Source organism: Achromobacter sp. UMC71 (genome assembly GCF_014170305.1).
GTDB lineage: Bacteria > Pseudomonadota > Gammaproteobacteria > Burkholderiales > Burkholderiaceae_B > Achromobacter.
This window is the reverse complement of sequence record NZ_LZZT01000024.1, coordinates 1-88,445: the sequence shown is the minus strand read 5'-3', so window position 1 is coordinate 88,445 and position 88,445 is coordinate 1. Positions and strand designations below refer to the sequence as shown.

Below are 88,445 nucleotides of genomic sequence, written 5' to 3'. Positions count from 1 at the left end.
GGCTTGGCGCTGGGGGGCGGAGCCTGGCGGGCGGCGGCCATGCGGCCGGCGATGCGGGCCACGAATAGCACCAGGATGATGATGACGATCCAGAACAGCAACTTGCCCACGTCAGCCTCGATGCAGAATGACTTCCAGCACGAACCGGCTGCCGGTATAGGCCAGGATCAGGAACCCGAAGCCCGTCAGCGTCCAGCGCAGGGCCACGCGGCCGCGCCAGCCCCAGATATGGCGTCCGGCCAGCAGCACCCCGAAGGTCAGCCAGGACAGCAGGGTGAAGACGGTCTTGTGGTCAAACGGAAGAATCATGCCGGTCAGCTTCATGGACGCGACCGACCCGGACCCCACGGCCAGGGTCAGCACCACGAAACCGATCCAGATGATGCGGAACAGCAGCTGTTCCTGCACCAGCAGCGGCGGCTGGGAATCGAGCACCCGGCCGATGATGCTGCGCTCGGCGGGGGCGTCCAGGGGGCGGTGCAGGTGGCGGTCCAGCAGCGCCATCATCATGGCGTGCAGGGCGGCGATGGTGATCAGGCCGTAGGCCGCCAGGGCGATCAGCAGGTGGACGCGCAGCCAGGGGTTGTCGGCGTGGGGCACGAACTGCCCCTGGGGAAACAGGGCGGCCAGGCCGCTGGCCAGGGTGGCGGCGGGCAGCAGCAGCAATTGCAGGCCGTCGATGCGCACCAGCAGGCTTTCCAGCCAGAAAACCACCATGCCCAGCCAGATGGCGGCGGACAGGGCCAGTGCCCACCCTATGAACAGGTGCGGGGTCGCCAGCATGGATTGTTGCAGCCCGATTCCATGCAGAACCAGGGCCCCCAGCAGGCACAAGCGGGCGATTTTTCCCGTGTGCTCGACGTCCCCGGCGCCGGCCAGGCGGACCCAAAGGGATCCTCCCAGCACTGCGTACGCCAAGGCAGCCGCTGTGTGAAATACAATGCCTAGTGACATAGAAACCGTTGTCTGGATGGGGCCTTGGGGTGCATACCACCGGAAAGCGCAGAATCCGCGCCTGCGGCCACCGTTCAATCAGCTAGTTTAAGCGGAAACGCCTCTCATGCTCGATAACCTAACTCAACGCCTTTCGCGCGTCGTCAAGACGCTGCGCGGCGAAGCCCGCCTGACCGAGGCCAACACCCAAGAGATGCTGCGCGAAGTGCGCATGGCGCTGCTTGAGGCCGACGTGGCGCTGCCCGTGGTGCGCGAATTCGTCGCCCGGGTCAAGGAAAAGGCGCTGGGCGAAGAAGTCGCCGGCAGCCTCAGCCCCGGCCAGGCCCTGGTGGGCGTGGTCCACAAGGAACTGACCGCCCTGATGGGCGGCGACCTGGGCGCCGATTCCGGCGAACTGTCGTTGGCCGTGCAGCCGCCGGCGGTCATTCTCATGGCCGGCCTGCAGGGCGCGGGTAAAACCACCACCACCGGCAAGCTGGCCCGCTGGCTGTCCGAAGGCCAGCATACCCAGCATGGCCGCAAGACCGGCAAGAAAAAGGTCCTGGTGGTGTCCGCCGACGTCTATCGTCCGGCCGCCATTGACCAGCTCAAGAGCGTGGCCGCGCAGGTCGGCGTCGACTTCCTGCCGTCCGATCCCAGCCAGAAGCCCGAAGACATCGCCCGCAACGCGGTCGACCACGCCCGCCGCCACCATTACGACGTCCTGATCCTGGATACGGCTGGCCGCCTGGGCATCGACGAAGCCATGATGCGCGAAATCCGCGCGCTGCATGACCTGGTCAAGCCGGTTGAAACGCTGTTCGTGGTGGACGCCATGCAGGGCCAGGATGCGGTCAACACCGCCCGCGCCTTCGCCGAGGCCCTGCCGCTGACCGGCGTGGTGCTGACCAAGCTGGATGGCGATGCCCGCGGCGGCGCGGCCCTGTCGGTGCGCCACGTCACCGGCAAGCCGCTCAAGTTCGTCGGCGTCTCGGAAAAGCTCGACGGGCTCGAACCTTTCTACCCCGAGCGCATGGCGCAACGCGTGCTGGGCATGGGCGACATCGTCTCCCTGGTCGAGCAGGCGCAAAAGAACATCGACATCGCCGAAGCGCAAAAGCTGGCGGCCAAGATCAAGTCGGGCAACAAGTTCGACTTGAACGACTTCCGCGACCAGCTCGGCCAGGTGAAGAAACTGGGCGACATGGGCTCGCTGCTTGAAAAGCTGCCGGCCCAGTTCCAGCAGGCCGCGGGCCAGCTGCAGGGCGGCCAGGCGGAAAAGCAGCTGCGCCGCACCGAAGGCATCCTCAATTCCATGACCGCGGCCGAACGCGCCAAGCCCGAACTCATCAAGGCCTCGCGCAAGCGCCGCATCGCTGCGGGTTCGGGCGTGCCGGTGCAAGAGGTCAACCGCCTGCTGGCGCAGTTCGAGCAGATGCAGGGCATGATGAAGCAGATGAAAAAGGGCGGCATGGCCAAGATGATGCGCGCCATGGGCGGCATGAAGGGCATGGGCCGCTTCATGAAGGGCTGATGGCTCCAAAAAAATGGCCAGACGTTGCGTCTGGCCAAGTGATCGCGGCAGGCAGGGGGTTCTGCGCCGCGATGCACAAGCCGGCCACTGCAAAGGCGCAGCCGGCTTGTTCGCGTCTTGCTTACGACAGGGGCGGAATGCGCAGCACCTGGCCCGGGTAGATCTTGTCGGGGCTGGTCAGCATCGGCTTGTTGGCCTCGAAGATCAGGGTGTTCTTGGCGCCCTGGCCCTTGCCATACTGCGCTTCGGCGATCTTCCACAGGTTGTCGCCCTTTTGCACCGTGTACATCTTGGCCTCGGGGGCGGCCTGCTTGACCTTCAGCTGGTTGTCCACCGCGGCCACGCCGACGGTGTTGCCCAGCGCCAGCGAGATCTTCTCGGCGGCCTCGGTGCTGGCGGCTTCGCCCGCCACCGTGACCTTGTCGCCGTCCACGGTGATCTGCAGGCCGTCGGCGTTCAGGCCGTGCTTATCCAGTTCTTTCTTCAGTTCATCCGCCGTTGCCGCCTTGGCTTCGCTCGCGCCAAAGAGCTTTTCGCCGACGTCCTTGATGAAATTGAGCAGACCCATAGTGTTTCCTTTATCTATGTTGCGGTGAGAGAACGAGAAAGTGCGGTCAGGGCGCGCGGCCCGCGACCATCTTGCGTATGGCGCCAGCGATAAGCGTCAGCACCGCGCCGCCCACGCCGCCGCCGACCACGCTGCTGGCAATGGCGGAAAGATCCATTCCGCCGTTGCCTGCCGCCATGGCGCCGGCCCCGGCGGTGATCATCGGGGCCAGCCAGGACCCGCCTGCCAGGCCGCCGATCGCACCGGCGATCGTGTTGCCCAGGGGACCCAGGTTGAACTGCTGGAGCAGCTTGCCCAGGCCATTGCCCCCGGCGGCGCCGGCGACAAGCTGGATGATGAGGTTAATGATGACCGCGGTGTTCATGATGCCTCCTGTGCCCCGTGGGGCAATGTGCAACGCTAGAACAACAACACGACAACCGTACGACGACAACGCCAGCAACGTCGATTATGGCCCCACCCGTCGCCACCAGACGAGGGGTTAACGTGTAACAGGTTGCTAGCCCCCTGTCAGAGTACGCAAAAAAAGGGCTGCATTGCTGCAGCCCTTTGCATGGATCCGTCTCGCGGCCTGGGACGATCAGCCCCCGCCCACCGCGACCACGATCTCGATCTGGTCGCCGTCGGTCAGCGCGGTCTGGACATGCTGGCTTTTGGGCACAATCTCGCCATTGCGCTCCACGGCGACGCGCTTGCCGGCGTAGCCCAGGGTTTCGAGCAGCTCGTTCACCGTGGTGTCCAGCGGGAACTCGCGGGCGTCGCCGTTCAGGGTGATGTGCATGGAAGTCTCCTTAGCGTTTTGCGTAGGCGTCGGTGGTCGCGATCAGGCGCGCCAGCGTGCCGGGTTCGTCAAAAGCGTGGCCGGCGTCGGGCACGATATGGAAGTCGGCCTCGGGCCAGGCGCGGTGCAGGTCCCAGGCGGTGCGCATCGGCGTGCAGGTGTCGTAGCGGCCTTGCACGATGGTGCCGGGGATGCCGCGCAGCTTGTGCGCGTCGCGGATCAGCTGGCCTTCTTCCATGAAACCCGCGTTCACGAAATAGTGGTTCTCGATGCGCGCGAAGGCCAGCGCCGCGCGGTCGGCGGCGTGGCTTTGCTGGTGGCGCGGGCTGGGCAGCAGCGTGATCGTGCTGTCTTCCCATTTGCTCCAGGCCTTGGCCGCGCGCAGTTGTTCGGCGGGGTCCGAGCCGGTCAAGCGCTTGTGATACGCCGCCACCAGGTCGCCGCGTTCGGCTTCGGGAATCGGCGCCAGATACGCTTCCCAGTGGTCGGGGAACAGCCACGACGCGCCTTCCTGGTAGAACCAGTCGATCTCGGCGCGGCGCAGCGCGAAGATGCCGCGCAGCACCAGTTCGCTGACGTGGTCCGGATGCGTTTCGGCGTAGGCCAGCGACAGCGTCGAGCCCCACGAGCCGCCGAACACCAGCCACTTGTCGGCGCCCATGACCTCGGCGCGCAGGCGTTCGATGTCGGCGACCAGGTGCCAGGTGGTGTTGTTGTCCAGGCTGGCGTGCGGCGTCGACCGGCCGCAACCGCGCTGGTCGAACAGCAGCACGTTGTAGCGCTGCGGATCGAACAGCTGGCGATGCACCGGCGAGCAGCCGCTGCCCGGGCCGCCATGCAGGAACACCGCCGGTTTGCCTTGCGGATTGCCGCAGAGCTCCCAGTAGACCTGGTGGCCGTCGCCGGTATCCAGGAAGCCGTGGCGGTAGGGTTCAATCGACGGATAGAGCATCAGGCGACTCGCTTGAAGATCAGGTCCCAGACGCCATGGCCCAGGCGCAGGCCGCGCGTCTCGAATTTGGTCAGAGGGCGGTAATCCGGGCGTGGCGCATAGCCGTCCGCGGTGTTTTTCAGCAGGGGCTCGTTGCCCAGCACTTCCAGCATCTGCACCGCGTATTCTTCCCAGTCCGTGGCGCAGTGGATGTAGCCGCCGGGGGCGATACGGCTGGCCAGCAGCGCGATGAACGGCGGCTGGACCAGGCGGCGCTTGTGGTGGCGCTTCTTGGGCCACGGGTCGGGGAAGTAGATGTGCACGCCGGCGAGCGAGTCCGGCGCGATCATGTCGCGCACGACCTCGACGGCATCGTGCTGGATGATGCGCAGGTTCGGGATGCTGGAGTCTTCGATGCGGCGCAGCAGCGAGCCGACGCCGGCGTTGAACACTTCGACGCCCAGGAAATTGTCGCCCGGGCGGGCCAGCGCGATCTTCTCGGTGGTTTCGCCCATGCCGAAGCCGATCTCCAGCACCGTCGGCGCCTCGCGGCCGAAAGCGGCGGCCGGGTCCAGGCGGCGCGGCGCGTAGGGGATGGACCACTGGCCCATCAGGCGCTCAAGCGCGGCCAGCTGGCCTTGGGTGATGTGGCCGCGGCGGTGCACGAAACTGCGGATGTGCGTGGCGCCCGGGCTGTTCGGCGCATGCGGGGTACTGGCCAGCGCGGCTTGCGTTTCCTGGGAAATGGGCGTGGCAGCGGCGTCGCCGGCGGGTGTTGCGGGGGTGTTCACTGGCGTGGTCGCGGAGTTGTTCGCGGGGGTGTCCGCGGGGTTATTCGTAGTCATGGGGGGAATTGTAGTGGCAGCCCAGGCCAGCCGCCCCTGCCAGGGGGGATTAAAATAGGGACATATTTGTCCCGGCCCCGCCCGGCTATAGTTCCCAGCCCGGCTTTCCATCGGGCGCGCACCGCCCCGGTTTCTTGTCATGAACGTTGCCCGCATCGACCTCGTCACGCTCTCCCTGTTTGTTGCCGTGGCGCGCCAGGGCAGCATCTCGGCGGGCGCGCGCCAGTCGCATCTGGCGGTGGGGGCGGCCAGCAAGCGGATTTCAGACCTGGAAGCCGCCCTGGGCACCGCGCTGCTGTATCGCAACGCCGCCGGGGTGGAGCTGACCGACGCCGGGCAGGCCTGTCTGGTCCACGCGCTGCGCGTGCTGCAGGAGGTGGAGCAGATGGCGGGCGCCTTGTCGGATTTTGCCCAGGGCGTGCGCGGGCAGGTGCGCATCGCCGCCAATACCTCGTCGCTGACGCAGTTCCTGCCCGAGGACCTGGCCGCGTTCATGGATGACCATCCGGCCGTGCGGATCGACCTGGAAGAGCAGAACAGCAGCGACATCGTTACCGCCGTGCTGGAGAACCGCGCCGATATCGGCGTCTTCGCCGACCGGACCCCGGCCGACGGCTTGTCGACCTTTCCCTACCGGCTGGATGAACTGGTGCTGATCGTGCCGCAGCGCCATCCGCTGGCCGCCGAGCCGCAGGTAGCGTTCGCGGACACGCTGGCCTACGACTACGTTGGCTTGCCGCCGGCCACGTCGCTGGCGACCCGCCTGGCCGACGAGAGCGGCCGCCTGGGCCGGGCCATGCGCCTGCGCATCCAGGTGCGCAGTTTCGATGCCATCTGCCGCATGGTGTCGGCCACCCGCGGCGTGGGCATCCTGCCGCGCATCGCGGCCGAGCCGCACGCGCGTTCCATGCCGATCAAGCTGATCCCGCTGACCGACGAATGGGCGCGCCGCTGGCTGCTGCTGGGCGTGCGCGATGCCGACACCCTGACCGTGGCCGCGCGCCTGTTGCTGGCGCATCTGCGCGGCGACACCTGAAGCGTTTGCCGCTCTCGGGTTTGCCCGGGGTTTCTCGTTCCGGGAATGCCCCTTTCCCCGATTGTCCATTCCGCCCGGCGCGACTTTGCGCGCACACTGCCGTCCATTGATATCGAGTGTCGCCAGGGAGGCGAAATGGCAGGGCAGATTCTTGCCGGCATCCGCGTGCTGGAGCTGGGTCAACTGATCGCAGGACCGTTCGCGGCCAAGACGCTGGCGGATTTTGGCGCGCAGGTCATCAAGATCGAGCCGCCCGGGCAGGGCGATCCGCTGCGCAAATGGCGCCTGCTGCATGAGGGCACGTCCGTCTGGTGGGAAGCGCAGTCGCGTAACAAGCAGTCGGTATGCGTGGACCTGCGCCAGGCGGAAGGCCAGGACATCGTGCGCCTGTTGGCCCGCCAGGCCGACGTGCTGATCGAGAACTTCCGCGCCGGCACCCTGGAAAAATGGGGTTTGTCGTGGGAAGCCCTGCATGAACTGAACCCGCGCCTGATCATGCTGCGCGTCTCGGGCTATGGCCAGACCGGCCCCAAGGCGCGCGAGCCAGGCTTTGCCGCCATCGGCGAGGCCATGGCCGGGCTGCGCTACCTGAACGGCGAGCCGGGCCGCGCGCCGGTGCGCGCCGGCCTGTCGCTGGGCGACACCATCGCCGGCCTGCATGGCGCGCTGGGCGTGATGATGGCGCTGTACCAGCGCGATGCGCGGGGCGGCGTGGGCCAGGTGATCGACGCGGCGCTGTATGAAAGCCTGTTCAACCTCAGCGAAAGCCTGCTGCCGGAATATTCCGTGTTCGGCGCCGTGCGTGAACCCGCCGGCGCCGCGCTGCCCGGCATCGCGCCGTCCAACGCCTATCCCTGCCAGGATGGTTACGTGCTCATCGCCGGCAACGGCGACGCCATCTACACCCGCCTGATGGCCCGCATCGGCCGCGACGACCTGGGCCGGGACCCGGACCTGGCGCACAACGACGGCCGCGCCCGGCGCGTCGCCGAGATCGACGCCGCCATCGGGGCGTGGACGCTTGCCCGCCGCATCGACGACGTATTGGCCGCGATGCGCGACGCCGACGTGCCCGCCGGCCGCATCTATTCGGTCGCGGATATCGCCGCCGACCCGCATTACCGCGCCCGCAACGCCATCACCACCGTCGAATCCGCCGCCGGCGTGCCGGTGGAAATGCCGGCCGTGTTTCCCTACCTGTCGGCCAACCCCGGCGCGGTGCGCGAGCGCGCGCCCACCCTGGGCGAGCACACCGACGCCGTGCTGGCGCAGGCGGGCCTGTCGGACGAACAACGCAGCGCGCTGCGCGCCAAGGGAGTGATTGCATGAACGCCGGCCCCGCCAAGATCGAGATCAACGAAGTCGGCCCGCGCGACGGCCTGCAGATCGAACAGGCCCTGGTTGCCACCGACGACAAGGTCGCCCTGGTGGACGCCTTGTCCGACTGCGGTTTTGCACGTATCGAAGTCACCAGCTTCACCTCGCCCAAGGCTATCCCCGCGCTGGCCGACGCGGCGGACGTCATGCGCCGCATCCGCCGCCGTCCCGGCGTGATCTACACCGCGCTGGTGCCCAACATCCGTGGCCTGGAGCGCGCGCTGGAAGCGGGCACCGACGAGATGAACCTGGTCATGTCGTGCAGCGAAACGCATAACCGCGCCAACCTGCGCATGACGCGCGACCAGTCCTTTGCCGAACTGTCGCAGGTGCTGGCCGCGGCCGGCCGCAGCGGCATGCCGTGCAACGTGTCCCTGTCCACCGCCTTCGGCTGTCCGTTCGACGGCGACGTCGCGGCGGAACAGGTGCTGGACCTGGCCGCACGCCTGGTCGAGGCGGGCGCGGCCGGCATCACGCTGTGCGACACCACGGGCATGGCGTTTCCGACGCAAGTGGCCGCTTTGTGCGAACAGGCGTCGGCCCGCTTGCCCGGCGTGCCGCTGACCGTGCATCTGCACAATACCCGCGGCATGGCGCTGGCCAATGCGATCGCCGCCTGGCAGACCGGCATCACCCGTTTTGACGCGGCGGTTGGCGGCCTGGGCGGGTGTCCCTATGCGCCGGGCGCCAGCGGCAACGTCAACACCGAAGAGTTGGTGCACATGTTCGTCTGCATGGGCGTGGAGTCCGGCGTGTCGCTGGCGCCCTTGCTGGCCATCGTGCGCGGCTTGCCCGCGCTGGTACAGCGCGACCTGTCCAATGCCTTGCTGCAAGCGGGGCCGCGCCTGGCGACCCATGCGGCGCCCGCGTGGCTGGCCGAGAAATTTCCGCAGTAGTACCGATGTCGTTTTGACCACACTATAAAAACCAAGGAGACACACCCATGGCATTTCCCTGCCTGCCCACCATCCTGCGCGCCGGTATCGCCGCCGCGCTGACCGTTGCCGCCGGCGCCGCCAGCGCCCAAACCGACTTTCCCAACCGACCCGTCACGCTGATCGTGTCCGCCGCGCCCGGCGGCACCACCGACATCGCCGCCCGCCTGATCGCCCAGCCGTTGGGCGCCGCGCTGGGCCAAAGCGTCGTCGTCGAAAATAAGCCGGGCGCCTCCGGCGGCATCGCCGCGCAGGCCGTCGCCCGCGCCAAGCCCGACGGCTATACGCTGCTGCTGCAATACTCCGGCTTCCAGGTCATCACGCCCCATGTCACGCCCGCCGCCGGCTGGGATCCCATCAAGGACTTTGCGCCTGTTGCCAACGTGCTGTCTGCGCCGCAGGTGGTCGTGGTGCGCCCCGACCTGCCCATCCACTCGCTCAAGGAACTGGTGGCTTATGCCAAGGCCAATCCGGGCAAGTTGAACTATGCGTCGTCCGGCAATGGCTCGCTGCAACAGGTGGCCACAGAACTGCTGAACCAGATGGCCGGCACGCAGATCGCGCACATTCCGTACAAGGGCACCGGTCCCGCGCTGAACGACCTCTTGGGCGGCGCCGTGGACATGACGATCACCACGCCACCGCCGCTGCTGGGGCAGATCGCCGCCGGCAAGCTGCGCGCGCTGGCCGTAACCGGCAACACCCGCCTGTCGTCCCTGCCGAACGTGCCCACCGCCGCCGAGGCCGGCTATCCCGACCTGATCGTGTCGTCGTGGTTCGCCATGTACGCGCCCAAAGACACGCCCGCGCCGGTCGTGGACAAGATCGCCGGCGAAATCCAGAAGATCATGAAGACCGACGCCTTCCGCCAGAAAGCCGCCGAGCAGGGCGCCGAGGCCATCTTCATGGGGCCGAAGGAACTGGGCGCCTACACCCAGTCGGAACTGGACCGCTGGGGCAAGGTCGTCAAGGCCGCCAACATCACGGCCAACTAAGCTCGGCTGACGGCGAACCCGGGGGGCGGCAAGCCTCCTCCCGGCGCAGAAAAAGGCGCGCTATAATTCCGGCCTCTGTCCAGGTTTGATACCCGGGCACGACACCCGAGCGGGTGTAGTTCAATGGTAGAACGGCAGCTTCCCAAGCTTCATACGAGGGTTCGATTCCCTTCACCCGCTCCAGCTTTCCCCTCATCGCCTTCTCCACCGTCCTTCTGCTGGGCCGCGCGATCGCCAAATTGCATTGGCAAATCTCCCAATGATGGTTCTTTGACGGCGTCCCGCTGTTCATCCGTTGCGGCCGTGTGCGCTCGTTATTTTGCAAGTACCCTATAGCCCATCCCCGCGTCAGAACGACCAGCATGCAAGACGATCTTTTCGGAGATGCGCTACCCGTGCCGCCGGCCAACGCCTCGCAGCACGTCGCGTCTCCTGCCAATCCCGACCTTTCCGCCCTCCGGAGCATGGCCAGAGTGCTTCCTGCGCCGGCAGCGCAGGAATGGCGCGCGCTCGCGCAGCAGTTGCCCGCAGCGTTGCGCTTTGGCGTCTCCACCTGGTCATACCCCGGCTGGGAAGGGCTGGTCTGGGACGGCGAATACGATTCGAGCACGCTGTCCCGGCACGGCCTCGGCGCTTACCATCGGCATCCGCTTTTGCGCACGGTTTGCGTGGACCGCACGTTCTGGCAACCGTTGACGGCGAGCCAGTATGCCGGCTATGCGGGGCAGGTCGACGACGATTTCCGTTTCGTCGTCAAATGTCCCTCCAGCATTACCGATGCCCAGGTGCGTGGCGAAGAAGGCAGGACGCGCGAGGCCAACCCGGTTTTCCTCGACCCGTCGCTGGCTGTCCAGGATTTCGTGCGGCCGGCGCTCGAAGGCCTGGGCGCCAAGCTCGGCGTCCTGGTGTTCCAGCTGAGTCCGCTGCCTCTGGGCTGGCTGAGCCGCTCGGCATCGCTGTTCGAGAAACTGGGGCGCATGCTGGCGGCGGTCCGGGATGCATTGTCCACGCAGGATGGCGTGATCGTGGCGGTGGAAGTGCGGGACCCGGAACTGCTGGGCCAGGCGATGGTCGATACGCTCAAGGCGCATGGGGCCACTTTCTGCCTGGGGCTGCATGGCAAGATGCCACCGATCGAAGCGCAACTGCCGATGCTGCGCGCGCTATGGCCGGGGCCGCTGGTCTGCCGCTGGAACCTGAACCGCGTTTTCGGCCCCTATGGTTATGCCGCCGCGCAGAAGAAGCATGATCCGTTCAATGCCATTCTCAGTGAGGATATCCCCACCCGCACGGTGTTGGCGCGCACCATCCGTGGCATTACGGGCGCGGGCCAGCCAGCCTATGTGACGGTCAGCAACGACGCCGAGGGCTGCGCGCCGCTATCCATCCAGCAACTGGCCCGGGCCATCGCGGGGTAGGCGGGGCTTCGCCCGGCAGGCCATGCGGGGCCGCGAGCCTGCCGAGCGTCCGTACCGGGCACGGTAAAATCCGCTCCCCATGCGCTACTCCGATTTCCACCAACGTCTCGCCGCCCTAGGCGCCCAGCCGGCTCATCGCGGCCGGGTCATGCGCGCCTGGCTGACCGGGCAGGCGTTCGACAGCGACACATGGCGGCGGCGCTTCGACAACTATCTGCCCTTGGCGCTGCGCCTGGCGCTGCCCGCGCTGGCGGCCGAGCTTGACGGGCTGGCCCGCGTCCGTTCCGAGCATGCGGGCAACGATGGTTCGCGCCTGCTGGTCGATCTGGCCGACGGCCAGATGGTGGAAAGCGTGCTGCTGCCGCGCGACGGGCTCTGTGTGTCCACCCAGGTCGGTTGCGCGGTGGGCTGTCGGTTCTGCATGACCGGCAAGAGCGGCCTGATCCGCCAGGTCTCCAGCATGGAAATCCTGGCGCAATTTGTGCTGGCGCGGCGCCAGCGCGCGGTGAAGAAAGTCGTCTTCATGGGCATGGGCGAACCTGCGCACAACCTGGACAATGTGTTGCAAGCCATCGACCTGCTCGGCACGGAAGGCAACATCGGCCACAAGAACCTGGTGTTCTCCACCGTTGGCGACCGGCGCGTGTTCGACGCTTTGCCGAGGCAACGCGTCAAGCCCGCGCTGGCGCTGTCGCTGCATACGACCAAGGCTGAACTGCGCCGGCATCTCTTGCCGCGCGCGCCGCAGATGACGCCGGCAGAACTGGTCGATCTGGGCGAAGCCTATGCCCGCGATACCGGTTACCCGGTGCAGTACCAGTGGACGCTGCTCAAGGGCATCAATGACGGCGACGACGAACTCGACGAGATCCCGCGCCTGCTCAAGGGCAAGTTCGGCGTGCTCAATGTGATTCCGTTCAACAGCCTGGAAGGCGACGACTACCAGCGTCCCGATACCGAGCGCATCCGCGAGATCGTCCGCATCCTGCATCGCCGCGGCGTGCTGACCAAGATCAGGAACAGCGCCGGGCAGGATGTCGAGGGCGGCTGCGGGCAGTTGCGTGCGCGGGCGGTGGGGGCGGAGCAGGTGGTTGCGTTGCGGCGCCGGGTGCGTGGCGTAAGCGTGGACGCTGCCTAACGGCCGAGCAGCGCGGCTGTGGTTTCCATCTGCGGATGTTCGAACGCGGCAGCGAAGTCATCCAGCTCGTTTGCGCGCAGTCCGACCTCCTTGCCCAGGGCGGTTTTCCGCCAGTTCTTGACGGCAGTGTGCACCTCGGCCAGCACCGCCAGCGCCTGTGTCTTGTCCAGTGAAAAGTAGGCTGCGCGGGCGAGCAGCATCTGCACATCCGTGATTGGCCCATCCTGCTCGGACAGCCATGTCTTGGACTCGCGTTCCTTGTCCGGAAATGGGTTGACGTCAAAGGCGGGCGCAAGGCGCCACTGTCCATGCGCTATGTGCAGGAAGCCGTGATTCTGAAGGTGATCGTCCACATTGGTGATCAACAGGTTGAACACCAGGCGGCGCCAGAGTTCATGCAGATCCCGGGTGGGGGAGTGGCCATGCGAGCGGATGGCATCCGCGATTTCCGTGTAACTGCTGGTGCTGTCCGATGCCAGACGCCATCGGGACCGCGCAGACGCAGCGCGCCGACGCGGCTGAAATCATCGACGGCAAGCAGATAGTCCAACTCGGTAAGCGCTGGCAGTTTTGGATCCTTGCGGCGTCGCTTGGCATGGTCTCGGGCGATGACGCGCCGCCCCCAGGCGTCGGGGACAGTATCTGCCAAAGCGCCATGAAACACGGAGTCAAGGGGCGAGGCCGCCTTGTGGGGCTGGTGGCCGTGCACCAACTGCAGGTCGGCCGATACGTTGAACCGTGCAGGGTTGGCCAGCCACGTTTCGTCATAGGCAAAGGCACAGTTCTCGCGCCTGCCTTGCTGGACGTATACGAGCGAGCCCAGCGGCAGGCCAGCCGTGCCGATACAAAGTTGGACGTGTTGACGGATCGGTGCAATGGCCGCCATCACAATGCTCCCGACGAGCCGCCGGACTTGCTACGCACGCGCTTGGGCAGGTGCTCGTCCATCAGTGTGAGTCCAATCTCGTCGTTTGGCGTGTCCAGCAGGTGTTCAAGCGCGTGGATCTCGCCGAAGACATGCAGGGCGCGGGCGTAGAAGTGGATGGGCACGCGGGCGTCACCTTTTTCCATGCGGCGCACCGTGGATAGGGATGCGCCCATGCGTTCGGCCAACGAAGCTTGGGAGATGTGGCGCCGTCTGCGTGCGAGCGAAATGTCACCGCCGAGTTTCTGGATGGCGCGCTCGACTGGCAATGGGAGAGGAGATTCCATTTAAATGCTCCATAGGGGCGTTTAAAGGCATTTTACGGCTCCCTACGGAATGATTATATAGATCGAATACGTGCATGTGGAATATTTGCGTCCTGGCGGGCCGCCCGACAATCGAGCTGATGGCTTCGATCTGTTCGGTAAGGCCGAAGACGACCGGGATGCGCTTGCGGCCGGCGTCAGTCCTTCAGCGCATCCTAGCCCGAAGTGCCTCGGCTGGCAGCGGGCTTTCGACTGATTTTTGCGAACCGATACAACCCCTCCATATCCAGCACCGTCAGCCCGCCATAGTGCGTTCGCAGCACCCCTTCGCGCGCGAGCATGGTCAAGGTGGCATTGCACCGTTGCCTGGATACCCCGCACAACGCGGCGATCTCTTCCTGCGATATCTTCAGGCGCCCATCAAACCCGGAATGCTGCTCGGCATCGCACTGCGCGGCCACGGCGCGCGCGACGGTGGTGTCCACGTCCAGCAGCACGTTGCCCGTATAGCTGGCCATCAGCCAGTTCACCCGTTGCGCCAGGTGCATCATCAAGGCCTTGGTGAACTCGATATTGTGGTTCCACAGGCGCTCGCACGTGTCGCGCGGCAGGATCACGATCTGGCTGGGGCGCAGGGCGACGACTTCGTATTCGAATTGTTCGCGGCGGATCATGGTGGCTTCGCCGAACCAGCTGCCGGTGCTGAAGCCCGCCAGTGACAGGGACCGGCCATCGGGGCCGCGGGACGACCATTTCACCAGGCCGGTCACCACGCCATACCAGCCGGGTGAACGCGAGCCTGAACGGAACAGGTATTCGCCGCCGGCGAGCGAGACGGTGCGCAGTTCGGATCGGACCACGCTGCGTTCCAGCGCCGGCAGACCCATGTACCAGGGCACGACGTCCAGCATGGCGTCCACCGGGCAGCCGGCGGGCCGGCGCCTGGCGCCTGACGGTTCGTTGGCGTTGCCGGCCGGCGATCCGCGCATATTCACTCCCCTTTTTTCGCGGCGATACCGCTCAGGTAAACCCTAGGGCGCTCTGTCACCATGATGACTGTTCGCATTGGGGACCCACCGCAGAATACAAGAGGCCCCCAGAGCCCAAAAACCATAAAAGGAGATAACTATGTTGTCAATGCAACGCCTGGTTTCCGGTGGAACCATCGCCTGCGCCGCCGCGGTCTCGCTCCTGGCCGCGCCCAGCGCGCAAGCCCAGTATTCGGACGATGTGATCCGCATCGGCTTCATTACGGACTTGTCCGGCGTGTATTCCGGCCCGGACGGCCCCGGCGGGGTGGAGGCCATCAAGATGGCCATCCAGGAGCTGGGCGGCGAGATCAACGGCAAGAAGATCGAACTGCTGGTGGCCGACCACCAGAACAAGGCGGACGTGGCGTCGGCCAAGGCGCGCGAGTGGTTCGACCAGAAGGGCCTGGACATGCTGATCGGCGGCACCAATTCGAGCACCGCGCTGGCGATGTCGAAGGTGGCTGCGGACAAGAAAAAGCCGATCATCGTGGTGGGCGCCGGCGCACCGGCGCTGACCAATGAGCAGTGCACGCCCTATACGCTGAACTACGCCTACGACACCGTGGCTTTGGCGCGCGGCACGGGCGCGGCGGTGGTGAAGGCGGGCGGCAAAAGCTGGTACTTCCTGACGGCGGACTATGCTTTTGGCCATGCGCTGCAGGCCGATACGACGAAGGTGGTCGAGGCCGGCGGCGGCAAAGTGCTGGGGGCGGTCAGGCATCCGCTGTCGGCGGCGGATTTCTCGTCGTTCCTGTTGCAGGCGCAAAGCAGCAAGGCCGAGATCCTGGCGCTGGCAAATGCCGGCGCGGACGCGACCAATGCGATCAAGGCGGCCAACGAGTTCGGCCTGACCAAGACCATGCGGCTGGCCGGACTGATCATGTTCATCAATGACGTCCATGCGTTGGGCCTGCCCGCGACGCAAGGCATGTATCTGACGGACAGCTGGTACTGGAATGCGTCGGAACAGACGCGCGCCTGGAGCAAAAAATTCTTCGAGGCGCGCAAGGCGATGCCGTCGTCGTTGCAGGCAGCCGATTATTCGGCGGCGCTGCAGTATCTGCGGGCGGTCAAGGCGACCGGCACGGACGACGCGGACCGCGTGCTGGCCTATCTGCGCGAGAACAAGCTGAACGATATGTACATCAAGGACGGCGTGGTGCGTCCGGATGGCCGCGTGGTGCACGACATGGTCCTGCTGCAGGTGAAGACGCCGGAACAGTCCAAGGAACCCTGGGATTATTTCGACGTGGTGCAGACCATCGACGGCAACGAGGCCTTCACCAAGAAGGCGGAAACCCGCTGCGAACTGTGGAAATGAGCGGACAGTCGCCAACCCTGAGAGAATCTTCATGGCCAAACGCAAAGTCATCGTGACCATCGCCCCGACCGGGGGCATGGCATTCAAAAGCCAGAATCCGCATCTGCCGACGCAACCCGCCGAGATCGCCGACGACGTCTATCGCTGCTACAACGCCGGCGCCAGCGTGGTGGCGCTGCATGCGCGCCGCCCCGACGACCAGGCAACCTGCGATGCTGGCATCTACCTGGACATGAACCAGCGTATTCGCGACCGCTGCGACATCGTGCTGAACAATTCGACCGGCGGCGGCGTGCATGGCGACATGGTGCGCGAAAGCTATCCGGGCATGTGGGAAATCATCTGGGAAGAACGGCTGAAAGGCATGGATGCCGGCGCCGAGATGTGCACGCTGGATGCGACGACGCTGAACCTGGCGTTCGGCGAGCGTGAATATCTGATGAATACGCCGCTGACCAAAGCGCGCGAGCTGGCGGTTGGCATGAAGGCGCGTGGCATCAAGCCCGAGTGGGAGGTGTTCAGCCCGACGCACATCCTGCAGGATGCGACGACGCTGATCAACGAAGGCCTGGATGAAGGCCCGCCGTTCGTGAACCTGGTGATGAACGTACACCGGAATTTCCAGAACGCGATGCCGTTCTCGCCGCGCTATCTGCAGATGATGGTCGACATGCTGCCCAAGAACGCCGTGTTCTGCGTGAGCGGCATCGGGCCGTCGCAGCTCGAGGCCAATATCAGTGCCCTGTTGCTGGGCGGGCACGCGCGGGTGGGGCTGGAAGACAACCTGTATTACCGTCACGGCGAGCTGGCCACCAATGTCCAGCTGGTCGAGCGTATCGTGCGCATCATCCGGGAAATGGACATGGAGCCCGCGACCCCGGCGCAAGCGCGCGAGATCATGGGCCTGTCGCAACGCAGCGGCGTGCGGCCGAAGTTTGCCTGCTGATCTTGCGGCAACGTTGGACCGGCGCGATGTCCTGTCGCGCCGGTATTTGTTCATCTACCGGCATACATCATGAGTGAATCCTTGAAAGGCAAACGGGTCCTGATCACGGCGGGCGCGCAGGGCATCGGCCTGGCGATTGCGAAGAAATTCCTGGCGGCGGGCGGGCAGGTGCATATCTGCGACGTGAACGAGCCCGCCGTGCGGGAAGCGGCGGCGCTGTCGCCGCGTTTGAGCGCCAGCGTGACGGACGTGTCCAGCGAAGCCGAGGTGCTGGCAATGTTTGCCGACCTGTCCAGGCGTTGGGGAAAACTGGATGCGCTGGTGAATAACGCGGGCGTGTCCGGCCCGACGAGCCGTCTGGAAGACACGACGCTGGACGCTTGGGAAAAGACGCTGGACGTGAACCTGACGGGCACGTTCCTATGCTCGCGCAGCGCCGTGCCCTTGCTGCGCGAAGCGGGCGGCGGCGCCATCATCAATATCTCGTCGGTGGCGGGCCGCCTGGGCTTTTCGCTGCGCTCGCCCTATAGCGCCAGCAAGTTCGGCCTGGCCGGCCTGACGCAGACCTGGGCGATGGAGTTGGGCCCGGACAACATCCGCGTCAATTCGGTGCTGCCGGGCGTGGTGTCCGGTGACCGGGTCGAACGCATCATCGCCGCCCGCGCCGAAGCCGGCGGGGTCAGCAATGACGAGATGCGCATGCAGCTGGTGGAAAAGGTATCGCTGCGCCGCATGACCCAGCCGGAGGATGTGGCCAATCAGGTGGCGTTTCTGTGCTCGGATGAAGGGGCGATGGTCAGCGGCCAGAGCATTTCGGTGTGCGGCAATGTGGAGTATCTGGGGTGACGGGGCTGAACCGTATTCCGCGGCAACCCCGGTTCCGTCAGCGCTTCAGGGTGCCGGGTAACGAATTCTTCGAGATATCCACCTGCTGGTCGATCGCCCCGAACGGCATCGCACCGTCCGGTTCCCGCGCATAGATCCGCACCCGGTCGCCATGACGCAAGTACGGCGGCAGCTCGTCTTCGGGCTTGCCGTCAAGCTGGGCGCGTACCCGGGCTTCGGTGACGCAGGCGCTGCCCGAGGCTGGATCGGCGTTGCTGATCGTGCCCGCGCCGACGATGCTGCCGGCCACCAGGCTGCGTGTGTGGGCCAGGTGTTCGATGATCTGCGCAAAGTTGAACACCACTTCGCTGCTGGCATTGGGCTCGCCAAAACGTTCGCCGTTGATGTCGATGCGCACGGGCAGGTCCAGCATGTTGTCTCGCCAGGCGCGGCCCAGCGCCGCCGGAGTGACGGCGACGGGGGCGAAACTGGTGGCGGGCTTGCTTTGATAGAAGCCGAAGCCCTTGGCGAGTTCCGATGGGATCAGGCCGCGCAACGAGACGTCGTTCAACAGCACGACCAGGGCGATGAGATCCGCGGCCTGGGCGGCGGTCGTGCCCTGCGGGACGTCCTTGGTGATGACGGCGATCTCGGCTTCCAGGTCGATCAGATGGCGTTCGTCGGTGGCGATGATAGGGTCTTGCGGGCCAAGCATGATGTCGGACCCGCCCTGGTAGACCAGCGGCTCGTCTTCGTAGCGCGGCGGAATCGGCTCCTGGCGCCACTGGTAGATCAGGCGGGCGTGGTTTCGGTAGACGGACGCGTCGGCCCATTGGTAGGCGCGCGGCAGGGGCGCCATGCACTGCCCGGCGTCCAGCAAGGGGGCGGCGGCCCAGCCGTCGCTGCCCAGGGCCTGGCGTTGGCGTTCAAGTTGCGGCGCCAGCGTGTCCCAGTCGTCCAGCAGGGCTTGCAGCGTCGGGGCGTGGGTCCCGGCGGGCAGCCAGCGGTCGCCGGACGGGCTGACCAGCATCAGTGCGCCGTCGCGGGTGCCGTTCTTGCGGGTGGCCAGGCGCAGTTGCGGGGCGGGAAGCGTCATGGGTTCACCTTTTCAGTGGTCCAGCGGTCAAGCTGGCCGCGCGCGTCCTGGGCGAAGCCCGCGACGACCTCGGGGGCCGCGATTTCGACGGTCAGCTCCAGGCGCAAGCCGTTGGGGTCGAAGAAATAGATCGATTCGATGAAGCCATCGTGGTCGGTGATGCCGACGACTTCGACGTGATGGGCTTGCAGGCGGGCCTTCATGGCGTGCAGGTCTTCACGGCTGTCCAGACGCAGGGCGATGTGGTTGACCCACGCCGGCGTGTTGGGGGAAGGCTGCGCGGCGATGCCGTCGCCGAGGTCGAAGAAGGCGATGCAGGAGCCATCGCGCATGCGGAAGAAGATATGCACGTAGGGGCAGTGTTCGCCGGTGCTGGGCACGGTCTCGCTTTTGATGACGTGGACCAGCGGCAGGCCCAGCAGGTCTTCATAGAAGCGGCGCGTCTCTTCGGCGTCGCGGCAGCGCCAGGCGAAATGGTGCAGACCCTGGACGGGGCGGGCGGGGGAGGGGTTCATGGCGATCCTCGAGTCGGTGGTCTGGGTCCGGACGGGGCGCCAGCTGGCGGCCGCCCGGACAGGAAGGCTGTGGCGGGGCAATCAGTCCAGCGAGATGTTGTTGTCGCGGATGACTTGCCCCCAGCGTTGGGATTCCGAGCGCGCCAGGCGCTTGAAGGCGTCGGGGGTGCCCGGCAGCGGCTCGAAGCCGAAGTCGGTGAACCGGGCAAGCACGGCGGGATCGGCCAGGGCCTGGTTCAGCGCGCTGTTGAGCTTGTCGACGATAAGCGTGGGCAGCCGGGCGGGGCCGAGCAGGCCCTGGAAGGCAAAGACCTCGACGTCGGCCACGCCCAGTTCGGTCAGCGTGGGCACGTCGGGCAGCAAGGGCGAACGGGCAGCCGAGCCGATGGCCAGCGGCCGCACCTTGCCGGACTTGATGATCTGCAGGCCGGACGCCAGGTCCAGGAACATGACGGGCACCTGGCCGCCCATGACATCTTGCATGGCCGGCGCGGCGCCGCGGTAGGGCACATGGGTGAGAGTGGTACCGGTCTTGCTTTGGAACAGCGCCATGGCCAGGTGATGCGGCGAGCCATTGCCGACGGAGGCGTAGTCGATCTCGCCGGGATGGGCGCGCACGTAGGCCAGGAATTGGGTGAAGTCCTGGGCAGGAAACGTCGGGCTGGCCACCAGCACGAGCGGGAATTTGCCGATGGCGCCGATGTAAGTGAAGTCGCTGGCCGGGCTGTAGGGCAGCTTCTTGAACAGGTGTTCATTGAAGGCCAGCACGCCGTTGTCGGCGGACAGCAGGGTGTAGCCGTCGGGCTTGGCATGCGCGACTTGTTCGGCGCCGATGTTGGTGGCGGCGCCGGGGCGGTTGTCGATGATGATGCGCTGGCCCAGGCCGGGGCGGATGCTTTCGGCCAGCGTGCGTGCCAATGTGTCGGTGCCGCCGCCGGCGGGGTACGGCACGACCCACTTGATGAGCTGGTCGGGGTAGGCGGCCTGGGCTTGCGCGGGCGCTGCGGCGGTCCATTGCGCGGTGGCGATAGCCAGGGCCGCGGCGAGGAAGGTTCTTCGATTCAAGGTTGTCTCCGTTGTTTTGCGGGGCAGGCGTCGTGGCCTGCCTTGGTCACCCCGCCGATAGCGACGGCACGGGCAGGTCCCGCAGCGCCTGCTCGATGGCGTCCAGGCAGCGTTGTTCGTCTTGCACCTGCTCGAACAGCAGCAGCGCCAGACGGGCCAGGAACAGGGATTCGCATTCGCGCCCCGCGCTGGCGATGGCGTTGCTGCAGTGGGCGTAGAGGCGGTCTTGGACGGCGGCGTCGATCATTGCTGGGCTCCTTGTGCGCCGCAGGCGTGCTCCAGGGCGGTCAGTACGTCGGACAGGGCCGGCGCATGCCAGCCGGCGCAGAGATGGCCGTCGGGGCGGACCAGCAAGGCAGCGCCGGCCAGGGCCGCTGGCGGCAGCCCGAGGGCATGGGACAGGTCGGCGCCGGGCGGCAGCGCCACGGCGCGGCAGGGCAGGCGTGGCCAATCCGGCGCGTGGGTACTTGTTTGCAGCGCGTCGGCCGGCGCCCAGGGGCCGAACGTCAGCAAGGTGAAGCCGTGCACGGCCAGCAGGTCGGTCAGGTGGCGGCCGTCGGGCAATCGGGCGTCGGTCAGGGGCGCGCCGGGCGCGGCGGGATGGGGCTTGTTTGCCTCGGCGGGCGGCGGATCGGGTACTCGATACTGCCCGGATGACAGTGGCGATCCTGTATAGGTGATGGCGTGCGTCTGGCGGGGATTGATCAGGCGCGCAATGCCGGGATGGCGCTCGGCCAGGGACAGGCAGGCCTCGCGCATGAGTTCGAAGCCGCGATTGGGCGGCGACATGAATTCGGTGCTGCGCATGGCGCTTTCGGCGTTGACGTGAAAGGCATGCACGCGTTCGTGGCTGTAGCTGTCCAGCAGAGCGTCGGCGCCCTTGCCTTGCACCACGGCCGCAAGCTTCCAGACCAGGTTGTCGGCGTCGTCGAAGCCGGAGTTCAGTCCGCGCACGCCGAAGATCGGCATGGCATGCGCGGCATTGCCGGCAAAGAGGATGCGGCCGTGGCGGTAGGCGTCCAGCGTCATGGCGCCGGCGCGATAAACCGAAGTCCAGACCGGCGTCCAGGGCAGGTGGCCTTCGCCGATGGCGTCCAGGTGCGTCTGCACGAAGCGGTTGATCTGGTCGGGCTGCATGGCGTGGGCGGCGTCGACGCTGCCGGCCAGCTGGTAGTCGACGCGCCACAGGTTGTCGGGTTGACGGTGCATCAGAATGGTGGTGCCGCGCGCCCAGGGCGGGTCGAACCAGGCGCGGCGTTCGGCGGGGTGGCCGCTGGCCAGTTCGATGTCGACGATGGCGTAGCGGCCCTGGTAGCCGGTGCCTTTCAGTTCCAGGCCCAGGCTGGAGCGGATGAAACTCTGGCCGCCATCGCAGGCGACCAGCCAATCGGCGCTTGCCTGGTAGCGGCCCAGCGCGTTGGCGACGTGCACGGTGACGCCGTCCGGCGCAGGGGCGCAGTGGACGATCTTGCTGGCCCAGCGGATGTCGACCCGGCCCGGATGCCGTTGATTGACGGCGTTGATGGCGTCGAGCAGGAATTGTTCGATGTAGTACTGCTGCAGGTTGATCATCGGCGGATACTTGTCATCCGCGCGGGAGGGCATGTCGAACGCCAGCACTTCAGTGGTGCCGTAGTAGCTGCGGCCGCGGGTCCAGGGCAGGCCCTTGGCCAGGAACGCGGGCGCCACGCCCAGGCGGTCCAGTATTTCCAGGCTGCGGCGCGAGATACAGGCCGCGCGGCTGCCTTCACAGACGGAGTCGTCGGCTTCGATGATGACGCTGTCGATGCCCTGGCGGGCCAGGCCCAGCGCCACCGCCAGGCCGACGGGACCGCCGCCGGCGATCAGCACGCGGTGGTGGCGGGGTTCAGTGCCGTTTGCGTCCAGGCCAGGCAGCGACGGCGCAAAGCGTTGGTATTGAAAGGGGCCGATTCGCTCGAGCGGCATGCGCGGTTCCTGTTTTTCTGGGTTGTCTCTGGGTATATTCTGGCCGCATGAAACTGATAAATTGTCCTAATTTATTAGGACAGGAATACCCGTTATGAAATTGCTGCCCGTGCCGCAGGGACCGCCCGCTGCCGCCTTCGCGGTGGCACAGGCATTGATGGACGCGATCGGCGCCGACGATTTCGCCGCCCAGGTGCTGCGCGCGCTGGGCGGTCTGCTTCCGGCCAGCCACTGCACGGTGTTCGCCTTGCGCAGCAGCGGCCGGGTACAGGCCGTGTCCAGCGCCAGCGCCATCGGCGAGGTCGCCACGATCACCGCGGTGGAGTACATGCGCCTGGGTTTCGACCGCAAGGACTCGAACATGGTGTGGCTGTCGCGGCGCAAGCCGGGCAAGGCGACGCAGCTGTGGATCGGCCATCAACTGGCCGAGGACGTGCCGGACGAGCACTACCGCCGTGTCTGCTATGGCGATCCGGGCATCCGCGAACGGCTGTCGTTGCTGGCGGTGTTCGCCGATGGCTACCGGGTATCGGTCAGCCTTTACCGCAATCTGGCCTATCCAGACTTCGAACCGCAAGACTTCGAACGCGTGGCGCAGCACGCATCGCTGATCGCGACGGCGGTCATGCGCCATGTGCAGGTGACGCGGCGCTCGCCCGCCGATCATCCGCCGCAGGCCAAGCTCATGGCGCAGCTGTCGGGCCGCGAACGCCAGATCATCACGCACATGCTGGAAGGGCTGACGACCGAGGAAGCGGCCCAGGAAATGGGTGTGGCCGTCACGACGGCGTTGACCTACCGCTACCGCGCCTTCCAGCATCTGGGCGTGCGCAGCCACCGCGAACTGCTGGCGTTGATCGGCGCGGGCGCGCCCCGGGCGGCGGCGCTGCGGGTGGCGGCGGTCAGGCCCCGGAAAGCCTGATCTCGCGCAGGCCGGTCCATGCGGCGTGGCCGGCGTCGCGGCGCCATTGCGCCGGGCCCGACACATGCAGGTTGCCGCCGCCGGCATCCACCGCCACGGTGACGGGCATGTCCACGACGTCGAACTCATAGATGGCTTCCATGCCCAGGTCTTCGAACGCGACGACGCGGGCATGGCGGATCGCCTTGGACACCAGATAGGCCGCGCCGCCGACGGCGATCAAGTAGGCCGCGCGGTGCCGCTGGATCGCGGCGACGGCCGCCGGGCCGCGCTCGGCCTTGCCGATCATGGCGATCAGGCCGGTTTGGGCCAGCATCATGTCCGTGTAGCCGTCCATCCGCGTCGAGGTGGTGGGGCCAGCCGGGCCGACGGCTTCGTCCCGCACGGCGTCCACCGGACCCACGTAGTAGATGACGCGGCCGCGGAAGTCAGCCGGCAGCGGCTGGCCTTGCGCCAGCCGCTCGCGGATGCGCTGGTGGGCGGCGTCGCGTCCGGTCAATATGCGGCCGGTCAGCAGTAAAGTGTCGCCCGCAAGCCAGGCGGCCACGTCTTCGCGGGTCAGCGTGTCCAGGTTGACGCGCCGGCCGGCGTCGCGGGCAAGCGCAACGCCCAGGTCGGGCCAGAGATCGATTGGCGGCGGGTCCAGGTGCACGGGGCCGCTGCCGTCCAGCACGATGCGCGCATGGCGGGTGGCGGCGCAGTTGGGGATCAGCGCCACGGGCTTGGCGGCGGCGTGGGTGGGGTAGGTATTGATCTTCACGTCCAGTACGGTCGTCAGGCCGCCCAGGCCCTGCGCGCCGATGCCCAGGGCGTTGATGCGGTCGTGCAGTTCCAGGCGTAGGGCGTCTTCGGGGGCCAGCGTGTCGCCGCGCGCGGCGCGGTCCTGCAACGCGTGCATGTCCAGCGGCTGCATCAGGCTTTCCTTGGCGAGCAGCACGGCCTTTTCGGCGGTGCCGCCCACGCCGATGCCCAGCATGCCCGGTGGACACCAGCCCGCGCCCATGGCGGGCACTTGCGCCAGTACCCAGTCCACCACGCTGTCGCCGGGGTTCAGCATGGCGAGCCGGGCCTTGTTCTCCGAACCGCCGCCCTTGGCCGCGACGATGACTTCCAACTGCGCGCCGGGCACGATCCGCACATTGATGACCGCCGGCGTGTTGTCGCGGGTGTTGACGCGGCCGAACAGCGGGTCCGCCACGACGGACGCGCGCAACGGGTTGTCCGGGTCCAGGTAGGCGCGCCGCACGCCGGCATTGACGGCATCTTCCAGGTTGCCGGTGAAGCCCGACCAGCGCAGGTCCATGCCGACCTTCAGGAAGACGTTGACGATGCCAGTGTCCTGGCAGATGGGACGCCGGCCAATGGCGGCCAGCCGCGAGCTGGCCAGGATCTGGGCCATGGCGTCGCGGGCGGCGGGGCTGGCTTCGCGCTGGTAGGCGGCGGCCAGGTGCGCGATGTAGTCGGGGCTGTGATAGCAGCTGATGTACTGCAGCGCGCTGGCGACGGAGTCGATCAGGTCTTGCTGGTGGATGCAGGCGGGCATGGCGTGGCGTATCGTTGCGTGGAGGAACGGGCCGCCGGCGCGGGACGCCGGCGGCCCGCGGTCAGTCGGCGTGCAGCGTGACGCCGGGCTTGTCCTTGACCAGCGTGACGGCCACGAACGACACGGCGGCCATGACGACGACATAGACGCCCACCAGCCAGGATTGCCCCGTGGCGGTGATGATCGCTTGCGCGATCATGGCGGCGAAGGCGCCGCCTAGGATAGACCCCAGGGCGTAGCCGGCCGACACGCCTGAGTAGCGCACGTCGGCAGGGAACATCTCGGCATACAGGGCGGCCTGCGGCCCGTAGGTCAGGCCCAGCGGCACCGACAGCACGGCCAGCGCCAGGGTGAACAGCGCGGGGTTGCCCGATTCGATCAACGACCACATCGGAATGGCCCACAGGGCCAGCAAGGCGTAGCCGATCTGGAAGGTGCGCACGCGGCCGATGCGGTCGCCCAGCCAGCCGCCCAGCAAGGTGGTGCCCAGCCAGCAGGCGGCGGCCAGCGTACAGATCATCAGCACCTGTTGCGCCGGCATGTGCAGCGCGCGGCTGCCGTAGCTGATGAAAAAGCCCACCAGCAGGTAGCCAGCGGTGCTGTTGCCCACGAAGATCAGCGTGGTCAGCGCGATCTGCTTGGGGTGCTTGCGCAGCAGCGTGCCCAGCGGCGCCGACGAATGGCTGCGGCGCGATTGCATTTGCAGGAAAACCGGCGATTCCTCGACCGCGCGGCGGATGAAGACGCCGACGACGATCAGCGCGATCGACAGCAGGAACGAGATGCGCCAGCCCCAGGCCATGAAGCTGTCGGGGCCCACCAGGGCGGTGATGCACCACAGCGCGCCCGTCGCGACGATCATGCCCAGCGGCACGCCGATCTGCGGAAACGCGCCGAACAGGGACCGCCGGTTCACGGGCGCATGCTCGACCGCCATGAGGGCCGCGCCACCCCATTCGCCGCCGGCCGAAAACCCCTGCAGCACGCGCAGGCCAACCAGGATGATGGGCGCCCACAGTCCGATCTGGGCATAGGTCGGGAGCACACCGATCAGGGCGGTGGAGACGCCCATGAGGATCAGCGTGGCTGCCAGCACGCGCTTGCGGCCGTAGCGGTCGCCCAGGTGGCCGCAGACGATGGCGCCCAGCGGCCGGAACAGGAAGGCCACGCCGACGGTGGCGAAGGACAGGATCAGCGACAGTTCGGGGTTCTCCCGGGCGAAGGGCGCGAAGAACAGGCCGCCCAGCACCAGGCCGGCGGCCTGGACGTAGATGAAGTAGTCATACCACTCGATGGCCGAGCCGACGAGCGTGGCCGCGAGCACCTTGCGGTCATCGGCGCTGACCAGCGGGGCCGATACGTGACGATCAAGGGCGGGCGCAACCGCGCCCTGTCCGGAAAGGTCTGTCTGCATGCATGTCTCCTTGGGGGCGCGGGCGGGGCCGCAGTTCTTTTGTATCGATTGGGGCCGGCCGCTCAGGCGGCGGCTTCGGCGGGACGCGGGGCATCGGGTTGGTTTTCGGGGCGCGCCGCGTCAAAGGCCGGCAGCGCCTCGCAGGCCTGGACGATGGCGCGCACGCGGCCGAACGGCGTCAGGTCGACGCCATAGCGCCGCGCGTTGTAGACCTGCGGCACCAGGCAGCATTCCACCAACGACGGCGCGGCGCCCACCGCATAGCCGCTGGCGGACGGCGCCAGCGCCGCCTCGAAGGCGCGAAAACCGTCTTCGCACCAATGCCGGTACCACGCTTGCACCTGCGCGTCGTCGGCGCCGAACTGCGCCCGCAGGCGACTGAGCGTGCGCAGGTTGTTCAGGGGATGCACCTCGCAGGCGATCAACTGCGCCAGGGCGCGGACCTGCGCGCGGCTGGCGGGGTCGGCCGGCAGCAGCGCGGGTTCGGGGTAGCGCGCATCCAGGTATTCGATGATTGCCAGCGATTGCTGCAGGCGCAGGCCATCGACTTCCAGCATGGGAACCAGGCCGAACGGCGCAATGCTGCGGTAGGCGGGTTGCAGATGTTCGCCGCGCGCCATGTGCCAGGGCACCTGCTGGTAAGGCAGGCGCTTGAGGGCCAGGGCGATGCGGACCCGGTAGGCGGCGGAGCTGCGCCAGTAGCTGTGCAGCGTCAATGATGCCGTGTCGGCCATGGTGGCGTCCCCTTCAGGCGGTGACGGCTTGCGGAGCCGGCGCCGCGGCGGTCTTGGGCAGGGGCCGGGTGCCGGGGATCTGGACCTGCTGGTCGATATCGCCGAACAGGCTGTTGCCGGCGTCGTCGCGCATGGCGATGCGCACGCGGTCGCCGTGCTTGAGGAACGGCGTACGCATCTGCCCGTCGCGCAGCTGTTCCCGCACGCGGGCTTCGACCAGGCAGCACACGCCCACGGCGTCGCTGGCGTTCGAGATCGTGCCGCTGCCTAGCAGCGTGCCGGCGCCCAGGCGGCGGGTGCGCGCGGCGTGGGCGATGAGCTCGCCGAAGTTGAACTGCATTTCCTCGCCGGCCTGGGGCTGGCCGATCAGCGTGCCGTTCAACCACACCTGCATCGGGCGGTGCAGCTTGCCGTCGCGCCAGTAGGGCGCGAGTTCGTCGGGGGTGACCAGCACGGGCGACAACGCCGAGGCGGGCTTGCCTTGCAGGAAGCCGAAGCCCTTGCTCAGCTCGGGCAGCACGACGTTGCGCAGCGTGACATCGTTGACCAGCCCCAGCAGCACGACGTGGTCCAGCGCCTTGCGGGCGTCCACGCCCAGCGGCACGTCGTCGGTGACCACCACGATCTCGGCCTCCAGGTCGACGCCGAGGTCTTCGCTGGCGGCGGTGATGGGATCGCAGGGCCCCATGAAGTCGTCGGAGGCCCCTTGGTACATCAGGGGATCGGTGTGGAACGACGGCGGCATTTCGCCGCCGCGGGCGCGCCGGGTCAGGTCGACGTGATTGAGATAGGCCGAGGCGTCCAGCCATTGGTAGGCGCGCGGCAGGGGCGCGGCACATTGCGTCGCGTCAAAGGGCAGGCCCGCGCCGCCGGCCTGCAGGTCGGCGTATTCCGCCTGCAGGCGCGGGGCGCAGCGGGCCCAATCGTCCAGGGCTTGCTGCAAAGTGGCGGCGATGTGAGGCACGGCGCGCATACGGGTCAGCGCGCGGTTGACGACGACCAGCTGGCCGTCGCGGGTGCCGGGGTTCAGGGTGGCGAGTTTCATGTCCGGGGATTCCGTCGTTGGGAGGGTGTCAGGCGGTCAGTTCGGCCCACATCTCGCGGTCGCGTTGGGCGGTCCAGACGCGCGGATCGGTGATGCCGCTGGCTTCGTCGAAAGCGCGCGAGATGTCGAAGGGGATGGCGTGTTCGTAGATGACGACGTGGCCGAATTCCGGATCCATCACGCGGCGGGTGTCTTCGTAGACCTGCTTCAGGCCCTTGCCTTCGCTGACGCCCTGGCGGGCGCAGCCGTATAGCGTCTGCACCCAGTGGCGGGTGTAGCCGATGGCCTCGCGGCAGGCGTCGGGGCTGGTCAGGGCGGGCCCACGGCCGGGCACCATCTGCCGGGGTTGCAGCGCTTGCAGGGCATCGAGGGTGGCGGGCCAGTCGCTCAGGTAGGCGTCGCCGGTGTAGACGCCGGCATTGAATTCGACCAGGTCGCCCGCGAAACAGATGCCCTGCGACGGCAGCCACACGATCGAGTCGCCCCGCGTGTGGCCGGCGCCCAGATGCATCATGCGCACTTCCAGCTTGCCCAGGTGCACCGTCAGTTCGCGCTCGAACACCACGGTGGGCCAGGTCAGCCCGGGTATGCCTTCGGCGGATTGGAACAGCCGGGGAAAGCGGCCGATCTCGGAATCCATGTCGGCCTGGCCGCGTTCGGCGATCAGTTCGTAGGTGCCCTGGCTGGCGAAGGTATTGACGGCGCCTTCGGCGGCGAAGGCGGACGCGCCCAGCACGCGCACGGCGTGGTAGTGGGTCAGGGCCACGTGGCGGATGGGCTTGTCGGTGACGCCCCGAATGGCGCGGATCAGGTTCTGCGCCATTGCGGGCGTGGCGGTGGCATCGACCACCATTACGCTGTCGTCGCCGATGATGACGCCGGAGTTCGGGTCGCCGTCGGCGATGTAAGCGTAGGCGTTTTCGGACAGACGTACGAAGGAGGTCTTCTTCTCGGCGACGTCGGCCTGGGAGGCGAAAGGTTTGTTCATCGTGGTCCTTGTCGGTCAGGGATAGGGGATGGCCGGGTCAACCGGGTTGCGTCTGGCGGGCCTGGCTGCTGGTGCCGGTGGCGCCGGGGCGCAGGCCGGCGGCCTTATCGCGGGTCCAGTCGGCCAGGTCGTCGTGGGCGCTGCGCCGCTTCTTGGCCACGTAGTCGGGCACGGGCAGGCGAGTCGTCAGTTCCAGCCGGATGCCGTTGGGGTCGAAGAAATAGAGCGAGCGGATGAAGTGATGGTCGGTCGGACCGACGACTTGCACGCCGTGCGCCAGCAGGCGCTGGCGCATCCGTTCCAGTCCGGCCTCGCCGCGGATTTCCATGGCGAAGTGGTTGACCCAGCGCGGCGTGGCGGGATCCGGCTGGCTCACCGCGTTGTCACCCAGGTCGAAGAAGGCGATGTGCGAGTGGTCGGCGAACTCGAAGAACAGGTGCACGAAGGGGCAGTGCTCGCCGGTGGACGGCACCCGTTCTTCCTTGACCACGTGCACCAGCGGCAGGCCAAGGATGTCTTCGTAAAAATGCCGGGTCTCTTCGGCGTCGCGGCAACGCCAGGCGAAGTGGTGCAGGCCCTGGATGGGCGGGCAGGCCGCGTCCGGTTGGTCGATATCGGTGGAATGCGTCATGACGCGGTCTCCGTGGGTCAGGGAATGTGCAGCGCGGGCGGTCCGCCGCGCGCCGCGAGAAGTTCGTCGACGGCGGCCTGCACGCGGGCCGCGTCGTCCACGGCTTCGATGAGCAGCAGCGATAGCCGGGCCAGGCTGTCGCGCTGGTCCGCGGGGTCGGGCTGGTCGGTCAAGGCGATCAGGCGTTCAAGCAGGTCGTCAAGCTGTTGCTGGGATGGCGGCATGGCGGGCTCCGGTGGCGTGCAAGCGGCGGCGGGACTCGGGGATGGGGGCATGGGCGGCGGCGCAGGGCGCGCCTAGCGCCGTGTCGACCCACAGGGCGGCCTCGGCGGGGTTGAGTGCGTGCGGGTCATGGGTCGCCATGACGTGCTGGTCGGGACGCACCAGCCAGGTTTCTCCGGCCAGGGTCACGCCCAGCTGATGCGCCAGGGCGGCGCGGCCGCGCGCATCGCAGAGCGGCCCGACCGCGACCCACCGCAACAAGGGATCGGCATCGGTGGCGTCTGGCGCATCCGGGGGCAGGGCATCGGCAAAGACCAGCACCGTGAACCAGGCGCCGAGCAGGCCGTGCAGCGACAGGCCGTCTTCCTGGCGCAGCACGATGTTCGGCAGTGCCCGGCCATGCTGGGCCTGCGCGCCGCGGACCAGCGGCGATGGCGGATACACCGCCGGCATGCACAGCCGGCCGGTGTTGATCATGCGGGCCGGGACCTCGTGCCGCGGCGCCAGCGCGATGATGGCGTCGCGCCAGACCGTGGCGGAGCGGGCCGGGCCCGGATGGACAAAGCGCGACGAGCGCCGCGCCTGGCGGATGTTCTCCATGGCCGCGTGCTTGCGCTCGGCGCTGTAGCTGTCCAGCAGCGGCTCGCCGGCGCGCCCTTGCAGCAGCAGCGCCAGCTTCCAGCCGAGGTTGTCCGCGTCCTGGATGCCGCCATTGCCGCCGCGCGCCCCAAAGGGCGCCACCAGATGGGCCGAGTCGCCGGCGAACAGCACGCGGCCGTGACGCAGGCTGTCCAGGCATTCGTGGCGGTAGGCCCAGACACCGTGCCAGGCGATGTCGAAGTCCACCCGTTCGCCCAGCAGGTCCCAGACGCGCTGGCGCATGGCGGCATCGGTGGCGGCGGCCTCGGCGTCTTCGTCCGGGCGCAGCTGGAAGTCCAGCCGCCAGGTGTCGTCGGCCATCTTGTGGCGCCACACCGCGCGCCCGTGGTTGCTGCGGGCGTCCAGCCAGGTCCAGCGCTCTTCGGGCCAGGCCGAGCCGCGCAGGACGATGTCGATGATGATCCAGCGGTCTTCGGTGCGGTCGTAGACGCGCGGGGCCAGGCCCAGCATGCCGCGCACCGCGCTGTGGGCGCCATCGCACGCCACGACCCACTGGGCGCGGGTGGCATACATGCCATCGGGCGTCTGCACGCGCAGCATGGCGGGGGCGTCTGCACAGGGCTCGATGCCGACGACGGCGTTCAGCCAGCGCAGGTCGGCCAGCGGCTCGCGCTGCAACGCGTCGACCAGGAAGGCTTCCAGATAGTATTGCTGCAGGTTCACGAAGCCGTTGTGGCGCATGTCGGGCTGATCCTGCAGCGTGAACGACGCCACCGCCATGTCGCGGCACAACACGCGCCCGACATTCCAGCGCACGCCCTTTTCCACGACGGCATCGGCCATGCCCAACCGGTCGAAGATATCCAGCGTGCGCTGGGCCCAGACCATGCCACGCGAGGCCAGCCCGCGCACCCCAACCGTGTTGTCGTCGTCCAGCACCACCACGGGAATGCCGCGGCGCACCAGATCCAGGGCCAGCGTCAGGCCGCTCAAGCCGGCGCCCACGATGGCCACCGGGTGCGGGTCGGGACGCGGGCGATCCATCTCGCCGGGCCTGAGGTATGGGTAGAGGGGAAGCTCTGTCATCGTTTTCCCTAGTGCTTTGTGAGGTGCCTGGGTTTGTCTCTGGCACACACTCTAGAAGCGCGGGAAAGTCCCGTCATGTCCTCACGGAAGAGGACACGCGCAACGCCAGGGTTGACCGTAGAATCGGGAAAAACACGTCCGAACGAGGACCCAGAACCATGGAAGAGACAAGCACGCCGCTGGCTGCGGCCGGGGGGGCGGACCAATGGGCGGCGTCCGCCGTGATGGACCTGGGCGGCCCGATGTTCCACGCTGCGTTGTTGCTGGCGCTGCGCGAAACCGTGGCTGCCGATCACGTGGCCCATGTGTTCTACGGGCACGACGGCTCGGTGCAGTATTCGTCGGCCGCCAGCCTGCTGAACCAGTCCCTGATCGAATGGACCACCAATGTCTACGTCGACGACCAGTTCTACCGTCGCGATCCCAATTACGCCTTGCTGCGCGATTTGGCCTGTCGGCCCGAGGGGCAGCCGGACCTGATCATCCAGACCCCGGCTCCCGCCCACATCATGGATGCCGAGTACCGCCGCCTGCTGTTTGAGCGGCCGGGCTTTGCCAGCAAGATTTCACTGATCGGCGCGCGCAGCGAAGGCATCAGCTACCTGAACCTGTATTTCTCGCGCACCCATTCGGCCGACGTGACGGACCTGATGCGCGGACGCGCGCCGTTGCTGATCGCGTTGGCGCGGCGTCATCACCAGCTGTGCCGGCGCGACGCGGCGCCGACGCCCGTGGCAGCCTGGCCGGCGGGTTTGTCGTGGCGCGAGATCCAGGTGGCGAACCTGCTGCGCCAAGGTCACACGGCCAAGGAAGTGGGCCGCGCGCTGGGCCTGTCGCCCACCACGGTGGTGACATACAAGAACCGCATCTTCAAGAAGAGCAAGGTCGCCAGCCTGAAGGAATTCCTGGTCAAGGCGCCTTCGGGGGAACCGGCTGCGCAGGCGGCCGGACTTGCCGGCAACGCCTGAGCCGCAGAGCGTCACGCCATCTTCGCGTACATCCGGATCAAATCGTCGAACGACGCGGCGACGGGCATGAACCAGCCGTCGTCGATGAAGCCGTCGATCAGGGCGTCCACGTCCTGGCCGCGGATATCCAGGTCTTCGTAGATCGAGGTCATCTCGCCGTCGGTGTACATGATGCGCCCCAGGTGCTTGCCCTGGCTGATTTCAACGTAGGTGCAGAAGTCGCCGCCCAATCCCAGCACGGGGGCGAAGGGCAGAAAGGCCGGGTTGTGAAAGCGCATCTTCGGGGTCAACAGCGCCAGATCCAGGTGAGGGCTGCCGTTGCCGATACCGAAAAAGGTGTTCATGTCCGCCAGTGCAGGCGAGACCCCGGCCCGGTGGGCCTCGTCGAAATCGAAACCGAAACGCAGGCCGTTGCTGCGCGCCAGGAACGCCTTGTAGCTGTCGGAAAGACGCGTGTTCCAGGTTTGCTCGTAGGCCTGGATCGCGGCGCTGTCGGCGCCAGGAAACGATTGCAGGATCTTGCCCGAACGCAGGAATTGCTCTAGCGGTTCCATGGCGTGGGGTCCTTTCGAGGTTGGCGTGGGGGGCCCACCGGGCAGAAGGCGGGAAGGCAACGCCAGAATAGCGCGCCTTGTGGGTCACCGGTGTTTCACGATTTTTCACAAATCCCCCACAAATGGCGGCGGATCGGGATCGGGCTTTGTCCCTATGATCCCAAGCCGCCGGCTGTCGGCGCCAGGGCCTTCAATGTTCAAATTCTTCGTTCGCTTTTTTATCGTGGTCGTGATCAGCCTGTGCCTGGCGTACCAACTGGTGGACAAGGGCCTGGGCAAGCTGTTCAAGCCGACGGTGGACGAGATTGCCTACCAATCCTTGCGCGGTCAGCTCTACGAGCTGCATCAGCGGCTGGATGCCGTGGCCCCGGCGCAGCGCGAGACGGTGATGCGGGAGCAGATCACGCCACATTACGGTTTGGGGCTGCGGCTGTTGCGCGGGGATCAGGTCAAGCTGACCGCGGGCGAACCCAAGCAGCTGGAATACCAGGGCTTCGTGATGCGCGACGAATACAACACGCACCTGGCCCCGCTGCCGGGCGAACCCGCGCAATGGCTGGAACTGCGCCTGCCGGGCGAGGGCGTGGTCGATACTGTGCTGACCTGGAGCCTATGGACCTTCCTGACGGTGATGGTGGGCGTGGGCCTGCTGGCCTTCTGGGCCTTGCCGATGTGGCGCGACATGGACCGGCTGCGCAATGCCGCCGTGCGGATGGGCCAGGGTGAGCTGGGCATGCGGGTGCAACTGTCGGGCATCACGGGTGTGCGCCATGTGGGGGAAAGCTTCAACTACATGGCCGGGCGCATTGCCGCGCTGATCGAGAATCAGCGCAGCCTGACCAATGCGGTGTCGCACGAGCTGCGCACGCCCTTGGCGCGGCTGTCGTTCGAGGTGGACCTGCTGGACCGCAGCGGTCTGCCGCCGCAGCACGCCCGCGTGCTGCGGGACATGCGCGCGGACATCTCCGAACTGGAAAGCATGGTGGCCGAGCTGCTGGTGTATGCGCGGCTGGAACGTCCCACCGACGAGACCGTCCAGCAAGAGACGGTGGACACGCGCGATTGGCTGGGCGAGGCGTTGGCGCAGGTGGCGCACCAGGCCGACGCGCGCAACGTGCGCTGCGTGGTCGCGGACGGCCATCCGCCGCACGTGGACCTGAATCCGCGCTACATGAGCCGGGCGCTCTTGAATCTGGTGCAGAACGCGGTGCGTTATGCGCGCGGCCGGATCGATATCGCGCTGACGCGCTGCCCGCAGGGGGGCTTCGAGCTGATTGTGGATGACGACGGGCCGGGCATTCCGGCGGCGGACCGGAACCGGATCTTCGAGCCGTTCATCCGCCTGGATGAAAGCCGCGACCGCGGCACGGGCGGCGCGGGGCTGGGCCTGGCCATCGTGCAGCGCGTGGCGGCCAGTCATCAGGGCACGATTCAGGTGCTGGACAGCCCGCTGGGGGGGGCACGGTTTGTGTTGCGCTGGGCGGCGCGCGCAGGGCGGCAGGAGTCATTGCATTTTCGCGCAGGTCCGAGCAAAAATGGCGCTAGGCGCGCGGACAGCTCCGCGACCGACTCCCCTAGAACGAGAACGCCATGAGACATTTCCTGCCCGCCCTGGGCGCAGCCCTTGTTGTTTCCCTTGCAGGCCAAGCCGCCTCGGCCCAGCAGGCGCCCGCCGCGCCCGCCGCCGCCAAGCCGCCCGCGCATGATCCCTTCTTCTGGCTGGGCGAGATCAACAAGGCCACGGCCGTCATCAATACCGACGAAGGGCTGCTGGACAAGTCCATGGCGCCGCGCCTGGCGGCCGGCGTGGCCAAGGTGATCAACGACGGCAACCAGCCCGGCGCCAAGCGCCCGGCCAGTGTCATCACGTTCGAGCCGCTGCTGATCAAGGCCGCGGGCGAAGACGTGACGCTGCTGCACGCGGGCCGCTCCAGCCAGGACATGCACGCGACCTACCGCAGCGCGATCCTGCGCGACAAGCTGCTGGAACTGGCCGACCAATTGAACGCCACGTCGACCACGCTGGTGGAACTGGCGGCCAAGCACGCCGGCACCATCGTGCCGAACTACACCAACGGCGTGGCGGCGCAGCCCAACAGCTACGGCCACTATCTGCTGGGTCAGGCGGCAGGCCTTGCGCGCGATGCCCAGCGCATCCGCGAGGCCTATGTGCGCATCGACCGTTCGCCCATGGGCACTACGGTGCTGAACGGCACCAGCTGGCCGCTTGACCGCAAACGCATGGCGCAATACCTGGGCTTCACGGCGCTGGTGGACAACGCCTATGACGCGTCGCAGATTTCGTCGATGGACCAGCCGGTGGAAGTGGCGTCCATCGTGACCAGCATCGCGCTGCGCACCGGCAATTTCGTCGAAGACGTGATGACGCAGTACGCGCAATCGCGTCCGTGGATCCTGCTGGAAGAAGGCGGCGGCAATACCTATGTGTCCAGCGCCATGCCGCAGAAGCGCAACCCGGGCCTGCTCAACGACACGCGCAGCGATGCGTCGACGGCGGTGACGCTGGCGATGGGACCGGTGATCCAGACGCACAACATCACGCCGGGCATGAGCGATCCCAAGGACGTGAAGCAGAATTCCGCAATGGTGGACAGCGGCATCTCGGCGCTCAAGCGCTGGGACCGCGTGCTCAAGGCCATGGTGATCAGCCCGGACCGCGCGCTGGAAGAACTGAACAGCGACTGGACCGCGTCGCAGGAGCTGGCCGACGTGCTGATGCGCAAGTACAAGCTGCCGTTCCGCGACGGCCATCACTTCGCCTCGGAAGTCGTGACCTACGCCAAGACCAACAACATCAAGCCGCTGGACTTCCCGTACGATCAGGCGCGCCGCATCTATGCCGACGCGATGAAGGGTTCGAAGTATCCGAACGAACTGCCGATGAGCGAAGCCGAGTTCCGCTCGACGCTGGACCCGGTGGCCATTGTGAAGAACCGCGCCACCATCGGTGGCCCGCAGCCGGCCGAGATGGACCGCATGATCAAGGAAGCGCGCGAGCAGCTGGCGTCGCAGGACAAGTGGATCAAGGAACGCCGCGCCCATATCGCCGATTCGCTGGCCAGCCTGGACAAGGCATTTGACGCGCTGGTGGCGAGCGCGCCGCGTTAGCGGCATTCCATCGAATAGCCGCAGCGCAACTGGTCGGGAATGTCCTGGCCTTGCGCGGCGTCGCGCAGGCCCGCCGGCACGTCCCAGGCGATGAGCTGGGTGGCGCCGTTGTTGCCGACGGGGCGGGCGTAGATCCAGAGCGTGTCGCCTTTCCAGGAAAACGCCATGGCGCTGACGCTGGTCTCCTTGGGCGCGCGCAGGTTGAGCAGCAGCTTGTTCTCGGCCATATCCAGCACCACCACCGTGTTGTCCGCGCCGCTGACCGCGAGCAGGCGGCCGTGCGCGCTGCGCGCGGCGCTGGACGTGTAATAGACGGCCGGCGTTTCCAGGTCGAAGCGGGCCTGGCCGGTGGCCAGGTCAATGGCGCGCAGGCGCCGCCCGTCGGGCGTTTCGGCAATGGCCAGCGCCCAGTTGGCGCGGTGGCTGCCGAAAAAGAGCTTGTTGCTGCGGGTCTTGAAGCTAGCGGTCACACGCGCCGTGGCTGGGTCGATGCCGTAGCCATCGCGGTCGGTCGCCCAGAACAGGCCGTCGCCGAACTGGATGGCGTCGCCGTAGAGCCAGGGCATGGCGTTTTCGAGTGTGTCGCTGGCCTTGCGGCGCAGCGAGGCGTCCCAGTGGCGCTGGGTCCAGCGGCCTTGGGGCGTCACGGTGAAGAAAGTGTCGCCCACGCGCAGGGCCACGCCGCCGCGGGCAGGCAGGGTCCAGTCGTCGATGCGGCGATCCGGCATCGAGGCGTCCAGCGCGACGACGGCGGCCTGGCGCTGGCCGGGCCGCCAGTTCAGCAGTTGCCGCGCGCCGTCTTCGCGCATGCCTTGCGCCCACACCTGACCGTCCGCGCCGACCTTGAGCGGGCCGCTGATGCCGAAGCCGGCCGGGCCGCCCTGGCGGTCGATCGCGTTGGCCGCAGCGTCCGGGGCTGCGCGGTTGGCGGATGAGGAATCCGCGCCGGCCGGCGGCACGGCGGGCGTAAAGGGCCTGGCGCGCGGCACGTAGCGATGCAAGGCGCTGCCGGATGCCAGCAGGCTGCCGTCGGGCAGCGCTACCAGCCGCCAATTGTCGTTGTCGTAGCGGCGCACGTCGGATTCATCGGCGGGCAGGCTGGCACCCTGCAACGTGGTTTCGGGCAGCGTGGCGAGAGCGGCGGCGGGAGCCGGGACAGCGGCGGCCCGGTCCCGCGCATAGGCGTCGAAATAGGCCTGCATGACCCGGTCGGCGTCGGTCGGGGGCAGGGCTTGCAGGCGTTGCGTCAGGCTGGCGACGTAGCGGTCCAGCGCGGGGTCGGCGTGCTCTTCCGTCTTGGCGTTGCGTTCGATGTGCGGATCGGGAAAGCAGGCCACGCCGACCATGCAGCTGGTCATGCGGAAATGCCGGGTGACGGTGGTGGCGGCGCCGCCATACCAGACCAGGGTGAGCGGCGCGCGGCCGGTCAGGGCCGATACGTCCATGACGGTCCCGTAGTCGACCTGTGTGCGGCTGGACTTTTCGCGTTGGCGCTCGAACGACCAGCGCGGCACCGGCTGCGAGAAGAACGGCAGGGACTTGATGGCCTCGTTGGCGTACTCGGGCTGGCGGGCGATGGCTGCGCGAAAGGCGTCGCGTTCGCCGGCGATGATGGCGCCGGCCGCCAGGGCCTGGTCCAGGACCGGATCGGCATTGTGGCTGGCCTGGCTGTCCAGCGCCCGCTTTACGTCGGGCAGATGGCTGGCGGCGACTTGCGCCCAGTAAAACTCCATGGCCGACACGGGGGCGGTGTCGTCGCGCGGCTGAAAGCCGCCCAGGCCCGGGCCGGACAGGCCCTTTTCAAGGTCGGCCCGCACGGCCGCGTACGGTTGCGCAATCAGGTAGTAGCGGCCGTGGACGTAGGTGGCGCCCGGCGCTGGGGCCATCAGGATGGTGGTGGATTGCGCGGCGGCACCGGCGGATGCGAGCAGCGTCACGCCGATCAGTCCGGTCTGGATCCCGTGGAGGGCGCGGAGGACGCCGAGGCATGCCATGAAAAATTCCGTCGGTGGGAGCATTGCGCCAGAGAATACCGCAGGGCGCCTGCCGACGGGGATATCTCGCGTCGCCCGCCGCTAGCGGCTTGCAGGCAACGCGCCAACAGACTTAGAACCCTGTTCGCGGCACGTGTACGCGGCCTTCCATCAGCACACGCGCGCTGCGGCTCATGATGGCCTTGGTGACGGTCCATTCGCCGTCGACCAATTGGGCCTCGGCGCCCACGCGCAGGGTGCCCGACGGGTGACCGAAGCAGACCTGGTCGCGCTGGCCGCCGCCAGCGGCCAGGTTGACCAGCGTGCCGGGCACGGCGGCGGCGGTGGCGATGGCGACCGACGCGGTGCCCATCATGGCGTGGTGCAGCTTGCCCATGGACAGCGCGCGCACCAGCACGTCGATGTCGCCCGCGCCGATCTGCTTGCCGCTGGACGCGGTGTAGGCCTTGGGGCCGGCGACGAAGGCGACCTTGGGCGTGTGTTGGCGGGCGGCGGCTTCTTCCAGGTTCTTGATCAGGCCCATGCGCAGCGCGCCGTGCGCGCGGATGGTTTCAAAGCGGGCCAGCGCGGCGGCGTCGCCGTTGATGTCGTCCTGCAGCTCGGCGCCGGTGTAGCCCAGCGCGTCGGCGTTCAGGAAGATGGTGGGGATGCCGGAATTGATCATGGTGGCCTTGAAGGTGCCCACGCCGGGCACTTCCAGGTCGTCCACCAGATTGCCGGTGGGGAACATCGAGCCGCCGTCGCCTTCTTCGGCCGGGTTCATGAATTCCAGCTGCAGCTCGGCGGCGGGGAAGGTCACGCCGTCCAGTTCGAAGTCGCCGGTTTCCTGCACGGCGCCGTCTGTGATGGGCACATGGGCGATGATGGTTTTCTGGATGTTGGCCTGCCAGATGCGCACCACGGCGATGCCGTTGTGCGGCACGCGGGCCGGATCGATCAGGCCGTTGGTGATGGCGAAGGGGCCAACCGCGGCGGACAGGTTGCCGCAGTTGCCGCTCCAGTCCACGAACGCCTGGTCGATGGAGACCTGGCCGAACAGGTAGTCCACGTCGTGATCCGGGCGAGTGCTCTTGCCGACGATGACCGTCTTGCTGGTGCTGGAGGTGGCCGCGCCCATGCCGTCGATCTGCTTGCCGTAGGGATCGGGGCTGCCGATGACGCGCATCAGCAGCGCATCGCGGGCCGGGCCCGGCACGCGGGCGGATTCGGGCAGTTCGTCCAGCTTGAAGAACACGCCTTTGCTGGTGCCGCCGCGCATGTAGGTGGCGGGGATCTTGATCTGGGGTGCGTGGGCCATGGGGCAGTCCTGATGTCTTGAACGTGGGCGGCGGGCGCGCGGGGCGCCCGCCTGGGTGTTGGATGCGGGGATCAGCCGGCCTGCTTGGCCGAGCCGGCCGATTCGGCCTCCAGGAAGTCCTGGGCAAAGCGCTGCAGCACGCCGCCGGCCTCGTAGATGGAGACTTCCTCGGCGGTGTCCAGGCGGCAGGTCATCGGCACCTGCAGCGTTTCGCCGTTGCGCCGGTGCACGACCAGCGTCAGGTCGGCGCGCGGCTTGCGTTCGCCGACCACGTCGTAGCTTTCGGTGCCGTCCAGGGCCAGCGTCTTGCGGTTCACGCCCGGCTTGAATTCCAGCGGCAGCACGCCCATGCCGATCAGGTTGGTGCGGTGGATGCGTTCGAAGCCCTCGGCGGCGATGGCTTCGACGCCGGCCAGGCGCACGCCCTTGGCGGCCCAGTCGCGCGAAGAACCTTGGCCGTAGTCGGCGCCGGCCACGATGATCAGCGGCTGCTTGCGGTCCATGTAGGTTTCGATGGCTTCCCACATGCGCATTTCCTTGCCTTCGGGTTCAACGCGAGCCAGCGAACCCTGCTTGACCGTGCCGTCCGCGTTTTTCACCATCTCGTTGAAGAGCTTGGGATTGGCGAAGGTCGCGCGCTGCGCCGTCAGGTGGTCGCCGCGGTGGGTGGCGTATGAGTTGAAGTCCTCTTCGGGCAGCCCCATTTTGTGCAGGTATTCGCCCGCGGCGCTGTCCATCAGGATGGCGTTGGACGGCGACAGATGGTCGGTGGTGATGTTGTCGCCCAGCACGGCCAGCGGCAGCATGCCGCGCAGCGTGCGCTCGCCGGCCAGCGCGCCTTCCCAGTACGGCGGGCGGCGGATGTAGGTGCTTTGCGCGCGCCAGGCGTACAGGGGGCTGATGCCGGCGGTGCGTTCTTTCTGGATGCCGAACATGGGCGCGTAGACCTTGCGGAACTGTTCGGGTTTGACGGCGGCCTTTACCGTGGCGTCGATCTCGGCATCGGTAGGCCAGATGTCCTTCAGGCGGATCTCGCGCCCATCAGCGGTGGTGCCCAGCACGTCGCGTTCGATATCAAAGCGGATGGTGCCGGCAATGGCGTAGGCCACCACCAACGGCGGCGAGGCCAGGAAGGCCTGCTTGGCGTAGGGGTGGATGCGGCCGTCGAAGTTGCGGTTGCCGGACAGCACCGCGGTGGCGTAGAGGTCGCGGTCGATGATTTCCTGCTGAATCACCGGGTCCAGCGCGCCCGACATGCCGTTGCACGTGGTACAGGCGAACGCCACGACGCCGAAGCCGAGCTTTTCCAGGTCTTCGGTCAGGCCGGCTTCGTCAAGGTACAGGGCGACGGCCTTCGAGCCTGGCGCCAGCGAGCTCTTGACCCAGGGCTTGCGGGTCAGGCCGGCGCGGTTGGCATTGCGCGCCAGCAGGCCCGCGGCGATGACGTTGCGCGGGTTGCTGGTGTTGGTGCAGCTGGTGATGGCGGCGATGATGACGGCGCCGTCGGGCATCAGGCCGGGCTGGTTCTCGACGGCGCCGGCGATGCCGCGTTCGGCCAGGTCGGCCACGGGCAAGCGGCGGTGCGGGTTGGACGGGCCGGCCAGGGTGCGCACCACGGTCGACAGGTCAAAGCGCAGCACGCGTTCGTATTCGGCGGTCTTCAGGCTGTCGGACCACAGGCCCGCAGTCTTGGCGTAGGTTTCCACCAGCGCGATCTGCTCGTCTTCGCGGCCGGTCAGGCGCAGGTAGTCGATGGTCTGCTGGTCGATGGAGAACATCGCGGCCGTGGCGCCGTATTCCGGGGCCATGTTCGAGATGGTGGCGCGGTCGCCCAAGGTCAGGCTGGCGGCGCCTTCGCCGTAGAACTCCAGGTAGGCGCCCACCACCTTTTCCCTGCGCAGGAATTCGGTCAGGGTCAGCACCACGTCGGTGGCGGTGATGCCGGGTTGCGCGCGGCCCGAGAGTTCGACGCCGATGATGTCGGGCAGGCGCATCCACGAGGCGCGGCCCAGCATGACGTTTTCGGCTTCCAGTCCGCCCACGCCGATGGCGATGACGCCCAGCGCGTCCACGTGCGGGGTGTGGCTGTCGGTGCCGACCAGGGTGTCGGGGAAGGCCACGCCGTCTTGCGTGTAGATGACCGGGGACATCCGCTCCAGGTTGATCTGGTGCATGATGCCGTTGCCCGGGGGCACGACTTCGATGTTGCGGAAGGCCTGCTTGGTCCAGTCGATGAAGTGGAAGCGGTCTTCGTTGCGGCGGTCTTCGACGGCGCGGTTCTTCTCGAAGGCGTCGGGGTCATTGCCGCCGTATTCCACGGCCAGCGAGTGGTCCACGATCAGCTGCACCGGCACCACCGGGTTGACCTTGGCGGGGTCGCCGCCCATGTCGGCGATGGCGTCGCGCAGGCCCGCCAGGTCGACCAGCGCGGTCTGGCCGAGAATGTCATGACAGACCACGCGGGCCGGATACCACGGGAAGTCCAGGTCGCGGCGGCGTTCGATCAGCTGCTTGAGCGCATCGGTCAGCATCGCGGGGTCGCAGCGGCGCACCAGGTTCTCGGCGTGCACGCGCGAGGTATAGGGCAGGCGGTCGTAGGCGCCGGGCGCGATCGCGTCCACGGCGGCACGGGTGTCGAAGTAGTCCAGGCGGGTGCCGGGCAGGGGCTTGCGATAGGATTTGTTCATGCCTCGGTGCGCTTCAGGTTGCCCTGAGCGATCTGATTTTCAATGTTGAGACGGGATGCGCGGATGTGGCGGCGCATCAGGAGTTCAGCCAGCTCGCCATCGCGGTCGGCGATGGCGTCAAGAATGCGGTGATGCTCGGCATACGACTGCCGCGGGCGGTTCGGGGTGGTCGAATACTGGATGCGGTACATGCGCGCCAGTTGGTAGAGTTCGTCGCACAGCATGCGAAACAGCATCTCGTTGCCGCTGCCTTTGACGATGCGGTAATGGAAGTCGTAGTCGCCCTCCTGCTGGTAGTAGCCGATGCCTGCCTGGAAGGCCGCGTCTTTTTCGTGCGCGAGCAGCACGTGGCGCAGTTCTTCAATTTCCGCGGGCGGCATGCGGTCGGCGGCCAGGCGGCAGGCCATGCCTTCGAGGGATTCGCGGATTTCGTAGAGTTCGGCCAGCTCTTTGGGGCTGAGCGAGACGACGCGGGCGCCGGCGTGCGGCACGCGCACCAGCAGCTTCTGGCCTTCCAGCCGGTGCAGGGCTTCGCGCAGCGGGCCCCGGCTGACGCCGTGGATGCGCGCCAATTCCGGTTCGGAGATCTTGCTGCCGGGGGCGATTTCGCCTTTGACGATAGCGGATTGGATCTTGCGGAAGATGTGTTCCGCCAAGGTCTCGTTATCGCCAGGCGCGGCGCCGGGTAGCGTCAGCACTTTGCTCATTGTGTCAACAATCTGCTCTTAATCTGGGTGAAAACCCGATGCAAACCGCCTTTGGGCGGCTAATTGTCAACAATTTACCCGGCGAGCGGGATGACTGCAAGTACCTGCCGTGAGCCTGGCGTGACAAATAGAATGTTATTACATATCATTATCAGCGGCCCGTGATCTGCTTGATGCGAGATCGGGTCCGTTTCCCATTCTTCGGAGCCCCGCATGAAAGTCCTCTCTTCCCTGAAAGACGCCAAGACCCGCCACCGGGACTGCCAGGTCGTCAAACGCCGCGGGCGCATCTACGTGATCTGCAAGTCGAATCCGCGCTTCAAGGCGCGCCAGGGCGGCGCGAAGAGCAAGTAACGCGCATGGCATCTATGCCCAATGGCATCGCTGCATGACGGTGGATGGCGGCATTGCGCTGACCCCGGATTTCATTGCGCACCGCCTGGCCGCGCTGGCGGATGCGCAATCGCGGGAGAACGTGCGCTTTCGCCGCCTGTACGGCGATGCGCATTGGCAGCGCGTGCGCAAGGGGTTCACGTTGGCCAACGACCCGGCGGCCTCGCTGGATGGGGCCGCCGGGTCAACCCCCGCTGCTGGCTAGCGCCAGCGATCGGGAGCCCGAGCCGTCAAGGGGCGCTTGATTACGGACCGGTGTCCGGATAATTCGGACCGGCGTCGCGGAAGCCGCCGCTGCTGTAGGGATTTGCGGCCCCGGGATGCGGCGGCCCGCCAGGGCCCAGCGACGAACAGCCGCCCAGGATCAGGAGGGCGGCCAGCAACGCCAGCGCGCGTGTCATGGTGGGTTTCATGGTTATCTCCGGCGGCTGCCCCTCGGCGGCCGCGTACAGCCTATGGATACGTTTCCAGTGTACGCCTGCGTCAGGGTGTCGGCGCGGGCTGGGGCAGGATGCCGTGGCGGGCCATCAAGGTCAGGTTGCCGCCCAGGCGGGGATCCTTGAAGGGGCCGTCCGCATGCAGGGCGTCGAATTCGCGCGGGTCCGCGGCGTGCTGGCGATAGAACTCGACCCAGCCGCTGGATCCGTGGGGGCGCTCGGGCTGCTGCGGCGTTCCGGCGTGTTGTGCGAACCAGGCGCTGTCGCGGTATCCGTCGGCGATGCGCCGCGCCAGCCGGCCAAGCGCGCCGTCCTGGTACGCATACCAGTTCTGGCCGCTTTCGTAGGCCAGCTCGGCCATCATCACCAGCGGCGCGGCGGCGTAGTCGTGGTAGTGCAGGGCGCGCCCGCCGCGTGCCATTTCCATGGGCAGGCTACCGTCGGCCTGGATATCATCCACGCCCTTGCGGTAGATCGCCTGCGCGGTGCGCAGCAGGGCTTCGTCGTGCTTGGCCACGGCGGTGGCCATGATGCCGACGCCCGTCCAGTAGTAGTGGTTGTTGCGCTTGTGCCTGGGGTCGTCCCAGTAGGCTTGGTTGGCGCGGGACAACTGGCGCAGCCAGGGTTCGATGATGCCGCGCTGCGCCGGCGTGGCCAGCGGCAGGGTCTTCAGGTAGGCCAGGGCGGCGGCGCCGTGCGTCCACTGGCGCATGTAGTCGGGCTGGTCATTGTTGCCGCGGATCATCCGGCCCAGCATCGCGCCGTCCTGCGCCCACGCGGCCAGCCAGGCCTGGGCGCAGCGGCCGGCGGCGGCGTCGCCATTGGCCAGATAGGCGTCGGACATCGTGGCGATGCGCTGCGCGTAGTCGTCCAGGGGCCGCGTTTGGGCGCGATTGCGGGCCTGCAACTGCGGGTCGATCTTGGAATGGGCGGCGTCGGTGTAGTAGCCCGTGCCTGCCAGGTCGCGCGGCCCGGGCGGCGGCGTTGGGCACTGCTGCGGCGCGGCCAGCGCCTGGGCGCCCGGCAGGGCCAGCAGCAGGCAGGCCAGGGTGTACGTGCAAGGCGAGCATCGGCGCGGGGCGGCCGGTATCCGGTTGTCGCTGGCGGGGCGTGGCGGATGGGTCATTGCAGCGGCCGTTGTTTGCGCGGGCGGGTTTTCAAGGACAAGCTGATCCGCAGGCAGGTTGATCAGGAGACAGGCTGATCTGGAATAGACACCGCCGCGCCTGGAAAGTTGCGTGGCGGCCCGTTGGCCGCGCGGCGGCGCCGGCCTAGCGCTGCAATTGTGCGTCGATGAATTCGATGATGGCCTGGGTCTCTTGATTGTCGGCGCCCACGTCCGAATTGATCTGGCCGTGGTTGCGGGCGACGGGTAGAACCTGGGCGTGGCCGCCCTGCGCGGTGAGCCGGTCGGCATATTCCTGCGTGCGCTGGCACGAGAAGCGCCGCAGCGTCGAGCACACCAGCAAGGTGGGCGGATTGGGGCCGCTCAGGTGTTCGGCGGGGGATGCCGGCAGCCAGCGTGCCGGGTCGGTGCCGAACGCGTCTTCATAGAACGACGCGTGTTCCTGGGACATGATTTCGGGCAGGTCGAAGGCGGCGCCGTCCAGGATGACGCTGGCCAGCCACGGGTGGGCGCCCGTGCGTTGACGCATGGCGTCGTCGGCGGCCAGCAGGGCCAGCAGATGGCCGCCGGATGAATGCCCCATGAGCAGGATGCGGCTGGGATCTGCCTTCCAGGCCACCGCCTGCCGCTGGATCCAGGCGACGGCCTGGCCCAGGTCTTCGGCCTGGGCTTCGGGCCGGGCCGCGGGCAGCAGGCGGGTATTGACGGAAACGACCACGAAGCCCAGCGGCAGCCAGCGGGCCAGCTTCTGGTCGATGACGACGGGCTCCGCCTTGTCGCCGTATAGCCAGGAGCCGCCGTGCACCATTACCAGGATGGGCGCTCCGGCGGGTGATGGGGGGAGAGCTTCCGGCGTGTAGACGTCGGCCAGTTGCGCGGCGTCGGGGCCGTAGCGCAGGTCTTTCTGGGCCGCGGCCAGGCCGGTGGCGGGCAGCACGCAGGCCAACGCAAGAGCACAGAGAAACCGGATCGCTCGCATGGCGGGCCCGAGGGGAAGTCTGGATGTCGAATACTGTAGCGCGGCGGCAGTCGATGTCGCGACAGGCGGCGCCGCGGTTGAGGCACCGGCTGCCATCGCCACGGCCGCCAATGTCGCGGCGAGACGGCTTTATGGCATGCTGCCGGCCTTTGCCGCTTTTTGTCACCTTGTCCTGCCCATGTCCAGACTATTGCCGCGGTTTTTCGATTACCTGCTGCTCGTTGCCACGGCGGCGCTGTTCGGCGCTTGCCTGACGGCCAAGCTGCGCACGGGATCCTATGGCCTGGAAATTCCCGATGCGCCTTATATGTATGAGCGCGCGGATTTCTTCCTGGATGCAGCGTTCGCGGCGCTGGCGGGTTGGCTGGCGTTGTGGGCGGCCGAGAGGTTCACCCGGCTGGGCAGATCGGTGTCGGGGCGAGCGGCGGCGGGGTTCGTGGCCGCCTTGCTCGTCATCTACCTGGGGCCGCCGGACCCGCGCGTATTCGGCAACACCTGGGGGCGCTGGGAACCGACCTTCGAATTGTTCCTCGCTCAGTGGGATATCGCGCTGCCGTTGGCGGCGGCCGTCTTGGTGGCGCGCTGGGCGATCCGGCGGATCGGTGCGACCGCTGCTTGAACGGACAGCACGCACGGACTGCACGCACGGACCGCACGCACGGACAGCGCAGATAGCTCGGAAAGCACGGAACGCACCAAAGGACCCTTGTGGCGCCCGGCTGGCGGCCGTCTTCAGCCGCGCAGTACCCGGTCCAGCTCCAGCACCGTCTGATACAGCACGCGGGTGCCGTCCAGCAGCTGGGCGGGTTCGATCCATTCTTCGGGGCAGTGGCTGCGGCCGTTCAAGCAGGGGATGAAGATCATGCCGATGGGGCCGGTAGGCGCCATGTAGACCGCATCGTGGCCGGCGCCGCTGGGCAGGCGCATACTGGCGTAGCCCAGCTGGTCGGCGGCGGCCTTCACCGCATCCATCACCAGCGGCGCGCAGTCGGTGGGCTGGGCGCGGCTCAGTTGCGTGAAGCCGGCGGTCAGGCGCAGCGCTTTCAGGTCTTGCTCGACGGCAACCATCAACGTTTCGGCAAACGCATCCAGCACCGCGTTGCTGTCGCTGCGCATTTCCAGCGTCAGTTCGACGCGGCCGGGCACGGCGTTGGCGGCGTTGGGCGTCATGGCCAGCTTGCCGACGGTGGCGACCACGTAGTGCGGATTGCCGCTGGCGGCGCTGGCCTGGCGGCTGGCGGCGTCGATGATGCGGGCCGCGCCGACCAGGGCGTCGCGGCGGATGTCCATGGGCGTGGTGCCGGCGTGGTCGGGCTGGCCTTCGACCACGATCAGCACGCGGCGGATGCCGACGATGTTGGTGACCACGCCGATGGGCAGCTGGCGGCTTTCCAGCACGGGGCCCTGCTCGATGTGCAGTTCGACAAAGGCCGCGGTGCCGTGGGCGCCGCGCAGGGGCGCGGTGAGCGCTGCCGGATCGCCGCCGATGCGGGCGATGCCTTGGGCCAGGGTTTCGCCGTCGGCGTTGCACGCGCCCAGCATGTCGGCGCTGAGCTGGCCGCTGAGCGCGCGGCTGCCGACACAGGAAATGCCATAGTCGCTGGGTTCTTCGGACAGGAAGTCGATGACCTCGAAGTCGTGTTCCAGTTCGATGCCGTGTTCTTGCAGCGTGTGGGCGACCTCGATGCCGGCCAGCACGCCGATGATGCCGTCAAAGCGTCCGCCGCTGGGCACGGTGTCGCAGTGCGAGCCGGTGGCAATCGGCTTGCGGGCGGGGTTGCGGCCGGCGCGGGTGCCGATCAGGTTGCCGCCGGCATCCAGGCGGGTCGTCAGGCCCGCGGCCTCGAATTCGCTGCGCAGCCACGCGCGCGCTTGCAGGAACAGTGGCGAAAACGCGCGGCGGGTCCAGGGCTGGTCGGCCACGGTGAAGCGCGACAGGGTTTCGACGCGGGCCCACAGGCGCTCGGCGTTCAGGGGCGGAAAAGGTTGGGGCATGGGGGCGGCCTTCAGGCTTGGCGCGGGCGCAGGAAGCGGCCGTCGCCTTGCTGGTTGACGATGCGCTGGCCGTCGTAGACCTGCTGGCCGCGGCACCAGGTGCCGGCAACGCGAACGGTGAACTCGCGGCCTTCGAACGAGCTCCAGTTCACGGCCGCCAGGCTGCCGGACGGATCAAAGGCGTAGCGTTCCGGCGTCAGAATGACGATGTCGGCGTCTTTGCCGATGTCCAGCGTGCCCTTGCGGTCGTCGAGCAGGAAGTGCTTCGCGGGGTTGCTGCACAGCTGCCGCACCACCATGGTGGGTGAAATGCCATGCTCTTCGCAGCCAGTCCAGAAAGCGGGCAGCAGGGTTTCCAGGCCCGGGCCGCCGGACGCGTTCTTGAAGACGTTGGGATTCTGCTTGCGTTCCAGGCCCCAGCTGACGTGGTCGGACGACACGAAGGTGCATTCGTCGTTGGCGATGTGGGTCCAGAGCAGGTCGACCTCGGCCTTGGGGCGGATGGGCGGGTAGTGCTTGGTCTTGGCGCCGAAGCGGCGGGTGTGTTCTTCGTGGTTCAGCATCAGGTACTGCACGCAGGTTTCGATGCTGGCGTGGTGGCCGTTGCGGCGGTACATGTTGCAGATCTCGAAGCCGCGCGAGGTGGACACGTGCACCGCGTGGGCGCGGGCGCCGGTTTCGGCGCCGATCTCGTAGATCAATGCGGTGGCCAGGTTTTCGATCAGCGGGGTGTGGGCGCGCATGAAGGCGTCCCAGCCGGTGTCGCCGGCGTCGATCAGGCGCGCGATGTTCTTGCGCGTCATCTCCTGCATCTGGTTGTGCACGCCGCAGGCCAGGCCCGACGGCGCGATCAGGCGGAAGGCTTCGTACAGGTCGTCTTCCTCGATGCGCGGAAAGCGGCCGGGCGTGGCTTCGAAGGTCGAGAACTTGAAGGCGCAGACGCCGCCTTCGATCAGGCCGGCCGCGGCCGCCAGGCCGTGCTGGGTGTTCAGGGTGCCGAATAGCGCCACGTCCACGTGGCAGTCGCGTTCGACTTCGGCGATCTTGGCGTCCAGGTGAGGGCGCGAGGCGACGGGTTCGGGGTCGTCGTAGGGCATGTCGACCATGACGGTGACGCCGCCGGCCGCCGCGGCGCGCGACGCCCAGCCCAGGCCTTCCTGGTTGGCCTGGCTGCCGGAATGCACCTGGCCGTCGACCACGCCGGGAATGATCCACTGGCCGGTGGCGTCGACGCTGTCGCGCGCGGCGGGGGCCGCGCCCGTGCCGCGCGCGGCGATCTTGCCGTCTTGCACCGCCAGCCAGCCGTTTTCCACGATGCCGTGCGGATCGACGATATTGCCGCGCACCACCCAATCGAAATCGCTCATGACCACTTCCATTCAGACTAAGGATTGAAGGGCAGTGTAGTAATCGCAAATCAAAACGTCTTATGCTTATATGTACGTAGGAATTAACATCAGGTTAAGCATATGAAATTGAATCTGCGGCAGATCGAGGTGTTCCGCGCCATCATGATCAGCGGCTCGATCAGCGGCGCCTCCAAGCTGCTGTTCGTGTCGCAGCCCGCCGTCAGCCGGCTGATCGCCTATACCGAACAGCGCCTGGGCCTGATGCTGTTCGAGCGCATCAAGGGCCGGCTGTATCCCACGCCGGAAGCGCGGCGGCTGTTCGTCGAGGTGACGGCGCTCTACCAGAACGTGCAGCGCGTGAACGAGGTGGCCGACAACCTGGCCGAGAACCGCGAAGGGCAATTGCGCCTGGCCTGCAGCCCCAGCCTGGGGCAGTCGCTGATGCCGCGCGCCATCGCGCGCTTTCGGCGCCAGTACCCCGAAATCCGCCTCGTGCTGCAGACGCTGATTCCGGCGGTGATGGAGCAGTCGCTGTTGACCCAGCAGGTCGAACTGGGCGTGGCCTACATGCCCGTGAACCATCCCAGTCTCGCGACCCGGCCGCTCTACGAAAACAAGATCGTGGCGGTGTTGCCGGCGGGGCATCCGCTGGCGTCGCGGCGCCAGGTCACGGCCGCCGAACTGGCGCGCGAGCCCCTGATCGGCTACAGCGCCGACATTCCGTTCGGCATGTTGGTGCACAAGCTGTTTGGCGCGGAAGACGCCCAGCCTGAACCGCGCATCGAGGTGCAACAGGCGCACGTGGCCTGCGCGCTGGTGCAGGCTGGGGCCGGGGTGGCGCTGGTGGATGAAATCACGGTGGCCGGGCCGATCTGGTCCGACGTGGTGACGGTGCCGATCGTGGATACGGTGCATGCGCCGGTCAACGTGTTTCATCTGCAATTGCAGCCGTTGTCGCGCCTGGCGCAGGCGTTCATCGACGTCCTGCACAAGCTGGACCTGCCCGCTACGCCCCAATCCGGCTGAGGTGGCGCCTGGGGATATCCCTAGGTGCGGACCGTGCCTGGATCGCGCGTCATAGCGGGCGCGCCGCATAATTAACTTAATGTTATGAACTAGGCATAAAAGGTAATACGACATTAACCAGATTGATTCCTATGATTCCTCCGATTCACCAGCGCGACGCCGCTGGAACGGCTAAACCGCAATCGGGAAAGGAAGGGCGACATGGGAAGAATCTTGACGATGCAAGACGTCGAGGCCGCGGTCCGGGGCGGCTCGGTGTTCGCCTGTGGCGGTGGCGGCTGGGCTGATCACGGCCGCGAGCTGGGCGCCTTGGCCGTGACGATCGGCCGGCCCGAGTTGGTGTCGATGGACGAAGTGCCTGACGACGCCTGGATCGCCACCGCCGCCGCGATCGGCGCGCCGGGCGGCCTGACCGACTGGCAGATGCTGGGCATCGACTACGTCAAGGCCGCCGAGCGGCTGCAAGATGCGCTGGGCGAGCGCCTGTACGGGCTGATCATCGGCCAGAACGGCATGTCCAGTACGCTCAACGGCTGGCTGCCGTCCGCGGTGCTGGGCACCAAGGTGGTCGACGCGGTGGGCGATATCCGCGCCCATCCCACGGGCGACATGGGGTCGCTGGGCCTGGCCGGCAGCCCCGAACCCACGATCCAGTGCGCCGTCGGCGGCAACCGCGCCAACCATGCCTATATGGAACTGACCGTGCATGGCGCCACCGGCAAGGTGTCGCCGGTGCTGCGCCGCGCGGCTGACATGGCCGGCGGCTTCATCGCCAGCTGCCGCAACCCGATCCGCGCCTCGTATGTGCGGCGCCACGCCGCGCTGGGCGGCATCAGCCGCGCGCTGGCGTTGGGCCAAGCCATCCTGGCGGCGCAGCCCAAAGGCGGTAGCGCCGTGGTGGACGCCATCTGCAAGGCCACCCAGGGCGAGATCATCGGCTCGGGCAAGGTGGTGCGCAACACGCTCAAGTACACCGAAGAGGCCTTCGACATCGGCACGGTCGAAATCGGCGAAGGCCCCGGCAAGCGCGTCATCCACGTGATGAATGAACACATGGCCGTGACCGACGCGCAGGGCGAGCGCATCGCCTGCTACCCGGACGTGATCACCACGCTGGACGCGGATGGCAACCCGGTCAGCGCGGGCAAGCTCAAGGAAGGCCTGCAGGTGTCCATCCTGCACGTGTCCAAGCAGCACATTCCGCTGTCTTCCAGCGTGACCGACGCTTCGGTCTACCCCATCGTGGAAAAGGCGCTGGGCATGGACTTCACCGGCTACGCGCTGGCTCGCTGAATGCGCTATGCGGGCGCTGGCTGCGAAGCGGCGCTGGACGAGGTCAGGATCAAAGGCAGGGACCGCATCGACATTACGGCGGCGCGGGTTTGAACGGCAGTGCATGACAGCCCTGGTCACGGGGCGATTCAATGGGAACGTCAATGAAAAATATCGCAATCAATCCGGGCGCCGGGGCCTATCCTCCCCATGCCGCCGCGGACGAACACAAGGGCGCCAAGAAGGCCGTCATCGCCGCCTCGATCGGCAATGCGCTGGAATGGTATGACTTCTCGGTCTACGCGCTGTTCGCGGTGTACATCGGGCAGAACTTCTTCCAGAACGCGGACCCCACGGTGCAGCTGATGGCCTCGTTCCTGGCCTTTGGGCTGGGCTTCGTGGTGCGGCCGCTGGGCGCGCTGGTGCTGGGGTCCTATGGCGACCGGGCCGGACGCAAGGCCGCGCTGACCATGACCATCATGCTGATGGCGCTGGGCACGCTGCTGATCGCCATCGCGCCGCCCTACGCGGCCATCGGCGTGGGCGCGCCGCTCCTGATCGTGTGCGGCCGCATGCTGCAGGGCTTTTCGGCGGGCGGCGAAGTGGGCGGCGCCACGGCGTTCCTGGTCGAGCACGCGCCTGAAGGCAAGCGTGGCCAGTACGCGTCTTGGCTGCAGGCCAGCATGGGCATTTCCAACCTGCTGGGCGCGCTGGTCGCCACGCTGGTGACCACCCTGCTGACCGAAGACCAGGTGGGCGAGTGGGGCTGGCGCATTCCGTTCATCGTGGGCCTGGCCATCGCGCCGGTTGGGTTGTGGATGCGCCGCACGCTGGACGAAACCCCGCACTTTCGCGAAGAGCAGGCGCGCCAGGCCGCCAACAAGAGCCACGTCAAGGCGCCGCTGCTGGCCGTGCTGCGCGACTATCCGCGCGAGCTGTTCACCGGCTTTTGCATGTCGGTGCTGTGGGCGATCGGCCCGTATGCGCTGATCATCTTCATGCCGATCTACGTGCAAAAGAGCATGGGCTTTACCAGCTCGCAGGCCTTCCTGGGCGCGTTGGTGGGCAACCTGTTCCTGATCGGCGGCTGCTTCTTTTCCGGCACGCTGTCCGACCGCTACGGACGCCGCACGGTGCTGCGCGGTTCGGCCCTGTTGCTGCTGGTCGCCGTGTATCCGCTGATGATGTGGCTGCAGGCTAACCACACGCAGTTCGCGCTGATCGTGGTGCAGTCCCTGTTCTGCCTGCTGGTCGCGCTGTATGTCGGCGCGGCGCCCGCTGCGCTGTCCGAGGTCTTTCCGACGGCGGTGCGCTCGTCCGGCATGTCCCTGGCGTACAACACCGCGGTGACGGTGCTGGGCGGTTTCGCGCCGGCCATCCTGACCTGGATCTCCTACACCACCGGGGTGTCATTCGCGCCGGCGCTGTATGTCATGGGCGCCTGCGTGGTGGCGCTGGTGGCGTTGACCGTGCTGCCGCAGAGCCGTCATGCCTGACCGGATGCCCGCAATCCGTGGGTGGACCGGGCGCCGCACGGCACCGGCCGCGAAACGCGTGTCCCGGGGCGATTTGCGTTAAATTTGCGCGACGCCTTGTGGGCGCCGGCCCGCCGCCGCCCACGCCGCCACCGCGTTCCTCATCGTCACCCCGGATCTCCAGGAGCTCCCACGCATGTCTTCCCTAGACTCGTTCGCCATCACCAAGAAATGGCCTGCCCGGCACCCCGACCGCATCCAGCTCTATTCGCTGCCCACGCCCAACGGCGTGAAGGTGTCGATCCTGCTGGAGGAGCTTGGGCTGCCCTATGAGCCGCACCGGGTCAGTTTTGACACCCAGGACCAGTTTTCGCCCGAATTCCTGTCGCTCAGCCCCAACAACAAGATCCCGGCGATCCTGGATCCGAATGGCCCCGATGGCAAGCCGCTGGCGCTGTTCGAGTCGGGCGCCATCCTGATCTACCTGGCCAGCAAGACCGGCCAATTCATCCCGGCCGACACCGCCGGGCGCTACGAGACGCTGCAATGGGTGATGTTCCAGATGGGCGGCATCGGTCCGATGTTCGGGCAACTGGGCTTTTTCCATAAGTTCGCTGGCAAGGACTACGAAGACAAGCGCCCGCGCGACCGCTACGTGGCCGAGTCCAAACGCCTGCTGGGCGTGCTGGACAAGCGCCTGGAAGGCCGCGCCTGGGTCATGGGCGACCAATACACGATCGCCGACATCGCGATCCTGCCGTGGGTGCGCAACCTGGTCGGCTTCTACGGCGCCGGCGACCTAGTCGGGTTCTCGCAATTCAAGAACGTCGCCCGCGTGCTGGAAGCCTTCGTGGCGCGTCCGGCAGTGGTCAAGGGTCTGACAATTCCGGCTTGAGCGCCGCAGCCACCAGACTACGGGCCCCCTTCGGGGGCCTTTGTCTTTCCATCACCGCCATTTGCGCACGGTCAAACAACCCCGATACTTTTATGCTTTTCAGTCATATGTTAATTACCAAAAGGCGTAAGCTGGCTTCATAAGCTGGACAACGCTGTACGAACACCCGACGTGCGCGCTTGCCGGCGCGCAACGGAGGGATTGATGAAGAAGTTCGGGATCAAGGCGGTGGTGGCGCTGCTGGTATTGGCGGCAGGCGCCATCGGCGGCGCCCAGGTGCTGACCGCCCATCGCAAGACGGCGTCGACGGCAACCGTCGATCCGCAAGACAGGCGCCTGGTCCAGGCCGGCGCCTACATCGCGCGCACGGCCGACTGCGTGGCCTGTCATAGCGTGCCGGGCGACAAGCCCTTCGCCGGTGGCCTGGCGATGCAGACGCCGGTCGGCACGATCTATTCGTCCAACATCACGCCCGACAAGACCGCCGGCATCGGCGCGTATAGCTACGCCGATTTCAAGAACGCGGTGCAGTACGGCATCCGCAAGGACGGCACGCCGCTCTATCCGGCCATGCCGTATCCGTCGTACGCCATCATGCCCGACGCCGATGTGCAGGCCCTGTACGCGTACTTCATGGCCGACGTGCAGCCCGACAGCAAGCCCAGCGGCGACTCGACCATTCCGTGGCCGCTGAACATGCGCTGGCCGATGGCGTGGTGGCAGGCGCTGTTTGCCGGCAAGCGCCAGTTCGCGGCCCCGGCCGGGGCCGACGAGAAGCTGACCCGCGGCGCCTATCTGGTGGAAGGGCCAGGGCATTGCGGCGCCTGCCATACGCCGCGCGGCCTGGCCTACCAGGAAAAGGCGCTGTCCATGGCGGACGGCGATGCGTTCCTGTCGGGCGCGGTGATCGACGGCTGGCGCGCCAAGAGCCTGCGCGGCGAAGCCCAGGGCTTGCAGTCCTGGAGCGCTGCCGACATCACGCTATTCCTGAAGACGGGCCGCACCGACAGGGTGGCGGCGTTTGGCGCGATGGCCGACGTGGTCGAGCACAGCACGCGCTATTTCACGGACGACGACCTGGGCAGCATCGCGGCCTATCTGAAGCAATTGCCGCCCGTGCAGGGCAAGCTGCCGGTGTTTGCCGCCAAGGCGGACAGCACCACCGCGGCGCTGCTGGATGGCCGCTACGACTCGCGCGGCGCGGTGATCTACATGGAACAGTGCGTGGTCTGCCACCGCGCCGACGGCCAGGGCATGCCGCGCATTTTCCCGGCGCTGGCCGGCAACTCGGCCGTGTTCGCGCAGAACCCGCAGTCCATCATCCAGATCACGCTGGAAGGCGGCAAGATGCCTGGCAACGACCACGACGCCATGGCCTTCGCGATGCCCGGCTTCAACCACCTGAGCGACCGGGACATCACCGACGTCATCAATTTCATCCGCACGGCCTGGACCAACCAGGCGCCGGCCATCGGCGACGACGATGTGGCGCACATCCGCGGCTTCCTGGCCACCAAGAAACCGAACATCGTGTCGGGAGGCAAGCATGAATAGCACTGTCAAGACCGGCATGGTCAAGATCGCCGCGGCGCTGGCGCTGGCGGCCGCGGGGGGCATGGCCGCGATGGCGGCGCCGGACGCCCCGGCGGCGGATCCGAACGCCAAGACGTTCCCGGTGCTGGACAAGGACGGCAAGCGGCTGCCGGACTACACCATTCCGTCCGACACGCTGATCGCGAAACAACCCAACGCCGACCAGATCAACTACGGCAAGCGGCTGCTCAACGAAACCCGCCGGCTGCTGCCGCAGAACACGGGCGCCAGCATGAATTGCAACAGCTGCCACGTGCAGCAGGGCAAGAAGCCGCTGGGAGCGCCGTATATCAACACGGTCAATTCGTTTCCGCAGTTCAACCCGCGCGCCAATCGCGTGGTGACGCTGGAAGACCGCATCAACGGCTGTTTCATGCGGTCGATGAACGGCAAGCCGCTGGACAAGACCTCGCCGGAAATGCAGGCGATGGTGGCCTACATGAAGTGGCTGGCGCAGGACGTGCCGCACGGCGCCAAGGTACAGATCGAGAACGCCTGGCCCATCGACACCAAGCTGGTCGGCGACCCGGTGCGCGGCAAAGGCCTGTATGCGGCGCAGTGCGCCGCCTGCCACGGCGCCAACGGCGAAGGCAAGAAGGACCGTGCGGGCGATATCGTGTTCCCGCCGTTGTGGGGCGACGAATCGTTCAACATCGGCGCGGGCCTGGCGCGCACCTACAAGGCGGCCGCCTTCATCCGCAACAGCATGCCGATGGGCGTGAACACGCATGGCACCTGGGGCGAGGGCGGCGTGCTGTCGGACCAGGACGCTGTGGACGTGGCGGAGTACTTCACCCACATGCCGCGCCCGGATTTTCCGGGCAAGGAGAAGGACTGGCCCAACGGCAAGAAGCCCAAGGACGCGCGGTACTGACGGCAGGATCGCCGCGCCCAGGCGTTGCGGCGTCCCGCAAGCGGCCCGGTCCGGCACGCGCTACCGGGGGGCTTCGAGCCCACGATGCGCCGCGCCGGACCCCTCAGTTCGGCTGCAGCCCGATCTTGCGCACGATCTGCCCCAAGGCATCCAGGTCGGCCAAGGTGCGGGCCTGCGCTTCGGCCGGGGTGCCCACGACCGGCACCCAGCCCGCGTCCACCAGGCGCTGGCGCGCCGCGGGTTCGTTCAGGCCCTGGACCAGGGCGGCATTCAGGCGGTCGATGACCTCGGGCGGCGTTCCCTTGGGCGCGGCCAGGCCGAACCAGCCCACGGCGGAAAAGCCGGGCAGGCCCGCTTCCTCGGCGGTGGGCACATCCGGGTACGCGGCCACCCGGTACTTGCTGGTCACGAACAGACCGCGCACCTTGCCTGCATTGATATAACCGGCCTGCGCGGCGGCGTTGTCGATCATCGAATCCAGGTGCCCGCCCATCAGGTCGTTCACTGCCGGTGCGCCGCCTTTGTAGGCGATGACGTTCAGGTCGATGCCGGCGGCGTTCAGGAACATCATTTGCGTCAGGTGCGCCTGGGTGCCGATGCCGGCGTTGGCCGAGGTGATCGCCCCCGGGGCAGCTCGGGCTTTGTCGACGAACTGCTTCAGGGTTTTCTCCGGCAGATCGGGCCGCGTGACGAACACGAACGGGATTTCCACCAGCGTCGTGATGGGCGCCAGGGCGTCGGCGGGTTTGAAGCGTAGATGGTACAGGTGCGGGCTGACCGCCATCGCGCCGCTGGCGGTGAAGGCCAGGGTGTAGCCGTCCGGCGCTGCCCGCACCACGTAGTCCAGCGCGATCGTGCCGCCCGCGCCTGGCTTGTTTTCCACGATGACGGGCTGCCCCAATGATTTCTGCAGCACTTCGCCCACCACGCGGCTGAGGGTGTCGGAGGCCGATCCCGGGGTGTACGGATAGATGATGGTGATGGGTTTGGCGGGATAGCCGGCGGCGAGCGCGTCCGGCACCGCCGTCAACCCTGCCAACGCCATGGCCGCGGCGGCCAGGCCAGTCTTTATGTTCATGAGGTTCCCCTTGTCTATGAGTATGGCCCGGCGGGGCCTAGCGCTGCTGGATGATCTGACTGAGCAGCGGCGCCGCCTGGGCGGCGTAATCGCGTAGCGCGGGCTGCATGGCCGGCGTGTACCAGCCCGCCTGGTGCAACAGGTTCAGGCTGCCCAGCGCCTGGCCGCCATCGCGCACCGGCATGTTGACGGCGGCTTCGCAGCCCAGCGACAGAATCAGTTCGTGGTCGAAGAACGCGGCGCGGATATCGGCGGCGTCCCGGCACCACTGCGGCTCGCCCGCCACGATGACGCGCTCGTGATAGGCGCTGCCCGGGCGGATCGGTTTGGAGCCGCCGGGCGGGTAGGCCGCGGGATCGCTGGAATAGCAGCGCACGCTTTCGCCGCGCGCCCAGTCGTACACCAGCACGGTGAACAGGCGGTGGCCGATATCGCGCGCCAGCGCCAGATCCAGGGCGTGCAGGCCGGACCACGCCGGCGCTTGGGATTCAGAGTACGGTTGCATAGTCGAGCGTCTTGGGCGTCGCGGTCAGGGTGCGGGGCGTGGCGCCTGTCACCACGGTGTCGTCGATGCGAAAGCCGCCGATGCCGTAGGCGTACAGCCCAGGCTCCACCGAATAGACTTCGTTGTCCACCAGCGGGCGGTGGCAGAACGCCATGTCTTCCGGGTATTCGTGATGCATGATGCCGATGGCGTGGCCCGTGCGGTGGCGGATGCAGTCCGCAAAGCCGGCCTTTTCGATGACGGCCTGCGCCGCGGCATCGATCGCGCTGACCGGCGCGCCCGTTACCGCGGCGGCGATGCCGGCTTCGTTGGCGTCGCGAGCGGCGGTCCAGAGCGCCGCCTGCTCCCGGCTGGGCCGGCCGCAAAACCAGGTGCGTTCATTTTCGATGGCCAGGCCGTTCAGGCGCGGGATCAGGATATTGACCAGCACGTCGCCTTCGCGGATGCGGGCGCCGCAGGATGCGCCGTCGCCGTGCGGCGAGGCGGAGGCCGGACCGCTCAGGGTCCAGGCGCGGATCACTTCGAACTGTTCGCCGGGAAAGCGTTGGGCGGCTTCCTGGACCCACAGCGATGCCATGGCGAAGTCCAGTTCCTGCACCAGCCGGCCCGGCCGGATGTTCTCGCGGTAGCGATCCTGCAGCCAATCGGCGATGGAGCCGATGGCGGTCATGATGGCCAGTTCCTCGCCATGCTTGCGCCAGCGCAGCGTCCGGCATTCGCGCGTGCAGGGCCGCAGACGCAGGTCGGGCAGCAGGGCGGCGACGCTGTTGAGCACCGGGCTGGCGCCTTCCACGCCGATGCGGGCGCGCGCCAGGCCGGCCTGCGCCAGGCGCTGGGCCACCAGGTCCGGCAGTTGCGCAAGCAGGGGCAGACGCTGCGTGACGCGGGGGTGTTCGGCGTAGAAGCTGACGTCGGTGATCCAGACCTTGCCTTGCTCCACGGAGAAGCGCATGTGGTGCGTCGACAGCTCATTCATGATCAGGAAGGCATCGCCGTTGCGCGGCACCACCGCGAAGATCGGGCGTTCCCAGGGCAGCACGTCGGTATGGAAATTGGTGGCGAACTGAAAGAAGTCCGCGGACGTGAAGACCAGGGCATCCAGGTCCTGCGCGTCCATCAGCGCGGTCATCTGGGCATGGCGGTGGCGCCAGGTGGCGGTGGTGAGTGTAGGCATGCGTGTCGTCGCCGATTCAAGAGGGAAGAGGGATGTGACGACGTATTCTGGAATCCTGACCTATGAACAGCAAATGAATAATCTTGAGTTTGCCATTACCATTTAGGCATAGTTCAACAGGCTGGACCGAACCGGTTCCGGCCACGATTCAAGGGGACGGGGTCAGCCATGGACGAGAGCCTGGACGACATCGCATGGGCGCGCCGACTGAAGCTGCGCCACCTGGAGGTATTCCTGGCGCTGTCGTCGGCCGGCAGCGTGACGGCCGCGGCCGCCAGCATGCATATGACGCAGCCGGCCGTATCGCACTGGCTGGCGGACCTGGAGGAAGTGATCGACGCCGCGCTGTTCACACGCGGCCGCCGGTTGGCGCTGACCGAAGCGGGCGAGGTGCTGATGCGCCATGCGCGCCGCATGTTGGGCGACGTGCGCCGCACGCACGAAGAACTGGAATCGGTCACGGCCGGCATCACCGGGCGCCTGCATGTAGGCACGATCCTGTCGGCTTCGCCGGTGCTGTTGCCGCGCGCCATCGCGCAGCTGCAGCGCAGCACGCCGGGCATCTACGTCGAAGTCGTGGAAGGCCTGGTGGCGCCGCTGATCGAACGGCTACAGCGCCACGAGATCGACCTGATCATCGGCCCGCTGGACCAGCGCGCCCACCACGCCGGCCTGCAGATGGAAGGGTTGATGCACGACACCTTCAGCATCGTGACCCGCCCCGGGCATCCCTTGGCCAAGCTGCGCCATCCCACCTGGCGTGATGCCGCCGGACATCCCTGGATCATGCCGCCGGTGGCGACCGTGTCCCGCACCCGGCTCGAAGAGGCGTTCGCGCGGGCGGGCGTGGCGGCACCGTCGCCCCGCATCGAGACGGCGTCGATCGTGGCGTTGCAGGCGCTGCTGCATGAAACCGGCTATGTCTCCAGCCTGGCCGGATCGGTGGCGCAGCTGTACCGCCGCTTGAAACTGGTGGACATCGTGCCGATGCGCGAGCAGCTCGATTTCGGCCTGATCGGCATGATGTGGCGCGCCGGCGCGCCCAGCCGGGTCTTGCCGCAGTTGCAGGCGTGCCTGCGCAACGAAGCGCGGGAACTGCAGGGGGGCTGAAGCCTTTTGCCGCGCCGCCTTGGCGGCGGTGCGGCGGGCGGCGTATCCTTTGCGTTTTCGCCACGTGTAAGCCCCATGGAACTGCGCCAGCTTCGTTATTTCGTCCGTGTCGTCGAAGCCGGCAGCATCGGCCGCGCGGCCGCGTCCCTGGATATGGTGACGTCGGCGCTCAGCCAGCAGATCAGCCGCCTGGAAGGCGAGCTGGCCACGCGCCTTTTGCAGCGCAGCGCCAGCGGCGTAGTGCCGACCGACGCGGGGCTGGCGTTCTTCCGCCAGGCCCAGCTGGCGCTGCGCCATGCCGACGACGCCGTGCGCGCCGCGCAGCAGGCGCGGCTGGCCGGTCACGTCAGCGTGGGCCTGTCGTCCACCACCGCTTCGATCCTGGGCGCGCCGTTCGTGCAGGCCATGAACCAGCGCTATCCCGACATCCGCCTGCACCTGGTCGAGGCGCTGTCGGGCCACCTGGCCGATATGCTCAACGGCCGTCTGCTGGACCTGGCCATCGTGTTCCACGCCGAGGCGGCGCGCCGCTGGAGCGTCATGCCGCTGCTGGACGAGCCCTTGTACCTGTGCGCGCGGCCCGGCATGCCCGGCCTGCCGGCGGGGAACACCACCCGCCTGGAAGACATCGCTGGCCTGCCGCTGGTGCTGCCCAGCGGCCGCCATGGCCTGCGCGCCCTGGTCAATCATGCCTTCCAGAGGGCCGGCCTGATGCCGCGCGTGGCGGCCGAGGTCGATGGCCTGGCGCTGCTGATGGATGTGGTGCAGCTGGGCTACGCCGCCACCATCCAGCCCAGTTCCGCCATGGCCCGCATCGCGCCCGGCCAACTGGTCATGGCGCGCATCGACGATGCCGACCTGTTCCGCCCCAATCTGCTGGCCAGCCTGTCCGACGACGAGCTGTCGCCCGCGGCGCTGGCCGCGCGGCTGGTGCTGGCCGACGTATCGCGCACCCTGGCGCGGGACGGCACCTGGGCGGTAACGGCCCTTCACGAATCATGAAGACCCGTTGACGCCTGACGGATATCGCGGCGCGCGGCGCCGGCCTACAGTGCCTTCCTGGATTCGGGAAGGATGGCATGGTCGACGTCTTGGTGGTGGGAGGGGGCAACGCGGCGCTGTGCGCGGCCCTGATGGCGCGCGAGGCCGGCGCCAGCGTATTGCTGCTGGAAGCCGCGCCGCGCGAATGGCGCGGCGGCAATTCGCAGCACACGCGCAACCTGCGCTGCATGCACGATGCGCCGCAGGACGTGCTGGTGGACGCCTACCCGGAAGAGGAATACTGGCAGGACCTGCTCAAGGTCACGGGTGGCCAGACCGACGAACATCTGGCGCGGCTGGTGATCCGCGAATCGGCCACCTGCCGCGACTGGATGCGGCGCCACGGCGTGAACTTCCAGCCGCCCCTGTCCGGCGCGCTGCACGTGGCTCGCACCAATGCGTTCTTCATGGGGGGCGGCAAGGCGCTGGTGAACGCCTATTACCGCAGCGCCGAAGCGCTGGGCGTTCAAGTGCGCTACGACGCGCCGGTGGACGCGCTGGAACTGGAAGACGGCCGCTTCAAGGCTGCGCGCATCGGCGCCGAGCGCATCGAGGCGCGCGCCTGTGTGCTGGCAGCCGGTGGTTTTGAATCGAACCGAGAATGGCTACGCGAGGCCTGGGGCCAGAACGAGCGCGGCGAATGGCCGGCCGACAACTTCCTGATCCGCGGCACGCGCTTTAACCAGGGCGTGCTGCTCAAGTTCATGCTGGACGCGGGCGCGGACCGCATCGGCGACCCGTCGCAGTCGCATTGCGTGGCCATCGATGCCCGCGCACCGCTGTACGACGGCGGTATCTGCACGCGTATCGACTGCGTTTCGCTGGGCGTGGTGGTCAACCGCGATGCGCAGCGCTTCTATGACGAAGGCGAGGATTTCTGGCCCAAGCGCTACGCGATCTGGGGCCGCCTGACCGCGATGCAGCCGGGGCAGATCGCCTATTCGATCATCGACGCCAAGGCCATCGGCCGCTTCATGCCGCCGGTGTTTCCGGGTGTCACCGCCGATACGCTGCCCGAGCTGGGCCGGCGGCTGGGCCTGGACCCGGTGGCGTTCGAGCGCACCGTGCGCGACTACAACCAGGCCTGTCGCGTCGGCAAGTTCGACCACACCGCGCTGGACGACTGTCATACCGAAGGCCTGACGCCGGCCAAGACGCACTGGGCCCGGCCGATCGACACCGCGCCGTTCTACGGCTATGCGCTGCGGCCCGGGATCACGTTTACCTACCTGGGCCTGAAGGTGGACGAGACCGCCGCGGTCCGTTTCAATGGCAGGCCCAGCGACAACCTGTTCGTGGCCGGCGAGATGATGGCCGGCAATGTGCTGGGCAAGGGCTATACGGCGGGGGTGGGCATGTCCATCGGCACCGCGTTCGGCCGCATTGCCGGCACCCGCGCCGCGGCCGCCGCGCGCCGCACCCACGCAGAAGGAGTCCGCCATGCGGCAGCTTGAAGCCCTGGCCCAAGAGGCCCAGTCGTTCCAGGGCGCTAAACCTGCCCTGGTGGAGCAAACGGTGCAATGGCATGGCCGGGGCGCTCCGCCCGCGGCCAGGACGGCGCCGTCGCCCGCCGCGCTCAGCGGCGGCGAGGCCGAGGTGGCCCGCGTCATGCAGATCTGCAATGCCTGTCGCTATTGCGAGGGCTTTTGCGCGGTGTTCCCGGCCATGACGCGGCGCCTGGAATTCGGCAAGGCCGACCTGAATTACCTGGCCAATCTGTGCCACAACTGCGGCGCCTGTCTGCACGCCTGCCAGTACGCGCCGCCGCACGAGTTCGCGGTGAACGTGCCGCAGGCCATGGCCAAGGTCCGGCTGCAGACCTATACCGACTACGCCTGGCCGTCCGCCTTGGGCCAGCTGTACCGGCGCAATGGGCTGACGCTGTCGCTGGCCACGGCCATCGGCCTGGCGCTGTTCCTGGCGCTGACGGTGTGGCTGACCGGCAGCCTGTGGCATGCACCGATGGCCGGCAATTTCTACGCGGTATTTCCGCACAATACGCTGGCGCTGATGTTCGGCGCCGTATTCGGCTTTGCCATGCTGGCGCTGGGCGTGGGGGTGGCGAAGTTCTGGCGCGACGTCAGCCCGGGGGCGGCCAGCGGCGCTGCCGTGGCCGAGGCCGCGCACGATGCGCTGCGCCTGCGCTATCTGGACGGCGGCCACGGCAAGGGCTGCAACAACGCCGACGATGCCTTCACGCCATGGCGCCGGCGCTTTCATCACTTCACGTTCTATGGCTTCTTGCTGTGCTTCGCGGCGACCTGCGTGGCCACGCTCTACCACTACCTGCTGGGCCAGCAGGCGCCGTATCCGTTCTGGAGCGCGCCGGTCTTGCTGGGTACGGCGGGTGGCATCGGCCTGCTCATCGGGCCGGCGGGCTTGCTGTGGCTGAACCTGAAGCGCCATCCGCAGCAAGGCGATGCGGCGCAAAAACCGATGGACCGAGGCTTTATCGCGCTGTTGTTGCTGACCAGCGCCACGGGGCTGGCGCTGCTGGCCGGCCGCGACACCGAGGCGATGGCGCTGTTGCTGGCGGTGCACCTGGGCGTGGTGATGGCGTTGTTCCTGACGCTGCCTTACGGCAAGTTCGCGCACGGCATCTACCGGTCCGCGGCGCTCCTCAAGTGGGCCATCGAAAAGCGCCAGCCCAACAAGCTGCAGCTGGGAGCCGACTGAAAGCCGGACCCGCGCGGCGCCAGAACGCCTGTCCGGACGCCGCGCCTCGATTCGTTGTACCTGCTCGCACGACGGCGTCCTTGAAGGCGCCGCAAACCATATCCATCAGGAGACCTGCATGTTCCCTCACCGCATCGCCCGCGCGGCGCTCGCCGCCTGTCTGTTGTCGGCCCTGCCGACGGTGCACGCGCAGTCCTTTCCCACCAAACCCATCACGCTGGTGGTGCCCCATTCGGCGGGCGGAACCTCCGACATCCTGGCGCGCACGGTGGCGGCCGAGGCCGCCAAGACGCTGGGGCAGACCATCGTGATCGACAACAAGGGCGGCGCCAACGGCACCATCGCCGCCAAGCAGGTGGCGTCGGCCGCGCCGGACGGCTACATGCTGCTGCTGGCCACCGCCAGCACGCACGGCATCAATCCGTCGTTGTACTCGCGCATCTCTTACGATGCGGCCAAGGATTTCACGCCGGTCACGCTGTTGGCCACGGTGCCCAATGTGCTGGTGACAGGGCCCAACGTGAAGGCCGCCGACGTGCCGGCGCTGATCGCCTACATCAAGGCGCAGGGCGACCGCAGCAATATGGGATCGGCCGGCGCGGGCACGCCGGGCCACCTGGCCGGCGAGATGTTCAAGCGCGCGGCCGGGCTGCAGTTCACGCATGTGCCGTACAAGGGGGGCAGCCCCGCCATCACCGACCTGATCGGCGGCCAGATCGACTTCCTGTTCACGACCATTCCAGGCGCGTTGCCGCACATCAAGGCCGGCACGCTGCGCGCGCTGGCGGTGACCTCGCCGCAGCGCTCGCCCGCGTTGCCCGATATTCCGACCATGGCCGAATCCGGCCTGCCGGGCTTCCAGGCGCTGTCGTGGCACGGTGTGGTCGCGCCCGCCGGCACGCCGGAGGCGGTGGTGGCCAAGCTGAATGCCGCCTTGAGCGAAGCGCTGGCGGCGCCCGCCGTGCGGCAGCGCCTGATGGAAGAGGGTGCGCAGGCGTCCAGCCTGCATACGGCCGCGTTCGGCGCCTTCATCAACCAGGAGATCGTGGCCTGGGCGCAGGCGGTGAAGGATTCGGGCGCGACGGCCAACTGAGCGGGCCTGCCGGGCTGCCCGGGCACGGGCGCGCTGCGTGCTAGGATTTTGCGCATGTTGACGACCCTGTTGATTTCCCTGCTGGCGCTTGCGCCGGTGCCTGTACAAGCTCCCGACGCCGCGTTCGACCTGAAATGCCTGCACGCCACCAAGGGCGCGGGCGGCGAGTTTGAATTCACTGAACACTGCGCGCGGCGCGAAGCCGGCCGCTTGCGGTTCAATCCGGCGGTGTTGCGGCACATGGCATTCGACGCCGACGGCTTGAGCGCGGTGGCGGTCGACGGCTGGTCATGGGTACGGGCCGATGGCGTATCGGCGCCGGTCATTACCTTCGACAACGGCCCCGACGATTTTGTCGCGGGGCTGGCCCGGGGCCGGCAAGCCGGTGGCGCCATGGTCTATTACGACAAGCGGCTCGACGTCGCGTTGGCGACGCCCTATACCTGGGTAGAGCCGTTCATCGAGGGGCTGGCCGCCGTCTGCGCGCGCTGCCGCTTCGAACCGGATGCCAGCGGCGAACACTTCGAGGCAGTGGGCGGCCAGTGGGGCGCGATCGATCGCAGTGGCAAGCTGGTATTGCCCCTGCGCGATGACGCGGCATCCTTGCGCCGGGACCTGGACACCGCAAGAGCGCGCTAAGGCCTGTCCACACTAAAAGGGGCTTCGCACTGGCGGGTACTCGGCCACCCGGCCAGGCGCGGTCGCCGCCGCGTGGATCAGCCGTTCAACGCGCCTGGTAGGCGTCGCACAGCGCCAGGTATTCGTCGCCGTTGATCTCCAGCGCCATGGCCTGGATCAGCACGCGCTTCCTGTTCGGCAACGAGGTTTTCAGCTGGATCTGCTTGGCGGTGGGGATGCCGACGTAGCTCTGGTTGACGTAAGTGTTCTCGTTAATGGCGTCCCACGGAATCACGGTGCCATCGGTGATCTTCAGCCCGTCGCGGGTGAAGGTGATGACGGGCGTAGCCGGGCCGAAGGCGCGTTTCAGGCACTTGATGACCAGCCAGACGCCGATCGCGGCGATGGCGGCAAAGAACGCCAGCGCACCGGCGCTGTCGCGCGACCGTGCGGCCAGAGCGCCGAAGACCACCGCGGCTACCGTCCAGATGACCGCGCCGGCGATCAGGCGGTTGCGGGAGAAATACACGGGACGGTCGGCCAGCGTTTGGGATTGTTGGGCGTTGGAGCTGTAGATTTCCATGTCGAGGCTGTGCAAAAGAGGAAGAGGCCGCCCCGCGGACAGGGCGGTGTCGAAGTCAGGCGCCGGGCAGGTATTGGCGCAGACAGGCCAGCATCACCGGTTCATTGACGATCTTGGACCGGTCGATCTTGTGGGTCTTGCCTAGCGCGACGATGATCAGCGTCTCGTCGGTTTCCATGCCTTCGCTGTCGGATTGCGTGCGGATGGTGTCGATGGCGGTCCAGGGGATCTGCTGCCCTTTGTGCAGCAGGCCGCTCACGTTCAGGCCAAGGGGACCGAAGGCGACGGTGTCGCCGGCCTGCAGCTTGCGCCGGGTGTCGGCCTCGAGATGGCCGCTCACCGCGTCTTGCAGTTGATCCGCCAGTTCCCAGGCGTCGTCCCAGATCGCCAGGCGCAGCCGGATGCGTTCGCCGCTGTGCAGGGTCAGCAGAAGATGGTCGCGGTTGTGCAAGTGGCGCATCGACGCGATGTCGGCATAGGCAATCGTGCGCGCGCCGAGGTGCAGGGCGTGGTCATCCAGTGTCAGCGCGGCGGGCGCGCGCCACCAGGCGACGATATCCGCGCCGCGCCACAGCAGGTAGCCCACGGTCGGCAGCGTCAGAAAGAACACCAGCCACATGGCGCGATAGCGCAGCATCTCGACGAGCAGGCTGCGCGGCAGCAGCCAGATGTCGATTGTGGCCAGCAATTGCGCGCAGAACAGGTACAGCAGGGCCGCGGCGCCGACATAGCACCCTAGCGCGTGACGCGGCAAGACACGGGGGAACGAAGCAGTCATGAGAAACGCGCCGCGACGCGGCACCGTCCAGATGTTGAAGGCTTCGCACTCTAAGGGATGTGTGCCGGGGTGGGGTTTCTAACTGTATCAATATGGCGGATTTCATGTCCCCATGAGCTTGCCCAGGGTTGCCATGCCTTGCTCCATGTCCGCGTTCCAGGGGTGGCCGCAGTTCAATCGCAGGAAGTTGCCAAAGGCGCCCGATGACGAAAAAAGCGGCCCCGGCGCGATGCTGATGCCATGGTCCAGCGCTGCGCGATGCAGCCGCAGCGTGTCGATGTGCGCGGGCAGTTCGACCCAGGTGAAATAGCCGCCCAACGGCCGCGTAGCGCGCGTCCCCTTGGGGAAATAGCGCGCCACGGCCTGCAGCATTTCGCCCTGCTGCAAGGCCAGCGTCTGGCGGAACTGGCGCAGGTGGCGGTCGTAGCCGCCCTGGGCCAGGTAGGCGGCGATGGCGGCCTGTGTCGGCGCGGCGGTGGCCAGGCTGGTGGTGAGCTTGTTGCGCATGATGGCGCGGGTATGGCGCCCGGCGGCCACCCAGCCCACGCGGTATCCCGGCGCCAGCGTTTTCGAAAACGACGAGCAATGCATCACGATGCCCTCGCTGTCGAAGGCCTTGGCCGGGCGCGGCCGGACGTCGCCGAAGTACAGCTCGCCGTAGACGTCGTCCTCGATCAGGGCCACGCCATGTTCGGTCAACAGCCGCACCAGCGCTTCTTTCTTGGCCTCGGGCATCAGGCTGCCCAGCGGATTCTGGAAAGTGGTCATCAGCCAGCAGGCGCGCGGCTTGTGCTGCACGATGGCTTGTTCCAGTGCGTGCAGGTCGATGCCTTCGCGCGGATGCGTGGCCACTTCGATGGCGTGCAGCTGGTTGCGTTCCAGCGATTGCAGCGCGGCATAGAAGGTGGGGGATTCCACGATCACGGCGTCGCCGGGCCGCGTGACGGCCGCCAGGCACAGGTTCAGCGCATCCAGCGCGCCGTTGGTGATGATGATGTCGTCCACCGGCACCGACAGGCCATCGGCCAGGTAGCGCAGGGCGATCGCGCGGCGCAATGCGGCATCGCCCGGGCTGAGATCGTCGATGGAACTCCAGGGATCCAGCTGCTGCACCGTGCTCGCCATGAACTTGGCCAGCCGGCCGTAGGGCAGCAGCGAGGGGCTGGGAAAGGCCGAGCCGAACGGCAGCATGTCGCGCCGCAAGGTGGCGTTGAGCACCTGCAGCACGTTGTCGCTGACGTCCACCGGGTGGCGGCCGGCGGTGGCGCTGGACAGGCCGTCGGGCTCGGGCAGCGTGGCGTGCGGCGCGCGCAGCACGTAGTAGCCGGAGCGGTCGCGCGCGCGGATCAGGCCGCGCGCTTCCAGCAGGTAGTAGGCCTTGAATACCGTCGACGGGCTGACGCCGCGGCTAGCGCTGGTCTGGCGCACCGAGGGCAGGCGGTCGCCCGCCTGCAGGAGGCCCGAGAGGATCGAGGCGGTGATGTCTTCTGTCAGCCGTTCATAGCGCTTCATGGCGGGTCCGTGAGAGGCAGGAGGGTCAGGTCGACATGCCGATGGCGCGCATGATGAGGCGCAGGGCGTAGGCGGTCGCGCCCAGCGCCGCCACGCTGCCGGCCCAGATCAGCGCCAGCCACAGCAGCCGGCGGCGCCACGAAGTGAGGGGGGTGGAGGCATGCATCAGTGGAACGCCTCACCCGCGCGCACCTTGCCGCGGAACACGTAGTAGGACCAGGCGGTGTACATCAGGATAATCGGAATGATGACCAGCGCCCCGACCAGCGCGAAGCCCAGGCTTTGCGGCGGCGCGGCGGCGGTCCAGATGGACACGTCGGGCGGAATGATGGCGGGCCAGATGCTGATGCCCAGGCCGCTGTAGCCCAGGAACACCAGGCACAGCGCCAGCACGAAGGGGCCGGCGTTGGGCGCGCCGCGCACGCGGCGGATCAGGTCCCAGCCGGCGGCCGCCACCAGCAGCGGCACCGGCAGGAACCAGAACATGTTGGGCAGGCTGAACCAGCGCTGCGCGATCTGCGGCTGCGCCAGCGGCGTCCACAGGCTGAGCGCGGCGATCACGGCCAGCAACGCCAGCGTCAGCGGCCGCGCCAGTGCGCACATGTGCTGGTGCAGGCGGCCTTCGGTCTTCATGATGAGCCAGGTGCAACCCAGCAACGCGTAGCCAACGACCAGGCCCGCGCCGGTGAACAGCGAGAACGGGCTGATCCAATCCCACGCGCCGCCTTGGTAGGCGCGGTCCACGACCGGGATGCCTTCGATATAGGCACCCAGCGTCACGCCCTGGAAGAACGTCGCGCACACCGAGCCCAGCACGAAGGCGCGGTCCCATAACGGGCGGTGATGCGGGTCCGCCTTGAAGCGGAACTCGAACGCCACGCCGCGAAAGATCAGCCCCAGCAGCATGAAGATCAGGGGCAGGTGCAGCGCGCTCAGGATCACCGAGTAGGCCAGCGGAAACGCCGCCAACAGGCCCGCGCCGCCCAGCACCAGCCAGGTTTCGTTGCCGTCCCACACGGGCGCCACGGTGTTGACCATGACGTCGCGTTCCTCTGCGCCAGTGATCAGCGGAAAGAGGATGCCGATGCCCAGGTCAAAGCCATCCATCACCACGTACATCATCACGCCGAACAGGATGATGACGGCCCATATCAGTGCAAGATCGATACCCATGGCGTCAGGCTCCCGTGGCGCTGCGTGAAGCGGACGGCGCGTCCGCGGAGGTGGAGGCGGCCGACAGCGGCCGCGACGGTTGGCGCGGTTCGCCAGGGCCGCCGGACAGGGGCGCATGGCCGGGCGCGGGCGTCGGACCCATGCGGATCAGGCGCAGCATGTACGACACGCCGGCGCCGAACACGAACAGGTACACCGCCACGAACAGCGCCAGCGTCAGCGTCAGTTCGCCGATGCCATGGCGGGTGGCGGCGTCGGCCGTGCGCATCACGCCATAGACGATCCACGGCTGGCGCCCGATCTCGGTGACGTACCACCCCGCCAGGAGCGCCACCAGGCCGGACGGACCCATCCACAGCGCGAAGCGTTGCAGCGCCCGCGATTGGTACAGGCGGCCGCGCCAGCGCGCCCACAGCGCCCAGGCCGCCAGCGCGATCATCAGCATGCCCAGCCCCGCCATGACGCGGAACGACCAGAACACCACGGTGGCGTTGGGCCGGTCCTCGGGCGGATACGACTTCAGGCCTGGAAACTGGCCGTCCCAGCTGTGGGTCAGGATCAGGCTGCCCAGCCGCGGGATGTTCACCGCGTAACGGGTTTCCTCGCGTTCCATGTCGGGGATGCCGAACAGCGTTAGCGGCACGCCGGCGCCGGGTTCATTGTCCCAATGGCTTTCGATGGCGGCGATCTTGGCCGGCTGGTGCTTGAGCGTGTTCAGGCCATGGAAGTCGCCCACCACGGCTTGCAGCGGTGCCGATATCGCCAGCATGGCCATGGCCATCGCAAACATCTTCTTGACGGCGGGGCTGCGCTCGCCGCGCAGCAGATGCCAGGCGCCGGACGCGCCCACCATCAACGCCGTGGCCAGGAAGGCGGCGATGCCCATGTGCGCCAGGCGGTAGGGGAACGACGGGTTGAAGATCACCGCCAGCCAATCGGTCGGCACCACGCGGCCGTCGAGGATCTCGTAGCCCGCGGGAGTCTGCATCCAGCTGTTGGACGCCAGGATCCAGGTGGCCGACACCAACGTGCCCAGCGCCACCATGATGGTCGAGAAAAAATGCAGGCCCGGGCCCACGCGTGACCAGCCGAACAGCATGACGCCGAGAAAGCCGGCTTCCAGGAAGAAGGCGGTCAGCACCTCGTAGGCCAGCAGGGGCCCGGTGACGCTGCCCGCGAAATCGGAGAAAAAGCTCCAGTTGGTGCCGAACTGATAGGCCATCACCAGGCCGGACACCACGCCCATGCCGAAATTGACGGCGAAGATCTTGGTCCAGAAGTGGTAGAGATCGCGGTAGACCGTCTTGCGGGTACGCAGCCAACAGCCTTCCAGCACGGCCAGGTAGCTGGCCAGCCCGATGGTGATGGCGGGAAAGATGATGTGGAATGAAATGGTGAAACCGAACTGTATTCGGGCAAGCAGTAGCGCGTCGCTATCCATGGCGGGTGATTCCTGGCTCAAGACCCGCGCGGGGTGGCTACCGGCAGGCGGCACGCGCGGACAGGCGGGTGCCTGTAGCGTCAAGGTAGGTCGATGGCGAGGGTTAGTACAGATTCAGAAATGGCTGAAAAAAGCGGATCAGTTTGATGCGGGCGCTGGCTGCGGCGGCGTCCTTCATAGGGGAAAACGGTATTTTCCGAAGGGGGGACAGGCTCGTGCGTTACAAAAAAAGCAGCACAGCGGTCAGGCTGTGCTGCTTGATATCGTGGGCGAAGCAATGCAAGCGCGGGCTTGGCCGCGCCTGTGCCGGAGCCTGGCCAGGCCCTAGGCGCGCGCGGCCTCGTCGATCAGCGCGGCCACTTCGTCGGCCCGCGACGCCAGCGAGGCGTGGCTGGCGTCCAGCTTGACCACCTTGCGCGGCTGCATGCGCGCCGACATTTTTTCCTGGTTCTCCGGGGCGATCATGCGGTCCTGGGTGGACAGCTGATACCACGAGGGCTTGTTGCGCCACGCCGGCACGCTGACCTTGTCCCCGAAGGTGCTGGCCAGCGGCGCCTTCTGCGTGACGGCCATCACCAGGGCGTCGTCGGCGCTCAGGTCCTGGCAGAAGCTCTCGTGGAATTTATCGGCGCGCAGCCACAGATAGCCGTCGCTGTCCGGCGCCAGGTTGGGGGCGGCCACGGGCAGGTGCTGTTCGGTGATGCCGCCCGGGCTTTCGCCCGCGTCCGGCGCGAACGCGGCGATGTACACCAGGCCCGCCACGTTGGGCTGGTTGCCGGCTTCGGTGATGACCGCGCCGCCATACGAGTGGCCCACCAGCAGCACGGGGCCCGATTGTTGCGCGATCATCTTGCGGGTGCGCTCGGCGTCTTCGGCCAGCGAGGTCAGCGGCAATTCGACGGCGTGCAGGTCTTTGTGTCCCAGACGCGAAAGGGCCAGGATGACCCGGCCCCAATGCGCGGCGCCGCCCCAGAAGCCATGCGCCAGAATGATGGTTGGTGTGCTGCCCATGGTGTGTCTCCCGACCGTGAATGGAGCAAAGATTATGCTACGGCACGGCGCTGCACGTGCTGGCTCAGCCAGACGCTGCCCACCACGATCACCATGCCGGCCATCTGCGCCGCGCTCAGGCGCTGGTCCAGCAAGGCCCAGCCCAGCAGCACCGCGGTGACCGGGCTCAGGAACCCCAACGACGACACGACCGCCGGCTCCAGCCGCGCGATGCCGCGAAACCAGATCACATAGGTCAGCGCCGCACCGATCAGCCCCAGGTAGGCGATGCCCAGCACGTTCAGGGCGGTGGCCGGCGGCAGCGCCGGTTCGGCCAGCAGGGCCGCGGGCAGCAGCAGGATGCCGCCAGCCGTCAGCTGCCATGACGTGAATGTCAGGGCCGACACGGGAGGCTGCCAGCGGCGGCTGAGCACGGTGCCCAGGGCCATGGAGGCCGCGCTGGCCAGGCCGGCGGTCACGCCCACCGGGTCCAGTGCCGCCTTGGGGCCCAGCACCAGCAGGGCCACCCCGCCGATGCCAGCCAGCGCTGCCAATACCGCAAGGCCGCGCACCGGCGACCCCAGCAGGGCGCGCGCCAGCAGGATCACCACCAGCGGCTGGATCGCGCCCAGCGTCGCGGCCACGCCGCCGGGCAGGCGGTAGGCGGCCACGAACAGCAGCGCCCAGAAAACCGAGAAATTCAGTGCACCCAGGATGAAGGCGCGCAGCCACCAGATGCCGTGCGGCAACTGGCGCACGGCGAGCAGCAGCAGGATGCCGGCGGGCAGGGCGCGCAGCATGGCGACCGTCAGGGGATAGCCTTGCGGCAGCATCAGGGTCGTGACCACGTAGGTGCTGCCCCAAATGGCCGGGGCCACCGCGGTCAGGAGCAGGTCGGTGCTGCGGCTCATGCGAAATTCCTTTGGATGTCGGATTGCGCCGGTCGTCGCGGCGCCAATACCGACAGGCTAATTCAATCCTGTGGCCGCGATAATATGCATTCCAATGGCAATATCATTCACTGTCAGTGAATGATCAACGACGGAATTCCCATGGACCATCTCACCGCGCTCAAGGTCTTTCGCCAGGTGGTGGAGCAGGGCGGCTTCGCCGCAGCATCGCGCCAGCTGGGGCTGTCGCCGGCCGCGGTCAGCAAGAACATCGCCGAGCTCGAGGCGCACGTGGCGGCGCGCCTGCTCAACCGTACCACCCGCCGCATGAGCCTGACCGAGGCGGGGCAACAGTATTACGACCAGGTCGCCCGCATCCTGGACGAGCTGCACGAGGCCGAGCTGTCGCTGGGGCCATTGCAGCAGGAGCCCTCCGGCACCTTGCGGGTCAGCGCGCCGATGTCGCTTAGCCTGACCTTGCTGTCCGGCGCCATGCCGCGCTTTCTGGCGCGCCATCCACGGCTGTCGCTGGACCTGCACCTGGAAGACCGCCGCATCGATCTGGTCAAGCAAGGCTTCGACGTGGCGATCCGCGGCAGCGACCGGCTGGAGGATTCCAGCCTGGTGGCGCGCAAGCTGCTGACGCTGGACCACGTGCTTTGCGGCGCGCCAGCGTACTTCCGCCAGCATGGCGCACCGGCGCAGCCGGCCGATCTGCGGCGCCTGGAGTGCGTGCGCTTCACGCTGTCGGGGCACGCCGATGAATGGACCTTCCAGCGGGCAGGGCAGGTCGAGCGGATTCCGGCGCGGGGGCGCTATCAGGTCAGCTCGAGCCTGGCGGTATGCGATGCGCTGCGGGCGGGGTTTGGCGTGAGCCTGGTGCCGCGCGTGTATGTGCAGGCCGACCTGGACAGCGGCGCGCTGCAGGCGGTGCTGCCCGACTGGACGCCCAACCAGACCGACGTCTACGCCGTGTACCCGTCGCGCCGCCACATGGTGGCCAAGGTACGCGCGCTGGTGGACTTCCTGGTCGAGGAATTGGCGGCGCCGCCGGGTTGAGCCCGGCAGCCCGGGTCAGTACATGTGCTGACCGCCGTTCATGGCGATATTGCTGCCCGTCATGAACGCCGCCGCGTCGCTGCAGATGAACACCACCAGCGCCGCGATCTCGTCGGGCTCGCCCAGCCGGCCCAGCGGGATCTGCGGCAGGATCTTCTCCTTCAGGACTTCTTCGGGCACGGCCTTGACCATCTGCGTGGCCAGATAGCCGGGCGACACGGTGTTGACTGTGACGTTCTTCCTGGCCAGCTCCAGCGCCAACGCCTTGGTGAAGCCGTGGATGCCCGCCTTGGAGGCGGCGTAGTTGGTCTGTCCGAATGCGCCTTTGGAGCCGTTCACCGACGACATGTTGATGATCCGGCCCCATCCGCGGTCGGCCATCGGCCCGCACAGCGGTTGCGTCATGTTGAACATCGAATCGAGGTTGCTGCGCATCACCTCGTTCCAGTTCTCGTAGCTCATCTTGCGCAGGCTGGCGTCGCGCGTGATGCCGGCGTTGTTGATGAGGATGTCGATGTGGCGGCCGTCGTCTTCCAGGCGCTTGGCCAGCGCCTGGCACGCGGCATAGTCGGCGACGTCGACCTTGACCAGGTCGTAGCGCCGGCCCTGGGCGGCTTCTTCATCGAGCCAGCCGCGCGCGGCGTCTTCGCTGGCATGGCAGGTGATGATGACGTCGTGGCCGGCGTCGTGCAGCGCGCGGGCGATGGCGCGGCCCAGGCAGCCCGCGCCGCCCGTGACGAGCGCGGTGCGCTTAGCGGCCATGGCGCGCCCCGGGCTGGCTGGCTTCCTGCATGGCCGTGCACGCCGACGTCATCTGTTCGGAAAATGTCGTCCACATGCGTGTCAGGGGCGAGGCTGCGAGGCCGCCGCCGGCGACAGCGGAGGTACTGCGCAGCCAATCGCTGACGGCTTCACTGAGGCCCGCGGCCAGCGCCGCCTGGTCTTCGAGCGCGGCATGGGTAACCGCCTGGCCGGCTTCCAGCTGGCGTTGCCATTGCTTGCGCGCGGCCTCGCTCAATGCGGGCGCGACCTGCTGCCAGTTGCCGTCGGCCTTCAGCGGTTCGAGCGAGGACAGGGTTTGGTTGGCGTTGTCGTTGGCCAGGCGCTGGCCGAGGGCCAGCCAGCGTTGCTGGCTTTCCTGGGCAAGCGCGGCCAGGCGTTGGTAATACGCGGCGGTGGCGCCGGCGAGATCCTGCGGCGTCGAGGCGGTTGTCTTTTTCATCATGCGTCCTTTTAAAAGAGTGGTAAGGGCCAACGAATAGAGAAACCTGAGTTCAACAATAGCCCAGCGGGCATTCCGGGGATAGCTCCTGGATCAAACGCGCGCGAGATTGGGGCCGCGGCACCAGTCCCAGCGATAGGTGACCGTGGCCGCCACCGCGCCCACGGCGCCGCGCCGCCCTGTATCCTTGCGTTACTTCCACGATTCAAGCAGCGAGGACGCTTTGCCTACCTCCGGAATGACCGTCCGCATGCCCTCCTGGCGCTATTTCCCGGTAGCGCTGGCCTTGATGCTGCCCGTGGTCGTCTGTGTCGGCTGGACCTGGCTGCATGCGCAGTCCGAAGAGCGCGCCGAGGCGGCCATCGCCGCGCGCATCGTGCGGGTCCAGACCGAGCAGATCGTGGGCCGCGCTGTGGACATCCTGCCCCGGGTCGCGGCATTGACGTCCAAGTCCTGCGAAGAGGCGCTGCCCGACCTGTACCGGTGGGGCACGCTCAACCCCTATTTCCGCGCGCTGATCCTGGTCCAGCGCGACCATATCTATTGTTCGTCGGTGCTGGGCGCCGTGGACTATGCCACCGGCGAATTCCGCAAGTGGCCCGTGGATGTGCCGCCGTCGCAATGGTTCTTCAGCGTGGCGGGCACGCCGCTGGCGCCCGAGCGCCCGGCCCTGCTGCTGGGCATGCCGGCGCAAGACGGCCGCAGTGGCGTGGTCGCCATCGACGGGCGCTACGTGCAGGACGTCCTCAATTCGGTCGCCTCGCTGGGCGAGTACCAGCTGGAAGTCACCCTGGGCCAGGGCGCGCCCATCCGCAGCGATTCCTGGGGCAAGGCTCCGGTGCCGCCGCGGCCCTTGTTTCAGGAGGCCGCCAACGTTGCCGGCCGCGCCGACCTGAACGTCAGGGTCCTGGCGCCGCCCGAAGCCGTGGTGCGGGCATGGCAGCAATTGCTGGTGACCTATCTGCCCGTGGCCATGCTGATCGGTGCGCTGTTGGCCTTCGGCGCGTACCGGCTGCAAGTCAGCCGGCAATCGTTCAAGGAACAGTTGCGCCGCGCCATGGCGGCCGACGAATTCCACGTGGAATACCAGCCCGTCTACGGCAAGGCCACCGGCCGCTGCGAAGGCGCCGAGGCGCTGATGCGTTGGAACCGGCCTGGCGTGGGGCTCGTGCGGCCGGACATCTTCATCGCGGCGGCGGAAGGCGAGGACATGATCGTGCCCCTGACGCAGCATCTGCTCAAGCTGATCCAGCGCGACATGCGCAACTGGAACACGCCGCCCGATTTCCACATTGCGATCAATTTCGCGCCGCAGCACCTGTCCAGCCCGGAATTGCTGATGGACGTGCAGGCCTTCCGCGCCGGCATCCGGCCGTCGTTGATGGTGCTGGAAATCACAGAGCGCAGCCTGATCGCCGACAACGGCCAGGCTCGCCGCAATATCGACGCGCTGCGGGCCGAAGGCGTGTTCGTGGCCATTGACGACTTCGGCACGGGCCACTGCTCGCTGTCGTACCTGCAGAAGTTTCCGGTCGACTACCTGAAGATCGACAAGGGCTTCGTGCATGCGATCCAGCCCAGCGGCGAGGACGCACCGGTGCTGGATGTGATCATCACGCTGTCGCATCGCCTGGGCCTGGCGGTGGTGGCCGAGGGCGTTGAGACGCCCGAGCAGTTCGCCTACCTGACACAACGGGGCGTGGCCTTCATCCAGGGGTATCTGTTCGCGCGCCCCATGCCGTCGGCCGACTTCGTGCGCTGGTATGCCGAAAAAGCCGCCGAACCGCCGGGGCCGGACGCGGCGTAAGTCCTGCCGCTGCGTCTTCGACCCGTCCTAGCTCCAGCAGCCGCAATCGGCCGCGTCGCGCGGAAACGGAAAGGCCAGGCGCGGCAGATTCAAGAGAGAAAACCGGTTGCCGAGCGACCAGCCGCCGCTGCTGCGCGCGGCCTGTGCACACGCGGTGTCGCGGCACATCCGTTCGCCCGGGTCCGAGGGCGGGCAGGGGGCCAAAAATATGAAAATCAGCAGTGCGGCAAGGACGGAGGCCGCCGCGATCGCAACCCGCATGGTTTGCCTCGTGGGGTAAAAAAATTATTGTAGAACGATAATTTATTGCTACACTACAGCAACTTCATAACCCCAGCAATGTGATCCGGAGATGCCCATGGCCGCCGCGCCGACTTTCTCTTCCGCCCAGCAAACGCTCTCGCCCGTTGCGGCCAATCAGCGCCTGGCCCGTATCCGCGGCCTGTCGCGCTGGATGCGCGGCCTGCTCGTCGCCGCCGCCTTGCTGCTGATCGCCGCGCTGGTCGGCATGTGGTTCTTCACGTCCGAGGCCGTGCTGGCCCGCGGCCTGTATTCCTTTCTCGGCGTCACGGCGCCGGCCTATACCGATCCGGCCGTGCCGGTCACGCTGCCGCGTCTGCAATTGGGGCCCGCGTACCGGGTCTTGGGCTTTGCCTTGTTCGGCGTGCTGGCCGCGCTGGCGCTACGCGCCATTGCCCATGCCTATGGCATGTTTTCCGACTTCAGCCGCGGCGACGTGCTGACCGTGGCAACCGCCAGGCGGCTGCGCGGCATCGCTCTGATGATCACGGTATTCAGCGGCGCGGTGCCGCTGTTGAAGACGGTGCTGATGCTGGCCCTGACACTGGCCAACGGGCCAGGCGAACGCCAGTTGATGATTGGCATCGACGTCAGCGACATCTTGCTTGCCTTGCTCGGCGGCCTGCTGTTCACGCTGGCCTGGGCCATGGAAGAAGCGGCCCAGGTCGCCGAAGACAACCGGGGATTCATCTGATGGCGATCGTTGTGCGGCTGGACGTGATGCTGGCGCAGCGCAAGATGAAGGCGCGCCAATTGGCCCAGGAAATCGGCATTACCGAGCCGAACCTGTCGCTGCTCAAATCGGGCAAGGTCAAGGGCATGCGCTTTGACACGCTCGAGCGCATTTGTGAGGTGCTGCAATGCCAGCCCGGCGATTTGCTCGAATACCAACCCGGCGAACCCGCCGCCAGCGACGACACCGGCGCCTTCTAGTGTGAACAGGCCCTAGGCGCTGCGATGGTCGCTGTTTGCCGCGTGGCACCGCCGTCGCGGCAGGCACCGGCAACGATGGGCTGATCCGTCCGGTGCCGCCCGGCGCCTGCGCGGCGGCCGCCACTTGATCTTCTTTTTCAACCGCCTGTCGCGCGAGGTTCGCCCGCGCGCCGGGTTCTCACGTCCCTTTGATGGATGCTTGCCATGCACTACCTGCCTGCGATTCCCCGCGATGCATTGCGTGTCGCTTTCCTAGTGGCTGCCACTTGTGCGTTGGCCGCCTGCGCGCCCACGACGCTGTCGCCCGGCGCCGCCTCCAACGTGCGCATCACCCACAACGAGCCCGGCAAGGAATGCGCGTTCCTGGGCGACGTGACTGGCAGCCAGGGCAACTTCCTGGCGGGCGCGATCACCTCGAACGCAGACCTGGAGACGGGGGCGCGCAATGACTTGAAGAACAAGGCGGCCGGGATGGGCGGCAATGTGGTCTACCTGCTGACGCAACGCGCGGGGCAGACCGGCGGCAAGGATCATCTTGAACAGACGAACGTCACCCTGTCGGGCAACGTCTATCGTTGCGGCTAGCGGCCGCGCCACGCGGCGGAGGCGATACGGACGTCGCGGCGGGCAGCGCGCCCTTTGCTGCGCGCTCAGCCGGCCTTGGCCTGCGGCGCGGCCTTGGCGAAGAACAGGTCCGTTATGGACTGGCTGTCCAGCGGTTCGCCGTTGATGGCGCGCGCCAGCAGTTCGGCGCCCAGCAATTGCACCGAGAACACCAGGTCGGGCTGCACGCGGCGGATCTTTTCCAGGTGCTTGCTGGTGTTGACCAGGGCGACGGTCTTGGCGCCTTGTTCGCCCACGGCCTCTTTGGCGGCGAGCACGATGAAGGCGTTTTCGGCGTCGTCCTCGCGCAGCGCCAGCACATAGCGCGCGCGGGTGACACCCGCGCTGCGCAAGACTTCCACGCTGGAGGCATCGCCTTCGATGAGGTCGGTGGCGGCGGGGTATTCCTGCCCCATGCCCGCGGGCACGATGACGGTGACCTCGTCGCCGCGGCGGCGCAGTCCGTCGTAGACGCTCATGGCCAGGGGCGTGGCGCCGGCGATGATGATGTGATTTTTTCTCATGGCGGTGGAAAACCGGCCCTTGACCAGCCGTTTCAGGTTGCCGCCGATCACCGGGCCGGCGATCGCGCTGATGGAGGTGGCGAAGACGGTGATGCCAAGGATGATAATCGACGCCGTGAACAGCCGCGCCGCGTTGCTGTGCGGCGTGATGTCGCCATAGCCCACCGTCGACATCGACACGATCGAAAAGTACAGCGCGGTTGCGGCATCCTTGATGGGCGGATTGAATTCCTGGCCGAGGTAGAGTGTGCCGAAGATCGCGTAGATCAGCAGCGAGGCCATGCTGACCAGCGCGAACAGCGAGCCCGCCGTGACGCTGGCGCGGTCGAAGCGCCGCCAGTAGGCGATTAGCGCGATCACCAGCACCAGCGTGTAGATCCCCAGCCCCGCGCGCCCGCCGTCGCCCAGGATGGCGAAGGTGCCCACGCCGACCAGCAGCACCAGCGAAAAGGCCCATGCGATGCGGGCCTTCAGGATCAGGCCCAGCGCGATGATCTGCAGGCCCACGCCCAGCACCAGCCGCGGAATCTCGAGCAGCCCCACCACCTGCATCACGTCGTGCCAGTTATCCAGCGCCAGCCAGAACGAATACTCGCGCGCACGCACTTCGCGCAGCACGGGATGCATGAAGGCATAGCCGTCCAGCGCCACCAGGATGGCAAGGCACCAATTGGGCGGAATGAAGGCAAGTGCCTTGCGCAATTTGCGCGCAAGGCCGGGCAACGGATGGGGCATGGCGTGGGCGTCCTTTGGCTGCATTCTATAGGGGCCCGCGCTGGGTGTGCTGTCCAGCAGCACCCCGGCTTGCTATATCCAATATGTATAGAAGGCTATCAACAAAGAATTACTTGAATCGCGTCCGACGTCCTAAACTTCTTTCATCACGCGGCTATCCGAGAGGAACGCCGCTGATACGGGCGACAAGCCTGCCAGCTGCCAGGGCAGACGAAATCACCCGGGCGTTGATCACGCTGCAGCTTGGGTGGGGACTAGAGACCCCGGCCGGGCTCACGGCTAGTCCGTGCGTGAGTAGTATGAGGCACGAATGTTGGAATCGCGTGATCTAGGTAGAAGGCATCAGTGCCGGCTGATGACTCCAGGCTCACGTGTTGTTTTAGCGCGGCGTCTTACCTTCGGGGCAGCGCCGCGTTTTTTTCGCCTGCAGCCCGCCCCTTGGCCCGTAGCGTATCAGTAAGACGGCGCGTTGGCATCCAGCGCATAACGGCGCCAGTCCTCTCGTCCTTCCGGACGGCCTTCCTCTCCCCCCTCCCGATTGTCCAGCTCCAGCGCGATATCCGCCGCGAACATATAGCCCCAGCCATGCACGGCGCGGATCGGCAGTGTCATGTGGTGGGCGGTCGCCTTGCGCCGCAGGCGGCTGATCATCACATCCACGAAGCGGCGGCGCGTGATGGCGCCATCCGCGTCCTCGGCCCCGTCCGGGTAGAAGGCATCGCGGCTGACCTTGCGGTCCGGCGCCTTGACCAGCTTGGTCAGGAAATCGCGTTCGCCCGTCGTCAGCCCCAGGTTGCGGCCCGCCGGGCTGATCAGCGTCCAGCCCTTGTTGGCCAGCCGCCAGGTTTCCTGCAGCGGTTCTTCGGGCAGGGGCGGTTCGGCCAGCGCCTCGGAGCCGTCCAGCCCCACCGCGCGGCGCACCAGCGCCTGCAGCACGGCGGCCAGCTCCAGGCCGGTGACTTCCGGCGGCAGGCAGGCGTCGGCGCCGCAGAGCAAGGTGCGGATACGGTTCTCCTGTGCGCCGAAGGGGGCGATGGCGACGATGCCCAGGCTGCGGTCGATGGCGCGCAGCCGTACCGCGGCATTATGGATATCGGGCAGGGGCGCTTCCAGGATGACCAGCGGACTGGGGCGGCGCGAATAACGGTCGTAGACGTCGGCCAGGTCGTGGCAGCGTCGGACGCTGAAGCCCAGATGAGACAAGGCCTCGACCAGGCGGGCATGCCTGGCATCGTCCTGGCCGAGAAAGATGACATCCAACGTGTTGTTCATGGATGCCCGCCTGCGCCAGCGACAGCGTGATCATTGCGTGTCATGCCCCTCTCCCTTTGCTGCACGCCATGATGTGCCGGCATCTGGCGATGTTGTTGGTGGCGGGCGAAGGTCAGGACTACAGGTCAGCATCCGATTCCGCATGGAAGTCACGCCCGTGTTTCATTTAAACACGGGCGTGTTTTTTTGTGAAGATACGTTTCTGTAGTTTCTGGTAGTAACACGCCGATTGGCGCTAACCAGAGGGCAGCGCATGGAACGCTGTTTGTTTGCGTGTTTGCGACGATAAGATATTAAGTATTACCGATACATTATTTTTTATTTTTTGATCGCCGAAAGACATAAACTCGGGCGGACTTTCAGAATGCCGGGACCGCCGCGGTGCGCTGCCGGGGCGGGTCCTGCAACGCAGCAAGGCGTCTGCAAGCCAATGATAGCAATGGCTTTTTTCTCCAGGTATCGGATGCGCGCCGCGGCTCCGCTGCGGGGGCGGATAAGCGGGCAGGGGGAGCGCGCCGCGATTTACGGATTAGCCCGGGAATTGGGGTGTACTCCGTTTATTTGGCAGCAGTATTGAGATGTTTTAATCAAATATATAAATTCAAATTAATGTCTCAGGTTGATCGATTGGACACGTTTAGCCATCGTCTGCGCAATGCAAGAATGCTTCAGGGATGGACACAGAAGGACTTGGCAGTCGCGAGCCACCTGTCTCAGAGCGCCATCGGCAACTACGAAAGCGGCCAACGCCTGCAGCCTTCCAGCGACGCGCTTATCAAGCTGACCCGGGCGTTGCGGGTCAATCCCATGTGGCTCAGCACCGGCGAAGGGCCGATGGTCAATCCTGGCTACGCGGAGTCCTCTCCCAGCGTGGGTGACAGTCCCGTGCCGCCGCCCTGGCCGTTCGAAACGGTCTCGTACGCCACCTATGCCCGCCTGAGCCTGCAGGAAAAGCGCCAGATCGAGCAGGTGTTGGCGGCCTACATCAAGGCGCGCGGCGAATAGTCCCCACGGCCCGGCGTGGTGGCGCGGCCCGTCCGCGGGCGGCATCCGCCATGCCCGTGGTCCGCGTGGCGGTTGCACGCGCCACGGCCGGTTCGGGCAGCGGCGTATCGCGTGCGCCCGGCGCGCCATCGCGCGCGCGCAGCCGCCGCCGCAGCCGTTCTACCGGATCCGCGATCAGGCTGTTGAGCAGCGCCGATAAGCCGATACAGCCCGCCACCACCAGCACCGTGAACAGCGCGGGCTGCTGCCGCTGCGCGCCGTCCAGCAGCCACGTGAAGAACAGGATGACGAGCGCGTGGCAGATATAGATCGGGTAGCTCAATTCGCCAATGGCCTGGTCCAGCCGGTGGCGCGACTGGAACAGGAACGCCAGCGGCAGCAGGGCCGCGAACAGCAGCACCGCCAGGCCATCGCGCAGGGTATGCGGCAGGCCGATGGAAAAATGCGCCAGGGCGTAAAGCAGCAGCAGTCCGGTGCCCAGCTCGGGCAGGCGCGGAAAGCGCCGGGCCCACGCCTGCCAGCGCGGCAGCAGCACCTGATGCGATAGCGAGCCGGCCAGGAACAGCGCCAGCTCGGTGGGAAAGAAGCGATAGGTCCAGGGGTCCGACAGGCCGATGCCGGTGGCGATCAGCACGGCCCGCAACGCCAGCGACGCCGCCAGCAATACCAGCAACCGGCGCGGCGAATGCAGCACGAACGGCGCGATCAGGTAAAAGCTCATCTCCACGCCCAGCGTCCACGCCTGGGGCACCAGCAGGCCCTGGTACAGCGGCACGTCGCTGTGCGCGAAGCTGCCGGTAAAGGCGAGCGCACCGTGTTCGATGCCAAAGAACATCAGCCAGTCCTGGCCCAGGATCAACAGGTTCGACAGCCCCAGGAACAGTTCCGCGGCAAAGGGCAGGTGCTCGTAGAAGCGCCAGAACGCGCCGCCGCCCAACGCATGCGCCAGCAGCGTCAGCGCCGCCACCGCCAGATAGATCGGGTACAGCCGCAACGCCCGGTTGGCGTAGAACCGGCCGACCGCGCCCTGGTAATGATCGGTGGCGGTCAGCACGTAGGAAATCAGGAAGCCGGAGATCACGTAAAAGAGCTGCACCGCCATGCGGCCGCCCACCAGCCAATCCGTCGTGCCGCCGCCCAGGTGGTCGAGCACAACGGACAGCGCCAGCAAGGTTCTCAACATGCCCATCGCCGTGTCTCCGGTCATCGTTGTCATGGATGCCCGGCACCGCCCGCCGGCAGGGCGCCGGACGATCGCGGGACATCAGCCGATTCTGCGCGCCGGCAAGAGGCGCCGCCATGCGGCATACGATGTGCAGCACCCCCTGCGAGGGGAGGACGGCGTGCGCGGCGGGGTGCAGCTTTTGGATTCGGCTGTCGGGGGGAGGCCGGGACGCATCGGGCCCCTGGCGGTTACAGTCGGGGGTATGTCTTTTCAGGAGTGCTGTCCATGTCTACCTTCCTGTCTTCGCATTGCCGCCTGCTGGGCATGGGCCTATTGGCCCTGGCGCTGGCGGGCTGCGCCAGTTCGACTGGCGGCGCGCGCGCCCAAGGCGCCGCGGCGGCCAATGCGGCCACCAGCGCCGATTCGCTGGCCCAGACCAGCTGGGAGCTCGTGCGCTGGACCCAATCCGCGGCAGGGCTGCGCAGCATTCCCCATGGCGACAATGGCGAACCCATCAAGCTGACCTTCCTGGCGCAGGGCAAGCAATACCGCGCCGAGGGCTTTTCGGGCTGCAACCGCTACATGGGCTCGTACAAGCTCGATGCCGGCAAGCTGTTCATCGATGCCGCCGCCGCCACCCGCATGGCCTGCGTGCCGGCCGAGCGTGCCAAGCTCGAAAACGACTACCTGCGCGCGCTGACCGCGATCGACACCTTCACGCTGGACAGCGGCGGCGCGCCGCGCCACCTGACGTTCAACCTGCGCGGCGGCGACGTGCTGGAATTCGAGCGCCGCCAGGACCCGCCCACGCCCTGACGCCGGGCAGGTGTTTCAGTATGTTTTGCGCGGCCGGGCTGGCGCCTGGGGCGCGCCTACAATGGGCGCTGCCCGGCGCCGCGGTTCATGCGGCGTAGCGCCTTTCCGTGTCAGCAGGCCCTAGTTTCTTGCGGGAGATTTCCATGTCCTTGTCCTCGTCCTTGCGCTGGATGGCGCCGTGCGTGTTGAGTCTTGGCCTGGCGGCCTGCGCGGCGCCGCCGCAGCGCGCCGCGGACGGCCGGGACCCGCGCTTCCAGCCGGCCGCAGCCTCCGACGTGCTGGTGCAGACGAGCTGGGACCTGGCCCGCTGGACCCGCCCCGGCGGCGCGTTGCGCGAGATTCCGCATCCGTCGTCCAATTCGCGCCCGCTCACCATCAGCTTCATCCATGACCAGGGCGCGCCACGCGCGGGCGGTTTTTCGGGCTGCAACCAGTACAGCGCGCCCTATACCGTGGCCAACGGCCAGTTGATCATCCAGTCCAACCCCGTGGCGACGATGATGGCCTGCGCGCCGGTGAACATGCAGCTCGAACAGGAATTCCTGGCCGGCCTCACGCGCATCACGGCCACCTCGTTCGACAACACCAACAACCCCCAGCGCATGACCTGGATGCTCAGCACCGGCGACACGCTGGACTTCGGCCGCCGCATCGATCCCGTCGCCGGGGGCCAGCAAGGCCCGACCAAGCTGATCTACGTGAATTCCGAACGCGTGCCGTGCAACGCCGGCGCCGGGCGCGCCACCTGCTACCAGGTGCGCGACAGCCAGTCGCAACCCTGGCAGCTTTGGTATGGCGATATCACCGGCTTCAATTTCCAGCCCGGCATCCGTTACCGCCTGCGCGTGGTCGAGGTCAAAGACCCGAATCCGCCCGCCGACGCGTCCGGTCTGCGCTGGGTGCTGGATACCGTGGTGGAACAGGAAATCGTCAAGCGCTGATCCCCGCGCTTGACCTGCCGCAAGCGGGCAGGGCGGGGCAGGCATTACTATTACGGCCTTTGCCGCCTTACGCCCCGCTTTGCCATGTCTTCCGTCGTCAATATCGCCGCCTACAAATTCGTCTCGCTGGATGCCCTGCCCGAGCTGCGCGCCCGGCTGCTGGCCCAGGCGGACGAGGCTGCCCTGAAGGGCACCGTGCTGCTGGCCGAGGAAGGCATCAACCTGTTCCTGGCGGGCTCGCAAGAGGGCATTGACGCTTTCCTGGCGGATTTGCGCGCCGACGCCCGCTTTGCCGATCTGGAGGTGAAGTTCAGCCACAGCGCGCAGGTGCCGTTCCGCAAGCTGCTGGTCAAGATCAAGCGCGAGATCATCCGCATGGATCACCCGACGATCCGGCCCGAAGCCGGCCGCGCGCCGGGTGTGGATCCGCGCACGCTGGCCCGCTGGCTGGCGCAGGGCGCCGACGACGAGGGCCGCCCCGTGGTCATGCTGGACACGCGCAACGGGTTCGAAGTCGACGAAGGCACCTTCAAGAACGCCATCGACTGGCGCATCGACCGCTTCACGCAGTTCCCCGCGGCAGTGCAGGCGCACCGCGCCGAACTGGAAGGCAAGACCGTGGTCAGCTTCTGCACGGGCGGCATCCGCTGTGAAAAGGCGGCCATCTACATGCACGAGGCCGGCATTCCGAACGTCTACCAGCTCGACGGCGGCATCCTCAAGTATTTCGAGGAAACCGGCGGCCCGGGCTTTGACGGCAAGTGTTTCGTGTTCGACGAACGCCTCTCGCTGGACCCAGCCCTGGCGCCCAGCAAGGACTGACGCCGGCGCGGCGCCCGCCGCGCCCAACGCAACAAGCCCGCCGATTGGCGGGCTTGTGCATTCTGGCCTGCGGGTAGCGGCGCTTAGCGCACGCGCATGCCGGGCTTGGCGCCGGGGAACGGCTCCAGCACGTAGATGCCTGCGTCCACGGCCTCGTCGGCGTGGCTGGCGGCCAGCACCATGCCTTCGGAGACGCCGAACTTCATCTTGCGCGGGGCCAGGTTGGCCACCATGACCGTCAGCTTGCCGATCAGGTCTTCGGGCTGGTAGGCCGACTTGATGCCGGAGAACACGTTGCGGTGGCGGCCTTCGCCCACGTCCAGCGTCAGGCGCAGCAGCTTGGTCGAGCCTTCGACGTGTTCGCAGTTGACGATCTGCGCAATGCGCAGGTCGACGCGGGCGAAGTCGTCGATGGAGATGGTCTCGGCCAGCGGCTCGCCGCCGGGCACCACCACGGGCGCGGCGGGCGGTTCGAACAGGTCTTCCAGCATTTGCGGTTCGACGCGCTGCATCAGGTGCTTGAACGGCGTCACGCGCTGTGGCAGCACTGCGGCGTCGGCCCAGGTGAAGTTGGCGTCGGCGGCGAACAGCTCGCGCGCCACGCGCTCGGCCAGGGCCGGCAGCACCGGGGCCAGCATCACCGACAGGGCCTTGAAGCCGGCCAGCGAACGCGAGCAGATGTCTTGCAGGGCGGCCTTTTGCGCGTCGTCGGCGGTGGCGATGCCCTTGGCCAGCACCCACGGCTGGGCCGTGTCGAACGCCTGGTTGATGCGGTCGGCGTAGGCCATGATTTCGCGGATGGCGCGGTTGTATTCGCGCGCCTCGAAGGCGGCGCGGATCGATTCGGCCTGCTCGGCGTACTCGGCCGACAGCGCGGCGGTGTCGCCCGAATAGGCCAGGGCGCCGTCGAAGTGCTTGGTAATGAAGCTGGCCGCGCGGCTGGCGATGTTGACGTACTTGCCGACCAGGTCGCTGTTGACGCGGGCGATGAAGTCTTCGGGATTGAAGTCTATGTCTTCGACGCGGGCGTTCAGCTTGGCGGCGATGTAGTAGCGCATCCATTCGGCGTTCATGCCGATTTCCAGGTAGCGCAGCGGCGAAATACCGGTGCCGCGGCTCTTGGACATCTTTTCGCCGCTGACGGTGATGAAGCCATGCACATTGACCGCGTCAGGGGTCTTGCGGCCGGCGAACTTCAGCATCGCGGGCCAGAACAGGGCGTGGAAGTACACGATGTCCTTGCCGATGAAGTGCACCTGCTCGGTGGTGCCGGCCGGGTCCAGCAGCGCGTCGAAGTCCAGGCCCTTGAGGTCGCAGTACGACTTCAGCGAGGCCAGGTAGCCCACGGGCGCGTCCAGCCAGACGTAGAAGTACTTGCCAGGCGCGTCCGGGATGTCGATGCCGAAGTACGGCGCATCGCGCGAGATGTCCCAGTCGCCCAGCTTGGCCTCGCCGTCTTCGGCGCCCAGCCATTCGCGGGTCTTGGCCAGCATCTCGGGCTGCAGGTGCTTGCCGCCGTGGGCATTGCTGCCGTTGGTCCATTGCTGCAGGAATTCCACGCAGCGCGGGTCCGACAGCTTGAAGAAGAAGTGGTCGGACGACTTGAGCACCGGCGTGGCGCCGGTCAGCGCCGAGTACGGGTTGATCAGGTCGGTGGGCGCGTAGACCGCGCCGCAGACTTCGCAGGAATCGCCGTACTGGTCCTTGGCGTGGCACTTGGGGCATTCGCCCTTGATGTAGCGGTCGGCCAGGAACATGCCCTTGACCGGATCGTAGAACTGCTCGATGGAGCGGGTCTCGATCAGGTTCTGGGCCTTCAGGGCGCGGTAGATGTCGTGCGATAGCGCCACGTTTTCGGGCGTATCGGTGCTGTGCCAGTGGTCAAAGCGGATGTGGAAGCCGTTCAGGTACTGCGGGCGTTCCGCCGCGTAGCGCGCGACCAGCGCTTGCGGCGTGATGCCTTCTTTTTCGGCCTTCAACATGATCGGCGCGCCGTGCGCGTCGTCCGCACCCACGAAGTGCACCGTGTGGCCCGCCATTCGCATCGAACGAACCCAGATATCAGCCTGGATGTACTCCATGATGTGGCCGATGTGGAAAGATCCGTTGGCGTAGGGCAGCGCAGTGGTGACAAAAAGGGTGCGAGACATGGTTGTCGATAGAGGTTGAGGGGAAAAGAGGGGGTGGCCGGCCATTTTAGGGCAATGGCGGGAAGG

Annotated in this window: 89 protein-coding genes and 1 tRNA gene; 39 read left to right on the top strand and 51 right to left on the bottom strand. The window is 67.2% G+C overall.

All coding sequences use genetic code 11. The annotated features are described in order from the left end of the window. Nucleotides 1-111: 111 nt before the first annotated feature. Entirely contained in the window at nt 112-954 is an 843-nt protein-coding gene (locus tag A9974_RS12070; RefSeq protein WP_183004325.1) for an inner membrane protein YpjD, read from the bottom strand. A 106-nt stretch (nt 955-1,060) separates the two neighbouring features. Here A9974_RS12070 and ffh point away from each other — a divergent pair, with 106 nt between their 5' ends. Continuing rightward, nucleotides 1,061-2,467, top strand: a complete 1,407-nt coding sequence (gene ffh, locus A9974_RS12065) for a signal recognition particle protein (protein ID WP_183004324.1) — start codon at nt 1,061-1,063, stop codon at nt 2,465-2,467. 121 nt (nt 2,468-2,588) lie between these two features. Here ffh and lysM read toward each other — a convergent pair whose 3' ends face one another. The 5 genes from lysM to trmB form a co-directional block, all read right to left on the bottom strand. Continuing rightward, nucleotides 2,589-3,035, bottom strand: a complete 447-nt coding sequence (lysM, locus tag A9974_RS12060; RefSeq protein WP_025138165.1) for a peptidoglycan-binding protein LysM — start codon at nt 3,033-3,035, stop codon at nt 2,589-2,591. 46 nt (nt 3,036-3,081) lie between these two features. Then, entirely contained in the window at nt 3,082-3,399 is a 318-nt protein-coding gene (locus tag A9974_RS12055) for a hypothetical protein (RefSeq protein ID WP_183004323.1), read from the bottom strand. A gap of 216 nt (nt 3,400-3,615) precedes the next feature. Next, nucleotides 3,616-3,816 (bottom strand): sulfur carrier protein ThiS, encoded by a 201-nt coding sequence (gene thiS, locus A9974_RS12050; RefSeq protein WP_183004322.1) that lies wholly within the window; start codon nt 3,814-3,816, stop codon nt 3,616-3,618. 10 nt (nt 3,817-3,826) lie between these two features. After that, nucleotides 3,827-4,768 (bottom strand): prolyl aminopeptidase, encoded by a 942-nt coding sequence (pip, locus tag A9974_RS12045; RefSeq protein WP_183004321.1) that lies wholly within the window; start codon nt 4,766-4,768, stop codon nt 3,827-3,829. Beyond that, the gene (gene trmB / locus A9974_RS12040) at nt 4,768-5,592 is read right to left on the bottom strand and encodes a tRNA (guanosine(46)-N7)-methyltransferase TrmB (protein WP_220805925.1); all 825 of its coding nucleotides are present in this window, start codon (nt 5,590-5,592) and stop codon (nt 4,768-4,770) included. The genes pip and trmB overlap by 1 nt, the downstream gene beginning before the upstream one ends. A 139-nt stretch (nt 5,593-5,731) precedes the next feature. Here trmB and A9974_RS12035 point away from each other — a divergent pair, with 139 nt between their 5' ends. The 7 genes from A9974_RS12035 to A9974_RS12005 all read left to right on the top strand — a co-directional run bounded on the left by A9974_RS12035 (nt 5,732) and on the right by A9974_RS12005 (nt 12,491). Beyond that, nucleotides 5,732-6,628 (top strand): LysR substrate-binding domain-containing protein, encoded by an 897-nt coding sequence (locus A9974_RS12035; protein ID WP_183004320.1) that lies wholly within the window; start codon nt 5,732-5,734, stop codon nt 6,626-6,628. A 135-nt stretch (nt 6,629-6,763) separates the two neighbouring features. Then, nucleotides 6,764-7,957, top strand: a complete 1,194-nt coding sequence (locus tag A9974_RS12030) for a CaiB/BaiF CoA-transferase family protein (protein ID WP_183004319.1) — start codon at nt 6,764-6,766, stop codon at nt 7,955-7,957. Beyond that, nucleotides 7,954-8,901 carry a hydroxymethylglutaryl-CoA lyase gene (locus tag A9974_RS12025; RefSeq protein WP_183004318.1) on the top strand — a complete coding sequence of 316 codons (948 nt, stop codon included), beginning with the start codon at nt 7,954-7,956 and terminating at the stop codon, nt 8,899-8,901. Before A9974_RS12030 ends, A9974_RS12025 begins: the two co-directional genes overlap by 4 nt. 47 nt (nt 8,902-8,948) lie before the next feature. After that, nucleotides 8,949-9,935, top strand: coding sequence for a tripartite tricarboxylate transporter substrate binding protein (locus tag A9974_RS12020; protein WP_183004317.1), 987 nt, complete (start codon nt 8,949-8,951; stop codon nt 9,933-9,935). Nucleotides 9,936-10,044: 109 nt separating this feature from the next. Beyond that, nucleotides 10,045-10,118, top strand: a tRNA-Gly gene (locus tag A9974_RS12015). A gap of 179 nt (nt 10,119-10,297) precedes the next feature. Next, nucleotides 10,298-11,353, top strand: coding sequence for a DUF72 domain-containing protein (locus A9974_RS12010; protein ID WP_183004316.1), 1,056 nt, complete (start codon nt 10,298-10,300; stop codon nt 11,351-11,353). A 79-nt stretch (nt 11,354-11,432) separates the two neighbouring features. After that, entirely contained in the window at nt 11,433-12,491 is a 1,059-nt protein-coding gene (locus tag A9974_RS12005) for an RNA methyltransferase (RefSeq protein ID WP_183004315.1), read from the top strand. Here the strand turns inward: A9974_RS12005 and A9974_RS29470 are convergent. The 4 genes from A9974_RS29470 to A9974_RS11990 all read right to left on the bottom strand — a co-directional run bounded on the left by A9974_RS29470 (nt 12,488) and on the right by A9974_RS11990 (nt 14,671). Further along, a complete protein-coding gene (locus tag A9974_RS29470) occupies nt 12,488-12,892 on the bottom strand; it encodes a HipA domain-containing protein (protein ID WP_255468141.1) in 405 nt (134 codons plus the stop codon). The genes A9974_RS12005 and A9974_RS29470 overlap by 4 nt on opposite strands. After that, nucleotides 12,853-13,377, bottom strand: coding sequence for a HipA N-terminal domain-containing protein (locus A9974_RS29465; RefSeq protein ID WP_255468140.1), 525 nt, complete (start codon nt 13,375-13,377; stop codon nt 12,853-12,855). The genes A9974_RS29470 and A9974_RS29465 overlap by 40 nt, the downstream gene beginning before the upstream one ends. Beyond that, nucleotides 13,377-13,703: a helix-turn-helix transcriptional regulator gene (locus tag A9974_RS11995; RefSeq protein WP_183004314.1), complete on the bottom strand. Its 327-nt coding sequence runs from the start codon at nt 13,701-13,703 to the stop codon at nt 13,377-13,379. Before A9974_RS11995 ends, A9974_RS29465 begins: the two co-directional genes overlap by 1 nt. Before the next feature lie 194 nt (nt 13,704-13,897). Then, nucleotides 13,898-14,671: a Crp/Fnr family transcriptional regulator gene (locus tag A9974_RS11990; protein ID WP_233175636.1), complete on the bottom strand. Its 774-nt coding sequence runs from the start codon at nt 14,669-14,671 to the stop codon at nt 13,898-13,900. A 139-nt stretch (nt 14,672-14,810) separates the two neighbouring features. Between A9974_RS11990 and A9974_RS11985 the strand changes: the two genes are divergently transcribed. The 3 genes from A9974_RS11985 to A9974_RS11975 all read left to right on the top strand — a co-directional run bounded on the left by A9974_RS11985 (nt 14,811) and on the right by A9974_RS11975 (nt 17,826). Beyond that, nucleotides 14,811-16,034 (top strand): ABC transporter substrate-binding protein, encoded by a 1,224-nt coding sequence (locus tag A9974_RS11985; protein ID WP_370539621.1) that lies wholly within the window; start codon nt 14,811-14,813, stop codon nt 16,032-16,034. 31 nt (nt 16,035-16,065) lie between these two features. Beyond that, entirely contained in the window at nt 16,066-16,980 is a 915-nt protein-coding gene (locus A9974_RS11980) for a 3-keto-5-aminohexanoate cleavage protein (RefSeq protein ID WP_183004313.1), read from the top strand. A 69-nt stretch (nt 16,981-17,049) separates the two neighbouring features. Beyond that, nucleotides 17,050-17,826, top strand: coding sequence for an SDR family oxidoreductase (locus tag A9974_RS11975; protein ID WP_183004312.1), 777 nt, complete (start codon nt 17,050-17,052; stop codon nt 17,824-17,826). A gap of 37 nt (nt 17,827-17,863) precedes the next feature. Here A9974_RS11975 and A9974_RS11970 read toward each other — a convergent pair whose 3' ends face one another. The 5 genes from A9974_RS11970 to A9974_RS11950 all read right to left on the bottom strand — a co-directional run bounded on the left by A9974_RS11970 (nt 17,864) and on the right by A9974_RS11950 (nt 22,428). Then, nucleotides 17,864-18,901, bottom strand: coding sequence for a fumarylacetoacetate hydrolase family protein (locus tag A9974_RS11970; protein ID WP_183004311.1), 1,038 nt, complete (start codon nt 18,899-18,901; stop codon nt 17,864-17,866). Then, entirely contained in the window at nt 18,898-19,416 is a 519-nt protein-coding gene (locus A9974_RS11965; protein WP_183004310.1) for a VOC family protein, read from the bottom strand. The genes A9974_RS11970 and A9974_RS11965 overlap by 4 nt, the downstream gene beginning before the upstream one ends. An 81-nt stretch (nt 19,417-19,497) precedes the next feature. Further along, a complete protein-coding gene (locus tag A9974_RS11960) occupies nt 19,498-20,481 on the bottom strand; it encodes a tripartite tricarboxylate transporter substrate binding protein (protein ID WP_183004309.1) in 984 nt (327 codons plus the stop codon). Nucleotides 20,482-20,527: 46 nt separating this feature from the next. Next, the gene (locus tag A9974_RS11955; protein ID WP_183004308.1) at nt 20,528-20,728 is read right to left on the bottom strand and encodes a hypothetical protein; all 201 of its coding nucleotides are present in this window, start codon (nt 20,726-20,728) and stop codon (nt 20,528-20,530) included. Further along, entirely contained in the window at nt 20,725-22,428 is a 1,704-nt protein-coding gene (locus A9974_RS11950; RefSeq protein ID WP_183004307.1) for an FAD-dependent monooxygenase, read from the bottom strand. Before A9974_RS11950 ends, A9974_RS11955 begins: the two co-directional genes overlap by 4 nt. 94 nt (nt 22,429-22,522) lie before the next feature. Between A9974_RS11950 and A9974_RS11945 the strand changes: the two genes are divergently transcribed. Further along, entirely contained in the window at nt 22,523-23,350 is an 828-nt protein-coding gene (locus A9974_RS11945; protein ID WP_183004306.1) for a LuxR C-terminal-related transcriptional regulator, read from the top strand. On the opposite strand, the gene A9974_RS11940 is transcribed toward A9974_RS11945, so the two are convergent. From A9974_RS11940 to A9974_RS11905, 8 genes are all read right to left on the bottom strand, one after another. Then, nucleotides 23,331-24,893 (bottom strand): fumarate hydratase, encoded by a 1,563-nt coding sequence (locus A9974_RS11940; RefSeq protein WP_183004305.1) that lies wholly within the window; start codon nt 24,891-24,893, stop codon nt 23,331-23,333. The two genes, A9974_RS11945 and A9974_RS11940, sit on opposite strands and share 20 nt — an antisense overlap. Before the next feature lie 61 nt (nt 24,894-24,954). After that, entirely contained in the window at nt 24,955-26,307 is a 1,353-nt protein-coding gene (locus tag A9974_RS11935) for an MFS transporter (protein ID WP_183004304.1), read from the bottom strand. A 62-nt stretch (nt 26,308-26,369) separates the two neighbouring features. Further along, nucleotides 26,370-27,041 carry a maleylacetoacetate isomerase gene (maiA, locus tag A9974_RS11930; protein ID WP_183004303.1) on the bottom strand — a complete coding sequence of 224 codons (672 nt, stop codon included), beginning with the start codon at nt 27,039-27,041 and terminating at the stop codon, nt 26,370-26,372. Between the two features lie 13 nt (nt 27,042-27,054). Beyond that, nucleotides 27,055-28,086, bottom strand: a complete 1,032-nt coding sequence (locus A9974_RS11925; RefSeq protein WP_183004302.1) for a fumarylacetoacetate hydrolase family protein — start codon at nt 28,084-28,086, stop codon at nt 27,055-27,057. Nucleotides 28,087-28,114: 28 nt separating this feature from the next. Further along, the gene (locus A9974_RS11920; RefSeq protein ID WP_183004301.1) at nt 28,115-29,074 is read right to left on the bottom strand and encodes an MBL fold metallo-hydrolase; all 960 of its coding nucleotides are present in this window, start codon (nt 29,072-29,074) and stop codon (nt 28,115-28,117) included. A gap of 37 nt (nt 29,075-29,111) precedes the next feature. Then, on the bottom strand, nt 29,112-29,705 hold the full coding sequence (locus A9974_RS11915; RefSeq protein WP_183004300.1) for a VOC family protein: 594 nt from the start codon (nt 29,703-29,705) through the stop codon (nt 29,112-29,114). Between the two features lie 17 nt (nt 29,706-29,722). After that, the gene (locus A9974_RS11910) at nt 29,723-29,929 is read right to left on the bottom strand and encodes a DUF2783 domain-containing protein (protein WP_183004299.1); all 207 of its coding nucleotides are present in this window, start codon (nt 29,927-29,929) and stop codon (nt 29,723-29,725) included. Next, nucleotides 29,904-31,613 (bottom strand): FAD-dependent oxidoreductase, encoded by a 1,710-nt coding sequence (locus A9974_RS11905; RefSeq protein ID WP_183004298.1) that lies wholly within the window; start codon nt 31,611-31,613, stop codon nt 29,904-29,906. The genes A9974_RS11910 and A9974_RS11905 overlap by 26 nt, the downstream gene beginning before the upstream one ends. Before the next feature lie 158 nt (nt 31,614-31,771). Here A9974_RS11905 and A9974_RS11900 point away from each other — a divergent pair, with 158 nt between their 5' ends. Further along, nucleotides 31,772-32,581 (top strand): helix-turn-helix transcriptional regulator, encoded by an 810-nt coding sequence (locus tag A9974_RS11900; RefSeq protein WP_183004297.1) that lies wholly within the window; start codon nt 31,772-31,774, stop codon nt 32,579-32,581. Nucleotides 32,582-32,592: 11 nt separating this feature from the next. On the opposite strand, the gene A9974_RS11895 is transcribed toward A9974_RS11900, so the two are convergent. Next, the gene (locus A9974_RS11895; protein WP_183004296.1) at nt 32,593-33,135 is read right to left on the bottom strand and encodes an SMI1/KNR4 family protein; all 543 of its coding nucleotides are present in this window, start codon (nt 33,133-33,135) and stop codon (nt 32,593-32,595) included. A 193-nt stretch (nt 33,136-33,328) separates the two neighbouring features. Between A9974_RS11895 and A9974_RS11890 the strand changes: the two genes are divergently transcribed. Further along, nucleotides 33,329-34,729, top strand: coding sequence for an ATP-binding protein (locus A9974_RS11890; RefSeq protein ID WP_183004295.1), 1,401 nt, complete (start codon nt 33,329-33,331; stop codon nt 34,727-34,729). Beyond that, on the top strand, nt 34,726-36,264 hold the full coding sequence (locus tag A9974_RS11885; protein WP_183004294.1) for an argininosuccinate lyase: 1,539 nt from the start codon (nt 34,726-34,728) through the stop codon (nt 36,262-36,264). The genes A9974_RS11890 and A9974_RS11885 overlap by 4 nt, the downstream gene beginning before the upstream one ends. Here the strand turns inward: A9974_RS11885 and A9974_RS11880 are convergent. From A9974_RS11880 to A9974_RS11865, 4 genes are all read right to left on the bottom strand, one after another. Then, on the bottom strand, nt 36,261-38,201 hold the full coding sequence (locus A9974_RS11880; RefSeq protein ID WP_183004293.1) for a WD40 repeat domain-containing protein: 1,941 nt from the start codon (nt 38,199-38,201) through the stop codon (nt 36,261-36,263). The genes A9974_RS11885 and A9974_RS11880 overlap by 4 nt on opposite strands. A 169-nt stretch (nt 38,202-38,370) precedes the next feature. Further along, on the bottom strand, nt 38,371-39,555 hold the full coding sequence (prpF, locus tag A9974_RS11875) for a 2-methylaconitate cis-trans isomerase PrpF (protein WP_183004292.1): 1,185 nt from the start codon (nt 39,553-39,555) through the stop codon (nt 38,371-38,373). 71 nt (nt 39,556-39,626) lie between these two features. After that, nucleotides 39,627-42,242, bottom strand: coding sequence for a Fe/S-dependent 2-methylisocitrate dehydratase AcnD (gene acnD / locus A9974_RS11870; RefSeq protein WP_183004291.1), 2,616 nt, complete (start codon nt 42,240-42,242; stop codon nt 39,627-39,629). Beyond that, a complete protein-coding gene (locus tag A9974_RS11865) occupies nt 42,239-42,949 on the bottom strand; it encodes a GntR family transcriptional regulator (RefSeq protein ID WP_183004290.1) in 711 nt (236 codons plus the stop codon). Before A9974_RS11865 ends, acnD begins: the two co-directional genes overlap by 4 nt. A 213-nt stretch (nt 42,950-43,162) precedes the next feature. Here A9974_RS11865 and ykgO point away from each other — a divergent pair, with 213 nt between their 5' ends. Both ykgO and A9974_RS11855 read left to right on the top strand, forming a co-directional pair. Then, nucleotides 43,163-43,303, top strand: a complete 141-nt coding sequence (gene ykgO / locus A9974_RS11860; RefSeq protein WP_183004289.1) for a type B 50S ribosomal protein L36 — start codon at nt 43,163-43,165, stop codon at nt 43,301-43,303. A gap of 34 nt (nt 43,304-43,337) precedes the next feature. Beyond that, entirely contained in the window at nt 43,338-43,547 is a 210-nt protein-coding gene (locus A9974_RS11855; protein WP_183004288.1) for a hypothetical protein, read from the top strand. 40 nt (nt 43,548-43,587) lie between these two features. On the opposite strand, the gene A9974_RS11850 is transcribed toward A9974_RS11855, so the two are convergent. The 3 genes from A9974_RS11850 to A9974_RS11840 form a co-directional block, all read right to left on the bottom strand. Further along, entirely contained in the window at nt 43,588-43,755 is a 168-nt protein-coding gene (locus tag A9974_RS11850; protein WP_183004287.1) for a hypothetical protein, read from the bottom strand. A 70-nt stretch (nt 43,756-43,825) separates the two neighbouring features. After that, entirely contained in the window at nt 43,826-44,905 is a 1,080-nt protein-coding gene (locus A9974_RS11845) for an alginate lyase family protein (RefSeq protein ID WP_183004286.1), read from the bottom strand. Between the two features lie 145 nt (nt 44,906-45,050). Next, entirely contained in the window at nt 45,051-45,842 is a 792-nt protein-coding gene (locus A9974_RS11840; protein ID WP_370539619.1) for an alpha/beta hydrolase, read from the bottom strand. A gap of 40 nt (nt 45,843-45,882) precedes the next feature. Between A9974_RS11840 and A9974_RS11835 the strand changes: the two genes are divergently transcribed. Further along, nucleotides 45,883-46,503, top strand: coding sequence for a hypothetical protein (locus A9974_RS11835; RefSeq protein ID WP_255468139.1), 621 nt, complete (start codon nt 45,883-45,885; stop codon nt 46,501-46,503). Nucleotides 46,504-46,616: 113 nt separating this feature from the next. Here the strand turns inward: A9974_RS11835 and A9974_RS11830 are convergent, their stop codons facing one another. Beyond that, nucleotides 46,617-47,879, bottom strand: a complete 1,263-nt coding sequence (locus A9974_RS11830; protein WP_183004284.1) for a Zn-dependent hydrolase — start codon at nt 47,877-47,879, stop codon at nt 46,617-46,619. An 11-nt stretch (nt 47,880-47,890) separates the two neighbouring features. Next, entirely contained in the window at nt 47,891-49,246 is a 1,356-nt protein-coding gene (locus A9974_RS11825; protein ID WP_183004283.1) for a dihydroorotase family protein, read from the bottom strand. 102 nt (nt 49,247-49,348) lie between these two features. On the opposite strand from A9974_RS11825, the gene A9974_RS11820 reads away from it, so the two are divergent. The 6 genes from A9974_RS11820 to A9974_RS11795 all read left to right on the top strand — a co-directional run bounded on the left by A9974_RS11820 (nt 49,349) and on the right by A9974_RS11795 (nt 56,363). Then, nucleotides 49,349-50,254, top strand: coding sequence for a LysR family transcriptional regulator (locus A9974_RS11820; protein WP_183004282.1), 906 nt, complete (start codon nt 49,349-49,351; stop codon nt 50,252-50,254). A 201-nt stretch (nt 50,255-50,455) separates the two neighbouring features. After that, the gene (locus A9974_RS11815; RefSeq protein ID WP_183004281.1) at nt 50,456-51,547 is read left to right on the top strand and encodes a DUF917 domain-containing protein; all 1,092 of its coding nucleotides are present in this window, start codon (nt 50,456-50,458) and stop codon (nt 51,545-51,547) included. A 143-nt stretch (nt 51,548-51,690) separates the two neighbouring features. After that, a complete protein-coding gene (locus A9974_RS11810; protein WP_183004280.1) occupies nt 51,691-53,022 on the top strand; it encodes an MFS transporter in 1,332 nt (443 codons plus the stop codon). A 175-nt stretch (nt 53,023-53,197) separates the two neighbouring features. Continuing rightward, on the top strand, nt 53,198-53,896 hold the full coding sequence (locus A9974_RS11805) for a glutathione S-transferase N-terminal domain-containing protein (RefSeq protein WP_183004279.1): 699 nt from the start codon (nt 53,198-53,200) through the stop codon (nt 53,894-53,896). Nucleotides 53,897-54,100: 204 nt separating this feature from the next. Next, complete coding sequence (locus A9974_RS11800; protein WP_183004278.1) at nt 54,101-55,450, top strand: cytochrome c; 1,350 nt, start codon at nt 54,101-54,103, stop codon at nt 55,448-55,450. After that, a complete protein-coding gene (locus A9974_RS11795; RefSeq protein ID WP_255468138.1) occupies nt 55,443-56,363 on the top strand; it encodes a c-type cytochrome in 921 nt (306 codons plus the stop codon). The genes A9974_RS11800 and A9974_RS11795 overlap by 8 nt, the downstream gene beginning before the upstream one ends. A gap of 103 nt (nt 56,364-56,466) precedes the next feature. Here A9974_RS11795 and A9974_RS11790 read toward each other — a convergent pair whose 3' ends face one another. From A9974_RS11790 to A9974_RS11780, 3 genes are read right to left on the bottom strand one after another with little or no spacing between them, the layout of a single operon-like run. Then, nucleotides 56,467-57,441 carry a tripartite tricarboxylate transporter substrate binding protein gene (locus A9974_RS11790; protein ID WP_183004277.1) on the bottom strand — a complete coding sequence of 325 codons (975 nt, stop codon included), beginning with the start codon at nt 57,439-57,441 and terminating at the stop codon, nt 56,467-56,469. Between the two features lie 37 nt (nt 57,442-57,478). Continuing rightward, on the bottom strand, nt 57,479-57,946 hold the full coding sequence (locus A9974_RS11785) for a GAF domain-containing protein (RefSeq protein WP_183004276.1): 468 nt from the start codon (nt 57,944-57,946) through the stop codon (nt 57,479-57,481). Beyond that, entirely contained in the window at nt 57,930-59,120 is a 1,191-nt protein-coding gene (locus A9974_RS11780) for a Xaa-Pro peptidase family protein (protein ID WP_183004275.1), read from the bottom strand. The genes A9974_RS11785 and A9974_RS11780 overlap by 17 nt, the downstream gene beginning before the upstream one ends. A gap of 168 nt (nt 59,121-59,288) precedes the next feature. On the opposite strand from A9974_RS11780, the gene A9974_RS11775 reads away from it, so the two are divergent. The 6 genes from A9974_RS11775 to A9974_RS11750 all read left to right on the top strand — a co-directional run bounded on the left by A9974_RS11775 (nt 59,289) and on the right by A9974_RS11750 (nt 65,679). Beyond that, nucleotides 59,289-60,230: a LysR substrate-binding domain-containing protein gene (locus A9974_RS11775; protein WP_183004274.1), complete on the top strand. Its 942-nt coding sequence runs from the start codon at nt 59,289-59,291 to the stop codon at nt 60,228-60,230. A gap of 75 nt (nt 60,231-60,305) precedes the next feature. After that, entirely contained in the window at nt 60,306-61,232 is a 927-nt protein-coding gene (locus A9974_RS11770; RefSeq protein ID WP_183004273.1) for a LysR family transcriptional regulator, read from the top strand. Nucleotides 61,233-61,309: 77 nt separating this feature from the next. Continuing rightward, the gene (tcuA, locus tag A9974_RS11765) at nt 61,310-62,725 is read left to right on the top strand and encodes an FAD-dependent tricarballylate dehydrogenase TcuA (protein ID WP_183004272.1); all 1,416 of its coding nucleotides are present in this window, start codon (nt 61,310-61,312) and stop codon (nt 62,723-62,725) included. Then, complete coding sequence (tcuB, locus tag A9974_RS11760; RefSeq protein ID WP_183004271.1) at nt 62,712-63,947, top strand: tricarballylate utilization 4Fe-4S protein TcuB; 1,236 nt, start codon at nt 62,712-62,714, stop codon at nt 63,945-63,947. The genes tcuA and tcuB overlap by 14 nt, the downstream gene beginning before the upstream one ends. A 118-nt stretch (nt 63,948-64,065) precedes the next feature. Beyond that, nucleotides 64,066-65,040: a tripartite tricarboxylate transporter substrate binding protein gene (locus tag A9974_RS11755; protein WP_183004270.1), complete on the top strand. Its 975-nt coding sequence runs from the start codon at nt 64,066-64,068 to the stop codon at nt 65,038-65,040. Between the two features lie 54 nt (nt 65,041-65,094). Next, complete coding sequence (locus A9974_RS11750) at nt 65,095-65,679, top strand: hypothetical protein (protein WP_183004269.1); 585 nt, start codon at nt 65,095-65,097, stop codon at nt 65,677-65,679. Between the two features lie 85 nt (nt 65,680-65,764). Here the strand turns inward: A9974_RS11750 and A9974_RS11745 are convergent, their stop codons facing one another. The 8 genes from A9974_RS11745 to A9974_RS11710 form a co-directional block, all read right to left on the bottom strand. After that, nucleotides 65,765-66,241, bottom strand: a complete 477-nt coding sequence (locus A9974_RS11745; RefSeq protein WP_183004268.1) for a hypothetical protein — start codon at nt 66,239-66,241, stop codon at nt 65,765-65,767. Nucleotides 66,242-66,296: 55 nt separating this feature from the next. Next, nucleotides 66,297-67,019, bottom strand: coding sequence for a hypothetical protein (locus tag A9974_RS11740; RefSeq protein WP_183004267.1), 723 nt, complete (start codon nt 67,017-67,019; stop codon nt 66,297-66,299). 102 nt (nt 67,020-67,121) lie between these two features. Further along, entirely contained in the window at nt 67,122-68,531 is a 1,410-nt protein-coding gene (locus tag A9974_RS11735) for a PLP-dependent aminotransferase family protein (RefSeq protein ID WP_183004266.1), read from the bottom strand. A gap of 25 nt (nt 68,532-68,556) precedes the next feature. Continuing rightward, on the bottom strand, nt 68,557-68,697 hold the full coding sequence (locus tag A9974_RS11730) for a DUF2474 domain-containing protein (protein ID WP_183004265.1): 141 nt from the start codon (nt 68,695-68,697) through the stop codon (nt 68,557-68,559). Then, the gene (gene cydB, locus A9974_RS11725; RefSeq protein WP_183004264.1) at nt 68,697-69,704 is read right to left on the bottom strand and encodes a cytochrome d ubiquinol oxidase subunit II; all 1,008 of its coding nucleotides are present in this window, start codon (nt 69,702-69,704) and stop codon (nt 68,697-68,699) included. The genes A9974_RS11730 and cydB overlap by 1 nt, the downstream gene beginning before the upstream one ends. A 4-nt stretch (nt 69,705-69,708) precedes the next feature. Continuing rightward, nucleotides 69,709-71,145 carry a cytochrome ubiquinol oxidase subunit I gene (locus A9974_RS11720; protein ID WP_183004263.1) on the bottom strand — a complete coding sequence of 479 codons (1,437 nt, stop codon included), beginning with the start codon at nt 71,143-71,145 and terminating at the stop codon, nt 69,709-69,711. A 324-nt stretch (nt 71,146-71,469) separates the two neighbouring features. Then, nucleotides 71,470-72,156 (bottom strand): alpha/beta hydrolase, encoded by a 687-nt coding sequence (locus A9974_RS11715; RefSeq protein ID WP_183004262.1) that lies wholly within the window; start codon nt 72,154-72,156, stop codon nt 71,470-71,472. Nucleotides 72,157-72,188: 32 nt separating this feature from the next. After that, nucleotides 72,189-73,046 (bottom strand): EamA family transporter, encoded by an 858-nt coding sequence (locus tag A9974_RS11710; protein WP_183004261.1) that lies wholly within the window; start codon nt 73,044-73,046, stop codon nt 72,189-72,191. Between the two features lie 141 nt (nt 73,047-73,187). Between A9974_RS11710 and A9974_RS11705 the strand changes: the two genes are divergently transcribed. Continuing rightward, on the top strand, nt 73,188-74,084 hold the full coding sequence (locus A9974_RS11705) for a LysR family transcriptional regulator (RefSeq protein ID WP_183004260.1): 897 nt from the start codon (nt 73,188-73,190) through the stop codon (nt 74,082-74,084). A gap of 15 nt (nt 74,085-74,099) precedes the next feature. Here A9974_RS11705 and phbB read toward each other — a convergent pair whose 3' ends face one another. Then, nucleotides 74,100-74,846: an acetoacetyl-CoA reductase gene (phbB, locus tag A9974_RS11700; RefSeq protein ID WP_183004259.1), complete on the bottom strand. Its 747-nt coding sequence runs from the start codon at nt 74,844-74,846 to the stop codon at nt 74,100-74,102. Further along, nucleotides 74,836-75,306, bottom strand: coding sequence for a hypothetical protein (locus tag A9974_RS11695; protein ID WP_370539618.1), 471 nt, complete (start codon nt 75,304-75,306; stop codon nt 74,836-74,838). The genes phbB and A9974_RS11695 overlap by 11 nt, the downstream gene beginning before the upstream one ends. 250 nt (nt 75,307-75,556) lie before the next feature. Between A9974_RS11695 and A9974_RS11690 the strand changes: the two genes are divergently transcribed. Continuing rightward, nucleotides 75,557-77,113, top strand: a complete 1,557-nt coding sequence (locus A9974_RS11690) for a cyclic diguanylate phosphodiesterase (protein ID WP_255468137.1) — start codon at nt 75,557-75,559, stop codon at nt 77,111-77,113. A gap of 27 nt (nt 77,114-77,140) precedes the next feature. On the opposite strand, the gene A9974_RS11685 is transcribed toward A9974_RS11690, so the two are convergent. After that, nucleotides 77,141-77,374 carry a hypothetical protein gene (locus tag A9974_RS11685; RefSeq protein ID WP_183004256.1) on the bottom strand — a complete coding sequence of 78 codons (234 nt, stop codon included), beginning with the start codon at nt 77,372-77,374 and terminating at the stop codon, nt 77,141-77,143. 97 nt (nt 77,375-77,471) lie between these two features. Between A9974_RS11685 and A9974_RS11680 the strand changes: the two genes are divergently transcribed. The 3 genes from A9974_RS11680 (at nt 77,472) to A9974_RS11670 (ending at nt 78,931) form a co-directional block, all read left to right on the top strand. Beyond that, on the top strand, nt 77,472-78,107 hold the full coding sequence (locus tag A9974_RS11680; protein WP_183004255.1) for a DUF2975 domain-containing protein: 636 nt from the start codon (nt 77,472-77,474) through the stop codon (nt 78,105-78,107). After that, nucleotides 78,107-78,346, top strand: coding sequence for a helix-turn-helix transcriptional regulator (locus tag A9974_RS11675; protein ID WP_183004254.1), 240 nt, complete (start codon nt 78,107-78,109; stop codon nt 78,344-78,346). Before A9974_RS11680 ends, A9974_RS11675 begins: the two co-directional genes overlap by 1 nt. A 204-nt stretch (nt 78,347-78,550) precedes the next feature. Further along, the gene (locus A9974_RS11670; RefSeq protein WP_183004253.1) at nt 78,551-78,931 is read left to right on the top strand and encodes a DUF4156 domain-containing protein; all 381 of its coding nucleotides are present in this window, start codon (nt 78,551-78,553) and stop codon (nt 78,929-78,931) included. A gap of 65 nt (nt 78,932-78,996) precedes the next feature. Here A9974_RS11670 and kch read toward each other — a convergent pair whose 3' ends face one another. Both kch and A9974_RS11660 read right to left on the bottom strand, forming a co-directional pair. After that, entirely contained in the window at nt 78,997-80,208 is a 1,212-nt protein-coding gene (gene kch / locus A9974_RS11665) for a voltage-gated potassium channel protein (RefSeq protein WP_183004252.1), read from the bottom strand. A gap of 453 nt (nt 80,209-80,661) precedes the next feature. After that, nucleotides 80,662-81,480, bottom strand: coding sequence for a response regulator transcription factor (locus A9974_RS11660; RefSeq protein ID WP_183004251.1), 819 nt, complete (start codon nt 81,478-81,480; stop codon nt 80,662-80,664). 609 nt (nt 81,481-82,089) lie between these two features. On the opposite strand from A9974_RS11660, the gene A9974_RS11655 reads away from it, so the two are divergent. After that, nucleotides 82,090-82,485, top strand: coding sequence for a helix-turn-helix domain-containing protein (locus A9974_RS11655; RefSeq protein ID WP_183004250.1), 396 nt, complete (start codon nt 82,090-82,092; stop codon nt 82,483-82,485). Here A9974_RS11655 and A9974_RS11650 read toward each other — a convergent pair. Then, nucleotides 82,466-83,668: an acyltransferase family protein gene (locus A9974_RS11650; protein WP_370539617.1), complete on the bottom strand. Its 1,203-nt coding sequence runs from the start codon at nt 83,666-83,668 to the stop codon at nt 82,466-82,468. The two genes, A9974_RS11655 and A9974_RS11650, sit on opposite strands and share 20 nt — an antisense overlap. A gap of 267 nt (nt 83,669-83,935) precedes the next feature. Between A9974_RS11650 and A9974_RS11645 the strand changes: the two genes are divergently transcribed. From A9974_RS11645 to A9974_RS11635, 3 genes are all read left to right on the top strand, one after another. Further along, a complete protein-coding gene (locus A9974_RS11645; protein WP_183004249.1) occupies nt 83,936-84,466 on the top strand; it encodes an META domain-containing protein in 531 nt (176 codons plus the stop codon). Nucleotides 84,467-84,609: 143 nt separating this feature from the next. Then, on the top strand, nt 84,610-85,407 hold the full coding sequence (locus A9974_RS11640; protein WP_183004248.1) for an META and DUF4377 domain-containing protein: 798 nt from the start codon (nt 84,610-84,612) through the stop codon (nt 85,405-85,407). 84 nt (nt 85,408-85,491) lie between these two features. Beyond that, nucleotides 85,492-86,229, top strand: a complete 738-nt coding sequence (locus A9974_RS11635; RefSeq protein ID WP_183004247.1) for a sulfurtransferase — start codon at nt 85,492-85,494, stop codon at nt 86,227-86,229. Nucleotides 86,230-86,312: 83 nt separating this feature from the next. Here A9974_RS11635 and metG read toward each other — a convergent pair whose 3' ends face one another. Further along, nucleotides 86,313-88,379: a methionine--tRNA ligase gene (metG, locus tag A9974_RS11630; protein WP_183004246.1), complete on the bottom strand. Its 2,067-nt coding sequence runs from the start codon at nt 88,377-88,379 to the stop codon at nt 86,313-86,315. Between the last annotated feature and the right edge of the window lie 66 nt (nt 88,380-88,445).

Bases quoted from the DNA above. Each gene is read 5' to 3' on its own strand.
- A9974_RS12070 (WP_183004325.1), bottom strand. From the start codon at position 954: ATGTCACTAGGCATTGTATTTCACACAGCGGCTGCCTTGGCGTACGCA.
- ffh (WP_183004324.1), top strand. From the start codon at position 1,061: ATGCTCGATAACCTAACTCAACGCCTTTCGCGCGTCGTCAAGACGCTG.
- lysM (WP_025138165.1), bottom strand. From the start codon at position 3,035: ATGGGTCTGCTCAATTTCATCAAGGACGTCGGCGAAAAGCTCTTTGGC.
- A9974_RS12055 (WP_183004323.1), bottom strand. From the start codon at position 3,399: ATGAACACCGCGGTCATCATTAACCTCATCATCCAGCTTGTCGCCGGC.
- thiS (WP_183004322.1), bottom strand. From the start codon at position 3,816: ATGCACATCACCCTGAACGGCGACGCCCGCGAGTTCCCGCTGGACACC.
- pip (WP_183004321.1), bottom strand. From the start codon at position 4,768: ATGCTCTATCCGTCGATTGAACCCTACCGCCACGGCTTCCTGGATACC.
- trmB (WP_220805925.1), bottom strand. From the start codon at position 5,592: ATGACTACGAATAACCCCGCGGACACCCCCGCGAACAACTCCGCGACC.
- A9974_RS12035 (WP_183004320.1), top strand. From the start codon at position 5,732: ATGAACGTTGCCCGCATCGACCTCGTCACGCTCTCCCTGTTTGTTGCC.
- A9974_RS12030 (WP_183004319.1), top strand. From the start codon at position 6,764: ATGGCAGGGCAGATTCTTGCCGGCATCCGCGTGCTGGAGCTGGGTCAA.
- A9974_RS12025 (WP_183004318.1), top strand. From the start codon at position 7,954: ATGAACGCCGGCCCCGCCAAGATCGAGATCAACGAAGTCGGCCCGCGC.
- A9974_RS12020 (WP_183004317.1), top strand. From the start codon at position 8,949: ATGGCATTTCCCTGCCTGCCCACCATCCTGCGCGCCGGTATCGCCGCC.
- A9974_RS12010 (WP_183004316.1), top strand. From the start codon at position 10,298: ATGCAAGACGATCTTTTCGGAGATGCGCTACCCGTGCCGCCGGCCAAC.
- A9974_RS12005 (WP_183004315.1), top strand. From the start codon at position 11,433: ATGCGCTACTCCGATTTCCACCAACGTCTCGCCGCCCTAGGCGCCCAG.
- A9974_RS29465 (WP_255468140.1), bottom strand. From the start codon at position 13,377: ATGGCGGCCATTGCACCGATCCGTCAACACGTCCAACTTTGTATCGGC.
- A9974_RS11995 (WP_183004314.1), bottom strand. From the start codon at position 13,703: ATGGAATCTCCTCTCCCATTGCCAGTCGAGCGCGCCATCCAGAAACTC.
- A9974_RS11990 (WP_233175636.1), bottom strand. From the start codon at position 14,671: ATGCGCGGATCGCCGGCCGGCAACGCCAACGAACCGTCAGGCGCCAGG.
- A9974_RS11985 (WP_370539621.1), top strand. From the start codon at position 14,811: ATGTTGTCAATGCAACGCCTGGTTTCCGGTGGAACCATCGCCTGCGCC.
- A9974_RS11980 (WP_183004313.1), top strand. From the start codon at position 16,066: ATGGCCAAACGCAAAGTCATCGTGACCATCGCCCCGACCGGGGGCATG.
- A9974_RS11975 (WP_183004312.1), top strand. From the start codon at position 17,050: ATGAGTGAATCCTTGAAAGGCAAACGGGTCCTGATCACGGCGGGCGCG.
- A9974_RS11970 (WP_183004311.1), bottom strand. From the start codon at position 18,901: ATGACGCTTCCCGCCCCGCAACTGCGCCTGGCCACCCGCAAGAACGGC.
- A9974_RS11965 (WP_183004310.1), bottom strand. From the start codon at position 19,416: ATGAACCCCTCCCCCGCCCGCCCCGTCCAGGGTCTGCACCATTTCGCC.
- A9974_RS11955 (WP_183004308.1), bottom strand. From the start codon at position 20,728: ATGATCGACGCCGCCGTCCAAGACCGCCTCTACGCCCACTGCAGCAAC.
- A9974_RS11950 (WP_183004307.1), bottom strand. From the start codon at position 22,428: ATGCCGCTCGAGCGAATCGGCCCCTTTCAATACCAACGCTTTGCGCCG.
- A9974_RS11945 (WP_183004306.1), top strand. From the start codon at position 22,523: ATGAAATTGCTGCCCGTGCCGCAGGGACCGCCCGCTGCCGCCTTCGCG.
- A9974_RS11940 (WP_183004305.1), bottom strand. From the start codon at position 24,893: ATGCCCGCCTGCATCCACCAGCAAGACCTGATCGACTCCGTCGCCAGC.
- A9974_RS11935 (WP_183004304.1), bottom strand. From the start codon at position 26,307: ATGCAGACAGACCTTTCCGGACAGGGCGCGGTTGCGCCCGCCCTTGAT.
- maiA (WP_183004303.1), bottom strand. From the start codon at position 27,041: ATGGCCGACACGGCATCATTGACGCTGCACAGCTACTGGCGCAGCTCC.
- A9974_RS11925 (WP_183004302.1), bottom strand. From the start codon at position 28,086: ATGAAACTCGCCACCCTGAACCCCGGCACCCGCGACGGCCAGCTGGTC.
- A9974_RS11920 (WP_183004301.1), bottom strand. From the start codon at position 29,074: ATGAACAAACCTTTCGCCTCCCAGGCCGACGTCGCCGAGAAGAAGACC.
- A9974_RS11915 (WP_183004300.1), bottom strand. From the start codon at position 29,705: ATGACGCATTCCACCGATATCGACCAACCGGACGCGGCCTGCCCGCCC.
- A9974_RS11910 (WP_183004299.1), bottom strand. From the start codon at position 29,929: ATGCCGCCATCCCAGCAACAGCTTGACGACCTGCTTGAACGCCTGATC.
- A9974_RS11905 (WP_183004298.1), bottom strand. From the start codon at position 31,613: ATGACAGAGCTTCCCCTCTACCCATACCTCAGGCCCGGCGAGATGGAT.
- A9974_RS11900 (WP_183004297.1), top strand. From the start codon at position 31,772: ATGGAAGAGACAAGCACGCCGCTGGCTGCGGCCGGGGGGGCGGACCAA.
- A9974_RS11895 (WP_183004296.1), bottom strand. From the start codon at position 33,135: ATGGAACCGCTAGAGCAATTCCTGCGTTCGGGCAAGATCCTGCAATCG.
- A9974_RS11890 (WP_183004295.1), top strand. From the start codon at position 33,329: ATGTTCAAATTCTTCGTTCGCTTTTTTATCGTGGTCGTGATCAGCCTG.
- A9974_RS11885 (WP_183004294.1), top strand. From the start codon at position 34,726: ATGAGACATTTCCTGCCCGCCCTGGGCGCAGCCCTTGTTGTTTCCCTT.
- prpF (WP_183004292.1), bottom strand. From the start codon at position 39,555: ATGGCCCACGCACCCCAGATCAAGATCCCCGCCACCTACATGCGCGGC.
- acnD (WP_183004291.1), bottom strand. From the start codon at position 42,242: ATGAACAAATCCTATCGCAAGCCCCTGCCCGGCACCCGCCTGGACTAC.
- A9974_RS11865 (WP_183004290.1), bottom strand. From the start codon at position 42,949: ATGAGCAAAGTGCTGACGCTACCCGGCGCCGCGCCTGGCGATAACGAG.
- ykgO (WP_183004289.1), top strand. From the start codon at position 43,163: ATGAAAGTCCTCTCTTCCCTGAAAGACGCCAAGACCCGCCACCGGGAC.
- A9974_RS11855 (WP_183004288.1), top strand. From the start codon at position 43,338: ATGACGGTGGATGGCGGCATTGCGCTGACCCCGGATTTCATTGCGCAC.
- A9974_RS11850 (WP_183004287.1), bottom strand. From the start codon at position 43,755: ATGAAACCCACCATGACACGCGCGCTGGCGTTGCTGGCCGCCCTCCTG.
- A9974_RS11845 (WP_183004286.1), bottom strand. From the start codon at position 44,905: ATGACCCATCCGCCACGCCCCGCCAGCGACAACCGGATACCGGCCGCC.
- A9974_RS11835 (WP_255468139.1), top strand. From the start codon at position 45,883: ATGGCGGGCCCGAGGGGAAGTCTGGATGTCGAATACTGTAGCGCGGCG.
- A9974_RS11830 (WP_183004284.1), bottom strand. From the start codon at position 47,879: ATGCCCCAACCTTTTCCGCCCCTGAACGCCGAGCGCCTGTGGGCCCGC.
- A9974_RS11825 (WP_183004283.1), bottom strand. From the start codon at position 49,246: ATGAGCGATTTCGATTGGGTGGTGCGCGGCAATATCGTCGATCCGCAC.
- A9974_RS11820 (WP_183004282.1), top strand. From the start codon at position 49,349: ATGAAATTGAATCTGCGGCAGATCGAGGTGTTCCGCGCCATCATGATC.
- A9974_RS11815 (WP_183004281.1), top strand. From the start codon at position 50,456: ATGGGAAGAATCTTGACGATGCAAGACGTCGAGGCCGCGGTCCGGGGC.
- A9974_RS11810 (WP_183004280.1), top strand. From the start codon at position 51,691: ATGAAAAATATCGCAATCAATCCGGGCGCCGGGGCCTATCCTCCCCAT.
- A9974_RS11805 (WP_183004279.1), top strand. From the start codon at position 53,198: ATGTCTTCCCTAGACTCGTTCGCCATCACCAAGAAATGGCCTGCCCGG.
- A9974_RS11800 (WP_183004278.1), top strand. From the start codon at position 54,101: ATGAAGAAGTTCGGGATCAAGGCGGTGGTGGCGCTGCTGGTATTGGCG.
- A9974_RS11795 (WP_255468138.1), top strand. From the start codon at position 55,443: ATGAATAGCACTGTCAAGACCGGCATGGTCAAGATCGCCGCGGCGCTG.
- A9974_RS11790 (WP_183004277.1), bottom strand. From the start codon at position 57,441: ATGAACATAAAGACTGGCCTGGCCGCCGCGGCCATGGCGTTGGCAGGG.
- A9974_RS11785 (WP_183004276.1), bottom strand. From the start codon at position 57,946: ATGCAACCGTACTCTGAATCCCAAGCGCCGGCGTGGTCCGGCCTGCAC.
- A9974_RS11780 (WP_183004275.1), bottom strand. From the start codon at position 59,120: ATGCCTACACTCACCACCGCCACCTGGCGCCACCGCCATGCCCAGATG.
- A9974_RS11775 (WP_183004274.1), top strand. From the start codon at position 59,289: ATGGACGAGAGCCTGGACGACATCGCATGGGCGCGCCGACTGAAGCTG.
- A9974_RS11770 (WP_183004273.1), top strand. From the start codon at position 60,306: ATGGAACTGCGCCAGCTTCGTTATTTCGTCCGTGTCGTCGAAGCCGGC.
- tcuA (WP_183004272.1), top strand. From the start codon at position 61,310: ATGGTCGACGTCTTGGTGGTGGGAGGGGGCAACGCGGCGCTGTGCGCG.
- tcuB (WP_183004271.1), top strand. From the start codon at position 62,712: ATGCGGCAGCTTGAAGCCCTGGCCCAAGAGGCCCAGTCGTTCCAGGGC.
- A9974_RS11755 (WP_183004270.1), top strand. From the start codon at position 64,066: ATGTTCCCTCACCGCATCGCCCGCGCGGCGCTCGCCGCCTGTCTGTTG.
- A9974_RS11750 (WP_183004269.1), top strand. From the start codon at position 65,095: ATGTTGACGACCCTGTTGATTTCCCTGCTGGCGCTTGCGCCGGTGCCT.
- A9974_RS11745 (WP_183004268.1), bottom strand. From the start codon at position 66,241: ATGGAAATCTACAGCTCCAACGCCCAACAATCCCAAACGCTGGCCGAC.
- A9974_RS11740 (WP_183004267.1), bottom strand. From the start codon at position 67,019: ATGACTGCTTCGTTCCCCCGTGTCTTGCCGCGTCACGCGCTAGGGTGC.
- A9974_RS11735 (WP_183004266.1), bottom strand. From the start codon at position 68,531: ATGAAGCGCTATGAACGGCTGACAGAAGACATCACCGCCTCGATCCTC.
- A9974_RS11730 (WP_183004265.1), bottom strand. From the start codon at position 68,697: ATGCATGCCTCCACCCCCCTCACTTCGTGGCGCCGCCGGCTGCTGTGG.
- cydB (WP_183004264.1), bottom strand. From the start codon at position 69,704: ATGGGTATCGATCTTGCACTGATATGGGCCGTCATCATCCTGTTCGGC.
- A9974_RS11720 (WP_183004263.1), bottom strand. From the start codon at position 71,145: ATGGATAGCGACGCGCTACTGCTTGCCCGAATACAGTTCGGTTTCACC.
- A9974_RS11715 (WP_183004262.1), bottom strand. From the start codon at position 72,156: ATGGGCAGCACACCAACCATCATTCTGGCGCATGGCTTCTGGGGCGGC.
- A9974_RS11710 (WP_183004261.1), bottom strand. From the start codon at position 73,046: ATGAGCCGCAGCACCGACCTGCTCCTGACCGCGGTGGCCCCGGCCATT.
- A9974_RS11705 (WP_183004260.1), top strand. From the start codon at position 73,188: ATGGACCATCTCACCGCGCTCAAGGTCTTTCGCCAGGTGGTGGAGCAG.
- phbB (WP_183004259.1), bottom strand. From the start codon at position 74,846: ATGGCCGCTAAGCGCACCGCGCTCGTCACGGGCGGCGCGGGCTGCCTG.
- A9974_RS11695 (WP_370539618.1), bottom strand. From the start codon at position 75,306: ATGAAAAAGACAACCGCCTCGACGCCGCAGGATCTCGCCGGCGCCACC.
- A9974_RS11690 (WP_255468137.1), top strand. From the start codon at position 75,557: ATGCCCTCCTGGCGCTATTTCCCGGTAGCGCTGGCCTTGATGCTGCCC.
- A9974_RS11685 (WP_183004256.1), bottom strand. From the start codon at position 77,374: ATGCGGGTTGCGATCGCGGCGGCCTCCGTCCTTGCCGCACTGCTGATT.
- A9974_RS11680 (WP_183004255.1), top strand. From the start codon at position 77,472: ATGGCCGCCGCGCCGACTTTCTCTTCCGCCCAGCAAACGCTCTCGCCC.
- A9974_RS11675 (WP_183004254.1), top strand. From the start codon at position 78,107: ATGGCGATCGTTGTGCGGCTGGACGTGATGCTGGCGCAGCGCAAGATG.
- A9974_RS11670 (WP_183004253.1), top strand. From the start codon at position 78,551: ATGCACTACCTGCCTGCGATTCCCCGCGATGCATTGCGTGTCGCTTTC.
- kch (WP_183004252.1), bottom strand. From the start codon at position 80,208: ATGCCCCATCCGTTGCCCGGCCTTGCGCGCAAATTGCGCAAGGCACTT.
- A9974_RS11660 (WP_183004251.1), bottom strand. From the start codon at position 81,480: ATGAACAACACGTTGGATGTCATCTTTCTCGGCCAGGACGATGCCAGG.
- A9974_RS11655 (WP_183004250.1), top strand. From the start codon at position 82,090: ATGTCTCAGGTTGATCGATTGGACACGTTTAGCCATCGTCTGCGCAAT.
- A9974_RS11650 (WP_370539617.1), bottom strand. From the start codon at position 83,668: ATGTTGAGAACCTTGCTGGCGCTGTCCGTTGTGCTCGACCACCTGGGC.
- A9974_RS11645 (WP_183004249.1), top strand. From the start codon at position 83,936: ATGTCTACCTTCCTGTCTTCGCATTGCCGCCTGCTGGGCATGGGCCTA.
- A9974_RS11640 (WP_183004248.1), top strand. From the start codon at position 84,610: ATGTCCTTGTCCTCGTCCTTGCGCTGGATGGCGCCGTGCGTGTTGAGT.
- A9974_RS11635 (WP_183004247.1), top strand. From the start codon at position 85,492: ATGTCTTCCGTCGTCAATATCGCCGCCTACAAATTCGTCTCGCTGGAT.
- metG (WP_183004246.1), bottom strand. From the start codon at position 88,379: ATGTCTCGCACCCTTTTTGTCACCACTGCGCTGCCCTACGCCAACGGA.